The following is a 115,343-nucleotide window of genomic DNA, read 5'->3' as shown; positions in this document are numbered from 1 at the left end:
GCGCCCCTGTGCGTACTGCAAAGCGCACAAGCCTTGCCATAGAGCCCTGTGTTGGGTGACTCTCTAGTCATGTTTTGCAACTATTCCAGGGGTAGCGACATGACCACCAGCAACCTGCTCACCCAGCTGTTTCCCACCTCCGCCGCCGATATTCCCGAACAGTTCCGCCTGGCGGCGCCTATCGAACAGCGTGATTACCTGGTCGACGGCCAGTTGCAGGTATGGAGCGGCCCCTTGGCCCAAGTCCTCAGCCCGGTGCAACTGGGCGATGCACGCGTGCACATCGGCAGCACGCCATTGCTGGATGCCGACACCGCCCTCACCGCCCTCGACGCCGCCGTGCGCGCTTATGACCGTGGCCAGGGCGAATGGCCGACGATGCGCGTGGCAGACCGCATCCAGCATGTCGAAGCGTTCTTGCGGCGCATGCGTGAACAGCGTGATGCGGTGGTCAAGCTGCTGATGTGGGAAATCGGCAAGAACCTCAAGGATTCGCAGAAAGAATTCGACCGCACCTGCGACTACATCACCGACACCATCAATGCCCTCAAGGAACTCGACCGTCGCTCCAGCCGCTTCGAGCTGGAACAGGACACCCTCGGCCAGATCCGCCGCGTACCACTGGGCGTGGCGCTGTGCATGGGCCCCTACAATTACCCGCTGAATGAAACCTTCACCACGCTGATCCCGGCGCTGATCATGGGCAACACCGTGGTGTTCAAGCCGGCCAAGCTCGGTGTGCTGCTGATCCGCCCGTTGCTGGAGGCATTCCGCGACAGCTTCCCGGCCGGGGTGATCAACGTGATCTACGGCAGCGGCCGCGAAACGGTCAGCGCACTGATGGCCAGCGGCAAGATCGATATCTTTGCGTTTATCGGCACCAACAAGGCCGCCAGCGATTTGAAAAAGCTGCACCCCAAGCCGCACCGCCTACGCGCGGCGCTGGGCCTGGATGCGAAAAACCCCGGCATCGTGCTGCCTGAGGTGGACCTGGACAATGCCGTCAGTGAAGCCGTCACCGGTTCGTTGTCGTTCAATGGCCAGCGCTGCACCGCGTTGAAAATCCTGTTCGTGCATGAAGATGTCGTCGACAGTTTTATCGACAAATTCAATAAAAAAGTCGCCACGCTCAAGCCCGGCATGCCGTGGGAAGACGGTGTGGCGCTGACGCCATTGCCCGAAGCAGGCAAGGTGGATTATCTCAACAGCTTGGTAGCCGATGCCGCGCAACACGGCGCCAAGGTGGTGAATGAACACGGGGGTGAAAGTCGCGGCACGTTTTTCTACCCGGCGGTGCTGTACCCGGTGAACCCGCACATGCGCGTTTACCATGAGGAACAGTTCGGCCCGGTGGTGCCGATCGTGCCTTACCGTGACCTGGAGACCGTGACCGAGTACGTGCTGGACTCGGATTTCGGCCAGCAACTGAGCCTCTTCGGCACCAACGCCGTGGAGGTCGGGCGCCTGGTGGACGCCTTCGCGAACCAGGTCGGCCGTATCAACATCAACGCCCAGTGCCAGCGCGGCCCGGACACCTTCCCGTTCAATGGGCGCAAGAACTCGGCCGAAGGCACGTTGTCAGTGCATGACGCCTTGCGCGTGTTCTCCATCCGCACGCTGGTGGCGACCAAGTTCCAAGAGAGCAACAAGGCACTGGTCAGCGACATCCTGCGCAACCGTGACTCAAGCTTCCTGACCACCGACTACATCTTCTGAAAACAACACACACCCCTGAATTTTGAGGCCACTTTAAGACCGATGAACCTGCCCTTCTTCGCCCGGCGCCTACTGCGCCCCTTGCTCGACCCGTACCGCCGTTATCGCCATGCCAAGCTGATCCACGCCGTGCGCGTGTCCATCGGCTTGCTGGCCACCATTCTGCTGACCACCGGCATCAACCTGCCCCACGGTGAGTGGGCCTCGGTGACCATGCTGATCGTGATCGGCGGCTTGCAGCACCACGGCAATATCGGCAAGAAAGCCGTGGAGCGCGCCTACGGCACCTTGATCGGCGCCAGCGTCGGTTTGGTGCTGGTGGTGCAACAGGCTTATTTCGGCCAGCCGTTTTTGACCTACCTGTTGATGTCGGCGGTGTGCGGGTTCTTTTCGTATCACGCCATCGGCAAGGGCGGCTATATAGCGCTGCTGTCGGCAATCACCGTGTTTATCGTCGCGGGCCATGGAGACAACCCGATCTCGGACGGCCTGTGGCGCACGGTCGATATCCTGATCGGCATCGTCCTGGCCCTGGCGTTCTCCTTCGCCCTGCCGCTGTACGCCGTGTACTCCTGGCGCTACAACCTGGCCAGCGCGCTGCGCGATTGCGCCGAGATTTACAGCCGGATCATTAATGGCGAGTCAGTCACCGACGATCAACACCTGAAGCTGCTTAACCGGCTGAATGCGGCGATGTTGCAGTTGCGCTCGTTGATGCCGTCGGTGTCCAAGGAAGTGCGGATATCGATGACCGAACTGGACACGATCCAACGTCATCTGCGCATGTGCATCAGCACCCTGGAGATTCTCGGCAATACGCGCCCGGATCCGCGGGATGAACAGGCGACGGCACGGATGCAGGTGATGTTGAAGGCCGAGCACCGGCAGATTCGAGTGCAATTGGTGGGGATGGCGCGGGCCTTGAAGTCGGGGGTAACGGAGCGATTGGAGCGGCCGAGTCACGCCAGCGGTGCAGAGACTGTGCTGGACGTGCCGGTGTATAGCGCGTTGGATGGCTATCGGCTGCTGACGTTGCAGCTGGCGCAGAATGTGGATGCGATGCGCCAGCGGCTGGCCAAGAGTGCGGGTCGTTGGAAAATCTGAATCCGCTCGCCGAAATAGGAAAATTCCCAAACATTTACGGATTTCAAGGTTTTCACACTTTGCCTTACAAAGTTTTCACGTTTTATTCACATCGCGGAACGTAGGGTGAAGCCTCATCCGTTACAAACGTTGTACATCAAGCCCGCCGCCCCAGCGGGCTTTTTTTTGCCTGAAAAACCGCTCAGCGAGAAGCCTTGGCGACAGGCGCTGCGGCGTGTTCGCGGATGGCGCGCTGAGTGTCCAGCACCTTGGCCAACGCATGTTCCGCTTCCGGGCTCTGCTGCGGGACGCGAATTGCCGCCGACACCAGGGTGATCAACTTGGCCATCACCTCGGCATCCGTCGCCGGACGGCCCAGGCTCATGGAGTTCATCAACAAGCGCAGCTCGGTGCCGGCCATCACGCCGGAAATGGCCTTCAGGGCAAACTGCAAACGCACCCCCAATTCATTGCGCGGCAGGTCCGGCAACGCCAGGGCGAAGGCTTCGAAGAAACGCTGGAACACCGGCTGGTAATGCACCTTGAGGTATTCCTGGATAAACGGCGACGTATCGCTGTACACCCGGCCCAGGAAACGGATGAACGAACGCCCTTCCCCACTGGCGCTGGCCGGGTCGCTGCGCTCCAGGCCCATGGCCGGGGCGAACAGCACGCCGAGCAACGTGTCGCAATCCAGCGGCCCGTCGGACTCGGCTTCACAGCGGGCCAACAGTTCCAGGCGCTGCTCGTTGAGCGGCTCCAGACGCTGCTTCAGCAGGGTTTGCATCAGGGAATCCTTGTCCCCGAAGTGGTAGTTCACCGCCGCCAGGTTGACCTGGGCACGTTCGGTAATCTGCCGCAACAAAACCGCGTCATAGCCGTATTTGATGAAGAGAGCCTCTGTCGCATCCAGCAGTCGAGTCTTGGTGATGTTTGGAGCGCTGACTTTCTTCGCGACCATAGAAGTTCCACGTGGGAAATATTGTTTTAAAAAATAATTTGATTTTTTATACCGGTGCCGTCGCTCGAAAGCAAGTAGTGACACTGCGCCATATGATCGAAAGCCTTGGCCGACGGGTTCCCCGGAGCGAGGCAAGCGTGTTTTGATCCGCCTTCCGGCCCCCTGAAGTAAGCCTTTTCCCAAGCTGAAACGGCTCTACATCGATGGCTGGCGAAGCGGCTGGAACGCGGTTAGTATTCAAACAATATTTTAAAAACAAGAAACAAAACAGGTCCATGGCGCGCGCCGAGGCGACCCCCTAACTTGTTACAAGGCTTTACCAGGGGAAGAGGACGGCAGCGTCGAGACTGAAGGCGTATTCATGACAGACACCCCCGCGCACCCCGGCTTGATCTCCCTGCAAGGCATCGGCAAGCACTATCAGCTGGCCGGGCAACACCTGTCCATTCTCAATGATGTATGCCTTTGCATCGCCCGTGGCGACAGCTGCGGCATCCTCGGCGCCTCGGGTTCCGGCAAAAGTACCCTGCTCAATATCCTGGGCCTGCTGGACCTGCCCAACGGCGGCCAGTACCACTTTGCCGGCCACGACATTTTCAACGCCACCCCTGATCAGTTGGCGGCCATCCGCAACCAGCAGATCGGCTTCGTGTTCCAGAGCTTCAACCTGCTGCCACGCCTCAGTGCCCTGGATAACGTCGCCCTGCCCTTGAGCTATCGCGGCGTATCGCGCCAGGAATCGGTGGAGCAGGCCCTGCGCATGCTCGAACAGGTCGGCCTGGCCGACCGCGCCCACCATCGCCCCGCCGACCTCTCCGGCGGCCAACGCCAACGCGTCGCCATTGCACGCGCGTTGGTGGGCAAGCCCTCGGTCATATTGGCCGATGAACCCACCGGCAACCTCGACAGCACCACGGCCCAGGACATCATGGACCTGCTGCTGGCCCTGAACCGCGAGCAACAAGTCACCCTGATCATCGTCACCCACGACCCGCATATTGCCGAGCGCCTGGAACGTAAGATCCTGGTACGCAATGGCGTGGTACAAGAGGTTGGGCGCCTATGACCCCGCAGGTAGAGAGCAGCCTGCGGGTCGAACAGAGCCTCAGCCAACTGCTGCATGAAGCGTTCGTCAGCCTGCGCACCCTGGGCAAGCGCTCGATCCTGGCGCTGCTGGGTATCGTCATCGGCAGTTCATCGGTGGTGGCGTTGATCAATATCGGGCACAACGCGGCGGTGGACGCCGCGATGATTTTCAAGGACATGGGCACCGACACCCTGGTCGCCCAGTTCCCGGCCAAGAACGGCGGCACTATCACCATGCCCGCTCGCCTTGACCTGGACGCCGTGCGCCAAGCGGTACCGGGCATTACCCACATCGGCGCCCTCACCTTGTTCAGCGGGCCCATCGTGTTCCACGGCAGGACCGTCAACGCCAACTTCGTCGGCAGCACGCCGGACATCAAGGACGCGATGCGCCTGGTGGTGCAACAGGGACGTTTTCTGTCGAGCTTCGATGCCAACGAAACCTACGCCGTGATCGGTGACCCGTTGGCCGAGGCCCTGGGTTCGCCGGGCGACCCCCTGCAACTGGGCGACCGCGTGCGCATCAACGACTACCTGTTCCTGATCGTGGGCATCCTGCGCAGCCAGCCACGCGCGATGCTGATGCCGGTGCAGGCCAATGAGTCGCTGTTCATTCCTGCCGAAGGCATGCGCCGTATCTACGCCATGCCGCAGATCGGCAACGTGATCATCCGCGCCGCGCCCGGCCAAGACATGGAACGCCTTGCCCAAGAGGCCGCCACAGCCTTGAAACCACAACTGCCCGACCACGATGTGGACATCCAGGTGCCCCAGCAAATGATCGACGGCATGACCCGGCAAAGCCGCACCTTTGCCTACCTGCTGCTGGCCCTCGGCGCGATCTCTCTGGTCGGCGGCGGCGTGGGGGTGATGAACGTGATGTTGATGAACGTCTCGGAGCGCCGTCGCGAGATCGGCATTCGCATGGCCCTCGGCGCGCGCCAGCGAGATATCCGTAACCTGTTCCTGCTTGAAGCCGTAACCCTTACCGCCGTCGGCGCCCTGTGTGGTGCTGTGCTGGGCATGACCGCTGCCTGGCTGTATGCCTGGCTGTCAGGCTGGGCGTTTGCCCTGGCCGTCGCCGCCCTCCCGCTGGGCGTGGGCAGTACGCTGCTGGTGGGGTTGTTCTTCGGCCTCTACCCGGCGATCTCGGCCTCACGGCTGCAGCCGGTGGAGGCCCTGCGCGATGAATAAGTGGCTGCTGTGGCTTGCCCTGTTCAGCCTGCAGGGCGTGGCGGCCGACGTGGTGATCAAGCCGTCGGCACCGAGCACGACGCGCAGCGGCTATGAGCGCAGCGTCTCGCTGAATGCCCAGCTCACCACCCTGACCCTGGGCGATGCGGTGTACCTAGGCCTGCGCAACAACCCGGCGATCCGCAGCGCGTACCTGCAACGGGTGGCCCAGAAATTCGACCTGCGCGTGGCCGAAGACGTGTTCAACCCCAAACTCACGCTCAACAGCGCGTACCGCAGCACCCGCGGCTCCGCCGACAATGCGCGCAATGCCAACGTGGCGCCGGCCACCAGCCTGCTCGGCGAGTACGGTACGCGCTTGAGCATGGCCTGGACCCAGCAGCTGAACACCGCCGACCGCGCCGGCCGCTACCGCAGCGACGGCCTGGACCTGGCGATCATCCAACCGCTGCTGCGTGGCGCCGGCTGGGACGCCACCACCGCGCCGCTGCGCCTGTCGCGCCTGTCGGAGCAGGCCAACCGCCTGAACCTCAAGGCCACGGTGGCGCAGACCATCAGCCAGATCATCGCCACCTACCGCGAACTGCTGCGCGCCCAGGAACAACTGAGTATCGTCCAGGACGCCCTCAAGCGGTCCGGTACCTTGCTGGAAGTGAACAAGGCATTGATCAGTGCCGGGCGCATGGCCGAGTTCGAAATCGTACAGACCGAAGCCGATATCGCCACCCAGCAACTGGGGGTGGAAGAGGCGCAAAACCAACTGGACACCAACCGCCTGTCGCTGCTGCGCCTGCTGGCCCTCGACCTGTCCACGCCGATTCGCGCCACCGAAGCCCTGGAGGCCAGGCCCATGCAGATCGACAAGCGCCAGGCGTTCAACCTGGCGCAGACCCAGCAGCCGGAATACCTCGCCGCCCTGCTTGGCAGCCAACAGGCTGACCTCAACCTGGTGATCGCCAAGGACTCCGGGCGTTGGCAGGTGGACCTGGTGGCCGGCGCCAACCAGGTACGCGACGCCTACGACAACGACACAGGCCGCTCCAACAACCGCACTTGGGACAGCTACGCTGGGGTGCAGGTGCAAATCCCCATCGGCGATATCAGCACGCGCCAGGCCGAAGTGCGCGCGCGGGTGAATGTGGAGGACCAGGAGATCCGCATCACCGATGCACGCCAGGAACTGGAACGCAGCGTCAACGATGTGGTGCGCGACCTCGGCACGCGCTGGCGCCAGTATGAAATTTCCCAGCGCGCGGTGGAGTTGTCGCGGCGCAAGATCGAGATCGAGCGGGAGAAACTCAGCGCCGGGCGCTCCACCAACTTCCAGGTGCTGAGTTTCGAGACCGACCTGCGCAACGCCGAAAATGCGCGCCTCAATGCGCTGATCGCTTATTTGAACGCCCAGACCCAGCTCGACTTGACCCTGGGCATGACGCTGGAAAGTTGGGAAATCGCCCTCAATGACTACTAATCAGAAACGCCTGCTGGGCGCTGTATTGATCGTGCTGCTGGCGGGCGCAGGCCTGGCCCTGCGCAGCCCTGCGTCCGATCCGGCGACCACCGCCGAGCACTGGCAGGAGGTGAAAGCCGACGCGCTGGTGCACCAGATCGGCCTGGTGGGCAGGATCGAACCCGACACCACCATCACCCTCACCGCGCCCTTCGACGGCAACGTACAGGCCAACCTGGTGGAACAAGGCCAGCGGGTCGAGGCCGGCCAAGTGCTGTTGCGCATGGACCCGGCGACCCTCGAAGTGCAGCTGCGTGAAGCACTCTCCACGCAGCTCAAGGCCCGGCGCACCGTGCAAGAGATGCAGGACTGGAACAACGGCCCTACCGTCAGCCGCGCGCGCCGCAGCCTGCGCACCGCCGAAATGATCGCCGGCAACACCCAGCGCAAACTCACTGAAAGCGAAAACCTGTTCAAGCGCGGCATCATCCCGCGCAATGAGCTGGACGACCTCAAGCAACAGACCCAGCAGCAACAACTGGACCTCGCTTCCGCGCGCAGCGAACTGCAACAGGCCATCGACCAGGGCAAAGGCGAATACCGCCAGATCGCCGATATGGAACTGACCAATGCCACGGTGAAATACGAGGCCCTGCACACGTTGCTCGAAGGCAAGGACATCAAGGCGCCGTTCGCCGGCATCGTGGTGCCACCGCCCGGCAATCCGTCACCCCAAGGCGGTGGCAACAACACGGCCCCGGTGCAGGCCGGCAGCAAGGTCAGCCAGGGCCAGGTGCTGTTTGGACTGGCGAATATCGAACGGCTGAAAATCGTCGCCAAGGTGTCGGAGCTGGATATCAACCAACTGCACCAGGGCCAGGCGGTTGAAGTACTGGGGGATGGGTTTGATGGCGAGCGGCTGACCGGTTCGGTGAGCGTGGTCAGTGGCTTGGCGATTACCAGTGACAGTCAGGGCAGCGCGCAGTTTCCGGTGACGTTATCGATTCCCAAGCTCACGCCGCAGCAGTTGCAGCGGGTGCGGCTGGGGATGAGTGCGCGGTTGACCATCGTGACCTACAACAATGCGCAGGCGATTGTGGTTCCGAGCCAGGCGATCCAGGCGGACAAGACCGTTGAGTACCGCGAGGCGATGGATAAGCCGGTGGAGCGGGTGAAGGTGACGACCGGGCAGTCGACGGCGCAGGGGGTTGAGGTGTTTGGGCTTAGGCCGGGTTTCGTAAAAGTCGGAAGCTGAACACGGTTCAAACTGTGGGAGCTGGCAAGCCAGCTCCCACCTTCAGATTTGTGTGAGCTTTGAGGCCAGCGCCTTGGCTTGCAGCGCTACATCCGTTACCGCCGTACTCTCCCACCACATCCCCCGCAACGGCGGCCCCATGGCGAACAACCGCTGGCTGACCTGCCCCTGCGCATCCAGCACCGCCCCCGACGCATCAGCCGCAATCCCCAACGCCAGCGGCCCTGGCTGGATCAGCCCACGCTTGAGCAACTGCTGCGGGAGCGGCCGGGCCACGCGGCGCCAATCGTATTCGATGCCGCTGGAGTTGATCAGCGCTGCGCCCGACACCTGGGTCACCGCGTGCTCGCCGCGATAACGCAAGCGAATGGTCACCCCTTGCGCCGAAGGCTCCAGGCCTTTGAACGACGCCGCCCGGATCCGCAACCGCCCTTCCTCATGCAAGCGCGCCACCAACTGCGCGCTCAACGGCGGCGAGCGGTGGTGATGGCTCTCCCACCACGGCCGCACATGCCTCACGAACTGGCGTTTCTCGCCCTCGCTGGCCTGGCTCCATAGACGGCCGATGTGCGCACGCACGGTGTCCAGCGGTGCTTGCCAATCGATGCCCTGCGCGTGCGCAATAGCGCATTGCCGACGCACCTCACGCAGCAATTGCCGGGGGCTGCGCAGGCGGTGATCCTCGCCGAGGAAATCCACCCAACTCGGCGGTTGCCGGCGCACATGGGGCAGCAGGCCGTGGCGCGAGAAAATTTCGATTGGCCCGCGATGCCCGGCCTGCTCGAGGGAAACCACGGCGTCGACCATGGTCAGCCCGGAACCGATGATCAGCACCGTCGCTTGCGGGTCAATCTCGGTCATCGCGCTCACATCCCAGGGGTCCACCGCCGCCGCGTTCAACCCGCTGGACTCGGTCTGTGGCGTACGCGCCGCCGGGAACATGCCGGTGGCCAGTACCGCGAACGCGCCGCGCAGTTGCTGGCCGTTGTCGAGGGTCAGCAGCGTTGCGGCTTCCTCCACGCGCAGGTCGACCACTTCACCGCGCACATGTTCGACGCTGGACGCTGACTGCGCCTTCGCCTCGGCCAAGCGTTGCTGGGCGTACACGCCGAAAATCCCGCGCGGCGGGAACAGTTCGCTGATCGGTACGTGCTGCTGATCCGACTCAGGCCAGCCGCCAGCGCCGATAAAATCGGTCAGCCATTCGGTCAGGTCGTCGGCATTGTCCGGGTCGACACTCATGCGCGCCGCATTGCCGTTCAGGGTGTGGCCCAGTTCGACGGCGCTGTAGGCCTCGCCCCGGCCGAGTTCCGCGCGCGGCTCTATCACCAGGATCTGGCGCTGGCCAGGCAGGCGCAACAGTTGCACGGCCAGCATCGTGCCGCTCAGGCCGCCGCCGATGATCAGTACATCAGCGTTGCGGATGGATTCAGTCATGCGGAGTCGCCCTTACTGTTTGCCCAGATAAATGTCATGCAAGTCGCCCCGCGCCAGCAGTTCAGCGGCGCTGCCACTCAAGGCCACGCGGCCAGTATCCAATACGTAGCCGTGGGACGCATAGTTCAGCGCGACGTTGATGTTCTGCTCGGCGATCAGGAAGCTCACCTGCTGCTCACGGTTGAGCTGCGCGATGATCGCGAAGATCTCCTGCACGATCATAGGCGCCAATCCCATAGACGGCTCGTCGAGCAGCACCAGCGTAGGACGGGTCATCAACGCCCGACCGATGGCGACCATCTGCTGCTCGCCGCCGGAGGTGAGGCCGGCGCGGGTGTGGCGCTTGGTCTTGAGCCGTGGGAACCAGGCGTAGATGCGCTCCAGGTCGTGCGCCATGTCCTTGCGGCTCAGGCGCCGCACGAAGCCGCCGCTGCGCAGGTTGTCTTCCACGCTCAACTGGCCGAACACATGGCGGCCTTCCAGCACGTGGACCATGCCCTGGCGCACGCGCTGGCTGGGGTCGATGCCGGCCAGGTCGGCGCCGGCGTATTCGATCGTGCCCCGGCTGACCTCGGCCCGCTCGGCACGCACCAACCCGGAAATGGCCTTGAGCGTGGTGCTCTTGCCGGCGCCATTGGCACCGAGCAAGGCGACGATGGCGCCCTTGGGCACGCTCAGCGACACCCCGGCGACCGCAAGGATGGCGCCGTCGTAGATCACTTCAATATCGTTGACCGTCAGCAGCGACGGGCGTGTGGTGTCGGTGGCGGGCTGGCTCATGGTTTATTCATCCCCGGTGCAGGTACGTGGCGTCAGGCCTTTTTCCTTGGCGAACGCTGCCGACTTTTCATCGATCAGCGGGCGCAACAGGGCGCGGTCGGCGGCGATCCAGTCGCTGATCAGCGTCCAGTGAGTGCCGTCCCACTGCTGCACGCGCGCCGAGCCGCCGCCTTCGTGGTCGCGGCACGACAGCTTGAGGTTCTGCATCAGGCCCAGGTAACCCATGTCCTTCAAGCGCGCATCGTCGATGTTCAAGTGCTCCAGGCCCCAGCGGCCTTCTTCGCCATTAAGCGGGCGCTTGCCGAACTTGGCCTGGCCGGTGCGGATCGCTTCCACCGCCACGGCGGCGTTCACCAGGCCGGAGTTGTAGTAGACGCTGCCGAAGTTCTTCAGGTCCTTCAGGTCACTGTGGCCTTTGTCGAGGATGTAGCGCTTGAGGCGCTTGTGGATCTCAAAGTCGGCACCGGCTGGGTACGGCGTGAGCGCCAGGTAGCCTTTGGCGGCGGCACCGGCGGGCAATACGTCTTCGCTGGAGCTGGCCCAGATATCGCCGATGATGTGGTCCACCGGGAAGCCGAAGCGCGCGGCGGTCTTCACCGCGACCGGCGTGGACACGCCCCAGGTGCGCAGGAACACCCAGTCCGGGTTGGCCTGGCGCACCTGGCGCCATTGCGCAGATTGTTCGTTGCCAGGGTCGGCGACCGGAATCTGGATGTTTTCGAAGCCATATTTTTCGGCGAGCAGTTTCAGCGGGCCGAGGGTTTCACGACCGTAGGCCGAGTCGTGGTAGACCGTGGCGATCTTCTTGCCCTTGAGTTTGTCGAAACCGCCTTCGCGCTGCGCAATGTAGTTCACCAGCGTCGACGCCTCGCTGTAGAAGGTCAGCATCACCGGGAAATTGTAGGGGAACACCGTGCCGTCGGTGGCTTCGGTGCGGCCGTAGCCGAGGGTGATCAGCGGGATCTTGTCGACTTCCGCCCGCTCGCTCAGCGCGTACGCCGCCGGGGCGCCGTTGGGCTGGTACACCGCGACCGGGGCGCCATCCAGGCCATTCTTGAAGCGCTCGTAGCACTCGATGCCCTTCTCCGCCGTCCATTCGGTCTCGCATTCCTGCCACACCAGTTTGACGCCGTTGATACCACCTTCGACCTCGTTGATGTAACGCAGGTAATCGATCATCCCCGCCCACACCTGCACGCCACTGGACGCATAGGCACCGACACGGTAAGTCGCGAGGGGAAAGAATTGCTGGTCGGGCGAGGCCACCGCCTGAGGCACAGCACCGGCCAGGGCAGCCAGCGCGAAGGCGGCGCCGGCCAGGGAACGTTTCAAGGATGCACGCATTTGGGTTCTCTTAGTCAGTCAGAAACGTAGGGGCCATTGACGCAGCCGATCGCGAAGGTTGTGCAACAGGCGAATCAAGCCCTCGGGTTCCTTGATCAGGAACACGATGATCAACACGCCAAATATGATTTTCTGCAGGTTCTGCAACTGCCCCGCATCCACCGCGCCACCAAACAGCGCCTGCCCGGCATGGCTGAGAAAGATCGGCAGCAGGCTGATAAAGGCCGCGCCGACAAAGTTGCCGGCGATGCTGCCCATGCCGCCGATAATGATGATGAACAGGATCTGGAACGAACGATTGATATCGAAGCTGCTGGCGCTGGCCGTTCCCAGGTAGGCAAAGGCCCACAGCGCGCCGGCGATGCCCAGGTAGAACGAGCTGACCGCGAACGCCAGGCGTTTGTAGCGCACCACCGGAATGCCGACCACGGCGGCGGCGGTATCCATGTCACGGATCGCCATCCAGTTGCGCCCGACCTGGCTGCGCACCAGGTTGATCGCGGTCCAGGTCAGCAGCAGCACGGTGACCAGGGTCAGCAGGTAGCGGCCCAACGGCGTGTTGAGGTCGTGACCGAACAGCGCCAGCTTCGGCGCGGAGATAGTCCCGGACGAACCGTAGTTGTAGAACCACGGAAATTTGACGAACAGCCACTCCAGGAAAAACTGTGCGGCCAGGGTGGTGACCATCAGGTAGAAGCCCTTGATCTGCGAACTGGGCAGGCCGAACAACAGGCCGACCAAGGCGCTGATGACCCCACCGCCGAGCAGCGCCACCGGCAAACCCAATTCAGGCAGGCGTAACAGAAATCCATAGGTGGCAAACGCGCCGACGGCCATGAAGCCGGCCGCCCCCACCGATGTCTGTCCGGTGTAGCCGGTGAGCAGGTTAAGGCCCAGCCCGGCCAGCGACAGCACCAGGAACGGGATCAGGATCGCATTCAGCCAATAGTCATTGCCCCACAGCGGCACCGCGATAAAGGCCAGCGCCAACAGGCCGATCAGGGCCCAGGGGATGCGCCGCTGAATCAGCAGCAACGGCGCGGTTTCTTGCGCAAGGGGGATCGACATGGTTTCAGACTCGCTCAATGGCGCGCTCGCCGAACAGGCCGGCGGGACGGATATACAGGAAGGCCAGGGCCAATACGTAGGCGAACCACGGCGTGATACCGCCGCCGATCAACGGGCCGATGTACACCTCGGCGAGGTTCTCCGCCGCGCCGACAATCAGCCCGCCGACAATCGCCCCGCCAATCGAGGTAAAGCCGCCGATAATCAACACCGGCAAGGCCTTGAGCACCACCAGCGACAACGAGAATTGCACGCCTTGACGCGCGCCCCACAGCAGCCCGGCCACCAGCCCGACGATCCCGGCCACCGCCCAGACAATCTGCCAGATGCGGTTGAGGTTGATGCCGATGGACAGCGCCGCCGTGGTGTCATCCGCCACCGCGCGCAGCGACACGCCGATGCGGGTCTTGTTGAACAGCAACGCCAGCACTGTCACCAGCACCACGGCGGCGGCGGCAGCGATCAGGTCGAACTGGCTGAGCATCAGCGGGCCGACGAACAGCGGTACGTCGTCGATGCCCAAGTCGAGGGCGCGCACCTGAGCGCCCATCAGTCCCTGGGCCAGGCCTTCGATAATGAACGACAGGCCCAGCGTCGCCATGAACAAGGTGATCTGCGAACGGTTCACCAACGGCCTCAAGACCAGGCGCTCGATGAACAAGGCGCCGACGATCATTACGATCACCGTCAGCAGCAGTGCCAGGGCAAACGGCACGCCTTGGTCATGCAGGCTGACAAAGGTCAGCGCGGCGAACAGCAGCATCGAGCCCTGGGCGAAATTGAACACGCCACTGGCCTTGTAGATCAGCACGAAACCGATGGCGACCAGCGAGTACATGGTGCCGGCGAGCAGGCCGCCGAGCAGGGTTTCAAAGAAGAACGTCATCCGTTTACCACTCCCAGGTAGGCCGCGATCACCTCGGGATTGGCCTGCACATCGGCAGGCGTACCGTCACCGACCTTGCGCCCGTAATCAAGCACCACCACGTGGTCGGACAGGCCCATCACCACGCCCATGTCGTGTTCGATCAACACCACGGTGGTGCCGAGGTCGCGGTTTACGTCGGCGACGAAGCGCGCCATTTCCTGCTTTTCTTCGGCGTTCATGCCGGCCATGGGCTCATCCAGCAACAACAAGCTCGGCCCTGCGATCAACGCCCGGCCGAGTTCCACGCGTTTTTGCAGGCCGTAGGAAAGGTTGCCCACCAACACATCCCGGTGAGCTTGCAGTTCAAGGAATTCGAGAATGCCCTGGGCCCGCAGCCGGAACGCTTCGGCTTCGCGGCGTGCGCGGGGTAAGCCGAGGGCCTGTTCGATAAAATTGCTGCGCATGTGCCGTGACAGGCCGGTGAGAATGTTGTCGAGCACGCTCATCTTTTTGAACAGCGCGTTGTTCTGGAAGGTGCGACCAATGCCGCGACGCGCAGCCCCCAAGGGGTCGATGCGGTGGAAGTGTTGGTCTTCGAAGACAATCTCGCCGGCATCGAAGCGATACACACCATTGAGCACGTTGAGCAGCGAACTTTTACCAGCGCCATTCGGCCCGATCAGCGCGCAGATTTCGCCGCGCGCCACCTCGAAGGACAAGGCATTGATCGCCTTGACGCCCTTGAACGACAGCGAGATATCCCGCACCTGCAGAATGGCCTGGCTCATGCGATGTCCCGTGTGAACTCAGCCAGCCAGGTCGGTTCGGCCGTCGGTTTAAGCGGTTGCCAGATGTAGGCCAGGCGTTGGAAACCCAGCAGCTTGCGCACGCGGTTTTTCAGCAGGCGACGCACGCCGCTCTGCGGGTGGGCGATGGCCCAGTCGCACAAACGTCGGCGCCAGGTGCCGTGAGGCGCCAGGCGGCTTTCGATCTCATCGGCCAGATGCTGCAAACGCACGGGCGACAACAGCAGGCCGGTGGGGGCGACTTCGCTGCGATCGCGCCGCGCCGAGGCCAGGCTTTCCGGGAAGGCCAGGCCGTGACCGCTGTTCAGCCATTGCTCCAGCACCACCGCGAGACCGCCCTGCCAGTGGGTGCCCTCTTCGCTCCACAATGCGGTTTCGCCCGTGGGCTGCCACCAGCGTGCGAGGTGTTGCGCGGGGTCCAGCGGGCCGAGCAATTGGGCGAAATCCAGTAGATTCGCCGACTGCCAATCCCGTACGTGCTGGCGGCCTTGCACATAAGAGTGAGTGGGGCGAATGCGCCACAGGTGGTGCTGGAGCGCCTCGGGATCCAGGTCATCGGCCAGGGTCAAGACCTGTCCACCGATGGCGTGCGCCGCCAGCGCCAGCAGCAACAGGTTCGGTTCAAACGCACCGCTGAGGGCCAGCCGCGACTGCTCGCTGAAACCCTGATGGCGCAACCCGTCGGCCAGGCGTTCCACGTCACGCAAGGCGTCGATCCAGCGCCACGCATACCACTGCCCCTGGCGCTTGTGGCGCAGGGCGGTGTGCAGCGGCGTGATCTGCGCCCAGTGGCGCAACTGTTCCAGCGCCTTGGGCAGGTTGCCGAGCTGTTCGGCGGGCCATTCCAGGGCCAGTGGGCGTTTGAGTGCGTGCACGCTCATAGGGGTAGTGCTCCTATTGGGTGGTGTGCGTGCGGTGGTCCGCTGGCGGGATTATTTGGATCAACACCGATCTACTGTGGGAGGGGGCTTGCCCCCGATGGCGGTGTGTCAGTCACAAGTGCCTTGACTGGACTGCCGCTATCGGGGGCAAGCCCCCTCCCACATTGGTTATGTGCGCGTCAGATAAATTGCGGTAACCGGCACCAGGGTGGTTGGAGGCCAACCTTGCACCGTCGCCAAACAACTTCTCGCGCAAGGTACCCTGGGCGTATTCGGTCTTGTACACGCCGCGCTTCTGCAACTCCGGCACCAGCAGGTCCACGGCGTCGATGAAGGTTTCATGGGTCAGCGCGTAGGCCAGGTTGAAGCCGTCGACATCGGTCTCTTCGACCCATTCCTGCAACAGGTCCGCCACGGTTTCCGGGCCGCCGACAAACAGCGGGCCAAAGCCGCCGATGCCGACCCAATCGGCCAGTTCGTTTGGGGTCCAGACCTTGTTCGGGTCCGCCGTGGAGAAGGCTTCCACCGCCGACTGGATGGCGTTGGTGTGCACGTGCTTGAGCGGTTCATCCGGTTTGAACTGGCTGAAATCGATGCCGGTCCAGCCGGAGATCAGCGCCATTGCACCTTCGTAGCTGACGTAGGATCTGTATTCATCAAACTTGGCTTTGGCCTTGGCATCGGTCTCGCCGACGATCACCGTCTGCAAGTTGAAGATCAGGATTTTCTTCGGATCGCGCCCGGCTTCGGCGGCACGGCGGCGGATGTCGGCGACGGTCTTTTTCAGCAGCACCTTGGACGGCGCGGCAACGAACACGCACTCGGCCTGCTCGGCCGCAAACTGCTTGCCACGGCTGGACGCACCGGCCTGGTAGAGCACCGGCGTGCGCTGCGGCGACGGCTCGCAGAGGTGAATACCAGGCACCTGGAAGTGTTTGCCGACATGACGGATCTCGTGAATCTTGCTCGGGTCGCTGAAAATCCGGCGCTCGCGGTCGCGCAACACTGCACCCTCCTCCCAACTGCCCTCCCAGAGTTTGTAGCAGACCTCCAGGTATTCCTCGGCGTAGTCGTAGCGCGCGTCGTGTTCGGTCTGGGCTTTCTGGCCAAGGTTCTTGGCGCCGCTTTCCAGGTAGGAGGTGACGATGTTCCAGCCGATGCGGCCCTTGGTCAGGTGGTCGAGGGTAGAGAGTCGGCGAGCGAACGGGTACGGATGTTCGAAGGACAACGAAGCGGTCAGACCGAAGCCCAAGTGTTCGGTAACCAAGGCCATCGGCGCGATCAACGACAGCGGGTCATTGACCGGCACTTGGGTCGCCTGGCGAATCGCCGCCTCGCCATTGCCGTTGTAGACGTCATAGATGCCCAGCACATCGGCGATAAACAGGCCATCGAACTTGCCGCGCTCAAGGATTTTGGCGAGGTCGGTCCAGTATTCCAGGTCCTTGTACTGCCACGAACGGTCACGCGGATGCGCCCACAGGCCCGGGGATTGGTGGCCGACACAGTTCATGTCGAAGGCGTTCAAGCGGATTTCACGGGACATCAAAGCACTCCGTTGAGGTGGTAGTTACCGACAACCTGGTATTTCCAGCGCAGGGGGTCATCGAGGGTCGGCGGCAGTGCGGTGCGTTGGCCGGTGAGTTCGAATTCGGCGTTGCTGGCAGCGATCAAGGCTTCGGCGGCCGCGATCTGCGCTTCGGTCGCAGCGACCGGGCTGGGATGGGTTTCGGCGCGTTCAAGCAAGGCGGCTGCCACGTCGACGCGGATCTGCAGATCGCCGAAGCGACTGATCACATAGGGGTCATCGCTTTTCTCGACATGGCGGCGGGTGCTGTCCAACAGTTGGCGCGCAAGCTTCAGTGTGGTCATGGAATCAGGCTCCTCAGTTCCAGGCGTGGCGCGCTGGCTTCACGCCGTTAAGCACGAAATTGCCGATCAGGTGGTATTTCCAGCGGGCCGGGTCGTGCAGGGTGTGGGTGCGCGCGTTGCGCCAGAAGCGATCAAGGTTATGTTTGCCGGTGACCGAGCGCGTGCCGGCCAGTTCGAAGAGTTTGCTGCTGGCGAGCAAGGCGGTTTCAGCCGAGAGGACTTTGGCCTGGGCAACCACCAGCGAGGCGTGGGCGACGGTGTCTTCACTGGGCTCGGCGAGGGCGCGATCAACCGCCAAACCGGCTTTGGCGAGGATGGCTTCGGTGCCGTGGACGCGCCATTCCAGGTCGCCGATGGCGGCGATGGTGAAGGGGTCTTGCCAGCCGTGCTCCTGCTGGCTGTCGATCCACGGTCGCGCCTGGCGGGCGTAGATCTTCGCCTGTTCGAGGGCACCGAGGGCGATACCGGTGTCGACGGCGGCCTGGATGATCTGCGAGATCGGGCCGTTGGCGGTGGGTTGGTCGAAGGCTTGATGGGCGGGGATCACCGCTGTCAGGGGCACCGTTACCCCGTCGAGGGTCACACCGCCGCTGGCGGTGGTACGCTGGCCGAAGCCGTCCCAGCTGTCGATCACGCTAAGGCCCGGCGCATCGCGTTCGACAAAGGCGATAAACGCCTGGCCGTGTTCGTTGTTGCCGACCGTAGGCACTATGTGGGCGAAAAGCGCGCCGGTGCAGTAGAACTTCTCGCCATTGATGTGCGCGGTGTCGCCGTGGACGCGAATCTGGGTATCGAAGGTGCCGGCATTTTTGCTCTTGGCTTCGGAGAAGGCATTGCCGAAACGGTAGCCGGCCAGCACCTTGCCGAAGTAATGACGTTTTTGTGCCTCGGTCGCGGTTTGCAGCAGGATGTCCACCACGCCCAGGTGGTTCTGCGGGATCTGCCCCAGGGACGGGTCGGCGGCGGAGATCAGCTTGATCACCTCAGCGACCGTCACATAGGACACTCCAGCGCCGCCGTACTCTTTGGGAATGGTGATGCCCCACAGGCCGCTGGCAGAGAACGCTTCGAGTTCGGCGAAAGGCAGGATCCGATCACGGTCGCGCGCGCTGGCGTCGACGGCAAAACGTGCGGCCAGGCGTGTGGCCACCTCGATGGCTTCCGCGTCCGAGCGGATGATATGGGCAGGGTGTTGAGGGTGGGCTGACATGGGCCGACTCCAGGCTCCGAGGGGATGACCTGGGTGATTGCAGGAGTCGTGCCTGAAAGTAATTGCCAATAAAATCAGCGAGTTGCTGTCAAATCAGCGCAATAGAGCGCGTTTCAAACCAGCAAAGTGTCCATCCACTGTTGCCGGGTGAACAGTTAGATCACCACGGTCCGTACGAAGCACACCGCCACGTCACCCTCATTGCGATAGCCGTGGGATTGGCGGCTGGCGAACATATAGAACTCACCCGCCACGACGTGTTTTTCTTCGTCGTCGAGGATCAGGGTCAGTGCGCCCTCATACACGAACAGCTGCACGCTCCAGCCATCCGGATCGGGCTCGGGGCTGTAGCGATCACCAGGTTCCAGGCGCATCTCCCACAATTCCACTTCGCGCCGGGCATTGGCTTTGGCCAGTAGCACCGCCTTGCTGCCCGGAATCTCACCGGCCCACGCCAGCTCATTGATGCGGCTGTGGTCGGGGGCGTCCGGCGCCTGAATGAGGTCGCTGAAGGCCACGTTTAACGCTTCGGCCACCCGATCGAGGGTGGACAGGCTGACGTTCTTTTCGCCCGCTTCAATGGCCACCAGCATGCGCCGGCTGACCCCGGACTTTTCCGAGAGCGCGGTCTGGCTCAGGTCGGCGGCGTGGCGCAGGCGACGGACGTTCTGGCTGACGTGCTGCAGGACCGAAGCCCGATGTGGATTTTCTTTGTGCACTATATTGCTCAATGGGTGGGTGTGCGCAGTATACTGCCCAGCGTGCGGCGCATTGTGCGGTCCGTGCCTTTCCCTTGCAAGACCGAGCCGCCATGACCACCCCAAACGCCTCCCCTCGTTTCAGCCGTTTCAGCAATGCCGAATGCATCCTGGTGGTGATCACCATGATCTGGGGCGGCACGTTTTTGCTGGTGCAGCACGCGATGACCGTCAGTGGGCCGATGTTTTTCGTCGGCCTGCGCTTTGCGGCGGCGGCGATCGTGGTGGGGTTCTTTTCCTTGCGCACCCTGCGCGACCTGACGCTGTTCGAGTTGAAGGCGGGGGTGTTCATTGGCGTGGCAATCATGTTTGGCTACGGCCTGCAGACCATTGGCTTGCAGACGATCTTGAGCAGCCAGTCGGCGTTTATCACCGCACTCTACGTGCCATTCGTGCCGTTGTTGCAATGGCTGGTGTTGGGCCGTCGGCCGGGGTTGATGCCGAGCATCGGCATTATGCTGGCGTTTGCCGGGTTGATGCTGCTGACCGGGCCGGCGGGTGCTTCGCTGAACTTCAGCGCCGGCGAAATCGCCACGTTGATTGGCGCGGTGGCGATTGCGGCGGAGATCATCCTGATCAGCGCGTTTGCCGGGCAGGTGGATGTGCGCCGGGTGACCGTGGTGCAACTGGCCACGGCGTCGCTGTTGTCGTTCCTGATGGTGGTGCCGATGGGCGAGGCGTTGCCGGGGTTTTCGTGGCTGCTGCTGTTCAGTGCGGTGGGCCTGGGCTTGACCAGTGCGGTGATCCAGGTGGCGATGAACTGGGCGCAGCAAAGTGTTTCGCCGACCCGGGCCACGTTGATCTATGCCGGTGAGCCGGTATGGGCAGGCGTGGTGGGGCGGATTGCCGGGGAGCGCTTCCCGCCGATTGCGATGGTGGGGGCGGCGTTGATTGTGGTGGCGGTGATTGTCAGTGAAATGAAGACTAAGGGGCAGAAGGCGCTGGCGTTGGAAGAAGAGCTGGAGCAAGAGCGTCAGAACTGAGGTGCCGGTTGTGGGGCGGCTGCACGGTCCAGCGGGAGCAAGCTCCCTCGCCACAGGGTCCTAAACACTGCCAAATGGGTTTATTCGACCTATCTTGTAGGATCCTGCCACATCTTGCCGTTTGGTGATCGTGAAAGCGGCACGTATGATGCATCCCAAACTCCCGCAGATTAGAAGCCTATGTCTCTGATAGTTCTACTGCTTCTGCCTTTTATTGGCAGCTGTCTGGCGGCCTTGCTGCCGCACAATGCACGTAACACCGAATCCCTGCTGGCCGGCCTTGTGGCCCTGGTCGGCACTATTCAAGTCGCCCTGCTCTACCCCCAGATCGCCCACGGTGGCGTGATCCGCGAAGAATTCATATGGTTGCCCAGCCTCGGGCTGAACTTCGTGTTGCGCATGGACGGGTTTGCCTGGCTGTTCTCGATGCTGGTGCTCGGCATCGGTTCGCTGGTGGCGTTGTATGCGCGTTACTACATGTCGCCGGATGATCCGGTGCCGCGATTCTTCGCGTTTTTCCTGGCCTTTATGGGCGCCATGCTCGGCCTGGTGATCTCCGGCAACCTCATCCAGATCGTGTTCTTCTGGGAACTGACCAGCCTGTTCTCGTTCCTGCTGATCGGCTATTGGCACCACCGCGCCGACGCGCGCCGAGGTGCGTACATGGCGTTGATGGTCACCGGCGCCGGCGGCTTGTGCCTGCTGGCCGGCGTGATGCTGCTGGGGCATATCGTCGGCAGCTATGACCTCGACCAGGTGCTGGCGGCGGGCGATCAGATTCGTTCGCACTCGCTGTACCCGGTCATGCTGGCCCTGGTGCTGATAGGCGCCTTGAGCAAAAGCGCGCAATTCCCCTTCCACTTCTGGCTGCCCCATGCGATGGCGGCCCCCACGCCGGTGTCGGCGTACCTGCATTCGGCAACGATGGTGAAGGCCGGCGTGTTCCTGCTGGCCCGCCTGTGGCCGTCGCTGTCGGGCAGCGAAGAATGGTTCTGGATCGTCGGCGGTGCCGGCGCCCTCACCCTCCTCCTCGGCGCGTACTGCGCCATGTTCCAGAATGATCTGAAGGGCCTGCTGGCCTATTCCACCATCAGCCACCTCGGGCTGATCACCTTGCTGCTGGGCCTCAACAGCCCGCTGGCCGCCGTCGCGGCGGTGTTCCATATCCTCAACCACGCCACCTTCAAAGCCTCGCTGTTCATGGCCGCGGGCATCATCGACCACGAAAGCGGCACGCGGGACATCCGCAAGCTCAGCGGGCTGGTCAAGCTGATCCCGTTTACCGCGACCCTGGCGATGGTGGCCAGTGCGTCCATGGCGGGCGTGCCGTTGCTCAACGGCTTCCTGTCCAAAGAAATGTTCTTTGCCGAGACCGTGTTCATCACCTCCACGGCCTGGGTGGAATTCGCCCTGCCGTTGATCGCGACCATTGCCGGGACATTCAGCGTGGCCTATGCGCTGCGTTTCACCGTGGACGTGTTCTTCGGCCCGCCGGCGACCAACCTGCCGCACACGCCCCACGAACCACCGCGCTGGATGCGCGCACCGGTTGAGTTGCTGGTGTTCACGTGCCTGCTGGTAGGGATTTTCCCGGCCCAGGTGGTCGGCTCGATCCTTGCCGCCGCTGCGCTGCCGGTGGTGGGCGGCGTGCTGCCGGAGTACAGCCTGGCGATCTGGCACGGCTGGAACGCGCCGATGATCATGAGCCTGGTGGCCATGTCCGGCGGCGTGGTGCTGTACCTGCTGCTGCGCAAGCAACTCAAGCTGGGGCGCTTCAAGTACCCGCCGATCATCAGCTATTTCAACGGCAAGCGTGGTTTCGAGCGCAGCCTGGTGGTGATGATGCGCGGCGTGCGCAGGATCGAGAAACGCATCAGTACCAAGCGCCTGCAGACTCAGTTGTTCCTGCTGGTGCTGGTGGCGGTGATCGGCGGCATGATCCCGATGCTCAACAGTGGCTTGAGCTGGGGCGACCGCCCGAAAATCCCGGGGTCCATCGTGTTCGTCACCCTGTGGGTGCTGGCGATCGCCTGCGCCCTTGGCGCCGCCTGGCAAGCCAAGTACCACCGGCTGGCGGCCCTGACCATGGTCAGCGTGTGCGGCCTGATGACCTGCATCACCTTTGTGTGGTTCTCGGCGCCGGACCTGGCGTTGACGCAGTTGGTGGTCGAAGTGGTGACCACCGTGCTGATCCTGCTGGGCCTGCGCTGGCTGCCGCGGCGGATCGAGGAGGTCTCGCCGCTGCCGAACACCTTGCGCAAGGCGCGGATTCGCCGGGTGCGCGACTTCCTGCTGTCCACCGTAGTGGGCGGCGGCATGGCGCTGTTGTCCTACGCGATGTTGACGCGCCAGACCCCCAACGATATCTCTTCGTTCTACCTCAGCCGTGCCCTGCCCGAAGGCGGCGGCAGCAATGTGGTGAACGTGATGCTCGTCGACTTCCGGGGCTTTGATACCCTCGGCGAAATCACCGTGCTCGGCGCCGTGGCGCTGACGGTGTACGCCCTGCTGCGCCGCTTCCGCCCTTCCAAGGAAAGCATGCAGCTGCCCGCGCAACAGCGCCAGCTTGCGCCGGACGTGGCCACCGACCTGGTCAACCCACGCCAGGCCAGCGACACCGCGCTGGGCTTCATGATGGTGCCGGCGGTGCTGGTGCGCCTGCTGCTGCCGATTGCGCTGGTGGTGTCGTTCTACCTGTTCATGCGCGGCCACAACCAGCCGGGCGGCGGGTTTGTCGCCGGGCTGGTGATGTCGGTCGCGTTTATCCTGCAATACATGGTCGCCGGCACCCAATGGGTCGAGGCACAGATGAGCCTGCGGCCGATGCGCTGGATGGGCTTCGGGCTGTTCTCCGCGACCCTGACCGGGCTTGGCGCCTTGTTTGCCGGCTACCCGTTCCTCACCACCCACACCTGGCATTTCAGCCTGCCGGTGCTCGGCGACATTCATGTCGCCAGCGCGCTGTTCTTCGACGTCGGCGTGTACGCCATGGTCGTCGGCTCGACGCTGCTGATGCTCACCGCCCTCGGTCACCAGTCCGTGCGGGCCCATAAACCGAGCAACCAGGCCAAAGTGGTTGCCGCTACGGAAGGAGCCGCCTGATGGAAGAAGTCATTGCAATTGCCATTGGCGTCCTGGCCGCCTCCGGGGTCTGGCTGATCCTGCGGCCACGGACGTTCCAGGTGGTGATGGGTCTGTGCCTGCTGTCGTACGGGGTCAACCTGTTCATTTTCAGCATGGGCAGCCTGTTTATCGGCAAGGAGCCGATCATCAAGGACGGTGTGCCGCAAGACCTGCTCCACTACACCGACCCGCTGCCCCAGGCGCTGGTGCTCACGGCCATCGTGATCAGCTTCGCCATGACCGCCTTGTTCCTGGTGGTGTTGCTGGCCTCACGGGGCCTGACCGGCACTGACCATGTGGACGGCCGGGAGCCCAAGGAATGACGTGGATGAATCAACTGATCGTCGCGCCGATCCTGCTGCCGTTGCTCACCGCCGCCTTGATGCTGATGCTCGGCGAGAAGCATCGGCCGCTGAAAGCGCGCATCAACCTGTTCTCGAGCATGATCGGCCTGGGCATCGCCATTCTGCTGCTGTACTGGACGCAAAAAGGCGGCCCCGGCTCGATCGGCGTGTACCTGCCGGGCAACTGGCAGGTGCCGTTCGGCATTGTGCTGGTGGTGGACCAATTATCGGCCTTGATGCTGGTGCTCACCGGGATCATCGGCGTGAGCGCGCTGCTGTTCGCCATGGCCCGCTGGGACCGTGCCGGCACCAGCTTCCATGCGCTGTTCCAGATCCAGATGATGGGCCTCTATGGCGCCTTCCTCACGGCCGACCTGTTTAACCTGTTTGTGTTCTTCGAGGTGCTGCTGGCGGCGTCCTATGGCTTGATGCTGCACGGTTCCGGCCGGGCGCGGGTGTCATCGGGGCTGCATTACATCGCGATCAACCTGCTGGCCTCGTCACTGTTCCTGATTGGTGCGGCGATGATCTATGGCGTCACCGGCACGCTGAACTTTGCCGACCTGGCGCTGAAGATCCCGCTGGTGCCGGAAGCCGATCGCGGCCTGCTGCACGCGGGTGCGGCGATCCTTGCGACGGCGTTCCTGGCGAAAGCCGGCATGTGGCCGCTGAACTTCTGGCTGGCCCCCGCCTACTCCTCGGCCAGCGCGCCGGTGGCGGCGATGTTTGCGATCATGACCAAGGTCGGCGTGTACACCGTGCTGCGCCTGTGGACCCTGTTGTTCTCCGGCCAGGCCGGTGCGTCGGCACTGTTTGGCGGCGATTGGCTGGTGTATGGCGGCATGGCCACCATTGTCTGCGCCGGTCTGGCGATGGTGGCGGCGCAGCGCCTGGAGCGCATGGCCAGCTTGAGCATCCTGGTCTCGGCCGGGATCCTGCTGTCGTCGGTGGGCTTCGCCCAGCCGAGCCTCACCGCCGGCGCGCTGTTCTATCTGGTCAGTTCCACCTTGGCCTTGAGCGCGCTGTTCCTGCTGGCCGAATTGATCGAGCGTTCGCGCTCGGCCAACGACCTGCCGCTGGATGAAGAGATCGATGCACTGCCCAAGGCCATGGAGTCCCTGCATCCGCGCCCTGGCGTCAACCTCGATGACGAACAGAAAGCCGTGGTCGGCCAGGTGATTCCCTGGACCATGGCCTTTCTGGGCTTGAGTTTTGTCGCCTGCGCCCTGCTGATTATCGGCATGCCGCCGTTGTCCGGGTTTATCGGCAAGCTCAGCCTGTTGAGCGCGCTGGTCAACCCGCTGGGCCTGGGGGTCAGTGTCGAGGAGCCGATCCGCCCGGCTGCCTGGGGCCTGGTCGCACTGCTGATTCTCTCCGGCCTGGCCTCGCTGATCGCCTTTGCGCGCTTGGGCATCCAGCGCTTCTGGACCCCGGAAGAGCGCCCGTCGCCGTTGCTGCGCCGCTATGAGTGCGTGCCGATCTTCTTCCTGCTGGGCCTGAGCATTCTGCTGACCTTCAAGGCAGAGCCGCTGATGCGCTACACCCTGGGCACCGCCCAGAGCCTGAACAACCCGGAAAACTACGTGATGGCGGTGATGGCAACGCGTCCTGTACCCAGCCCTGAAGCCAAGACCGCCGCGCTGGAGGTGCAACCATGAAGCGCCTGTTCCCTGCCCCGTGGCTGTCGCTGGCGTTGTGGGTGCTGTGGCTGGTGCTGAACCTGTCGGTCAGCCCCGGCAACCTGCTGCTGGGCGCCCTGCTGGGCTTTCTTGCGCCGCTGCTGATGGCACCGCTGCGCCCGTTGCCGATCCGCATCCGCCGCCCCGGCGTGATCATCCGCCTGTTTTTCCTGGTGGGACGCGATGTGATCGTCTCCAACCTGCAAGTGGCCTGGGGCGTGCTGACCTGCGGCTCGCGCCCGCCGCGCTCGCGCTTCGTCAAGATCCCCCTGGACCTGCGCGACGCCAACGGCCTGGCCGCGCTGTCGATGATCACCACCGTGGTGCCCGGCACCATCTGGTCGGAACTGGCACTGGACCGCAGCATCCTGCTCTTGCACGTGTTCGACTTGGAAGATGAAGCGCCGTTTATCGAGCACTTCAAGACCACCTACGAGCGGCCCCTGATGGAGATCTTCGAATGAGCACCCTGCTCTCCAATGCGATCCTGTTCAGCCTGTTCCTGTTCTCGCTAGCCATGGTGCTGACCCTGATCCGCCTGTTCAAAGGCCCGTCGGCACAAGACCGCGTACTGGCGCTGGACTACCTGTACATCCTGGCGATGCTGATGATGCTGGTGCTGGGCATTCGGTATGCGAGTGACACCTACTTTGAAGCGGCGCTGCTGATCGCGCTGTTTGGCTTCGTCGGCTCGTTTGCCCTGGCGAAATTCCTGCTGCGTGGGGAGGTGATTGAATGATGCCGTTATGGGTGGAAGTGATCGTGGCGGTGCTGCTGGTGCTGAGCAGTGTGTTTGCGTTGATTGGCGCGATCGGGCTATTGCGCATGAAAGACTTCTTCCAGCGCATGCACCCGCCGGCGCTGGCCTCGACGCTGGGCGCGTGGTGTGTGGCGTTGGCGTCGATTATCTACTTTTCGGTGCTCAAATCCGGGCCGGTGTTGCACGGGTGGTTGATTCCGATCTTGTTGTCGATCACGGTGCCGGTGACCACGTTGCTGTTGGCTCGCACTGCGCTGTTCCGCAAGCGCATGGCCGGTGATGATGTCCCCGCCGAGGTCAGCAGCCGCCGCTGATCCCTCAAGTGGGCAGCTCCCACATTTGAATCGTTGCCAGGCGCAAGATTGGATGTGTGCCAGAGACGTCTTTCGGACATCAGGAAAAGGAATTCCCATCATGGATATCAAGTGTTCCGTGTTTATCGCCGCAAGCGTTGACGGTTTTATCGCCCGGCCAGATGGCGATATCGAGTGGCTGCACCGGCCGGAATATGACCTGGCACCGCTGAACGGCCTGACGTATGAAAGCTTCATCGCGACGGTTGATGCGCTGGTGATGGGCCGCAAAACCCTGGAAAAAGTCCTGTCGTTTCCGGAGTGGCCCTATGAGGGCATGCCGGTCATCGCCCTTTCTCACCAAGCCATAGAAATCCCGACGTATTTGCAGGGCAAGGTCGAGGTGATGTCCCTGGACGCAGTCGCGCTGGTGGCACAGTTAGCCGAGCGCGGCATGAAGCATCTCTATATCGACGGTGGCCAAACGATCCAGGCGTTTCTTGAAGCGGGTCTGATCGATGAGCTGATCATTACGCGTATCCCGGTGCTGCTGGGGCAAGGGATTCCATTGTTCAGCCAGGTCGGCCGTGAGCATGAGCTTCGCCATATCGGCACGTATGTGTCGGAGAATGGATTTGTTCAGAGTCGGTACGAAGTCGCTGGCAAGCGCTGATGCTCAGGCACCCACTCCCGGAAATTTCCGACAGCGTTCTAAGGTTGTCCCTCGGAAGATGACGCCCTAATCTTCTGTGGTCGCTGAAAACTCAGCGACCGGGTTTCGCAGCCCGGTTAAACTCTAGACGCACAGCGTCCACCACAAGATAACGGGCGCTTTTTTATGCCTGATGTTATGGCGGCTGTGCGCGGGATACCTTCGGGTATGCCGGGTGCCTAGAGTCCCGGTCTGCGAACCTGCGTACAGCTGCCACCCGGGTATCGTTTCGCAGCGATGGGTGGTGGCTCCAATACTCTAGGAGCTTCGTCATGATCAAAGACAGTCCGAATCCGCCGTCAGACTCAGCCGCGTTTCACACTGCGGCTCATCGAGCAATTAACCACCATCTGAACCCGCCTGAGAAACCAGAACCTTCTACTGAGGACCCTAGTTTATTTACCGTACGCGAAGGATTAGACGTCGAGACGCTGCTGGTCAACGCGGCGGAGGATCTTGCCTCGGTTCAAGCGCTGGCAAGCCATTTGGCTTTTGAGATCGACGGCAATCCTCGCAGCGTGGCCTTGGGAATGTGTCGGATGCTGGAGGGGATCCAGCTAATGGTAGATAAAACACTAAGCCTCAAAGACCATCCAACTCACACATAAATCTGCAACCGAAGAGTTCGCAAAGTGGGCACGGTAAAAAATGTGGGAGCTGGCTTGCCTGCGATTGCGGTGGGTCAGTCAGCATTTTCGGTGACTGACACGCCGTCATCGGGGGCAAGCCCCCTCCCACACTGGATCAGGTGAGCCGCTCACTAAAACGGTGTGCAAAAAAACGCCCCGAACCAATCGGGGCGTTTTTCATTCAGCGTTTACCGATCAAGCCTGATCAGCCAACCGCCACGTCGTCCCACCCTTGCCGTCTTCCAACACCACCCCCATCGCGGTCAGTTGGTCACGGATACGGTCAGATTCCGCCCAGTCCTTATTGGCCCGCGCAGACAAACGCGCCTGGATCAGCGCATCCACTTCAGCCGCATCCACACGCCCTTCGGCGCCGGCTTGCAGGAAATCCTCAGGCTTCATTTGCAGAACCCCCAGCACGCTGGCCAGCTCTTTCAAGCGTGCCGCCAGGCCGGCCGCCGCGTCGAGATCGCTCTCGCGCAAGCGGTTGATCTCGCGCACCATCTCGAACAGCACGGCACAGGCTTCCGGGGTGCCAAAGTCGTCGTTCATGACTTCAGTGAAGCGTGCCACGAACGCTTCGCCGCCGGCAGGCGCCACGGATGGCAGGCCTTTCAACGCGTGGTAGAAACGTTCCAGGGCGCCCTTGGCGTCCTTGAGGTTGTCTTCCGAGTAGTTGATGGCGCTGCGGTAGTGGCTCGACACCAGCAGGTAACGCACGACTTCCGGGTGGTACTTTTCCAGCACGTCGCGGATGGTGAAGAAGTTGTTCAAGGACTTGGACATCTTCTCGCCATTGATGCGGATCATGCCGCAGTGCATCCAGGCGTTGGCGTAGGTCTTGCCAGTGGCGGCTTCGCTCTGGGCGATTTCGTTTTCGTGGTGCGGGAACTCAAGGTCGCTGCCGCCGCCATGAATGTCGAAGGTGTCGCCCAGGCAGCAGGTGGACATCACCGAGCATTCGATGTGCCAGCCCGGACGCCCGGCGCCCCACGGCGACTCCCAGCTCGGCTCGCCAGGCTTGGTGCCTTTCCATAGCACGAAGTCGAGCGGGTCTTGCTTGGCTTCATCGACTTCAATCCGTGCGCCGATGCGCAGGTCTTCGATTTTCTTGCGCGACAGCTTGCCGTAGCCCATGAACTTGGCGACGCGGTAGTACACGTCGCCATTGCCTGGGGCGTAGGCGTAACCCTTGTCGATCAGGGTCTGGATCATCGCGTGCATGCCAGGGATGTGGTCCGTGGCACGTGGCTCCATGTCCGGCTTGAGGATGTTGAGGCGCGCCTCGTCCTCGTGCATCGCGGCAATCATGCGCTCGGTCAGCGCGTCGAACGACTCGCCGTTTTCATTGGCGCGGTTGATGATCTTGTCGTCGATGTCGGTGATGTTGCGCACATAGGTCAAGTCATAGCCGCTGAAACGCAACCAGCGGGTCACCAGGTCGAAGGCAACCATGCTGCGGCCGTGGCCGATGTGGCAGTAGTCGTACACGGTCATGCCGCACACGTACATGCGCACCTTGTTGCCATCCAGCGGCTTGAAGACTTCTTTGGTCTTGCTGAGTGTGTTGTAGATCGTTAACACGACATTTCCCTTAAATCACTGGCCCCACGAATCACGCAAGGTCACGGTACGGTTGAATACCGGATGACCGGGTTTCGAGTCCTTGATATCCGCGCAGAAGTAACCTTCGCGCTCGAACTGGAAACGGTCTTCCGGCTGTGCGTCGCCAAGCGATGGCTCGGCACGACAACCGGTGAGCACTTGCAGGGAGTCAGGGTTGATGTTGTCGAGGAAACTGGCGCTGTCTTCAGCCTTTTCAGGGTTCGGCGAGCGGAACAGGCGATCGTACAGGCGCACTTCGCACTCGACGCTGGCAGCGGCCGGCACCCAGTGGATCACGCCTTTGACCTTGCGGCCTTCAGGGTTCTTGCCCAGGGTTTCCGGGTCGTAGGAGCAGCGCAGTTCGACGATGTTGCCATCGGCGTCCTTGATCGCTTCGTCGGCACGGATCACGTAGCTGCCACGCAGACGCACTTCGCCGTTCGGCTCCAGGCGCTTGTAGCCCTTCGGCGGTTCTTCCATGTAGTCATCACGGTCGATGTAGATTTCACGCGCGAACGGCAGCTTGCGCACGCCGAGCGCTTCGTTCTGCGGGTGACGCGGCAGCTCGAGGTGGTCGACTTTGTCTTCCGGATAGTTGGTGATCACTACTTTCAACGGACGCAGCACGCACATGGCACGCGGCGCGTTGGCGTCGAGGTCCTGGCGGATGCTGAATTCGAGCATGCCGAAGTCGACCACGCCGTCGGAACGGTTGGTGCCGACCATGTCGCAGAAGTTACGGATCGACGCCGGGGTGTAGCCGCGACGGCGGAAGCCCGACAGCGTCGACATGCGTGGGTCGTCCCAGCCGTGCACGTGCTTTTCATCCACCAGTTGCTTGAGCTTGCGCTTGCTGGTGATGGTGTAGTTCAGGTTCAGGCGGCTGAATTCGTACTGACGCGGGTGCGCCGGTACCGGCAGGCTGTCGAGGAACCATTCGTACAGCGGGCGATGGCTTTCGAACTCCAGGGTGCAGATGGAGTGGGTGATGCCTTCGATGGCGTCCGACTGACCGTGGGTGAAGTCGTAGTTGGGGTAGATGCACCACTTGTCACCGGTCTGGTGGTGGTGGGCATGACGGATGCGGTACATGATCGGGTCGCGCAGGTTCATGTTCGGCGAGGCCATGTCGATCTTGGCGCGCAGCACGCGGGCGCCGTCCGGGAACTCACCGTCGCGCATGCGGTTGAACAGGTCCAGGTTCTCTTCCACCGAACGGTCGCGGAAGGGGCTGTTCTTGCCCGGCTCGGTCAGGGTGCCACGGTATTCCTTGGCTTGCTCAGGCGTCAGGTCGTCGACGTAGGCCTTGCCGGCCTTGATCAGCTCGACGGCCCAGTCGAACAATTGGTCGAAATACTTCGAGGCATAGCGCACTTCACCGGACCATTCGAAGCCCAGCCACTTGATGTCGCTTTCGATGGCGTCGATGTATTCCTGGTCTTCCTTGGCCGGGTTGGTGTCGTCGAAACGCAGGTGCGTGACGCCACCGAACTCCTGGGCCAGGCCGAAGTTCACACAGATCGACTTGGCGTGACCGATGTGCAGGTAGCCGTTGGGCTCTGGCGGGAAGCGGGTGACGATCTGCGTGTGCTTGCCCGAATCCAGGTCCGCCTGGATGATCGGGCGCAGGAAATTGACCGGGACGGCAGGTCCGGCCTTGGCATTCGAGGTAGGGTCGACAGTGGGCTTGCTCATAGGATCCTTGAACAGACAGGTTCGTGGCCGGGTGAGGCCAGATAAAACAAAGGCGATATCATAGCCGATGCTGTCAAGCACCTGACAGGCCAGCACCGAAAACTGCAGCATTTATTGCATAGGCGGTAAAAAACCACCTCGAAATTCCTGCAGGTCACGCTAAACTGCGCCCCTTGGCCTCTGTTTAGCCAAACCGGTCGAGGCGCCCAGGCGTCCAAACCCACGAATTCCCTGAAAAGAGTAGTGAACATGACTCAAGTCAAACTGACCACCAACCACGGTGACATCGTCATCGAGCTGAACGCCGAGAAAGCGCCGATCACCGTCGCCAACTTCATCGAGTACGTTAAAGCCGGCCACTACGAAAACACCGTTTTCCACCGTGTCATCGGCAACTTCATGGTCCAGGGCGGCGGTTTCGAGCCTGGCATGAAAGAAAAGAAAGACAAGCGTCCAAGCATCCAGAACGAAGCGGACAACGGCCTTTCCAACGACAAATACACCGTTGCGATGGCCCGTACCATGGAGCCGCATTCGGCCTCCGCGCAGTTCTTCATCAACGTCGCCGACAACGCCTTCCTCAACCACAGCGGCAAGAACGTGCAGGGCTGGGGCTACGCGGTATTCGGTAAAGTGACCGAAGGCCAGGACGTCGTCGACAAGATCAAAGGCGTGCAAACCACCGGTAAAGCCGGCCACCAGGACGTTCCGGTAGAAGACGTTATCGTCGAGAAAGCCGAGATCGTTGGGTGATATTGCTGATTTCAGATTTGCATCTGGAAGAGGAGCGCCCGGACATCACCCGGGCGTTTCTGGATCTGCTCCACCACCGCGCCCGTGGCGCCCAGGCGTTGTACATTCTGGGGGACTTCTTTGAAGCCTGGATTGGCGACGATGGGATGACCCCCTTCCAGCGTTCGATTTGCGCAGCCCTGCGCGAGCTGAGCGACAGCGGCACCCCGATTTTCATCATGCACGGCAACCGCGATTTCCTCATCGGCAAGGCGTTCTGCAAAGCCGCAGGTGCCACCTTGCTCAAGGACCCGAGTGTCGTGCAGCTCCATGGCGAGCCCGTGCTGTTGATGCACGGCGACAGCCTCTGCACCCGCGACGTCGGCTATATGAAGCTGCGGCGCATCCTGCGCAACCCGATTGTGCTGTTTATACTGCGGCATCTGCCGCTGCGCACGCGGCACACGCTGGCGCGCAAGCTGCGCAGCGAAAGCCGTGCGCAGACACGCATGAAGGCCAACGACATTGTCGATGTGACCCCCGAGGAAGTCCCACGGGTGATGCAGCAATTTGGCGTGCGCACCCTGGTCCACGGCCACACGCACCGGCCGGCCATCCATAAGCTGCAGATTGGCGACCAGGCGGCCAAGCGCATTGTGCTGGGGGATTGGGATAAGCAAGGCTGGGCATTGCAGGTGGATGAGCAAGGGTTTCAATTGGCGGCGTTTGATTTTGTGAACCCACAATTGGCGTTGCCCGGCGCGTAACAAAATGTGGGAGGGGGCTTGCCCCCGATGGCGGCGGCACACTCAACATATTTGTTGGCTGAACCACTGCTATCGGGGGCAAGCCCCCTCCCACATTGAATTGTATTTCAACCTTTACTGATCAGTGGCCTGAGGCTTCCGGCCCGGCCTTGGCGCCAAACGGCGGCTTGGCCAACCACACCAGCAACATCAACGCCATGAACATCCACCCCAGCAACGTGAAGTAATCCACGGTGGACATCATGTACGCCTGGCTGGTGAGGATCTGGTCCAGCTGCGTGTAGGCCTTCTGCCCTGCCCCGCCGAGCGCCTGCAAGGCATCGCGGGTCGCGGAGTCGTAGGTGGTCATGTTCTCGCTCATGTACGCATGGTGCTGGTCCGCACGGCGGATCCAGATCCAGGTGGTCAGCGAAGCGGCAAAGCTACCGCCCAAGGTCCGCAGGAACGTCGCCAGACCTGCGCCGTCGGCAATCTGGTGCGGCGGCAGGTCGGACATCAAGATGCTCAAGGTCGGCATAAAGAACAGCGCCACGCCGATCCCCATGAACAGCTGCACCATCGCGATGTGCGTGAAGTCCACCTCATTGGTGAAGCCCGCACGCATAAAGCAGCTCAAGCCAATCGCCAGGAACGCCAGGCCTGCCAACAGGCGCAGGTCGAACTTGTGCGCATACTTGCCCACGAACGGCGACATCAGCACCGGCAGGATGCCGATCGGCGCTACCGCCAGGCCCGCCCACGTGGCCGTGTAGCCCATCTGGGTCTGCAGCCATTGCGGCAGGATCAGGTTGATGCCGAAGAAGCCTGCGTAACCCAGGATCAACACGATGGTGCCGATGCGGAAGTTGCGGTAGGCGAACAGCCGCAGATTCACCACCGGGTGCTTGTCGGTCATCTCCCAGATAATGAACACCGCCAGGGCAATCACCGAAATCGCGGCGCCAATGATGATGAAGTTGGATTCAAACCAATCCAGGTCATTGCCCTTGTCGAGGATGATCTGCAAGGCGCCAACCCCCACGATCAGGCTCAGCAGCCCCACGTAGTCCATGGGTTGGTAGCTGGTCTCCACCGGGCGTTTCTTCAGTTGCGAACGCACCACCATCACCGCAAAAACACCGATCGGCACGTTGATAAAGAAGATCCACGGCCAGCTGTAGCTGTCGGTGATCCAACCGCCGAGGATCGGCCCCGCAATCGGCGCCACCACCGTGACCATCGCCAGCAGCGCCAGGGCCATGCCCCGCCTCGCCGGCGGGTAGACCGCGATCAGCAGCGTCTGCGTCATCGGGTACAGCGGCCCGGCCACCAGGCCTTGCACAACCCGAAAGGCGATCAGTTCAGGCATCGACGTGGAAATACCACAGAGGAACGACGCCAGCACAAACAGCATGGTCGCCCACAAAAACAGCTTCACCTCGCCAAACCGGCGGCTCAGCCAACCGGTGAGTGGCAACGCGATGGCGTTGCTCACCGCAAACGAGGTGATCACCCAGGTGCCCTGCTCCGAACTCACGCCGAGGTTGCCGGAAATGGTGGGCAACGCCACGTTGGCGATGGTGGTGTCGAGCACCTGCATAAAGGTAGCCAGCGACAGGCCAATAGTGGCCATCAACAGGCTGGGTGGCGTGAAGGAGGCGTTATTGCTCATCAGCGTTGCGCAGCCTTGGGAGCGGCGAGGCTGTTGTCATGGATCAACTGGGTGATCATGGCGTCAGCTTCGGCCAATTGGCGGTCATACACGTTGGTAGTGAACGAGGCCTTTTGCGGCGCCTGTTGCGCCAGCACCGGGCCGCTTTGGTCGTGCAGGTCCACATTGACCACGGTGCTCAAGCCCACGCGCAGCGGGTGCTTGGCCAGCTCCTCGGCGTTGATATGGATGCGCACCGGCACCCGTTGCACGATCTTGATCCAGTTGCCGGTGGCGTTCTGCGCCGGCAACAGGGCAAATGCGCTGCCGGTACCGGCGCCCAAGCTGTCCACGGTGCCGCTGTACTTCACGTCGCTGCCGTAGATGTCCGACTCAATGTCCACCGGCTGGCCAATGCGCATATCGCGCAGTTGGGTTTCCTTGAAGTTGGCGTCGATCCACAGCTGGTTCAGCGGGATCACTGCCATCAACGCTGTGCCGGGCTGAACGCGCTGGCCCAGTTGCACGGTGCGCTTGGCGACGTAGCCGGTGACCGGTGCGATCAGGGTGCTGCGCGCATTGGCCAGGTAGGCTTGGCGCAATTGCGCGGCGGCGGCCTGCACATCCGGATGGGAGCTGATCACCGTGTCGTCCACCAACGCGTTGGTGGTTTTCAGTTGCTGTTCAAGGTTGGTCAACGCGTTCTTGGCGGCGGTCAGGCTGTCACGGGCGTGGGACAGTTCTTCCTGGGAAATCGCCCCGCCCTGGGCCAGGGTTTTACGGCGGTTGAAGTTGTCCTGGGCCGTTTGCACATCGGCTTTCTGCGCATTGACCTGGGCCTTCATGCCATCGACGTTGCTGTACAAACCGCGCACCTGGCGCACGGTGCGGGCCAAGTTGGCCTGGGCACTTTGCAGGCCGACGGCGGCGTCGTTCGGGTCGAAGTTGATCAGCACCTGGCCTTCGTGGACCAGGTCACCGTCGTCGGCGCCGATGCTGACCACGGTGCCGGTGACCAGCGGGGTGATTTCCACCACGTTGCCGTTCACGTAGGCGTCGTCGGTGCTTTCGCTGAAGCGGCCGTAGAGCTCATACCAGCCCCACACGCCGACCACGGCGAGGATGACGATCAGCGTCAGGCCGATCAGCATCACTTTGCGTTTGCGGGGGTTGTTGTCTTGCTTGGGTTGTTCGCTTGCAGGGGTGTTTTCGGCAGTGGCCATGACAAATACCTCAAATTATTCCGTGCGGGTGGCTGGGGTGGTCGCAGCCACGTTGTCGGCGCTGTAGCCGCCGCCCAGGGCCTGCATCAATTGAATCGACAGATCGATCTGCGCGGCATTCAGCGTTGCCAACTGGCGCTGGGCCTGCAGCAATTGCTGTTCGATGCTGAGTACATCCAGGTAGTTACCGATCCCGGAGCTGTAGCGCTGCACGCCGGTGTCGTAGGACTGCTGGGCAATGTCCGCGGCGTGTCGCTGGGCCTGGATCTGCCGGCCGGTGTCGCGCAGTTGCGAAAGGGTGTTACCGATATCGCCCAGGGCTTGCACCAGGGTCTTGTTGTACTGCGCCACCGCCAGATCGTAGTCGGCGTCGCGGGCATCGAGGTCGGCGCGCAGGCGGCCGCCGTCGAAGATCGGCAGCGAGACCGTCGGCGCAATATTGAAGAAGCGGCTGGCCGAACCGAACATCGCATCGCCCAGCAACGACTCGGCCCCAGCGCTCGCGCTCAGGTTGAGGTTGGGGTAGAAGCGGGTCTTGCTCGCATCGATGTTCTTGCCCGCCGCCTCGACGCGCCAGCGCGCGGCGATCAGGTCCGGGCGACGGCCCAACAGCTCGGCCGGCAGCACCGATGGCACGGCAACGGCGCTGGGTTTCAGCACGGCGGGCCGGGCCAGTTCACTGCCACGGTCCGGGCCTTTGCCGAGCAACACCGCCAACGCAATCTTGGCGCTCTGCAGTTGTTTTTCCGCGTCGATCAGCTGCGACTGGGCGCTGGCTTCGAGGCTTTCGGTCTGCTGGTACTGGTACTGGCTGTCGATGCCCGAGTTCAGGCGGCGCTTGCCCAGGTCGAGCATCTGCCGGGTGCGCTTGAGGTCGTCATTGGCCAGGTCCCGCACGATATGGGCCTGGCCCAAGTCGCTGTAAGCCTTGGCCACATTGGCGGCCAGCGTCAGGCGCGCCGCCTGCTGGTCGACTTGGGCGGCACGCGCCTCGCCCAACGCGGCTTCCCAGGCAGCGCGCTGGCCGCCCCAGAGGTCGAAGTTGTAATTGAAGCTGGCGCCGATGTTGCGCACGGTCGAATAGGCATCGCCTTCGCCGCGTGGGTCCTGGTCTTTGGCCAGGCGCGAACGGCTCACGCCGGCGCTGGCATCCAGGGTCGGCATGCGCTCGGCGTTGGCGGCGTAGGCGGCGGCTTCGGCCTGATGGGCACGAGCGCTGGCCACTTGCATGTCGGGGCTGTTTTGCAGGGCTTCCTGGATCAGGCCGTCGAGTTGTGGGTCGCCGAGGCTTTTCCACCAGTCGGCGCTGGGCCAGGCGGCGCTCGACAAGGTCGCACCGCTCAGGGTTTTTCCGCTTTGCAGGGTGCTCGCGTCGAGGCGTTTGCCTTGGGTGTCGAGGCCGCTGTAGTTGGCGCAACCGGCCATGCTCATGGCCACCAGCACCAGGCAAAGGGCACGTGTGTTCATTGGTTACCTACCCGCTGGATAGTGATGGGATCACCCGCAGCTATCAGAATTTTCTTTAGGATCTTTTCCAGGGTTTCCAACTCACCCGGCTCCAGTGCGCCGGCCAGCTGGTTCAATGCATCGGCGCCGATGAACGGCAGCATGTCTGCCAGACGCTGGCCCTCCGGGGTGAGTACAAGCTGCACTTGGCGTCGATCCAGCGCTGAACGTTTGCGGTCCAGCAGCCCCTTCTGCTCCAGGCGGTCGAGCATGCGGGTCATTGAACCGCTGTCCAAAGACAGGTTGCGGCAAAGCTCCGCCGGGGTGTCGACGCCGAACTGAGCCATGATGATCAACACCTTGAACTGCGCGGCGGTGATGCCGTGGGGTTCCATGTGGGTGTCGATGATCCGGTCTTTGAGGATTGCGGCACGCCCGAGCAAGAGGCCGAGGTGGCAGTTGTGGAAGTTATCCGGGGTGAAGTGTTTCATCGGAAGTCACCTTATTACTGCCTAGGCAGTGAATGTGTGACGAGATGTTACTGCTTAGGCAGCAAATGTCAAATGGAATAATTAGCTTGCTTGCTAATGTGGGAGGGGGCTTGCCCCCGATGGCGGTGTTTCAGTCGACTGCAACATGACTGACCCACCGCCATCGGGAGCAAGCCCCCTCCCACATGTTTAATCGCGTAAGCGTTAGAAATCGCGCTTGTAGAAGATATCCAGGGAGCTGGCCACGCCGCTTGCCACTTCCAGATACACCTTCTTGCTCAACAGGTAGCGCAAGGCAATCGTGCTGGCGGGCTCGAACACGCCCACGCCGTAACGCAGGCTGAGTTTCTCGGTGATCTTGCCGCTGGCCACCACGGCGGTGTTGTTACCGCTGCCCTGGGTGTCGAGGTCGAAGTCCTGGATACCCAACTTGTTGGCAAGGTCCGAGGTGACCCCGGCGCTGCCCATCAACCCCAGGCCCAATGCGGCTTGCGCGAGCATATTGTTATCTTCGCCGGTGCTGCTCAACGGACGCCCCAGCACCAGATACGACAGCGCCTGTTCCTGGCTCATGGCCGGTTCCGAGAAGATTTGCGTGGTGGGCTGCTCGGCACTGCCGCTCAGGCGGATACCGGCGACCACATCATCGGTCTTGCGGATCGCTTCGATGTCCAGGTATGGCTGGTCCAGGGGCCCGGCGAACAACAAGCGCGCTCGTCGCACATCCAGCCGCTGCCCGTAGGCACGGTAGCGGCCATCGTTGAGCCACAGCTCGCCACGGGTGTCGAGGTTGTCGCCGATATGCACCTGGCCCTGCACCTTGGCAGTGAGGCCGAAGCCCGAGAAGTTGAGCTTGTCTTCACCCACCACCACGTCGATATCCATGGCCATCGCCATCGGCGGCTTCCCCTCCTCGGTCTGGCTGCCGATGATCACCGTGTCATCCGAGACTTTGACGGTGGACGGCGGCAGCTCACGCACGGTGATATCGCCACGCGGGATGTGCACTTTACCGGCCACCGCCAGCTTGTCGTTCTTCAGGCTGATTTTCAGGTCGGGCGCCACCTCCAGCACGGCGTAAGGTTCAACCGTGACCGGCAGTTGCGAGCCTTGCAGGCTGAGGTCCACCACCAGCGCCTGGCCCCAGTCGATCTGGCCCTTGAGGCTGCCCTGCCCCGCCTTGCCGCTGCGCCAGCCACCGTTGAGCTGCACGCTTTCGCCTGCGATCAGCGCTTGCACATTCAAGCCTTCGAGGCTGATGGGCAGTTCCGGCCCGGCAATCTCGCCACCCACCAGGTTCACGTTGCCGTTGACCTGCGGTGCCAGCAAGCCACCGGAAATACGACCATTGCCATTGAGCTTGCCGCTGAGGGTTTCCACCATCGGTACAAACGGCCGCGCCACCGCCAAGTCCAGCCCGACGAGGCTGAAGTTGCCGGTGATCGGCTTGTTCTTCGGCAACGGGTTGATCTGCGCCTGCAGCATCAACTCACCGAGCTTGCCGCCACGGAAGTTCAGCTGCGTGTCGATGCGTTTAGGGTTGAGGGTGGTTTCCAGCTTCAGGGTGTCGTAAGGGAAATCCAGCCACTGGTCCTTGTCCTTGACGCGCAGGATGCCACCACTGGCGTCCACCGAGACAAGGCCTTTAGGGCCGCTGTCCGGCAGGTCCAGCTGCAGGTCGGCGTTGAGCTTGCCCTGCCAGGCAAAATCCTTGGGCAAGAACGCCGCCAGGCTGTCGATGGGGAATTGCTTGAGGTGGTAGCGCAGCTTCGGTTCCGGCATCAGGCGCTGGTCTTCGCCGCACAGGCTGGCGGGCCCGGACACCCAGCAGTGCGCGGCAAAAGTGAGCTTGCCATCGGCCAGACGCTCGATCTTCGCCGGCGCCTGCAGCTTCCAGTCCTGCCCGCCGGCTTGTACATCACCGCTGGCCAAGCGCCCGCGCCAGTTGCCTTTATCGAGAGTGCCATCCAAGGCCAGGGCCAGCTTGACCAGCGGGCCGACCAAATCCAGCTGGACCTTCTGCTGCTGGATATCGCCTTGGGCGCTGGCGGTCAGGGTACCGACCTGGGTGTCGCCGGACTGGATGCCGCTGCCCTTGAGGTCGATCTTGGCGCGCTGGGCATTGTCCAAGCTGGCATCGAGGGTGAGGTTTTGCAGGCGATTGTCGGCAAACGCCAGTTGCTGGCCCTTGAGGCCCAGTTTGCCTTGGGGCGCCTTGAGACTGCCGGCCACGTCGAGCCGGCCGTTGACCTGCCCGCGCAGTTGCGGCCACAACTGAGCCAGGCGCGCCAGCTTGATATCAATCTGCCCGGCCAGGCGTTGTTGCAGGCTGCCACTGCCATTGATGCGGTTGTCGCCGAGGCGGATATCCAGGTTAGCCAACGTCCACTGCTCGCCCGCCCCGTCGGCCTTGGCCGCCAGCACCGCGGTTTGACCGCGCAAGCGGCCCTTGAGGTCGAGGTCGGCATTCAGCTTGAGTTGCTCGTTCTTGAACTCGCCTTTGCTGCGCAACGGCCCGGCCAGGGTGCCGGGCAATTCAGCCACCCAGTAAGCCGGGTTCAGCGCCGACAGGTCGAGGGCCGTGTCCCAGGCAATGCCGTCGGCGAATTGCAGGTTCAGGTGGCCTTCAGCCTTGCCTTGGCCAGCGGTGAGTTTCAGTTCAGGCAGGAAAATTTGTTTAAGGTCGCCACTGAACGGCGTGACCACATTGAACTTGCCCGCCGGGCCATCGAGGTCGGCCTTGAGGTTGCCCAGGTAGTTGCCGTCCTTGTAGGAGATCTCACCATTGAACGTACGCAGCGCGACTTGCGGCTCGTCGATCACCGGATAGAGGCGATGCCACGGGAAATCCAGCCAATCGATCTTGGCCTCGGCGCTGAAGCCTTGCTGCCAATCGAGTTGGGCGGTCAGCTTAAGGCTTTGCTTGTCACCGGCATTCAGGTCCAGGCCGGCAATCTGCGCGCCCTTGGCGTCGACCTTGCCTTGCAGCAGCAAGTCCACCGGGCCCTTTTCCGCCGGCAGCACGGCCTTGCCCAGCAATTGGTAGCCGCTGTTCAAGTCGCCTTTGGCGGTGAGGTCGAGTTGATTGAGTTGCAAGGTGTCGGGCAGATCGGCGCTGGGCTTGAAGCCGTCGGCAGTGAGGTGCAATTGGGCCGGGAGGTTTTCCACCAGCGGTTGCAGCTCGCCGGTGAGCTTGGCCGGCAGGTAGCCGCTGCTGTCAGCATTGAGCTTGAGGGTCTTGAGCAGATCGCCGTCGACGTTGAGAGCGACGTGCCACGGTGCGCCGCCCGGCGCGTAGGGCAGGCTCAGGTTACCGCTGGCGGTCAAAGGCCAGTCGTCAATGGGTTGCAGCAGGCCGGCGAGGTCCAGCACCAGGCCATCGCGCTGCACATGCACCGAGTCGATCTGCAGGCCGGCGGCGGTCCAATGCGCCGCCAGTTGCAAGCCTTTCAGTTCTTCGCTGCCGTTAAACAGCAGGCTACCGACGCGAACGTCGCCCAGCTGGATGGCCAGCGGCAGATTCAAGTCAGGCAGCGCGATCGGCCCGCTGCTTTCCTCGGTGCTTGGCGGGAATTGCAGGCTGACCTGTTCCACGTCCAAGCGGTCGATACACAAGGTCATGCGCAACAGGCACGCCGGCGACCAATCCCATTGGGGGGCCTGGAGTTCGACGCGACTGCTGTCCTGCTGCCACAACACATGGTCGGCGCTCCATTGGCCGCCCAGATGCCCCTGGAAATGCTCTACGCTCAACCCCGGTACACGCCCCAACGCCCAGCGGCTGCCCGCCTGAGTGCCCAGTACCGCCCACAGTGCCAGCAACAGCACCCCAAGGAGGGCAACCACGGCCAACCCTGCTATTTTCACACCACGCATCACAGCTCAGGCCCCATGGAAAAGTGCAATCGAACGCCGCCCGGATCTTCGAGGGCATGGGCCAGGTCAAGGCGGATCGGGCCGACCGGCGAAACCCAGCGGATACCCACGCCCACGCCGGTCTTGAGGCTGGGCATTTCCAGGGAATTGAAGGAATTGCCCTGGTCGATAAAGGTCGCGACCCGCCATTTCTCGGCGATGGAATACTGGTACTCGGCGCTCAGGGCCACCATGTAGCGGCCACCGATGCGGTCGCCACGGTCGTTCTCGGGTGACAGCGTCTGGTACTCGTAGCCGCGCACGCTCTGGTCGCCACCGGCAAAGAAGCGCAGCGACGGCGGCACCGACTGGTAGCCATTGGTGGCACTGCCGCCTACCTGGGCACGCGCCAGGAAGCGATGGTTGTCCCACAAGGTGGTCAGGCCTTTGACCATGGCCGTGCCGTAGAGCAGGTTGGTGTCGGAGCCCAAGCCCTCTTTCGCCACCTTGCTATCAAATTGCAGGCGATAGCCGTGGTGCGGGTCGATGCGGTTGTCACTGCGCAGGTAGGAATAGCTGATCCCCGGCATTACCAGGTTGCTCAGGCCGGAGTCATTACCCAGGCGATATTCTTCGCGCTGGTACTTGAGCGAGATCACTCGGGTCCAACCGCTGGGCAATTTGCTGTGCCACTCGGGGCCGAGGGTGAGCAATTTACTCAGGGTGTCGGTGTTGGCGATTTCTTCATTCTGATAGCCACCGGCGAAACGCAGCTTGTCGGTGAGCGGAGGGTCGAGCGGGATGTCATACCACAGGCCGACGTTCTGGCGTGGCGCCGACAGCTCGGCTTCCCAGCCATAGCTATGACCCTGGGGGTTGACCCAGTGCCGGGTCCAGTTGGCTTTGCCGCGTGGGCCGACGTCAGTGGAGAACCCCAGGCCCAGGCCCATGGTGCGCGGCTTGCGGGTCTCCAGGCGCACGGCGACCGGGATGATGTCGTTGGCCGAGGCGGCCGGGGCCGCGTCCACGCGCACGCCTTCGAAAAAACCGCTGGCTTGCAGGTTCTGGTTGAGTTCGGCGATCAGTTCGGAATCGTAGGGCGTGCCACTTTTGAACGGCACCATGCGTTGCAGCAGCTCTTCGTCAAACGGCGTATCGCCGGCGAAGCTGACCTTGCCCAGGGTGTAGCGCGGGCCGCTGTCGTAAACGAGTTCGATATCGGCGACACCCGCCTTCGGGTCCACCGCGAGTTGCTGTTGGGTGAAGCGCCCGCTGAAAAAGCCGTAGCGCGACGCCTGGTTCTGGATCAGACGCTTGGCGTCTTCGTAATGGCCGTGGTTGAGCACGGCGCCGGAGGTGAGGTCGTCGCTGACGGGCACGCGAAAGGCCTTGAGGTCGGCGGCAGGGCCGTCCACCCGAATGGTCACGTTACGCAGATGCACCGGCTCGCCGGGGTCGATGGTGAGGATCAGGCGCGGATTCTTGCCGCCCTTCACATCGCTTTCGATCTGTGGCTGATAGAAACCCAGCGCCTGGGCGGCCTTGCGCGCCTGCTCCTCGGCGCCGCGGCTGAACCGCAGCAAGGCCTCTTCATCACGATCGCCCACCCCGCCGATATAGCCTTCGATGTTGGCTTTCAACCCGTCGTTTGAGGGCTTGATCCGCACGTCCAATTCGCTCTGCGCCAAGGCGCCGCAGCTTGTGAACAGCAGAAACAAGCCGCTGGTAAATCTTCCTGGAAACTTCATAGGCGCGGATGCTACACGAGCTGGGGAGAAACTTAGAACTCAGACAATTCTGAAAAATTCTGTGCTAAACCGTTACGGCCTGTAAGGCCTGGGGGTTGGGATGGAAAAAAACGTGCTCCAGGATCGGTCCTACAGCGACCTCACCAATTTCCTCATAGCCCTGACGCTTATAGAAATCCAGGTAGCGTGAATTGCCCGTGTCGAGCACCACACCGGACGAATGCGGGTCTTCGGCGCACCAGTTGTGCACGGCCTCCAGCAACTGCTCGCCATAATGTTTGCCCTGGAATTGCGGGTGGATCCCCAGTAGCGGTAACACGTGCACCGACTCATTGGGCAGGCACGCCAGCACGGCGTGGTGGTAGTCGAGATAACGCCGGGTACCGCGCACACCCGTGCTCAACCACATGCGCAATTGCCAGGCCCAGCTCTCGGTGATGCCCAGGCGCCGTTGCGGTGGCGCGATCAGGGCGATGCCGATCAGCCGGTCGTTGACGAACAGGCCAATCGCCGGCAGTTTCTGAAAGAAATGCTGTTTGACCAACTCGCGCACGGTGGCCCGTACGCGCTGCTCGTAGCCCGGACGCTCGGCTTCGAAGATATAGGCAAAGGTCGGCTCATGACGATAGGCCTGATACAGCAGGGAACGGGCCTCGCGGGAATAGCCGCTGTTGAGCAGGCGAATTTCAGCAATGGCAGTCGAAGTGTCCGGCATACAGTCAATCTCCCTGGGCGCCGCTCAGGAGGCGGCGTTCTTATGGGTACGAACCCACGCAGCACGAGTCGTTCCCAGACATTAGCAGCGCATCTGCCCTACCGCCATGCTGGCCCCCGTCCGACTTGTCCGCTAGCATCGCCCTTTTGCCAGACTGGACTGCCGACCATGAAAATCGTCTCCTTCAATATCAACGGGCTGCGCGCCCGCCCTCATCAGCTGGCGGCGCTGATTGAAAAGCACCAGCCCGACGTGATCGGCCTGCAGGAAACCAAGGTCCACGATGACCAATTCCCCCTCGCCGAAGTACAAGCCCTGGGCTATCACGTGTACTACCACGGGCAGAAAGGCCACTACGGTGTGGCCCTGCTCTCGCGCCAGCCGGCGCTAAGCCTGCACAAAGGCTTTGCCAGTGACGAAGAAGACGCCCAGCGCCGGTTTATCTGGGGCACTTTCGCCGACGAACATGGCCAGCCAGTGACCATCATGAACGGCTATTTCCCACAAGGCGAAAGCCGCGACCACCCCACCAAATTCCCGGCCAAGCAGCGCTTTTACGAAGACCTGCAACAGTTGCTGGAAAGCCAGTTCAGCAATGACCAGGCGCTGGTGGTGATGGGCGACGTGAACATTTCCCCGGAAGACTGCGACATCGGCATCGGCGCCGACAACGCCAAGCGTTGGCTGAAAACCGGCAAGTGCAGCTTCCTGCCGGAAGAACGCGAATGGATGGCGCGCCTGAAAAACTGGGGCCTGGTGGACAGCTTCCGCCACTTGAACCCGGACGTGGCGGACCGCTTCAGCTGGTTCGACTACCGTAGCCGTGGGTTCGAAGATGAGCCCAAGCGCGGCCTGCGGATTGACGTGATCATGGCGTCCAATGGCCTGCTGCCGCGGGTCAAGGACGCCGGGGTGGACTACGACCTGCGCGGGTTGGAAAAGCCGTCGGACCATGCGCCGATCTGGCTGGAACTGAGCTGATCTCAGGACCGTACGCGGTCAAAATGTGGGAGGGGATTGCCCCTTCCCACATTTAGCCTTGCGGCGCGCCAGTCATATTTATGCAACCTGCCTGACTTATTCTCGCGGCACTCCCTTTGGCTTGAGAAGGTGCCGGCATGAGGCTGCGCGTTCTGTTCCTGCTGACCCTGTTTCCCGTCTTCGCTGTTTGCGCCCCCCTTCCCGTTCCCGACCAAGGCCCTGCACTGCGCATCCAGGGTTCCAATACCATTGGCGCTGCGTTGGGCCCGGCGCTGGTCAAGGGCTTGATGGAGCATCAGGGCCTGCAGGCAGTGCACACTGAACCGGCCGAAGGTGCCAATGAACAGCGCGTGATCGGCAAGACGCGTCAGGGCAAGACCGTGACCATTGAGGTCGCCGCCCACGGTTCCAGCACCGGTTTCACTGCGCTTAAAAAGTCCACTGCCGACCTGGCGGCCTCCTCCCGCCCGATCAAGGACAGTGAACTGGTCGATCTCGAACCCCTCGGCGACCTGAAAAGCCCTGAAGCGGAACAGGTGATCGCCATCGACGGCTTGGCCATCATCCTCCACCCGCAAAACCCGTTGAACACCCTGAATACCGAGCAACTGGCGCAGCTCTTTAATGGTGAGATCAGCACCTGGGAGGCCGTGGGCGGCGTCGGCGGGCCGATTCATGTGTACGCGCGCGATGATCAGTCCGGCACCTACGACACGTTCAAGGACCTGGTACTGCGCCTGCGCGGCAAACCACTCGTGCCCTCCGCCAAGCGTTTCGAGTCCAGTGAGCAGTTGTCCGATGCGGTCAGCCAGGATCCGAAGGGCATCGGTTTTATCGGCTTGCCCTACGTGCGCCAGGCCAAGGCAGTGGCAATTGTGGACGGCGACTCACAACCGATGTTGCCGCTCAATAGCCTGATCGCCACCGAGGATTACCCGTTGTCCCGTCGGCTGTTCTTTTACCTGCCGCCGTCGGGGCACAACCCGTGGGCCAAGGCGCTAGTGGACTTTACCCAGAGCAGCAAGGGCCAGGCGATTGTCGCGGCGAGCGGGTTTATCGCCCAACAGGTGCAGGCGATGGACGTCGAACCGCGCGCCTCGATGCCCGAGGGCTATCAAACCATCGCCCGCGAGGCACAGCGCCTGACGGTGAATTTTCGTTTCGAAGAAGGCAGCGCCAGCCTCGACAACAAAGCACGCCAGGATTTGCAGCGGGTGGTGGCTTATATAAAAAGCCACGACAAGCTGGATAAGCAGGTGACGCTGGTGGGGTTTGGTGACGCGAAGAATGACCCGCAGCGCGCCGCGTTACTGTCCAAGCTCAGGGCGATGGCGGTGCGCCGGGAGCTGGTCAAGAGCGGTGTGGTACTGAGGGAGATTCGCGGGTTTGGCGCGCAGATGCCGGTGGCGGCGAATACGGCGGATGAGGGCCGGATCAAGAATCGGCGGGTGGAGGTGTGGGTTTACTGAGGACTGATGGATCTTCATTGCCTGATCCGGCCTCATCGGGGGCAAGCCCCCTCCCACATTTTGATCTGTGAACACATCCAAGTGTGGGAGGGGGCTTGCCCCCGATGCAGGCGACGCGCGTTACTGCCCGCTGCGCATCAGCTCTTTAGGCACGTACTTGCCAATCTCGAACTTGCCGATCGCCGCCCGATGCACTTCGTCCGGGCCATCGGCCAAGCGCAGGGTGCGTTGCATGGCATACATGTAGGCCAGCGGGAAGTCGTTGGAAACCCCGGCTCCGCCATGGATCTGGATCGCGCGGTCGATCACCTTCAACGCTACGTTCGGCGCCACCACCTTGATCTGGGCGATTTCACTTTTCGCCACTTTGTTACCCACGGTGTCCATCATGTACGCCGCCTTCAGGGTCAGCAGGCGCGCCATGTCGATCTCCATCCGTGAGTCGGCGATCTTGTCGATATTGCCGCCCAGGCGGGCCAGCGGTTTGCCAAACGCGGTACGGCTGACGGAACGCTTGCACATCAATTCCAATGCGCGCTCGGCCATGCCGATGGAGCGCATGCAGTGGTGGATACGGCCAGGGCCCAGACGGCCTTGGGCGATTTCAAAGCCGCGGCCTTCGCCGAGCAGAACGTTCTCATAAGGCACGCGTACGTTGTCGAACAGCACTTCGGCGTGGCCGTGGGGGGCATCGTCGTAGCCGAACACCGGCAGGGGGCGCACGATTTTCACGCCAGGAGTGTCCACTGGCACCAGGATCATCGAATGCTGCTGGTGGCGCGGTGCATCGGGGTTGCTCAGGCCCATGAAGATCAGGATCTTGCAGCGCGGGTCGCAGGCGCCGGAGGTCCACCATTTTTTGCCGTTGATCACCCACTCGTCGCCCTGGCGTTCGGCGCGGGCGGCCATGTTGGTTGCGTCCGAGGACGCCACGTCCGGCTCGGTCATGGCGAACGCCGAGCGGATCTCGCCGCGCAGCAGCGGTTCCAGCCAGCGTTGTTTCTGCTCTTCGTTGGCGTAGCGCACCAGCACTTCCATGTTGCCGGTATCGGGGGCGGAGCAGTTGAACGGCTCCGGGCCCAGCAGGGAGCGGCCCATGATTTCGGCGAGTGGCGCATATTCAAGGTTGGTCAGCCCGGCACCCAATTCGGATTCCGGCAGGAACAGGTTCCACAGGCCTTCGGCTTTGGCCTTGGCTTTCAGCTCTTCCATGATTGCGGTGGGCTGCCAGCGGTCGCCTTCGCTGACTTGGCGCTCGAACACCGGCTCGGCCGGGTAAACGTAAGCATCCATGAACGCAGTGACGCGTTCACGCAGTTCCTGAACCTTGGGCGAATAGGCGAAATCCATGAGCAGCTCCCTTCTCTGAGAGGTTGTTTAGGTCATGCAATCGATGCTAGAACAGCGTTGATAATTTACCTAGCCTATTCTCGGCGTGTATTAACATTCATCACCGATATATGATCGACGTATGGCCACCTAACAATAAGAGCGCTACGCAATGAATCTGAGCAAGGTCGACCTCAACCTGTTTATCGTCTTTGACGCGATCTACACCGAAGCCAACCTGACCCGCGCCGGGCAGATTGTCGGCATCACCCAGCCGGCGGTGTCCAACGCGCTAGCCCGTCTGCGTGAGACCTTCAACGATCCGCTGTTCGTGCGTACCGCCCAAGGCATGGTGCCCACGCCGATGGCGCAGAACATCATCGGCCCGGTGCGCAATGCGTTGTCGTTGCTGCGGGTGTCGGTGCAGGAAAGCCGCATTTTCAACCCACAGCAGGCGGCCAAGACCTACCGCATCAGCATGACTGACCTCACGGAGGCGGTAATCCTGCCGCTGCTGTTCCAGCGCCTGCGCCGCCTGGCGCCCACCGTGGTGATCGAGAGTTTCCTGTCCAAACGCCGCGAGACCACCAAGGAACTCGCCGCCGGGCGCCTGGACTTCGCCGTGGATGCGCCGTTGAACACCGATCCGCAGGTGCGCCACGTCAAGCTGATGGAAGACCGCTACGTGTGCGCCATGCGCAAGGGCCATCCCATGGCCGGTAAGGACAAACTGACCCTGGATGACTACCTGTCGCTGACCCATATCCATATCTCCAGCCGCCGCAACGGCTTGGGCCACGTCGACCTGGCCTTGGGCAAGATGGGCATCCAGCGCAAAATCGCCCTGCGCTCCCAGCATTACCTGATGGCTTCACAAGTGTTGCAGCAGACCGACATGGTCATGACCGTGCCCGAACGCTTCGCCCGCCGCCACGAACTGCACTGGTTCAACCTGCCGGTCAACGATGTGCCGCCGGTGGAAACCCACCTGTACTGGCACGAAAGCACCGACCAGGACCCGGCCAACCGCTGGATGCGCGAGCAGATGATTGAGTTGTGTCAGCAGGTCACGGCGCACGAAAAGAAACTGGACGGCAAACAACCCTAACTTGTAGTGAGCGGGCTTGCCCCGCGCTGGGTGGCGAAGCCGCCCTAGAAAAGACACCACCGAGTCCCAGATAAACCCAGGTCGCCTGGTTTGGGGCGGCTTCGCCGCCCAGCGCGGGGCAAGCCCACTCACTACAAGAGCGCGACCCTTGACGTTAACGTCAAGCAGCCATTAGCTTAGCGCCCAAGACATCTTCTCGGGCACTACCATGAGCACGACCTACAGCATCTCCGACCTCGCCCGCGAGCTCGACATCACCACGCGCGCCATTCGCTTCTATGAAGAACAAGGGCTGCTGGCCCCGGAACGCCGGGGCCAGGAGCGTATCTACTCGGCCCGCGACAAGGTCAGTCTCAAGCTGATCCTGCGCGGCAAACGCATCGGCTTTTCCCTGGCCGAATGCCGCGAGCTGATCGAACTCTACGACCCCGCCAGCGGCAACCATGTGCAACTCAACAGCATGCTGGCAAAAATCGCCGAGCGCCGTGAGCAGTTGGAACAGCAACTGCTGGATATCGAACAGATGAAGCTGGAACTGGACACCGCCGAAGAGCGCTGCACCCAAGCCCTGGCCACCACCCTGCGCCAGGCCGGCCATTGATCAGAAGGTAACTGCCATGTCCCTCCCCTCACACGTACGCCTGGTGGAAGTCGGCCCGCGCGACGGCCTGCAGAACGAAGCCCAACCTATCAGCGTGGCGGACAAAGTCCGGTTGGTGGACGCACTCAGCGCTGCCGGCTTGAGCTATATCGAAGTCGGCAGTTTCGTCTCGCCCAAGTGGGTGCCGCAGATGGCCGGCTCGGCCGAGGTATTCGCGCAGATCCAGCGCAGGCCCGGCGTGACCTACGGTGCCCTGGCGCCGAACCTGCGCGGTTTCGAGGACGCATTGGCAGCCGGCGTGAAGGAAGTGGCGGTGTTTGCGGCGGCGTCCGAGGCGTTTTCCCAGCGCAATATCAACTGTTCCATCAGCGAAAGCCTGGAACGCTTTGCGCCGATCATGGCGGCGGCCAGGCAGCACGGAATCAGCGTGCGAGGTTATGTGTCGTGCGTGCTGGGCTGCCCGTATGAAGGCGAGATTGCGCCGGCGCAAGTGGCGGCGGTCGCGCGGGAGTTGTATGCCATGGGCTGCTATGAAGTGTCCCTTGGCGACACCATCGGCACCGGCACGGCGGGCGCCACGCGGCGGCTGTTCGAGGTGGTCGGCGCGCAGGTGCCACGAGACAAGCTGGCGGGGCACTTCCACGATACGTATGGCCAGGCTATCGCGAATATCTACGCCAGCCTGCTGGAGGGCATCGCGGTGTTCGACAGCTCTATCGCGGGCCTCGGCGGCTGCCCCTACGCCAAGGGCGCCAGCGGTAACGTCGCCACCGAAGATGTGCTGTACCTGCTCAACGGCCTGGGCATCGAGACCGGAATCGACCTGCAGGCATTGATTGGCGCGGGCCAGCAAATCAGCAACGTGTTGGGCCGACCCACCGGGTCACGCGTGGCCAAGGCGCGTAACACCGGTTGAGTAGCGTAGCCGTGACAATGTGTTACCGCACGCCTACACATCGAGTAACACGGGAACATATTTTGTCGTATTTGCCGCAGGACATTTCTCACCAAAAAATCAAGCCATTGATTTTAAAGGCTTTTTAAAAGTTGGCATGGCTTCTGCTACCTCTATGGCATAACAAGAATAAAAAGCACCAAGCCTAATAAAAATAAGACGAAACGACTCTGACATAACAAAAACAACACGGCAGAGACGCAGCTAACAGATTTTTTTGGAGAAGATGTGCTTCGCAGGGTACGGCGTGCCGAAACCCGCAACCGGTTAGAGAAAAATAAAACTACCTCAGGTAGCTACCCACTGGTTGGATCGATAACGAAGAAGCAGATCAGCGCTCAAAAAAATACGTTTGCTCTTGACCCCGAATGGGGGTCGCCAAAAACAGCGGTAAAGGGTAACGGTTGCCAAAAACAACAATAGACCGCCCCTCAATAATAAAAAAAGAGCACGCAACGACAAATTAAAGGGGACCCTCGGGTCCCCTTTGTGCTTTCTGCGTTTCGTTCATGTGTTGATTCACCGCAGCCAACATGTGAGGGAGCAAGCCCCCTCCCACATGGGTTCTGTGGTGTTATTGAGACTGCGTGCGCAGCTCTTCGATGGTGATTTCGCGCATGCGGAATTTCTGGATCTTGCCCGTGACCGTCATGGGGAATGCCTCCACGAACTTGAAGTGCTTGGGCGTCTTGAAGTGCGCAATGCGGCCCTTGCACCAAGTTTGCAGCTCAAGCTCATTGGCCACATGGCCGGGATGGAACTTGATCCAGGCGACGATGGCTTCACCGTAGCGCTCATCCGGAATGCCGATGACCTGCACATCCGCCACCGCCGGGTGGGTGAAGAAAAACTCCTCCAGCTCACGCGGGTACACGTTCTCGCCGCCGCGAATGATCATGTCTTTGTTGCGCCCGGCGATACACACGTAGCCGTGGGCGTCCATGCTCGCCAGGTCACCGGTGTGCATCCAGCCGGCGTCGTCGATGGCCTCGCGGGTGGCGTCGGGGTTGTTCCAGTAGCCGAGCATCACGCTGTAACCACGGGTGCACAACTCGCCGATCTCGCCGCGCGCAATCGTATTGCCATCGGCGTCGATGATCTTGTTTTCCAACTGCGGCTGGGTGCGCCCGACGGTGGTCACGCGGCGTTCCAGGTCGTCATCCGCTCCGGTTTGCAAGGACACCGGGCTGGTCTCGGTCATGCCGTAGGCAATCTGCACCTCGCTCATGTGCATCTCGCTGATGACCCGGCGCATCACTTCGATGGGGCACGTAGAGCCGGCCATGATGCCGGTGCGCAGGGTGGACAGGTCAAAGTCGCCCAGGCGGGGGTGATCGAGCATGGCGATAAACATGGTGGGCACGCCGTACAGGCCTGTGGCGCGCTCCTCGGCGACGGCGGTGAGGGTCAGCAGCGGGTCGAAGCCGTCATTCGGGTAGATCATGGTGGTGCCGTGGGTGATGCAACCGAGGTTGCCCATGACCATGCCGAAGCAGTGATACAACGGCACCGGGATCACCAGGCAGTCCTGCGCGGTGAGGCCCAGGCTTTCGCCGACCATGTAGCCGTTATTGAGGATGTTGTGGTGGCTGAGGGTGGCACCTTTGGGAAAGCCGGTGGTGCCGGAGGTGTACTGGATATTCACCGGTTGATCGAAATGCAAAGCGGCCTGGCGGGCATGCAGTTGCTCGAGCGGGATGCCTGCACCGCGCGCTGCCAACTGCGACCAGGGCAGGAATCCCGGTGGCGGGTTGGGGTCGAGGCTGATCATGCCGCGCAGGTCCGGCTTCAGCGCCTGCAGCATCGCGTGGTAATCGGAAGTCTTGAACGACCCGGCACACACCAGCCACTGGCAGCCGGACTGCTTGAGCACGTAGTCCAGTTCACTGCTGCGGTAGGCCGGGTTGATATTGACCAGGATGACCCCGAGCTTGGCACTGGCGATCTGGCTGATGCACCACTCGGCGCAATTGGGCGCCCAGATACCCAGGCGGTCGCCGGCCTGCATGCCCAAGGCAAGAAAAGCGCGGGCGTGTACATCCACCGCCTCGGCCAACTGCCGCCAGGTGTAGCGAAGCTGCTGGTGGCGCACCACCAGGGCCTCGCCGTCAGGATGCTGCGCAACCGTGCGATCAAAGGCCTGGCCGATGGTCATGGCCAGCAAGGCTTTGTCCTGAGGGCCACGGCTGTAGCTCTGATTCGATTGATCCATAACGACCCCTGTTGTCTTTTTTGTAGGTTGACGTAAACGTAAACTACGATTGACAGCGCCGCAACGCAAGCTTACGTTAACGTAAAGGTGAGCGCCCTCCCCTGGCGCGCCCTCCACACAAAAACAATGCTCACATTAAGGTGCCTGTCATGAGTTACCCGTCCCTGAACTTCGCCCTCGGTGAAACCATCGACATGCTGCGCGACCAGGTGCAGTCCTTCGTGGGCAAGGAAATCGCGCCTCGCGCGGCCCAGATCGACATCGACAACCTGTTCCCCGCCGACCTGTGGCGCAAGTTCGGCGACATGGGCCTGCTGGGCATCACCGTGCCGGAAGAGTACGGCGGCGCCGGCCTGGGTTACCTGGCCCACGTGGTGGCCATGGAAGAGATCAGCCGGGGCTCGGCGTCAGTGGCGCTGTCCTACGGCGCGCATTCCAACCTGTGCGTGAACCAGATCAACCGCAACGGCAACCACGAACAAAAACTCAACTACCTGCCCAAACTCATCAGCGGCGAACACGTCGGCGCCCTGGCCATGAGTGAGCCGAATGCCGGCTCCGATGTGGTTTCGATGAAACTGCGCGCCGACAAACGCGGCGATCATTACGTGCTCAACGGCAGCAAAACCTGGATCACCAACGGCCCCGACGCCAGCACCTATGTGATCTACGCCAAGACCGACCTGGAAAAGGGCCCTCACGGCATCACCGCGTTCATTGTCGAGCGCGACTGGAAAGGCTTCAGCCGCAGCAACAAATTCGACAAACTGGGCATGCGCGGCTCCAACACCTGCGAACTGTTTTTCGATGACGTGCAAGTGCCGCAGGAAAACATCCTCGGCGTGCTCAATGGCGGCGTCAAAGTGCTGATGAGCGGCCTCGACTACGAGCGCGTGGTGCTGTCCGGCGGCCCCACCGGGATCATGCAGGCGTGCATGGACCTGATCGTGCCCTACATCCACGACCGCAAGCAGTTCGGCCAGAGCATCGGCGAATTCCAGCTGATCCAGGGCAAGGTCGCCGACATGTACACCCAACTCAACGCCAGCCGCGCCTACCTCTACGCGGTGGCCCAGGCGTGCGAGCGTGGCGAGACCACGCGCAAGGACGCGGCCGGGGTGATCCTCTACAGCGCCGAACGCGCCACGCAAATGGCCCTTGATGCCATCCAGATCCTGGGCGGCAATGGCTATATCAATGAATTCCCGGCCGGGCGCCTGCTGCGTGACGCCAAATTGTATGAGATCGGCGCCGGCACCAGTGAGATCCGCCGGATGCTGATCGGTCGCGAACTCTTCAACGAAACCCGCTGAAGGAGCGCACCATGGCCACCTTGCACAGCCAACTCAACCCACGCTCGGCGGAGTTTGCCGCCAACAGCGCGGCGATGCGCCAACAGGTCGACGCCCTGCACACCCTACTCGCCCACGTGCAACAAGGCGGCGGCGCCAAGGCTCAGGAGCGGCACACCTCGCGCGGCAAACTGCTGCCTCGCGAGCGCATCAATCGTTTGCTCGACCCCGGCTCGCCGTTTCTTGAACTCAGCCAACTGGCCGCCCATCAGGTGTACGGCGAAGACGTACCGGCGGCTGGGGTGATTGCCGGGATCGGCTGCGTGGAAGGCGTCGAATGCATGATCGTCGCCAACGACGCCACGGTGAAAGGCGGGTCCTACTACCCGCTCACGGTCAAAAAACACCTGCGCGCGCAGACCATTGCCGAGCAGAACCGCCTGCCGTGCATCTACCTGGTGGACTCCGGCGGCGCCAATCTGCCGCGTCAGGACGAAGTGTTTCCCGATCGCGAGCATTTCGGCCGGATCTTCTTCAACCAAGCCAACATGAGCGCCCAAGGCATCCCGCAGATCGCCGTGGTGATGGGCTCGTGCACTGCCGGTGGCGCGTATGTGCCGGCGATGGCCGACGAAGCGATCATGGTGCGCAACCAGGCCACCATCTTCCTCGCCGGCCCGCCGCTGGTGAAAGCCGCGACCGGTGAAGTGGTCAGCGCCGAAGACCTCGGCGGTGCCGATGTGCACTGCAAGGTCTCCGGCGTGGCCGACCACTATGCCGACAGCGATGAACACGCATTGGCGCTGGCCCGCCGCAGCGTGGCCAACCTCAATTGGCGCAAACAGGGCGAGTTGCTGCAACGCCCGCCCGTGGCGCCGTTGTACAGCAGCGAAGAGCTGTACGGGGTTATCCCGGCCGACGCCAAGCAGCCCTTTGATGTGCGCGAAGTGATCGCACGCCTGGTCGACGGTTCAGTGTTCGATGAGTTCAAGGCGCTGTTTGGGACCACCCTGGTGTGCGGTTTTGCGCACTTGCACGGCTACCCGATTGCGGTCCTGGCCAACAACGGGATTCTCTTCGCCGAAGCCGCGCAAAAAGGCGCGCACTTTATCGAGCTGGCCTGCCAGCGCGGCATTCCCCTGTTGTTCCTGCAGAACATCACCGGCTTCATGGTCGGCCAGAAGTACGAAGCCGGTGGCATCGCCAAGCACGGCGCCAAGCTGGTCACCGCAGTGGCCTGCGCCAAGGTGCCGAAGTTTACGGTGATCATCGGCGGCAGCTTTGGCGCGGGTAACTACGGCATGTGTGGCCGCGCCTACGACCCACGTTTCCTGTGGATGTGGCCGAATGCACGCATTGGCGTGATGGGCGCCGAGCAGGCGGCCGGTGTGCTGGTGCAGGTCAAGCGCGAGCAGGCTGAACGCGCGGGCGTGGGATTCAGCGCCGAAGAAGAGGCGGCAATCAAGCAGCCGATCCTCGACCAGTACGACACCCAGGGCCACCCCTACTATTCCAGCGCGCGCCTGTGGGACGACGGCGTAATTGACCCGTTGCAGACCCGTGACGTGCTGGCACTGGCCTTGTCCGCCTCGCTGAATGCCCCCATCGAGCCGAGCCGCTTCGGCGTGTTCCGCATGTAAATGGAGCCGTACCCCATGAGCGATTTCAATACCCTCGAACTGATCACCGACAGCCGTGGTTTTGCCACGCTGTGGCTTAGTCGTGAAGCCAAGAACAACGCGTTCAATGCCGAAATGATCCGCGAACTGATCATCGCCCTCGACCAGGTGCAAGGCGATCCGTCCCTGCGTTTTCTGGTGCTGCGCGGGCGCGGCAAACACTTCAGCGCCGGTGCCGACCTGGCCTGGATGCAGCAATCGGCCGAGTTGGACTACCACACCAACCTGGACGATGCCCGCGAGCTGGCGGAGCTGATGTACAACCTGGCCAAGCTGAAAATCCCGACCCTCGCAGTAGTGCAAGGTGCAGCCTACGGTGGCGCGCTGGGCTTGATCAGTTGCTGTGACATGGCAATTGGCGCGGATGACGCGCAGTTCTGCCTGTCGGAAGTACGCATCGGCCTGGCGCCGGCCGTGATCAGCCCGTTCGTGGTGCAAGCCATCGGCGAACGCGCGGCGCGGCGCTATGCCCTGACCGCCGAGCGCTTTGGCGGCCAACGCGCGCGGGACATCGGTTTGTTGGCGGAGAGTTACCCGATTGGCGAGCTGGACCGTCAGGTCGAACAGTGGATCGCCAACCTGCTGCACAACAGCCCGGCGGCGATGCGCGCCAGCAAGGACTTGCTGCGCGAAGTGGGCAACGGCGCCCTCACCCCGGCCTTGCGCCGCTACTGCGAAAACGCCATTGCGCGTATTCGCGTGAGCGCCGAGGGCCAGGAAGGCTTGCGCGCCTTCCTGCAAAAACGTCCACCGAGCTGGCAGCCTCAGGAGCCGCGTTCATGACAACATTGACGACCGTGCTGGTGGCCAACCGAGGCGAGATTGCCTGCCGGGTGATGCGCACCGCCAAGGCGATGGGCCTGACCACCGTGGCGGTGCACAGCGCCATCGACCGCGATGCGCGTCACAGTCGCGAGGCGGATATTCGTGTCGACCTGGGGGGCAGCAAGGCGACTGACAGTTACCTGCAAATCGACAAACTGATCGCCGCCGCCCAGGCCAGCGGCGCCCAGGCGATTCATCCGGGTTACGGTTTTTTGTCGGAGAACGCCGGGTTTGCCCGCGCCATTGAAGCCGCTGGCTTGATCTTCCTCGGCCCACCCGCCTCGGCGATCGATGCCATGGGCAGCAAGTCGGCGGCCAAGGCCCTGATGGAAACCGCCGGTGTGCCGCTGGTGCCGGGTTATCACGGCGAAGCTCAGGACCTGGACACCTTCCGCGCCGCCTGCGAACGCATCGGCTACCCCGTGCTGCTCAAGGCTACAGCCGGTGGCGGCGGCAAAGGCATGAAGGTGGTCGAGGACGTCAGCCAATTGGCCGAGGCGCTCGCGTCGGCCCAGCGTGAGGCGCTGTCGTCCTTCGGCAATGGGCAGATGCTGGTGGAAAAATACCTGCTCAAGCCGCGTCATGTGGAGATCCAGGTGTTTGCCGACCAGCATGGGCATTGCCTGTACCTCAATGAACGCGACTGCTCGATCCAGCGCCGCCACCAGAAGGTGGTCGAGGAAGCACCCGCGCCGGAGTTGAGCGTTGAACAACGCAAGGCCATGGGCGAAGCTGCCGTGCGTGCAGCACAGGCCATTGGGTATGTCGGCGCCGGTACGGTGGAGTTTTTGCTGGACGCGCGCGGTGAGTTCTTCTTCATGGAGATGAACACGCGGCTGCAGGTGGAGCATCCCGTGACCGAGGCGATCACCGGACTGGATTTGGTGGCCTGGCAGATTCGTGTCGCCCAGGGCGAGGCCTTGCCGATCACCCAGGAGCAGGTGCCGTTGATCGGCCATGCAATCGAAGTGCGACTGTATGCCGAGGACCCCGCGAATGATTTCCTGCCGGCTACCGGGCATCTCGCGCTGTACCGCGAATCCACGCCGAGGCCGGGCTGCCGGGTGGACAGTGGCGTCGAGCAAGGCGACAGCGTGTCGCCCTTCTACGACCCCATGCTCGGCAAGCTGATTGCCTGGGGCGAGGACCGTGAACAGGCGCGGCTGCGGTTGCTGGGCATGCTGGATGAGTTTGCCGTGGGCGGGCTGAAGACCAACCTGGGCTTTTTGCGGCGCATTATCGGGCATCCGGCGTTCGCGGCGGCCGAGTTGGATACCGGGTTTATTCCACGTTATCAGGACGAGTTGCTGCCGGCGCCCGGGGAACTGGGCGATGAATTCTGGCAAGCCGCAGGCGCGGCCTACATCCAGAGTTTGCCGCCGGGTGAAGGGCCTTGGGCGGATAAACGTGGGTTTCGTGCTGGATTGCCGGCCGAGGTTTCGCTGCATTTGAGCTGTAACGGCCAAGATCGGCTGGTCACTCTGGCCACGGACGGCGCCCAGCTACGCGGCGAACAGCTGCTGATCGAGCAACAGGGCGTGCGTCGCAGCCATTTGGCGGTGCGCCATGGCCACACGATGTATCTGCGCTGGGACGGCGAGATGCAGGCGGCAACGCTGTTCGACCCGATTGCAGCAGTCGAGGCCAACCAGTCCCACCAAGGCGGCCTTACCGCGCCGATGAACGGCAGCATCGTGCGGGTGCTGGTGGAGGTCGGACAAAACGTGGAGGCCGGCACGCCACTGGTGGTCCTGGAGGCCATGAAGATGGAACACAGTATCCGCGCGCCCCAGGCTGGAGTGGTCAAGGCGCTGTTCTGCCAGGAAGGTGAAATGGTTGCAGAAGGTTGCGCGCTGGTGGAGCTCGAAACGGCTGGCTAGAACTTCGCCGTGGCTTGAACCACCACGCCGAGGATGCGGCATTCTTCAGTGAACAGCCGTTTCGGGTAGGTGGGATTGAGCGGCACCAAGTAAAGCTGGCCGCTCTCTTCCAGCAACTGGCGGAAGGTCGCGTGTGGGCTCTCGGCCCATTGGGCGACCACCAGCTTGCCGGGCTCGGCCGCGATGGCCGGGTCTACCAGGATCATCATGCCCGCACTGACACTCAGGCCGCTGGGGGCGGTCATGGCGTCGCCTGTGACCGGCAGCCAAAAGGCATCGCCCTGGGCGTGATAATCCGTCAGTTCGAAGCGGGACACGCCATAAGGCGCCCGTTCTTCGCGCACCTCGCACACCCCTCTCCAATCGCTGACCGGGTAGCGGTAATACGGGTTGTAGTTTTTCTCCGGTGGGGCTTCCTCGGCCCGCTCGCGGATATCCAGTGCGACTTCAAGGTACCCCAGCCCCAGCGCCGCCAGGACCCGGTTCATGTCCACCAGGCTTGGCGCCCGCCGTTTGTTGAGCCAATGGCCAACGCCGCCCTGGGACATGCCCAAGCGCTCGGCCAACTCCCCTTGTGTGACCTTGCGGTCTTCCATGTTGGTCCTGACCAACGCAATCCAGTTATCCATGGGGCTGACAATACGTCATGGAGTTTTCAGGGCAATAAACAGTTTGTAGTAATCCATAAAACGACATAAATACGATACGTACTATCATCGGACATAAGGTTTTCGACACCCATCCGGAGTACCGCCCCCCATGACGACCAGCCCCAACTTCCTGCCTGAAACCGCTGAAGACACTGAACTGCATGACCTGCGCCATAGCGGTGCCGCCAAGCGCGCGCTGGATTTTTACTTGAAAGAAGATAGCTCGGAATCATTTCCGGATGGAGCCCTATTCACCCTCAAGCCAGGCATCAGCCAAGAGGAAGCCCTGATACACGCTTCAGACCTGCTGCGCAGCGCCGCGGCCACCGCCTATGAATCAGCAAGCAGCCATCAGGGCAATCATCGTGACCTGGCGTTTTCAGTGGTGTATTTGATTGATATGGCGAAGGCGATGGTGGAGCGGTCGTTGCAGGTGCCAGTGGCTCAGGCAAACGGGTAACCGGCGCGGAAGAAAAATATTTCTATCTCACGGATAAAAACATTTGACTTGCAAATGATAATGATTATTATTGGGCTCAGCTGATCGCGAGATCAGTCGATAGACCAAGGGACCTTAGGTCGGACTCTTGGAATATCTCCTCATCAGGCTAATCACGGTTTTTGACCCGGCTCTTTGGCCGGGTCTTTTTTTTGCCGGTTTCCCCGGCATGGCTTCAGGCTAATGAAGACTGTGTGTTGCTCGATGGCGCGCATGGTAGCAAAAGACCATCGCCGAAAGAAAGTCGGTCGAGCGCTCTGGCTCACATCTTTGCGAAATAGCGCTTGAGAATCAATCTCATAGATTCTAAGCTGCGGCGGCGTCACGGATGACGCCCCCCCTTCCCCCAGCAACAATTTTGCGTCCAGCCTTTACCAGACTCCTGTGTAATATGGCGCCACAACACTCATATTCAGGCACCCAGACTATGACCGTGGCCTTGACCTCCATCAAAATCAGCACCGACTTCGACAGTGGCAATATCCAGGTACTGGATGCCCACGATGCCTATCAGTTGTTGCTGGCAATCAAACCCGACACGCGCAGCCCACACTTCCAGTGGTTCCACTTCAAGGCCGAAGGCATGCACGTGGGCCACACCCACACGTTCCGCCTGAGCAACGCGAGCAAGTCTTCCTACCCGCACGCGTGGAGCGGCTACAACGCCGTGGCCTCTTACGACCATATCAACTGGTTCCGGGTGCCTTCGCGCTTTGATGGGGAAATCCTGCACATCAGCCTCGAAACCCGCGAGAAACACGCCTGGTTTGCCTACTTCGAGCCCTACAGCCGCGAGCGCCACGACGCATTGATCGACAAGGCCCTGAGCCGTGCCGGCACGAAGCTGCTGGCCACCGGTAAAAGTGTCGAAGGCCGTGATATCCAACTGCTACGTCGCGGCAAAGGCGGCGAAGGCCGCCGCAAGATCTGGATCATCGCCCAACAGCATCCTGGCGAGCACATGGCCGAATGGTTTATGGAGGGCATCATCGAACGCCTGCAGCAGGACGGTGACGCCGAGCTGAAAAAACTGCTGAAAGTCGCCGACCTGTACCTGGTGCCCAACATGAACCCGGACGGCGCCTTCCACGGTCACCTGCGCACCAACGCCATGGGCCAGGACCTTAACCGTGCCTGGCAGAGCGCCAGCCAGGAGATCAGCCCGGAAGTGCTGTTCGTACAGCAGCAAATGGAAACGTACGGCGTCGACCTGTTCCTCGATATCCACGGTGACGAGGAAATTCCCTACGTGTTCACCGCGGGCTGCGAGGGTAACCCCGGTTATACCCCGCGCATCGAGGCGTTGGAAAAACACTTCCGCGGCCACCTGAGCGCGCTGACCCGCGACTTCCAGACCACCTACGGCTACACCCGCGACCTGCCGGGCGAAGCCAACATGACCCTGGCTTGCAACGCGGTAGGCCAACAATACGACTGCCTGTCGCTGACCCTGGAAATGCCATTCAAGGATAACGACGACGCGCCCGACCTGCACACCGGCTGGTCAGGCAAACGCTCGATGCAGTTGGGCAAGGACGTGTTGAGTACGGTCGCTGATATCGTCGACGTCCTGCGCTGAGGTTGTGGCTTGCTTGCGCGGGGCTGCTTCGCAGCCCCAATCCTGGCACGGCGATGCTTCAGAGGCATCGGCTGGGCCTATTTTGGGGCTGCTTCGCAGCCCAGCGCGAGCAAGCTCGCTCACTACAGGGAGCGTTTGGAGCCGGTCATGCTTTGCAGCACGCCATCGCGTCGGACCAACCCATGGAACAGCGCCGCCGCCAGGTGCAAGAGCACCGTCAGGAACAACAGGTAGGCGAGAAACCCGTGGGCCTTGCGCAGCACCGCGAACAGCGGCGCATTCGCCCCCACCAGCGCCGGCAACTGCACCGAACTGCTGAGCATCACCGGGTCGCCGGCCGCCGAAATCATTGCCCAACCCAGCAGCGGCAGCACCAGCATCAAGGCATACAGCACCAGGTGGGACGCCTTGGCCGCCAGCACTTGCCACAGCGGCAAGTCGGCTGGCAACGGCGGTTGGCGAGTGGAAAAACGCACCACCAACCGCACGATCACCAACGCCAGAATCGCAATACCCAGCGGCTTGTGCAGGTGAATCAACCACTCATGCCGCTCCGACACCGAAGCCGCCAGGCCCGCGCCGATAAACAGCATGGCGATGACCATCAGCGCCATCAGCCAGTGCAACAGACGCGCCAAGGGGGCGAAAAACCGGGGTTGGGCATTCATGGCTTCGACTCCTGAGGGGCGCTATGCAACGGGCTGACTTCACCGGCACGGCGCAGGTACGAGCTCGCGTACGCTGCCGAACGTGCCGCCAGCAGGGGGTCATTGGAGGCTTCAATGCCACTGGGCAAAATCAGCGGATCAAAGTTGATATCACGGCAAGCACCGTCCGCTTGCGGCTGGCTGCTTTGCAAGACCAGGGTGCCGGCGTTAATGACCTTATGCTCGCCGGTCCAGGCCTTGCTCGCATCGTCCAGCGGGTCGCCGGGGTTGGCCAGGGTCATGCTTAACTGCCAACGCAGCGGCCCGGCAGACAGGCGCTGTACCAGGTCTTTCTCGAGGAAATCACTCCCCGCTGGCGCGGTATCGCCCGGTGCGTCTTGACTCAGGGGTACGACGCCCCAACGCACGGCCTGGCGCTTGCCATCGGCACCCACCAGGTAAAACGCATTGATACCGTTGTAGGTTTCGGTCGCATAACTGGCCGAAGGCTTGGCGGTCTTGACCCATGCCAGAAACGACGCGGTCTCGGGATGGGCGGCAAAGAACGCTGGCATACTCGCCGGGTTCGGTTTGCCGGTGGCGGGCTCCGGTGCGCCGGCCTTGAGCATCTGGTAGAACGCCTCGGGCGTGCCCACCGGGAACACCGGCATGCTGTTCATGCCGGTGCGCCACTGCTGGCCGTTGGCCTGGCTGAATTGCACGGCAAAACTGCGGATCGGTACACTGCTGTCCGGCGCATAGGGGTTGCCGCTGGGCAACGCAAACCGACCGATCAGCGGGGTCTTGGCCGCGCTGAACACCTGGGCGCTGGAGTAGGCGCGGGCTTCGGCACTGCTCTCGAAATACCCCGCCACGCACACGCCCTTGGCATGGTTACGTCGGAAGCCGGGGTGCACGCCATTGTTGGTTTCCAGAGCGTTGACCAAGGTTTTCGGGCGCAGGCGCTGTGGGTCGAGGGTGCCATTGACGTAGGCAAATGCCCCCGCCACAACCGCAACCACGGCACCGATACCCGCCAGGCGCGCGATCAGGCTCGCAGTGCTCAACGGGGGACGGGGCGGTGATGAGTGATCTACCATGAAGGAACTCCAGGGCCAAAGGCCTTAGGGGTGAACATAAGGTCGGAGCATTAAGACGAACGCCGATCCGCTCTATTCCCGGGCCGTGGATTTATTTCCCAACACAGGGAATAACCTTCAACGCCGCACGTCTCTCTAGTCCCAGCGTAGTGACCCCCCAGACGCCCATGCATGAACTCGACGAACAGTTACGTGAACTCATCCCCAGGCTACGGCGCTTTGCCGTGTCCCTGACCCGTAACGCCAGCAGCGCCGACGACCTGGTGCAGTCGACCCTGGAGCGGGGGATCATCAGTTGGGCCGATAAACGCATCGAAGGCGACTTGCGCGCCTGGCTGTTCTCGATCCTCTACCGACAATTCCTCGATGCCCACCGCCGCACCCGGCGCTACGCACGCATGCTGGAGTTCTTCACCGGACGCGACGATGTGCAACCGTCGGTGGAACGCACGGTGATCGCCCAGTCGACCCTGCAAGCCTTCGATCAACTCAGCACCGAGCAGCGCGCGCTGCTGCTGTGGGTCTCCGTCGAAGGCTTGAGCTACAAGGAGGTCGCCGAGATCCTCGAGGTGCCCATCGGTACCGTGATGTCGCGCCTGTCGCGGGCACGCCAAGCCCTGCGTCAACTCAGTGATGGCGAAATTGCCAGCCCTTCCCTGCGGAGACTCAAATGATCAGCCTGCCCCCCAGCGAACGCGATTTGCATGCCTACGTCGATCATCAACTGCTGGAGAGTGATCGCCGTGTGCTGGAAACCTATTTGGCCGCCCACCCGGACGTTGCGGCCCAGGTCCACGCCTGGCAGCACGATGCACAGTTGCTGCGCGCGGCATTGGGCGGTGCGCTGCAACATCCGGCCAACCCGGACCTGGACCCGGCGTTGATCCGCCAACGCATCAAGCACCAGTCGCGTCGCCACGTCGCCACCGCAGCCGTGCTGCTGATCGCCGTCAGCCTCGGCGGCCTCGGCGGCTGGCACGCCCGTGAAGCCACCCAACCGCCCCTGCTGCCAATGGCCGACGCGATGCAGGCGTTCCGCTTGTTTGCCCAGGACGGCATCATGCCCGCCGACTACAAGGTCCAGGGCGACGGCACGATGCAGGCCTGGCTCGACCGCTACTTCAACCAGGCGCACCGCCTGCCTGACTTGAGCGCATCGGGCTTCACGCCGGTCAGCGGGCGCTTGCTCACCACCGAGCAAGGCGCGGCGGCCATGGTGCTGTACGAAGACCGGCAAGGGCGGCGCATCAGTTTCTACATCCGTCCACCCGGTCCCGAAAACGGCTTCCTGCCTCGTGGCAGCCGCAGTGCCGATGGCTTGCAGGCCCAATATTGGTCCGGCGCCGGCTACAACTATGCGGTGGTCAGCCCGGTGGGTCAGCCCACACCACCGATGCAGACGTTCTAAAAGCCCACGTCGAGTACCACGTTGTCGAGATAGGTACCGGCGGGTGGGGTGTTCTGGTCGGTGTAGACCCTGGCGTTGTAGTTGAACACCTGGCTACCGGTGCCCAGGCCGTTGCCGGGGTTGATTTCGGCGGTGGAGCTGTCGCGACGCGCTGCGCCCACGCTGCCCCAGCGGGTGGTCCCGGCGCTTTTGAAGATGTCGTAGGCCAGGTAGTTGCCGCCGGACACCATGCGCCGTCGCCCGCCCACGCTGAGCGGGTTCTGGCCGTCACTCAGGCCGACGCTGTAGGCGCTGCCTTTGGTGCAGGAAATGCTGGTCTGCCCGGTCACGGTGGAGAACCCACTGACAACCGGCGCGCTGCCAAAGCTGATATTGGGCGCGGTGATCTGGCAGTCATTGGTGACGGTCATGCTCACGGTCAACGCTGCCGTGCCGCTGCCGATGTCGCGGCCCAGGCAGATACCTCCAATGCCGATCCCCGAGCAGTAGTTCCAGTTCCAGGCAATGTTCAAGGTCTCGGTGTACAACCCCGCAGCAACGTTGCTGCCGGTGATGCTGCTCACGTACAGCGGTACGGTTTTTGTCCCAGGCCCCGCGATCAAACCGATGCCTTGGGCAATGCCCCCGGCTCCACCGAATTCAAATTGGGTACCTCTGGTTATCGGGAAACTGGTGCTGTTGCTGCCGTAAATCGTATAGCCGATGACATCGCCGGTTGGCCCGACCATCCCGGTGTTGGAGGAGGTGATCGTCGCGTAGAAGTGGTCGGAGGACACCAGCAGCGAAATCAACGCCGAGGCGCAGCTCAACCCTGCGTTTGCCGTCGAACTGGCCTGCGCCGCCGTGCGCACCGTCATTGAGCTGATCGAACCGAAACTCGCCGGCGTCGTGGTCACCACCGAACACAGCGCCATGGCCTGGCCCGAAAACACTACGCCCACGACACACAGCCACCCCATTCCCCTCATTGGCATACCAACGGCCCGATCAGCGGCACATCCTGTTGTTGCTCATCGATATCAAACCGCGCCTGGCAGGTACGCCCTTCGCCCAGCGTGACGTGCAGGGTGTTATGCCCCGAGAGATTTTCCAGGTACACCAGGCCATCCCAGCCGACCACCGCCTGCTGGTTGCTTTGCTCGTGCACCACCAGGCTGCCCAGGGGCAACTCCTGATGCTGGGTGTCCACCAGGGTGACGCTGGCCGCGAGTACCCGGCGCAATGGAAACTCCAGCAGGTAACCGCTGCCACGCCGCACCGACACACGCTGTTCCACATTCGGGCTCTGCACGTTGAGCGGCAGGTTCAGCGGATCGATTTCATACTTGGCGCGGTAATACGCGCTGCTCCACGGCACCAGAAGATGGCCGTTACGGTCGGTTTCGCCCACCAACTGGTTCTCGTAGCGCACCGGAATCCCGGCGAACCCCTGGGTACTCACCACCACAAAGGCATCGTTGATGCGGTTGGCGGCAAAGGCGTCGCCGCCCATCCACACCAGCGAGCCGCTGGCATCCGCCCAACGCGTCTCGGCATCGCTGCTGCCGTATACGCCAGCCTGCAACTGCACCGATTGCAAACGCCACGTCAGGTCGGCCTGCCGGTACGCCGGGCCAGCGCCCTGGGCATAACCGAGGTTGTAGCCTACCCCGCCTTCGCTGGGCACCGCGTGGCTGTAGTTGAGGCGCTGGCGGCTGGCGCCCTCCTTGCTGCGCTCGGTGCTCAGGGCCAGGCTGCCGTTGAGATCAAACGGAATCACCAGTTGCGCCTGCATCGCCCAATTGCTGTCGCCGATCTCACGGTTGGCCGACAGGTAGAAGCTGGTGTTGCGCCACAGCGGTTTGCTCCAGCTCAGGTTGAGCAGGCGCGTGCGCGAATCGTCCGCCGCCTGCACGTCGAAATACCCCACACCCAGGCTGCCGAAACGCTCAAGGTTGAGGCTCAGGGTTACCTGCTCGCTGCGCTTGCTGAGGCTGGCGTAAGGCGTGTCGACCAGCGTCAGGTCGGCGTACGCTTCGTGTCGCTCCACCCGCTGATAGGACAGGCTGTAGCGCGTGCTGTTGTACTGATACCCCAGGCTCAGTTGCTGGCCGGTGCGGCCTTCGAACTGGCTTTGACTGACGGCCGTGTTGAGCACGCCGAAGTTGCCCAGCCGCAGGTTGCCGCCCAGGCCGCCCAGGGTCAGGTCGCTGGACGCTTCGGCATGGGTTTCCAAGGTCAGGTTGTCGGAATACCCATAACGAAAGGTGCCGCTGGCCACACCCGACCCATAGGCAAAATCCTTCAGGGCGTACTCCCGGCGCAAGGTACCGGCGGCCACCGAGAAATCCGTCAGACCCTGTTGCAGCAACGTGCTGGTCACATAGAACGGCACGGTGGTCGAGACCTGGCGACCCAGGGCGTCGGTGGTCACCACCACGGCTTCGCCCGCTCCGTTGATAAACGGCACATTGGTCAGCGTGTAAGGCCCCGGTTGCAGCAGTGCGCTGTCGGACTTGTAGCCGTTGATAAACAGGTCCACCGACGATGGCACCGCAGCCTCTCCGGCAAATTGCGGCAACGGATAGGTCACCAGGTCCGGGCGCACCGCAAAGTCCCGCGACAGTTGCACGCCGCCCAGGCGCACCGAACTGCTCCAAGGCAAGGCGCCGCTGATCACGTCACCGGCCTCGTAGGTCAGCAGCTGCTCATCATCGGAGAAACGCCAGGTGGTGTCGTAGCGCCGGTAGCCGTTGTTGAGCGTACTGCTGCCGACCCCATCGGCCAGGGTCTGGCGGTACTGACCGGTATTGGACAAGGTGCCCCAGTTGTCGAACAGCCGCACTTCGTTCCAGGCGGCGAGGTAGCTGCCGCCTTCGTCGGTGTCGTTGAAATACAGGTCATAGTTGAGCAAGGCGCCGAAGCTGCTCATCGCCTGGGTACGCGGATAGGTGTTGCGGTTGCCGATGAATTGCGCCTGCAGCCACGACGGTGGCACATCCAGCAACAGGCGCTGTCCATGGCTGTCGTACTCGCTGTGCAGGCCGGGGATCTGGTCCAGCGCCACACTGCCACTCGGTTCACCGGGCAGCTTCATGCCCACATCCTGCAGCGCACTGGCCGGCACGTAGAGTTGCCCGGCCCGTTGATCGACCGCAATAACACGGCCGGTGTCCATCTGGTTGACCACCAACTCCAGAAACAACTGTGCATCGGCGACAGCCTCCATACTGCTCGGGGGCGGTGGCAGGTCGCCAGCCACGCCCGGAAGCGCAATTATTGCGCCGCCCAGCCCGCTTACCACCGACAGCCATATACCACGAGCCAGACCACGACTCATCATGGCGTTGTGTCCTTCAATGGACATCTCCATCCGTTTAAAACCCGGGGCTTCCCAGCCCCGCTACCCTGCGGTTATCGCTTCGGCGCCAGGTTCTCCAATTGCGGCGCACCGTTGATCCTGACCTGCAGCGGCTGGTCGGCCGACAACGTATCCGGCACCGGCCAGCGCATGGTTGCGCCCGGCAGTACGTAGCCCAACAGGCCGTCCACCAACGGCCGCGTCTGCCCACCCTGCTTGAATGACGCATCGGTGAGGCGCGCATGCACGGCGCCCTGGTTGCGCACTTCGATGTAGTTGCGCCCTGCCACCGTGACCTTGTGCCAGCTCAGCTCCGGTTTGCCGGCGCCCTTGGGGTCGCGCTGGCGCGTGCTGTCGTCCTTGCTCCACAGGCCCGCGCCGTAGGCAAACAGCGGCACCGAATAACGCATCTGAAAGCGGATCGCCGCTGCCGTGTTCTTGCCTTCCGGCGGCGTGGGTACCTGCAAGGGTGAAGGGATTTCATCGATGATGATGCGGTAGGCCAACTCTTGCCCCGGCGGCACTTCACGGGTGCGCGTCAGGCGTACCAGTTGTTTCTGTCCCGGCTCAATCCGCGCCACGGGCGGGCTGCCGATCACCTCGCGCTGGTTTTGGTATTGCTCGTCGAAGCCGCTCTGGCTCCAGGCAAAGACGCGAATCTGCAAGCTCGCAGTTTCGGTCCCACGGTTTTCCAGCCACAGTGCGCTGGCCTGTTGATCGGCCTCCAGCACCGGATCGATGGGCCAGATCAGCACCGAGCTGGCCGCTTGCACTAGCCCTGCCGTGCACGCGGCACTCAAGGCAAGACCCGCGGCCCACAGCCGCCGGGAAGGTGAACGCATAACCCCACTCCTTATACCAATAGCCTTACCACGTCAGCTGCACTTGCAGCGTGTCGCTGTACGTCCCCCCAGGCTGATTGCCCGGCAATTGCACCCGCCCGTAGATCGGCAGGCTGATGGTGTTCGCATCGCTGTAAGCCACGTTGACGCTCTGGCCGATCCCCAGGCTCTGGCTGAACGCCGCATCCCGAAATAACTGATACGCCACCCGCGCACTGCCGCTGTTGAGCTGCAAATTGCGCCCGGTGCTGCTGTGCAGCCCGCCGTCGACGCTCATGCTCAGCGCCACCCCCGGCGTGCATTGCAACGTGACGCCCGCTGTCAGCGCCGCCGTGACGGTGCTGGTCGCCAGGGCCGAATGACTGCCGTAGGTCAGCGCGCCGTAATTGGAGCTCCCGCCCACAATCAGGCAGCCAGGGGTGATGGTCGCGCTCACCTGGAAGCTCTGGCTGGTCACCGCCGATAACGGCAGCGGCACCGCCAGCGCACAGGCCAGCAACGCTCTGAACCACATCGCTAGAACGTCAGTTCCACGGCCACGGTGTCGGTGTAGGTGCCTGCCGGCAGCCCCGCCTTGCCCACCGCCCGACCGTAGAGGCTGACGGTCTGCGCCACGCCGGTACTGGCGGCGAGGGTGATCACGCCGTCGATCGCCAACAACGCGGAGTGGCCGCTGTCGGTGTAGAAGTCGTAAGGCACGAAGTTGCCCGCACCGTCGGCCAGCGCACGGCTGCCGCCTGGGGAAGCGCCGTCATGCGCACCGGCGCGCACCTTGACGGCTGGCGTGGTGCCACTGGAACACAGGATCGACAATCCGCCACCCGTGCCGGTACCGCCGAGCAACTGCGCATCGGCGTTGGTGAACAGGCTGTTGGTGGTGCCGAAGTTCAAGCTACCGAAGTTCAGGCCGGTGGCCGCTCCAGAACCGTTGACCTGACAGCTGGAGATCAATATCAGGCTGGACGTGATCTGCCCGGTCACCGTGGTTGCCGCGTTGAGGCTGGAGGCCATCGCCAGGCCCAGCGCGCAAACGCCTAATCGAGAAACAAGTACATGCATGGTTTCCATCCTCTTGAGTTACCAGTCCAGTGTCACCGTCAACGTGTCGGTGTAGATCCCTGCCGGTAAGGCACTGGTATTGGCGACCACGGAGCCAAACACCGGGATCGGTATCTGGGTGCCCTTGGCCACGACAAAATTGTGTTGCTGCCCGATGCTGTAGGTGCTGTGACCCTGCGGGTCGGCGGACAGGCGATAAGGAATCATCTGGCGCCCATTGCTCAGGCGCCGGGTGGTGCCATCGCCGTTGGTACCGCCGTCGATGGTCACGGTGAAGCTCGAGACCGAGGGGTTGCACGACACCGCCAGTGGCGCCTTGTCGCCCGCGGTGACGCCAGCGCCCAGCGGGTTGCTCCAGGTCGGCCCTTGGCTGCCGAAGTCGAGCATCGCCGTGCCGCCCGAGGGGTTGACCGGCGCGCTTTCAACCCCTTTGCTCACTTCGCAACTGGCGGTGATCACCAGCCGCGCCTGGATCAGCCCGGTGGCGGCAGCCGCCTGCGCGTCATCCGCCAGCACCAGCAGGCCGCCGATGACCACCAGGGCCATGCAGCGGCTTACCATGTCACCGTCACCTTGAGCAGGTCGGTGTAGCGGCCGACGGCGGGGATGTCTTTGAGCGGTTCAATGCGGCCGTAAAGCGGCAGGTCAACAAAGCCTGCGTCCGGCACCCGGCCGCTCAGCGGCACGTCCACCGGCAACGGCACGCGCCGCGCGGCGTCGGCATACAGGCGATAGGGAATGGGTTGGGTCGAAGGGGTGGCGCTCAGGTAGCGCACTTCACCGGTGCCGCCATGCAGGCCACCGTCCACGCGCACTTGATACGGCGTGTCGGGGTTGCACTCCAGGCGCGGCTGGCGCTGGCTGATCAACGCCGCACTCAAGGGCCCGGCCGGGTCGTTGAGACGCGGGCCGCTGCCGAAATCCAAGATACCCAGTTGCTCGATGCCAGCCTCGCGGGTGGTACCCACCAACTGACAGCCCCGCTGCACGTCGATACGCACCTCCACCTGGAGTTGTGCGCCGTAAGCCGTGCTGCAGAGCATCGCGCCCATGACTGCCAATACTGCTCGTCCCTTCACTGCCCCAAATCCTTGTACAGGGATTACTCCTTTGTAGGAGGTTAGACACTCAGCGAGAAACTGCCAGTCTGGACAGGATTACCTTCGTGACAGGCTTTTTCGAGATAGCGGGCAACGCCCTTCTCTATTGGTCAAAACGCGGCGAGCGCCCTAAAGTGAGCAACCACTGAACTATAGAGTGACTTGCATTGGCCGCGCTTTCCCTGATCCGTCGCCTGCTCGGTAAACACACCGCCCCCCTCGACGCCTCGCCCATCCCCGCGTTCTTTCAGCAAAAGGCCGAACAACAGGGTTACACCCTCAGCACCGGTCAAACCCGAGCCATTGCAGCATTGGCCCGGGAAACCCAGCACTTGCTCGCCGGCCAACCCGCCCGCAGCCTGTACCTGCACGGACCGGTGGGGCGCGGCAAAAGCTGGCTGCTGGACGGTTTTTTCCAGGCGTTGCCGATTGCGCAGAAGCAGCGCGTGCACTTCCATGACTTTTTCGTCCAACTGCATCGCGACATGTTCACCCACCGTGAGCAGGACGATGCCCTGGCCGTGGCCCTCGATGAACGGCTGGCAGATTGCCAGGTGCTGTGTTTCGACGAATTCCACGTCCACGATATCGGCGATGCCATGCTGATCACGCGGCTGTTCAAGGCCTTGTTCGAGCGCGGTGTGCTGGTGCTGGTGACGTCCAACTATGCGCCGCAGGGCTTGCTGCCCAACCCCTTGTACCACGAGCGATTCAAGCCGGTGATCGACCTGATCGACGCGCGCATGGAGGTGCTGGAGGTCAGCTCGCCGCAGGACTTTCGCAGCCTGCCCCAGGCGCAGAGCGCGCAACGTTTTACCAGCGGTCAGTACGTATGGCCGGGAACCGCAAGCCAGCGTGCAGCACTTGATCTGCCCGCTGCGGACTGCCCGCCCCTGCCCTTGGCCGTCGGCCACCGGACCTTGATGTGCCGGCGCCACGCGGGACGCAGCGTTGCCTTCACGTTCAACGACCTGTGCGAACAACTCACGGCGGTCATGGACTACCTGCTGCTGTGCCAGGACTACGATCACTGGGTCATCGACGGCCTGCCTCAACTGGCGGAGTGTCCGATTGCCGTGCAACAGCGGTTTATCAACTTGGTGGACGTGCTCTACGACCGGGACAAGCACCTGGTGCTTATCGGTGAGCAGCCCCTCGACATCGCCTTGGGCGGCCAGGCCATCGACCTCGCCCGTACTGCCAGCCGTCTCGGGCAGTTGCAACAGACCTGCCCGCAACCGGTGCCCGACCCGGTATCATGAGCGCCATTTACGCCTTCTTGCCGAGTGACCGCGCCGTTCATGAATACCCTCGCCCAACTCAAGGCCGGCCAATTGGCCGGCATCACGCGCCTGGACCTGTCCTGCGGGCTGACCGAATTCCCCCGGGAAATCTTCGAACTGGCCGACTCCCTGGAAATCCTCAACCTCAGCGGTAACGCCCTGAGCCGCCTGCCCGACGACCTGCACCGCCTGCCGCACCTGCGCGTGCTGTTCTGCTCGGACAACCTGTTCACCGAGCTGCCGGCCAGCCTGGGCCAGTGCGCCAAGCTGAGCATGATCGGGTTCAAGGCCAACCGGATCAGCCACGTGCCCGCCGCCGCATTGCCGCCCCTGCTGCGCTGGCTGATCCTGACCGATAACCGCATCAGCCAGTTGCCGAGTGAATTGGGCGAACGGCCACTCCTGCAAAAGCTGATGCTGGCCGGCAACGAGCTGACGCACCTGCCGGAAAGCCTGGCCAACTGCCACAACCTCGAATTGCTCCGCATTGCCTCCAACCGCTTCACCCGCTTGCCGCAGTGGCTGCTAACGCTGCCCAGCCTGACCTGGCTGGCCTATGCCGGTAACCCGGTGGAAATGGCCGTCGAGGTGCCGGGCGATGAGACTACCGCGAATATTCCCTGGTCCGACCTGGCACTGGCCGAAGTCCTCGGCGAAGGCGCTTCCGGCGTCATCCGTAAAGCGCTGTGGAAACCGTCGGGCAAAGCCGTCGCCGTCAAACTGTATAAAGGCAGCATCACCAGTGATGGCTCGCCGCTGCACGAAATGCAGGCCTGCATTGCCGCCGGCTTGCACCCCAACCTGATCAAGGTCGAGGGCCGCGTTGTCGGCCACCCTGACGACCAGGCCGCACTGGTGATGGAGCTGATCGACCCGAGCTACCGCAACCTCGCGGCCTTGCCGAGCCTGGCCTCGTGCACACGCGACATCTACGAAACGGGCGTTTGCTTCAGCCTTGAAGTGGCGCTGCGCATGGCACGCGGGGTCGCGTCGGTAGGCGCGCATCTGCATCGGCATGGCATCACCCATGGCGACCTGTATGGCCACAATATCCTCTGGAATGAAGCGGGGGACTGCCTGCTGGGGGATTTTGGCGCGGCGTCGTTCCATGCCACGGCGGAAACCCTGGAGACCAAAGCGTTGCAGCGTATTGAAGTGCGGGCGTTCGGCGTGTTGCTGGGGGAGTTGTTGGAGCGGGTTGAGGATCAGGTGAGTGATGGACTGATCGCGCTGCAAATAAGCTGCTGTCAGCCCGATGTATTGGCGCGGCCGGGGTTCGATGAAATCGAATCACTGCTGAACCGGGGCTGAAACCCAATCCAAATGTGGCTGGCTTGCCTGCGATAGCCATAGGTATCGACACAACGCTGTAGCAACCCCGCTAACCACGATGCGAAGCGAGCCGTTCTTGATCTTGATCTTGATCTAGCTTTTGATCTCAGCCGCCCCGTCAAACACGCTGGCCGGAATTCGACAGGGATTTGGGGGGTAAACCGGCAGGGATGCCGGTTTAGCCGCCCCGCGCCATGGATGGCGCGTGGCGGCGGCCCCCCAAATACCTGTCGGATTACGGGCACACCGAGCCTAGGCGAGGTGCCGAGTGTTGGGGCGAAGGCCTTTTGGTTACTTTTGGGCCTTTCCAAAAGTGACCCGCCGTAAGGGCGGAACCTATACCAGCCGTTACCTAAATAACGGATATGTACCCGGTCTGATCCAACATCCTGGTCGTCTGCCAGCCCGCCAGCGGGAGCAAGCTCCCTCGCCACAGGTCCAGCGCCATACCCAGAATTGTGTAGATACCGACGCCTCGATGGCGCTGAATCAGTCACCTGATGAATCGACTGACACACCGCTATCGGGGGCAAGCCCCCTCCCACATTTGGATCGCGGCCTAACAGTTAGATGGTGGTCGGCTGTCAGGCAGCCGGCGGGAGCAAGCTCCCTCGCCACAGGTCCAGCGCCATACCCAGAATTGTGTAGATACCGAGGCCCCGATGGCGCTGAATCAGTCACCTGAGGAATAGACTGACACACCGCTATCGGGGGCAAGCCCCCTCCCACATTTGGATCGCGGCCTAACCGTTAGATGGCGCTCGGCTGTCAGGCCGCCACGGGAGCAAGCTCCCTCGCCACAGGTCCGCCGCCATACCCAGAATGGTGTAGATACCGAGGCCCCGATGGCGCTGAATCAGTCACCTGATGAATCGACTGACACACCGCTATCGGGGGCAAGCCCCCTCCCACATTTGGATCGAGGTCTAACCGTTAGATGGCGCTCGTCTGCCAGGCCGCCGGCGGGAGCAAGCCCCCTCCCACATTTTTTACCGTGTTTCAGCCAGCCAGGCCGACGAACATATCCTGCACGTCATCGTGGTTGTCCAGGCCTTCCAGGAAGGCTTCCACTTCCGCCATCTGCTCATCGCTCAAACCGCTCACCGGGTTCTTCGAGATATAACCCAGCTTGGCCGACAGCACGGTGAAACCCTGCTCAGGCAAGGCTTTCTGTACGGCATCGAGGTCGGTGGTCTCGGTGATGAACAGGGTGGTGCCCTCTTCTTCGCCGTCTTCAAAATCCTGTGCGCCGGCTTCGATAGCGGCCATTTCCGGGTCGGCGTCCGGGCTGTCCGGCGAGGCTTCGATCAGGCCGACGTGGTTGAAATCCCAGGCCACGGAACCAGAGGCACCGAGTTGGCCCTTGCGGAACGCTACGCGGATTTCCGCCACGGTGCGGTTGATGTTGTCGGTCACGCACTCAACGATCAGCGGCACCTGATGCGGGGCGAACCCTTCATAGGTCACGCGGTGGTACTGCACGGTTTCGCCGAGCAGACCGGCGCCTTTCTTGATGGCGCGTTCCAGGGTTTCCTTGGGCATCGAGGCCTTTTTGGCCTGTTCCACCACCAGACGCAAGTGGGCGTTGGTCGCGGTGTCGGCACCGTTGCGGGCGGCGATGGTGATTTCTTTCACCAGCTTGCCGAAGATCTTGCCCTTGGCATTGGATGCCGCTTCTTTATGTTTGACTTTCCACTGTGCGCCCATGACTCACTCTCTATTCGTCCATCGCGCCGAAACGTCTACTGGCCGGCGCTTTGGGGGCAGAGTTTATAGCGCAAGAACACATCGTTCCACCAAAAACCGATCAGGGCGTCAACGCGAAAAAGGCCTGGATCAGGCGCAACGAGCGGCGCCGCTCCAGGCAACCGAGCATGTGCCGATTGACCAGCCCATCAGCGTGCAGGGGAATCGCTTGCACCCGTGGGTCCGGGCTGACCTCCATCGACGACACCACCCCAACCCCCAACGCGGCGGCGACGGCCTCGCTGACCGCCTCGCGACTGTCCAATTCCAGCAGCACCTTGGGCTGTACACCCGCCGCCACGCAGGCGTCGTCAAAGGTGCGGCGAGTGATGGAACTGGGCTCGCGCAGCACCATGATCACCTCATGCAACTGCTCTAGGCGGATACCTGCCGCCGACGTGGCCCACGCATGGCCCGCCGGCACCAATGCGCAGATACGCGACTCGCTCAAGGGTTGCAGGTGCAAACCATTGCGCGGTTCCACCTCGGTCAGCACCGCCACATCCGCATGTTCGGACAACAGTGCGGCCAGGGTTTCCTGGGCATTGCCCAGGCGCAGGTTCACGGTGATCCCAGGGTAACGCGCACGCAGGCTGGCGATCATCGGCATCACCAGGTGCGGTCCGTCAGCCGCCACTTCCAGGCGCCCGGTGAGCAATTGGCGGTTGGCCTCCAGCAGGGTCTGAGCTTCATCCACCAGGCCAAAGATCGCCCGGGTGATCGCCGCGAGGCGTGCGCCCTCTTCCGTCAACTCGACACGTCGCGCGGTGCGGCGCAGCAACGGGATCTGGTAATGCTCTTCAAGGGCCTTGATGTGTCCGGTCACCGCCGGCTGGCTGATAAACAACCGCGCCGCCGCGCGGGTAAAGCTGCCCTCACGGGCCACGGCATCGAATGCACGCAGTTGGAACAGGTTCATGGCTATCGGCCTCACTGATAGCTCTCATAACAACAAACAATTTGATTGATGACAAGCCAAACTGCAATTTAGGCGCCGTAGCTTGACTCAACGGCTTTACGAGGATTTGCAATGACCGCGCCCCTCCTGCTCACGCCCGGCCCGCTGACCACCTCCGCCCGCACCCGCCAGGCCATGATGGTGGACTGGGGTTCATGGGACGACCGCTTCAACCAACTCACCGCCAGCGTCTGCGAACAATTGCTGGCGATCATCGATGGCGTCGACAGCCACCACTGCGTGCCATTGCAAGGCAGCGGCACCTTCGCCGTAGAAGCGGCCATCGGCACGCTGGTCCCGCGTGACGGCAAGGTGCTGGTGCTGATCAACGGCGCCTATGGCAAACGCCTGGCGAAAATCTGCGAAGTACTGGGGCGCGCCTTCAGCACCTTTGAAACCGCCGAGGACGAACCGACCACCGCTGCCGATGTGGACCACCTGCTACAGGCCGACCCGGCCATCACCCACGTCGCCCTGATCCACTGCGAAACCAGCACCGGCATTCTCAACCCGCTGCCGGAGATCGCCCAGGTCGTTAAAACCCACGGCAAACGCCTGATCATCGACGCCATGAGTTCCTTCGGCGCACTGCCGATCGATGCCCGCGAAGTCCCGTTCGACGCGCTGGTCGCCGCCTCCGGCAAGTGCCTGGAGGGCGTGCCGGGCATGGGGTTCGTCTTCGCCGACAAACAAGCGCTGGCCGCCGCCCAAGGCAACTGCCACTCCCTGGCAATGGACCTGTTCGACCAGCACAGCTACATGGCCAAGACCGGCCAATGGCGCTTCACGCCGCCGACCCATGTGGTCGCCGCCCTGCACGAAGCGCTGCTGCAATACCAGGAAGAAGGCGGCCTGCCCGCGCGGCATAAACGCTACGCCAGCAACTGTCAGGCGCTGCTCGACGGCATGGCCGAACTGGGCGTGCGCAGCTTCCTGCCGGCCGCCATCCAGGCGCCGATCATCGTCACCTTCCATGCGCCGCAAGACCCGCGCTACCAGTTCAAGGACTTCTACGAACGGGTCAAGGCCAAGGGTTTCATTCTGTATCCAGGCAAGCTGACCCAGGTGGAGACCTTCCGCGTGGGCTGCATCGGCGATGTCGACGCGGCAGGCATGCAGGCAGCGGTCAAGGCGATTGCCGAGGTGCTGCACGCCATGGAAGTGTTGGACATTTGATTCCCCCTTTTACCGATAGGATCTGAACCATGCAGTATCAAAACCCCAACACCCTCCAGGCCGTTATCCTTGATTGGGCCGGCACCGTGGTCGATTTCGGCTCGTTTGCCCCCACGCAAATCTTCGTCGAGGCCTTCGCCGAGTTCGACGTGCAAGTCTCCATCGAAGAAGCCCGTGGCCCGATGGGCATGGGCAAGTGGGACCACATCCGCACCCTCTGCGATCAACCACAGGTTGCCGAACGCTACCGCAAGGCCTTCGGCCGCACGCCCACCGATGACGACGTGACCGCCATCTACCAGCGCTTCATGCCGTTGCAGATCGAGAAGATCGCCGAACACTCGGCGCTGATTCCCGGCGCCCTCGACACCATCGCCCGGCTGCGCGTGCAAGGCATCAAGGTCGGCTCCTGCTCCGGCTACCCCAAGCAAGTCATGGACAAGGTGGTTGCCCTGGCCGCCACCAACGGCTACATCGCCGACCATGTGGTGGCCACCGACGAAGTGCCCAATGGTCGCCCATGGCCGGCCCAGGCCCTGGCTAACGTGATCGCGCTGGGGATCGATGATGTCGCCGCGTGTGTGAAGGTCGACGACACCGTGCCGGGCATCCTCGAAGGTCGCCGCGCCGGGATGTGGACGGTGGCCCTGACCTGCTCCGGCAATGCCTTGGGCCTGACCTATGAGCAATTTCGCGGCCTGGACGCGGCCACACTGGCCAGCGAGCGCAAACGCATCGAGGCGATGTTCGAAGGCTCGCGCCCGCACTACCTGATTGACACCATCACCGACCTGCCGGCGGTGATCAGCGACATCAACGCACGCCTGGCCCGCGGGGAAATGCCACAGAGCAACTGACAGAGATCAAGTCAACGCTATTCGCGCCGGGCAAATCGCTTAAAACAGGCTTACAGTAAAAGGACTCCGTCGCCAAAGAATGGAGGTTTACCCTGATGAGTGAGGAACCCAGCGATGCCGTGGAAAAATTCCGATACGCGCTACAGCACCATGTCGATTGCGTTGCACTGGTTGATGGTGGTGCTGCTGGCGGTGGTCTACGCCTGCATTGAGTTACGCGGCCAGTTCCCCAAAGGCAGCGGTGCGCGAACGTTGATCGTCGAGATGCACTTTATGTTTGGCCTCACCGTGTTTGTGCTGGTGTGGCTGCGCCTGTTTGCGCGCAGCCTGGGGGTGGCACCGAAGATCGTCCCGGCGCCGCCGCAATGGCAGAGCCTGTTGGCCACCCTGATGCACGTCGCGTTATACGCGTTGATGATCGGCATGCCGATTGCCGGTTGGCTGATCGTCAGTGCCGAGGGGCATTCGGTGATGTTCTATGGCATGGAGTTGCCGCCGCTGATCGCTGAGAACAAGGACCTGGCCAAGCAGATCGAGGGCTGGCACGTGTGGTTCGGCAAAGTCGGTTATTGGCTGATCGGGCTGCATGCGCTGGCCGGGATTGCCCACCATTACATCCTGCGCGACAACACCGCGTTGCGCATGATGCCGGGCAAACGCGCTAACCCTTGAAACCTCGGCGACCTTGCAGGCCGCCGGTGTGGACGAAGACCAGGCGAGTGCCGGGGGCTAAGCCCCCGGCTTCGATGTGGGTCTTTAAAGCCAGTAAGGCCTTGCCGGTGTAGAGCGGCTCCAGGGGCACGCCGCAGGCCTGCTCTGTTGCGTCGATAAACTCGAGCAGCAAGGGGTCGACGTTGGCAAAGCCACCGCGGCTGGCGTCCACCAGCTCATATCCGCCCTGCACGATAGCCTCGACGTTCTGCGCCACACCGTGGCCATCCGGCACCGCCATGGCGCCGTACACCGGGTGTGCGCCCCTTTCAGCGAGTGCCAGGCCGGCCAGCGTGGTGCCGGTGCCTGCCGCCAGCCACCAGGCGTCGTAATCCGCCCAGCCCACGCGGTGTAACTGCGCACGCACCTGCTCGACCAGCACCGCGCAGCCCATGGCGCCCGTGATGCCACCGCCGCCTTCGGGCACGGGATGCAGGTCGGGATACTGTTCACGCCACGGCAGCCAGAAACCCGGTTCATGCCGAGCGCGATAACCGCCATAACCCAGCCAATGCAGTTGCATGCCAAAGGCTTGCAGGTCGACGACGGTCGGGGTGTCTTGCGCATGCCCGCGTAACAGGCCGACGGTGGGAAAACCGAAACGCTTGCCGGCGGCGGCCAACGCGTGCAGATGGTTGGAGTAAGCGCCGCCCAGGCTGATGAGACCGCGCGCGCTGTGCGCCTGGGCCAAGTGCCCGGTGAGCTTGAACCACTTGTTGCCGCTGATCAGTGGGTCGATACGGTCCAGCCGCAGCACGGCCAACTCGACACCGTTCAGCCAATCGAGCTGCAAGCGTTCAAGGGGGGCGTGGGGAAGCCAATCGAAGGGACCCATCGGGAGGGATCTGCATGAAAAACGGGGCGGTAGTCTAACACCGCCCCGCTCGGGGTCTTACAGCTCCGCCGCGAGACGCGAGCCCTGGTTGATGGCGCGCTTGGCATCCAACTCGGCCGCCACGTCGGCGCCGCCGATCAGGTGCACGTTCTGGCCGGCCGCGACCAGGCCGTCCTGCAATTCGCGCAGCGGGTCCTGGCCGGCGCAGATGACGATGTTGTCCACTGCCAGCACCTGCGGTTCGCCCTCGGCACCGATGCGGATATGCAGGCCGTCATCGTCGATCTTCAGGTATTCGACGCTGTTGAGCATCTGCACGCGCTTGTTCTTCAAGCCAGTACGGTGGATCCACCCGGTGGTCTTGCCCAGGCCATCGCCGACCTTGGAGGCCTTGCGTTGCAGCAGGAACAGTTCTCGCGCCGGCGCATGCGGTTGCGGCTTGATGCCCGCGACGCCGCCACGGGCTTGCAGCTGGGTGTCGATGCCCCACTCTTTCCAGAAGGCTTCGCGGTCCAGGCTGGTGGACACGCCTTGGTGCACGAGGAATTCCGACACGTCGAAACCGATACCGCCCGCGCCGATCACGGCGACGCGCTTGCCGACCGGTTTACGTTCCAGGATCACGTCCAGGTAGCTCAGCACCTTGGCGTTATCGATCCCTGGGATCGCCGGCGTGCGTGGTGCGATGCCGGTCGCCAGGATGATCTCGTCGTAACCGCCCGCCGCCAGTTGCGCCACGTCCACGCGGGTGTTGAGGCACAGCTCGACGTGGGTGGTCTGCAACTTGCGTTTGAAGTAGCGCAGGGTTTCGAAGAACTCCTCTTTGCCCGGCACACGCTTGGCGATGTTGAACTGGCCGCCGATCTCGCTGGCGGAGTCGAACAGGGTGACTTGATGGCCTCGCTCGGCGGCGACCGTTGCGGCGGCCAAACCGGCAGGGCCGGCACCGACCACGGCGATCTTCTTGATCTGCTTGACCGGCAGGTAGTTGAGCTCAGTCTCGTAGCACGCACGGGGATTGACCAGGCAGGTGGTCAGCTTGCCGCCAAAGGTGTGGTCCAGGCACGCCTGGTTGCAGCCGATGCAGGTGTTGATTTCATCGGCGCGGCCGGCGGCGGCCTTGTTGACGAACTCTGGGTCGGCCAGGAAGGGGCGTGCCATCGAGACCATGTCGGCATCGCCTTCGGCGAGGATCTGCTCGGCGATTTCCGGGGTGTTGATGCGGTTGGTGGTAATCAACGGGATCTGCACCGCACCGCGCAGCTTGGCGGTGACTTTGCTGAACGCGCCACGCGGTACTTTGGTGGCGATGGTCGGGATCCGCGCTTCGTGCCAGCCGATCCCGGTGTTGATAAGGGTCGCACCGGCACCTTCGATGGCCTTGGCCAACTGCACGATTTCTTCCCAGGTGCTGCCGCCTTCCACCAGGTCGAGCATCGACAGGCGGAAGATAATGATGAAGTTCGGGCCCACGGCTTCACGCACACGGCGCACGATGTCTACCGCCAGGCGCATGCGGTTTTCGTAGCTGCCACCCCAGCGGTCGGTGCGATGGTTGGTGTGGGCCGCGAGGAACTGGTTAATGAAGTAGCCTTCAGAACCCATGATTTCCACGCCGTCGTACTCGGCGACCTGGGCCAGCAACGAGCACGTGACGAAATCCTGAATCTGCTTTTCGATGCCCTCTTCGTCCAGCTCCTTGGGTTTGAACGGGTTGATCGGCGCCTGGATCGCGCTGGGTGCCACCTGCTTGGGGCTGTAGGCATAACGGCCGGCGTGGAGGATCTGCATACAGATCTTGCCGCCCGCCTCGTGCACGGCCTGGGTGACGATCTTGTGCTTCTGCGCTTCTTCGTCGGTGGTCAGTTTGGCTGCGCCTGAATACACGCCGCCCTCATCATTCGGGCCAATGCCGCCCGTGACCATCAGGCCCACGCCCCCTCGGGCGCGCTCGGCGAAATAGGCCGCCATGCGTTCGAAACCGCCGGGTTTTTCTTCCAAGCCGGTGTGCATCGAGCCCATCAGGGTACGGTTGCGCAAGGTGGTAAAACCCAGGTCCAACGGGGCCAGCAGGTGCGGGTAGGCAACAGCGGTCATGGTCAAGCTCCACAACGGATCATCACGGGACGTGACACGCTCGAACGGCGCGCCATCGGTTTATGTCCCACAGACTAAGAGGCGGTGGACGACGGCTCAATGACCGAAACTGACAAGTTATTGATCCAAATGCACAGCGCCCCTTGGCAAGCCCGCCCATGGGCCCTACCCTAGTCGGCGAACCCTGCATGGGTTTTCACTTGTGATGAGATTATTTGCACTTAAAAATGAAAACCACGTGCCTTGCGAACTCCGGTTTAGAAGATGAAACCAGGGGCAACACCGCAAAAAGGGTGCAATAGTGCCTAAGATATCTTCCACAATAGCTGCTATGCCCAGTTGTCTATACGGCCGGATGTGCAGTAGATCATTTGCTCGTCAAAACCCTGAAGTGCGTCCCGAGCACGGTGGCCCGGAAAAAAAGTGTCACCGGTTACTCAATCGGGGGGTTCGAAGGCGCCAGCGACAGCTTTTATTTATTTCCGACAGACTTTATTTCGTACCTTCACTTCGATCGCTCATAGAGAACTCACAATGGTGCTTTCCCGCAAAACATAATGTTAGTAATGTCGATTTGAACGTCGTAAGAATGCAAATGGGAGATCGCCAATCACCCTTCAAAAATCGCAAGCCGCTTTCTCGTTGCAGACACGATGACACACTGGTGCTGTCCAGGGGTTTCAATGGGAATGGACTCTTCAATGATTTTAGAAAATTAAAGCTGTCTCAAGAAAATTATGGCCGTCGCAGGAGTCAACGAGGGTCACCCACCTCGGCTCCTGTCACGCCTCTGATTCTAACTTCCCACGACCTTCCTGCCTGTCTTGGCGAGCGCCTGATAACGCGAATTCAGAACGACGAATCTTTACGTTCGCATGCTAAACGAAACCCGTTCATCCAAAATCTTGTTCTCGACAAAAAAGTTGCAGAAAGTTTATCACGCTGTAATTGGAGCTCTAGGCAGGTAAAATTAATTTTTGATCATCTCGGCTGGCACGGATGCTTTGGCTTTCAACAGACTACTTCGTCAACATACTAACCATCCCTTGAAAGCTGCTTTTAAGTCAAGATTCAACCATTCATTTTCAGCTCGTGATTACTTATTCATATACGAGAAGCTCGACAGAGCGTCGGAGCAGAGCGCTTACTTCCCTGCCTGCGCCGACGAGGTTCGCCAAAATCTGGGATACACGTATTGGCGTCGCTTTCTTCCTGAGGTTAAAGTGTGGGCTAAGCACAATGTTGAATTGCTGAAGAAATGTCAGTTTTGCGACAAGCCCTTTGCAGAGAGGGGCATGCCGTGAGCGTCATGTGGGCAGGGTGCTCCGGACGCCACCTAGGCGAGGTAAGGCACGTGATGAACCTCGACCCGGGCGCACTGCGTTTGGCACAATTCCTCGTTAAGCTCTGTCGGGCGAATCAGCTTATTTACATAGATGCAGCAGCGGCAGTTATTGAGCAGGAGCTAATCAATAATCGCGCGACCAATCTTGCCGCTCAGAAGGACTTCGCGAATGTGGCTAAGTTTCAGCACTATATTGAACTCTGCCGTCTGGACGATATGGACGAAATGTCGAGACTACCCGAAAACAGAAAGCCCAAGTGAGAGATGCAATCGGGCGGATTGTGATGGCGCTTTATACTTGATATGGCCCTAACTCTTTGTCAATGCTACACGACTTCTGCGGACTGAGCGGTATCGTGGAACATGTTTTGGATGCGTCGTGCCTGTCTAAGGTATACGAGGGCGCCGAAGAAGCAGCCCTCGCACAGATGCACTTCGTACTGCGCACCCTCGTATGACGCGCCGTAACCTCAGTAGGCCAATAGAACCCCGTACTCGACGTTGCCGCTGTCTAGGCGCATGGAGCAATCGCACACGTCGGTCGCAACGTACGTCGGTGACTACGCCGCCCCCCATGCGGCTCGTGATTTTCATCGGGCAGGCCCTCATCTTCTCGTTTTATGAGATTTGTGAGCCGTGCTCGACTTGACGCCTGAGGCACGACCGGTCAACGGCTGTCGGGTGGGGAGGAGCCACGCCTTGGTTTGCTCTTAGTGCGCTTTCGAGGTTTGCGTTCAGCAGCGGCGAGCACTCTGTCTGGCGCGAGCGCGAGCAGGGCCTTTGGTGCTATCCCGCCAAGCGTCGAATTTTCGGACTGAAACCATGCAGCTATTGACCATGCGTTCATCCTGGCGCTCAGGATTGAGAGCGTCTTATGAAGGCTTTCGATTGGCCGGTAGCCGTTCGTGCCATCCAACCCATAAATAGGGAAGAAATCGACTTTGCCAGGCCGTAGTGAAAAAATCCGCCCATCAGCGAGCATCTGATCGGGATCAACGACCACCTCGTGACTGCTGGCGGATGCCAGCTGAAGCCACTGCCCTCGTGAAATCCAGTCCCCGCTCTCGAAGATCCCGGAGCGGATGGTGCCTTGAGCTACACCCTTGTCCAGAAGCGATCGAGGGATTGATTCTGCCGGGAGGAAGCAGTCGATGATGATATCGAGCACCTTTTGTGAATAATCTGCGAGGCGCCACTCAAAGAGCTCGTTGAACATCTGTAAGCCGGCTAAATAGGCCTCGATTGTGCTATCTGAATTGGCTTCAATCGAGATAGTGGCATGCAGAGCTACACTGCCTTCTGATGTACCTGAGGGAGCATGAGGCTCGCGCTGGGTACGAATATGTGCGAATGGTACCGTCATGTTCATCTCCCGGATGGAGCTGTGTGGGCCTTTGCCTGAGTTATGCCGCTTATTGCCAACTGTGGGAAAGAGCCTATCCGCGAGATCACTGGCGTGCCGAGCGTACAAAGCCACTGTGCCTGCCGCTGGCTTCTGACCCGGTACGAATGCACCCACTCGTCCTTGGGTAATTTTCAGTATATTCAGAAATTGTTGACTCACCCTGCCGGCGTCGAAGTGCTCGACCAGCGGCCACGACGGTACAGAAATGCTACTCCAGATTTCGACCACTAGTTCATGTAGCCGTCAGGGCCGAGATGCCGCAGCATCAATTCGACCAGCGAGGTAGAAAATGAAGGGGCGCCGTAAAGTCAGAACAGATAAGTGGCTGATGCAAGATCAGTTCATCAAAGCTGCCAGGGCCACCCTGGCTTCTAAACCCAATGTTGGGCGTTTTATCAACGCTGCGGCACAAGCGGAGGTTGACGAACCTATTGGGATACTCGCTGGCAGTCGAAGGGCTGCTGAGGGATCGTCAAAACGTCATGACGATCAGAAATGACCGCTGCCTCTCTAAGTCCCGTCATTTCTCCGCAACCACAGCCCTAACCAGTCAGAGCTCCCAGCGCGGCGCGAGATATTGGGATCAACCGCCCACCAACCGCGGGCACGCTTGAATATACGTTAAGGCCGCGTCGGTTCGGGTTGCGACAGTTTTGCGTTTCCTCCACGAGAGGCTATAGGCCGCGAAACACGGTACCCTTCCGCAAAATTTTAATTCTCTAAATTCATCGAGGTTGGAAACGTCCGAGCGGCCCGGATGCACGCCTGCACCGGCTGCGACAATTGCATCTGGTCGCCCATCAGGACGATGTTTCGCACAGCCACGCCCATCGCGACCGAATTCGCCACACTTACCCGAGGAGATTTTGCCCTGGCGCTTGAGCACTTTGCCGAGCATGAACCAGAGCCGAGCTGGTTTTTCTACTTGACCGAAGGTGCTCATTGTTCCCACTGGCTATACGTCCTCCACCTCATGCAAATCCTAGCAATCCTGCACGTAAACGTGCGCCAGCATGTAGCGCTCAACCTTACCGTTCAAAGCGCTCGCCCTGCTGTACGGCTATGTCGGGGCAATTCCTGTTGTACTGGCGGAATGCAGATCGCACAAGCTGGCGGCCGAACCTGAATTGTGAGACCACTATTCAAGATCGTCCCCTTGGTTGGGATTACTGGGGTCGGAGATGGAATTGAAGTTAATGGCCGCAGGAATGCCAGACGTCCTCGCCATGGCACCTGCCGATGCGTTGAAGCGAGCTCGTCAGTAATACCGCCGGCATCTCTTTGCACTTACCGGATGGCGCGAGCTTAATACATCGCGGCCGACAGGCCGTGATTGATCAAGGCGATCAGGGTGCGCGGCGCCAGTACCGGTGAGAAAAATTCGCATCGGCTACCGCCCCGGTGGCGGTCTCACTCACGCCGCCACTCACCAAACGGCGCGTGTCCATCGATGTAGCGGGTGGCTGACTGAACGTCGCGCCAGCCCACATAATCCATCAGTGCCTTGGTCCCCCAGGCATTGCGGCTGGCCCACGTGGCGAACCCGCGGCGCAGCGAATGGCTGCTGTAGCGTTCGCCGTCGAGACCGTTGCGGGCGAACGCCAGGCGTAACAGACGTGAGATGCTGTTCGGGTTCAGCCCCGTCGCCCGGATATGGCCCCAGCGATCGATCGCCCGGAACACCGGCCCCTGTTCGAAACCGCTCTGCGCCAGCCAATCCTCATAAGCCTGAACCGGACACAAGCGTTTCAACGCCGGCAAGGTGAAGGTCCGGCCACGATGACTGCGATCGGTCTTGCCGCTGCCCAGGAACAGCTCCAGCCCCTGCCCGGCGTCCAGCCGAACATGCTCCACCTGCAAGCGACACAGGTCGTCCGCGCGAAAAGCGCGCCAGAAGCCCATCAGGACCAGGGCCTGATCGCGATAGGCGCGCAGGCGAACACTTGCGTCTTCGCTGTTCCGCTGCGCCTGTAAAGCCTCGATACAAGCCTCCAGCGCATTGAGTTGCAGCGCGCGGGCCTGCTTGACCGGCTGCGGGTGCTCGGCCTGGATCCCGCGCAGGACGTCGCGCACCTGCGGCAGCTTAGTAGGATCGACAAAGCCGTGTTGTTGGTGCCACTGGGCCAGGGCGGCCAGGTGGGTGCGCAGCGTGCCGACCGACAGCTGCTCGGCGTGCCCTGCCAGATAACGCACCACGCTATCACCGGACGCCGGCAGCAGTCCGCCCCACTCCTGTTCATAATGTTCGAGCGCTCGCTGGTAGCGACGCTCGGTGCTCGCTCGGCGCGCCGCCTTGAGATAACGGTCAGTTGCAGAACTCATCTCGCACTTCTCATTGCATACCGCCGCGTGGGCATGAAAGGCGAAAACCGCTTATCACGTTTGAGAATTCAGGATTCTCGAACCCCAGTCTGTCCGATTTCTAGGTGTGGGCGTCACGGTTGTACACGTGTACATCCATACTGCTTGAACGGTACGAAAAAATCGGAGCAAGCCATGGCCCGTTCTGGAATCAACAAAGCGCAGGTTCAGTGCGCGCGCGATGCCTTGCTGGCGCGCGGCTTGGTACCGAGCATTGAGGCGGTGCGGACCGAACTGGGTCACACCGGCTCTAAGACCACCATAAATCGCTACCTGCGTGAGCTGGCGGACGCCGAGCCGCAGCCGCCACGGGTAAGCCTATCCGAGGAACTACAAGCATTCATTCAGAGTGTAGCTGCACGGCTGGCCCGCGAGGCACAGGATAGTGTGGCCGCGGATCGCGCCCGCCTCGAGCACCAACAGGCGGCCTATCAGCAACAGCGCGCAGTGGACAGTGCGCGCTTTGAGCAATTGCAAATCGCTCATACCGCCCAAGGCGACGAATACCGCGTATTGAGTCAGCGCGAGGTGGAACTCAATAGCCAATTACAGCGCATTGAAGGTGAACGGCAGCGTCTGGAGGAAGCCTGCCGGCAACAGGTAAAACTGCTCGAGGAGCGGCTAGGGCAAATCCGATCACTGGAAATGAAGCACCAGCAGGCCCGGGAGGCCATGAGTCACTACCGCGAGCAGCATCAGATCCAGCGTCAGGAAGAGCTGCAACGTCATGCTGAACAGATGGGCCAAGCTCAGATAGAGATGCGTGGTCTGCGCGAGCAACTGACGGTGCGCCAAGAAGAACTGACCCAGTTATATCGGGATCTTGAGCGCACGAATAGTGCGCACGGACACCTCCAACAACAGTTGCGTCAGCTCGAACGTCAAGTGGCCCTCACCCAGCAGCAACGGGTCAGCCAAGATGCCGCTCTGGCCAAGTCTCGCCAGGACGGCGAAACCATGGCGAGTGATCTCGCAGCCCAGCACGAGAAGGCAAAGTATTACCTGTTGGCGCATCGTCAAGATCAGCGGCTGATTCGTGCTCAGGCCAAGCAAATAAACCGTCTGCAGGCTTTCATGCACCTGGCCCAGATTGACCACCCGGGCCCATGAAGGTTTTGAGAAGGGCCATCAGAAGCTGCTCAGCAAGGGGCTATTACAGGTAGCGTACAGAGTAATCTCAGAGAGGCTCAGTGCCACGGATCTTCGAGCTCTCCCCTTCCGCGCATATTCTGATGCAATGTTTGATCGCCAGTCGGCGCAAGCGTGTGCAGTTATTCGCGCTATCGTTATTCTCCTCCTTCCCCGCCCGCTTAATCGACAGAAGTGGAGCACCTCTGCGAAGTAACATCATTAATTCACCCTTCCACGAACCTAGCCAATCAATGAAGACACCGGGCAAATCTCAGCGGAAGACTCCATGAGCTTTTGGATCTACCCCTGCTATTGCTTGCGTAGCTTCACGCCGGAATACTGATGACCGTGCTCGCCAATTTCGCCGATGCGCGCCTGACCCGCATATACAAATCGGCCGGTTTGTCGACGGAAGTGCCCTCCGCCGCCGAACGCAAGGCATCTACGGTGCAAGAACAAGAGCGCTCGCCCAAGTACCACAGCCACACGATACAGTCGTCGGTCCAACCAGATACCCATCCTTGGCGGATAAGACATTCACCTAAACGGATTTGCCCCTGCAGCAGGTAGTCAAAGGACTGTTCACTGTCCAGCCAATATTTGATATCTCCCAACAGCCCTTGATCCACCAGGATCTTGACTGCGCTCCAGAGCGGCACTGCCAGCTTTCTGTCTGAAGGCCGTATGCACATCAATTCGCAACAAGCCGCGAAGTTCTTGCGTAACCAGCTTCTTTCAAATAGCCATTGTGGAGACTGAGACCGTAGAATCGCCAAGAGTGGAGCTAGGTTATGCCAGTCTGGACAACTGCAGAGCAGAGCGAGCGAGTTCGAGCGAAATATCTCCAGCCCCTCGCCGTCCATGCGCGTGCCGCTGACGATCTCCTCAATGGATCTCTGCCCGCACGAAGGCTTCAACAGCGACCACAGCGATGAATCGAAAACTGCTCGCAGTCCCGAAAATCGCTCATACAGCAGAGTTCGAGAAGGCTCAGAGGCGACGGCCCCGATGAACCGGCGTCTCCACAACCTGAGTAGTTCAGGAGGGGTTGCCTCACCAGGGAGAACGGTCCTGTCCAATGTAGCCTCACAGCCAGCCACTTCCCGAGAATCGCTAGCGCAGCCATACGCCTCGGCGACCGAAATCGAGAACGCGATCGCACGCGCGCGTCTGATCTCGGAGGTATCCAGACGGCTATCCCTCATGAGCAGCCTCCTCTTAGAAACAGGATGGTTAGGCGACTACATCCGCTTGCGATCCGTCCAGCATGTAGCAGCACTACAAATAATGTAGTCCGGCTACACCGCTCTGCAAGCGAGGCCGATACCAGAAAATTTTCAATGGGGCAGATAACACATGCGAAGATTTATATATTTATTAACTAATTGATTTTGTTGAAAACAATATCATCTTAATTGATAGATTTTGCATTCTCGATGGTCTGGAGTTCGGCGTAACCATCAGCGACGATAATGTCCAGCACGGGTTAAAAGTTCCCCAATATTCACGCCGATGAAAGTGGCTAGTGCCGGCAACTTCAGCGTCGCGTGGACCGTGGGACGACTTGGCACGTCTCGTGGCCAATGCGTCGGACGTGAAATATGCACGGGCCGCTAGAGCCATGCTGAGGAGTAACCACCATTCATCGGCGTCACGAAATGGCGCCACAACCGGAGCACACGTCAAGCGGGCTCAACAAAGCATAGCGTCAGACGTGAGCATGCTCGCACTAAGCTCGCACTAACACCGATAACGACTGGGGCTGCGCTTAAGCATCCCTACCGACGGAGGTCGTGGACATGACGATGCCACATGAGCGCACCAGAACTGTAGTCCAGACGGGGGAATTCTTGGCCGAGCTAGCGCAGGACCAGGCACTTCCCTACCGAGTCCGGCAAAACGCAAAATTCCTGCTGCGTCATTACCCGAGCCGTTTCGTCGTTCTCCTGGCGGGCAGGCTTGAAGAGGAAGGCGGATCGATTCTGGAAATTGCTGGACCGATTTTCAGCTCATCTCTGGAAGCCCCGCCACTAAAAGCAGTGCAATCTGTGATCAATGACGTGACAGCAGTCATTACCTTCAAAGCCCCGGGCAGAGTCATGCAGAAAATTTCAGTCAGGATCACGGACGGGCTCGGCCAGGCGACTCTCGACATCTTGGAACAGGTCATTGACGAGGCCAGGTGCCTGATGTCCCAAGGATCAATTTACAAGACGCCGGAGTCCTCCCTGGCGTTATGGGAGCGTGTAGCGTTGGCGCAAGCACAGATCAATCTGCTGAATAATGGTGACTGGATATCCGACCGCGAGCTGGGCACTTTGGCTGAGCTGCCATCGGAAACTGTCCATCTTCAGGTGGAGAAGTGGAAATCCTCCGGACTGATTTTCTATCTGCGTCATTTGGGCACTGATTATTTCCCTAGATACGTTCTCGATGCCAAGAACTCCTATCGACCTCTCACGGGACTTGCTCCGGTGATCACGGCGCTGATCCCTATCGAGGATAACTGGCGATTGGCCTTCTGGTTCGACACGCCCTGTAGCGCACTCGGTGGTCAGCGCCCTAAAGACCGCATTCAAATTGCCCCGCAGGACGTATTGAAAGCCGCAAAAGCAAAGCGATCGGACAGCGTGCCGGATTGAAGCGGCCAAACTACCTGGCAGCGATCATTCAGGCGCCAAGGCAGTTCATGGGTATGGGAGAGAATTATTCAGGCTTGAAATGCGGTAAGCAACACAAGGAGTGTGGCGGTTACGCCCCTCTGAGAGAACTACATGTGGCGGTGAACAGGCCGATTGTTGGACGGCAACGTATTAAAGATGACTGATCTAGGATCAGGAGAATGGTCATGGGCAAGCCAATCGAAGTCAGGAAAGTCGCAGCAAAAAATGGCTATGGCAAACACCTGCTATTTTTTCCTTCACGAAAAACTCACTCGCAGGTCATCTGCCACAGCGTTTTAGAGGCCGATTACTGCGTCTTTCTTGAATACGATCCAAACGTTGTCAGCTACTGCAAGCCTGAGCCGCTGCTGGTCACGGTGAACGGTCGCGAGCGCAAGTATCAGCCAGACTTTTGCATTGAAACCGTGGATCAGACTACCTATACCGAAGTGAAGGTCGATTTCAACGAGCTTTCCACACGGGTCAGATCGAAACTGCAGGCTGCTAAATCTTCGATCGAGGCGCTAGGGAGTGAGCTGATATTCGCAGATATAGACAGTATCCGAGCGGGGACGAAGCTGAGAAATCTGAAGTTCCTATACTTCCACTCCTTCAATGTATCCGCGGACGAATTCGGCGGCTGCCAGCGGCTCCTGTCCGTATTGGACTATCCCGTGTCCCTGCGGGCTCTCCTAAGCCACCCTGCCGAAGTACGTGAACGTGCAATTTATCGAGCGATGTTCGAGCGGTTGGTGGAATACGACCTAGGTGAGCGTCTGACGCTGGACTCGTGCATCGTTGGAGAGCGGCATGCCCTTTAGCAACCCCAAGCCCGGGGCGCAGTACAGGCTGGATGGACAAGTCTACGAGATCATCAGCATCAATGATGACGATATCGCGATGTGCTCGCTCATTCATAAGTACCGCCGATTCATCACACGGATACATTTTGCAGATATGGAGCTGAAGGGCAGACTGGTGCTGCATCGACAGGCCGCCATTGATATCGGTCCCTGCGCTCGATGGACCTCACTGCCTGAACATGAGCAGCAACGAGCTACGCGCCATCGAGCCTATGTGGATGCCTGCCTGACTGAACTGGGTGGCAGCCTTCCTCAGGAAGCCGCAAAAGAGATGATTGCGCAAGTCGCAGCCCGGATCGGCGATCAACATCCACCGGGGGTGTCCAGCGTATGGCGGTGGAAAAGGCGCTATCTCGTCGGTGACCTAGAACCAATTGCTCTCGCTCGACAAAAACCCAGACGACGGCGCAAGAGGCTAGCGGCTGGGGCCGAGGAGTTAATCGACCATTACATCGACACGGTGTACCTCAAACCTGAGCGGCCATCGCTGACACACGCCTACAAGCTGCTTCTGGGTCACATCCTCCACGACAACAAGGAACGCCTTCGCTCCGGAGGCAACCCCCAGAAGCCTCCCTCATACGCCACTTTTCGTCGCAGGGCGCTCGCGATGGATCGTTACTACGTCACATCACGAAGAGAGGGCAAGAAGGCTGCCAGGCGGTTGAACAAGGCTAGCGGGAAGCTGTTCATTGATGATGACCCTTACGCTTGCACCGTTTTTGACAGCCATGATCTCAATGTCATGGTCAAGGATAAAAAGACCGGAACGGTGGGCCGCGCGGTCCTGTCGGCGCATCTGGTTCCGGCCACCAGGGAAGTTTCGGGTTGGGATATCTCGCTCGGAACACCCAGTGCAGAAAAGATGATGCGCGCCACCATCCGGGCAATTCTTGCTAACGGCAAAATGGCCGGCATCGTGTCTGATCACGGTTCGGAAATTTTGAACGTGTGGGGGATTACCACCTTCGACAAACTGGGCATCGATCCGGACTTCGTTCCGGTGGGAGAACCAGACGCTAAATTGATCGAGCGGTTTAACGGTACCGTTAGCGTCGGCTTTTCAAACAACTTGCCGGGCACCACAAAATCCTCGCCGACCGAACGCGGGGATTATGCCTCTGAAGAATACGCCTGCTTGGACCTTGAACAGCTTCGTACATCCTTCGAAATGTGGTTGAAGGCGTATCACAACACTTGGCAGGACGACCTATGCGCGAGCCCTGCGCTGAAAAAAGAACAGCTAAGCACCAGCGCCCTGCCTGCCGAGCGCTATGACGAAGAAGAGCTCAAGCAACACTGCCTGAGCCGATGGGAGTACCGGCTCACGGGTGGCCGTGTCGTCAGCCATCATCTTTCTTGGCACGGTGTAGGTTTGCCCGAAATCAGGCAGCGGCTCAAAAAAAATCAGAAAGCGATCGTGCGCTACAACCCCTGCGACTTGGGGAAAGTCTGGGTCGCCCATCCAGACACACCCGAGGACTGGCGCGAGGCGATCGCCGACAGGCCCGAGTATCAAAATGACCTTACTTTGGGTGATCACGAGCTGGTCGTGGCAAAACTGCTGGCGGAGAAGAAAGCTTTTAATACCGACGATGCATTGATTGCCTTGTATGAACTGGCCGACTACATAGAGGACTGCAAAAAAGCCACCAATAAGAAACACAAAACCACCGCATCATCGTCTGTCTTTACTGAGTCGGATGAACGATCAAATACCACAGACATCCGCCAGCCTCGTGACGCCGCTGGACTGAAGGATGAAGAGGATTTTGAGAGCGTATACACCCAACGAGGGGATACCGGTGATGATCCCTGAAACCAGGACTAAGCTGAAAATGTTGGCTAGCCTCACTATCCTACATCCCGGGTACAGTGCAGCACTCGAGACTATCCATCGTGCCATTGATCTAGGCGAAGCAATTGGGGATAGCTGCGGGTCAATCCTGCTGGGGGATCCAGGAACTGGTAAAAGCCGGATTTGCGACCAGCTTATATCAGAATATCCCCGGAAGCATTTTGTCGACCTGGACGGCGACAAGCAGAGAATCATACCGGTTTTTTACTGCAGGGTGCCTAACGACTCTACGGTCAAATCGCTCATGACTAGCGCGCTCAGGGAATTTAGCGACCACAGGGAGTATCGGTCTCACGAAGCTCTTGAGCATTGCCTCTTGCATAATCTCAAGAGTTGCCAGACTCAGTTGGTGATAATGGATGAATGGCAGCACCTCTATCGGACTGAAACGGACAGAGCCATAAAATATGCGGCCGAGTTCGCCAAAACGCTTATGGACGCTTTTGGCCGACCTATTTTATTCGTTGGCGAACAACGGTATGAATATGCCTTCAACTGCCATAGCGCTTTAGCCGATCGCTGCCCCTATAGAGCACACCTCTACCCTTTTACCCTAGCAACACTAGAAAGCCAAAAAATATTTACAAAAATTATCAGGGCCTATGAGCGACTCCTAAGACGAGAGCTAGGGTTTGAAGAGGTGCCGGAGATGACTGACGAAAAGTTGGTCCTCGCATTCTATACAGCCACTGGCGGAAACTTTCGCGGACTCTTCAACATCCTCAAAGAATCCGTCATAACAGCTTTGCGCCGGGACAATAGCATTTTCTCCATGGACGACTTGATCGTTGGATGCGGCGCGGTCGAGGTCAAATCACGGCTTACAACTAAGAACTCTTTTACACTAGGCATTGGCGAGCTTAAAAAAATTATCGCACAAAAGTCCAAAGGTAAGATGCAATGAATCAGCTGAACTATTATCCTTTGCCCAAACCTCAAGAAAGCGCTATATCGCTGATTTTCCGTTGTGCAGCGGGTAATGGTATTTCAACGGCGCACCTGCTTGTGGAAGCGAGCACGGATGGGCGAGCCGTTAAAAAGGCGCGCGCACTGTGGCAAGGCTTTGGCCCATGTGAGCTCCTAACAAGTTATGACGGCCTCTCTAGTGAGGAGGCGGAAGCAATCAGATCATGCTTCTACAGATCCGTACGCCACGATAAGTATCCTTATGTGGAAGTAGCAGGTATAGCCTTCCCATCGCCCCTACTGAGACAGCATCTTGCGCTCTGTCCTGGCTGTGCAAGGGATGGCTACCTGAACCATATGCACATATTTACCTTCAATGAAACCTGTCCAGCTCATGGTGAGCGCTACATAACTCAATGTCCTAATTGCAAAAAACCATTAAACTGGCCCGAACTCAGCGACTATATCTGCCCATGCAAGTTCGATCTGAGAGAAACACCGACAACCGAATTCAACACTCAAACGTCGAGGCTCATCAGCAACGCCGTAGAAGCAAAAAATGAGCATTTCTTTACTCTGCTATTAGCAGCGATCGCTGCCATGCGATTCTTGCATACCGTTGATAATCGTCCTTTGATCATAGATCACTGCGCACGAATAGCTACCGGAAACAAAACCCTATTCTTCCGAGAAATGGATAGAATTCAAGAACATTTTCCCAGCTTGCACAGACGAGCCATTCTGGCGCCGCTCATCCTGAGTGACAATGTGATACTCGGCGAGTATGCCATGGAGTATTTGTTCCGGAGTTCCCAAACTCAGCCTATGAGCCATCCATTTCAGTGCCTATGTGGGCAGTTAAGTTACACTGGAAAGGAGCTGAGCTTTATCCTAAACACCCACAACATTGTTCAAACGAAGGGGCGGGATTTGTCGCTGAATGCTGTGGCCCTTGCCGAAAATGAACCGGCGTCTCAGCAACGCTACCAATGCCATGAATTGTGCAAACTTCTTCATAGCCAGAGGGATCTTCAGTGGGATAATGAGGACCTCCCTGGCGAACCAGGTGAAAGCTTTGATCTGCTCGGTTTAAAGTCGGCTGCAGTTTTCTTGGACACCACCACAAGCATTGTTCGCGCGCTCATCACTTCAGGACTACTGAAAGGTCATTCAGTATCTCATCCCAATGGATGGAGGACTTCACTAGAGTCTCTGCAGAAGTTCGGCCAAAAATACGCGCTGAGATCTGAAATAGTACGCAGGAGTGGTCTCGAAGGTGGGAGCCTGAAAAAGTTACTTACGGGACTTGCCCCCATGTCAATCAACATCACTCGATTTGGAAGCAGGCTACTGATTTACCAGCGAAAGCACCTTTCAGAAGAAATGAGATTGCGACTGGATAAAAAAGACCTCGCTTTTTTGCAGCCGCTGCTACCTGCGGATGGCTTGTTGTCATTTAAAACAGTGGAAAAAAATCTGAATCTCGATACTAAGGATGTCAGGGAACTTCGGGAAGCTGGGATTTTATTGACGGCTCCCTGTATTGGCAACAGGGGGGCGAGAAGCGAACGCTGCACTGCTGAGGGAGTACAGCTCGCAACCGAATGGCGCAAACAGCATCTGTCCGTATCTGAGTTATCAAAAATAACTGGATATAGTACGCGAACTATTCACATGAGATATCTGGATACCGGTGCGATTCCGTTCATTAAGCTTAATGCCTATTTCATGCACGTCGATTCTGCAAAAATTATCGAAAAGCACTTAAACTTGTATATTACTTGGAGCGATCTCTGCTCGATGACGGGAATGGGGGTAGGAGCTTTAAATTCGTTCCTCGAAAAAAAATTACTTATTCCGCTGACACCAGAGCACGCAGATGCTGTCAAGGGACTGATCCTTTTCAAAGCCAATGAGGCCAAGCAGTTTGTTACGGAACATTGTAACAAGAAATTCAGGGAGGTTCGGAGACCCACTCCTCGTTATGTGACCGCGAGACGTCCTGACTTTAAGACCTCTCTGAGCACCCCTGAGCAGCTCGATGTAATCGTTCGCACCTGCTGCTTCTCCCTCCGCTCATAACGTACTGGAAAGGGCTAAGAACGTGCCCTACGGTTCTTGATCATTATCAGTAAGGGACCGGCAAACCCACCTTCCGACCCCGGCCAACCAATAAGGGCAATTGTGTCCGCGTAATTTTATGCGGACACAACTACCCTTAATGTCAGGATCGCCATGCGCCAACGTAATTCCTACACAAAATCCTTCAAGGCCCAAGTCGTCCAGGAATGCCTGCAACCTGGCGTTTCCGTGGCAGCCATCGCGATGAGTCATGGTATCAACGCTAATGTCGTGCGCCGTTGGCTACCGCTTTACCGCGATCAGCCGGTCGCCACCTTGCCAGCGTTCATTCCTTTGAAAGTCGAATCGAAACCAGTAGCTCAAGCGTCGGCGATCATTGAATTACCGATTGGCCAGCAAACGCTTACGGTGAAGTGGCCAATTTACGATCCCGAAGGATGCGCCCGACTCATTCGAGGGCTCACCCAATGATCCGCATCGATGCCATCTGGCTCTCCACCGACCCCATGGACATGCGTGCTGGCACCGACACGGCGTTGGCCAGGGTGATCGCGGTGTCGGTGCGGCGAAGCTGCACTGTGCTTATCTATTCGCCAACCGCCGCGCCACTCGCATGAAAGTTCTGGTGCATGATGGGTTTGACATCTGGCTGGCTGCCCGCCGATTGAATCAAGGAAAGTTTCACTGGCCAGGAATTCGTCAAGGCTCTGAACTTGAGTTGGATACCGAGCAACTTCAGGCTTTAGTGCTGGGCTTGCCTTGGCAGCGCGCTGGGGCTGGCGGTGTGATCACACTGCTTTAACGGCGGCTATTAGCCTATCGGTGTATCGCTGCGAACGGCCTGCTCTGGCAAAATCCGCAGCATGACTTCTTCACCCAACCTCAACCAAATGTCCCCCGACCAACTGCGTGCCTTAGCTGCGCAGTTGCTCTTGCAAGTCGAAGCAATGGGTAAGACGGTCGAAACCATGGGCAAGAAGATCAACCGCGATCAGACGGTGATCGAGAAGCTGACCTTCGAGATCGCGCAGCTCAAACGCTTGAAATTTGCCAAGCGCAGCGAGCAGATGAACCCTGAGCAGGCCAGTTTGCTCGATGACCTGATCGATACCGATATCGCCGCAATTGAAGCCGAGCTTCAAGCCTTGCAAACAGTACCCGCATCGACCGAGAAAAAGCAGAAGCCCAAGCGCACTGCATTGCCGGCTGAGTTTCCACGCACACTGATCCATCACGAACCCGACAACACTCACTGCCCATGCGGCTGCGCGCTCAAACGCATCGGTGAAGATGTCAGTGAGAAGTTGGATTACACACCGGGCGTGTTCACCGTCGAGCGTCATATACGTGGCAAATGGGTCTGCGCTGACTGCGAAACGCTTATCCAGGCACCGGTTCCGGCTCAGATCATCGACAAGGGTATCCCAACCGCCGGGCTGCTGGCCCACTTCATGATTGCCAAGTTTGCTGACCATCTGCCGCTTTACCGTCAGGAATCGATCTTCGGTCGAGCGGGCCTGGCGATTCCCCGTTCAACCTTGGCTCAATGGGTTGGCGTTACTGGGGTTCAGTTGCAGCCGCTGGTCGATGCGCTACACGAAGCGGTACTCGGGCAGCAGGTTATTCATGCCGATGAAACACCGGTGCAGATGCTCATGCCGGGAACAAAGAAAACCCATCACTCCTATGTTTGGGCCTACGCCACCAGCCAATTCTCGGATCTGTCAGCGGTGGTTTACGATTTCAGCCCCAGCCGCGCCGGTGAGCACGCTCGCAACTTCCTGAAAGACTGGAAGGGCAAACTGGTCTGCGATGATTTTGGCGGTTACAAAGCCAGTTTCGAACTCGGCGTGACCGAGATCGGGTGCATGGCCCATGCGCGGCGCAAATTCTTCGAGCTGCATGCTACGAATAAAAGCACGCTTGCTGAGCAAGCCTTGCGCTATATCCAGTTGCTGTACGAAATCGAGAGCGAAGTCCGCGACCTGGAACCGGATTTACGGCGCCGAATACGGCAAGAAAAAGCCGTCCCGGTAATGGACACGCTACATGCCTGGATGAGCGCCCAGCGCGAGCTTGTACCCGAAGGTTCAGGCATCAGCAGATGCACTCGATTACAGCCTAAAACGCTGGGCAGCGCTGTCGCGCTACCTCGATGACGGGGCCGTGCCCATAGACAATAATTGGGCTGAGAACCAAATCAGGCCATGGGCTCTTGGGCGCAAGAACTGGCTCTTTGCAGGCTCGCTACGCAGCGGAAAACGGGCGGCGGCGATCATGAGCTTGATCCAGTCTGCGCGGCTGAATGGTCATGATCCGTATGCTTATCTGAAGGATGTGCTTACGCGCCTGCCGACGCAGCGGGCGAGTGAAATCGATCAGTTGCTGCCGCATGGTGGCAGCCGGTTTCATCACGCAAGGTGTGATGCCCAGGCGCTTACGTGGCTTGTGCACTGGCTAACAAACTGGCGCGTATCGCTCGGGCAATAGCCGCTCACCATACGCAATATGAAACAGGGCCAGACGCCTTGAACGCCTGACCCTGCGGTTGTTGCAGTAGAACTATTCACCTTCAGGTTTTGCGATAGCTGAACAACAGATGATGTGAACGGCGCACCGGCCTGACGAAAATCCTGACATAAAAATCAGCTTCAGAAGCCGACGGTTTTTTAAAGATCGTCAGGCGCGACTCTCATCGTGGCGCTGGGGCCTGCCCCAAACAGACGCCGGATAGATTTAAGCAAGCCAACCACGTCACCCAGTATTGCAAAAATGGGGGTGACCATAGATTTTATTGCCTGAGTTTCACTGCAGCCAGGGCAGCCTTTGGGAGCACTAGCTGTTAGGGGAGCGAAGCTGGGCTCCAGCGATTGGGTAGCGGTTGTCTCATATGCTTGTGGCAAGCCACCTAAGGGCGACCTACCAGCGGCCAGATGTCAGCTATCGTTTGAACTCGACTGAGTTTTAGGGGCATCAACACTCGGCTGTTTTTTTGCGATTTCTGACTTTGTCTCTGCGGACTTTTGAGCGGCCAGATGGGCCTGCTGCTGTTCCAAATTTCGTTGTATCAAACGGTCAGCACCGCCTTCAGCGAGCGCGCTAGTAGCACTGATGCTGAGCAGTGAAATAATGGCAAGCTTGCGAAGGTTCATTTTGCATCTCTCTGATAATGGTCATGGAAGCTACTGCTGCCACGCTTCCGTTTGCCATTCTCAGAGGTCGGGATTAACCAGCGATTAATGGGTCCAGTGCTTTCGAATCAATAGCGTGAAAACTTGTGCTACCAGTTAGGCGCCTTTCCGAGACTTGACACCTCCCGCTGCTTTTTCGTTTCCGACCCACCACACCCATTGCTCCGAGCTGGGAGTGCTGTGTGAGCCGATTCAATTCCAAAAAACATGCCCCACGGAATCGAGCGCATGGAGTATCTACAGCGCCTGCTCGACAAGATCGACAGGTTCGAATTTTTGATTGCGGGCCTCATTGGGGCCGTAGTTGCGAGCTGGTGGCACAAGGACGACTTGCCCGACTGGCGCGCCTGGATGGTGTTCTTGGTTACGGGTGCTGCCTGCTCGCTGTACCTGACGAGCATGGTCAGCGCCTACCTGAGTGTCACCGAGCCCAAGATCGTCGCCGGGATTGGTTTCCTCCTTGGCATGTTCGGAGGCTCGCTACTGGCAGCAATCAACCGAGCCATCAAAGCCGCTGACCTCTGGGTGCTTTACTTTGAGCAACGTCGCCTGCAGCGTCATGCAGGCTTCTTCACCCTGCTGATTTTCGGCGTCGGTGCGGTGGTGGCGGGGCAGTATTCCGGCTGAAACCTGGGCCTGTCCCAAGGCTTCGGCGGCATGTTTCTGGCCTTGCTGATCATTGCCGTATGTACCTGTTTCGTTACTCGGCGGTGAAGCATCGAGTAATCTCCTATGAGCCCTGGAGCGCTACATCACGTTTGTGCTGCAAACGGCGGGTCAGCATTGCAAGCGTCACGGCCAACGCACCGCATGAGCAGATAACCAGCGCCATTGGCAACGCCGTACCATCGTGAAGCACACCCACCAGCGCGGCCGCTGCTGCCGCCACACTGAACTGCAGGCAACCGAGCAATGCCGACGCGCTGCCCGCACGCGCCCATTGCCCGTTCATGGCGCAGGCTGAGGCATTGGGGGTGATGGAGCCCAGGCAGGCAATGCAGACAAACAAGGGCACCAGCAGGGGCCAGAGCTGTTCGGTGCGCAGACCGGCAATCGCCAACAATGCCAGTGCAGCAGCGAGGTACATCCAGATAACCCGCGACAGCAGGAACGCAGGCCCCTTTTTGCCCACCAACCGGGCATTGAGCTGCGAGACCAGAATGAAACCCGCCGCATTGGTACCGAACAGCCAGCCATAGTGCTCAGGCGGCACTCCGTAGAGCTTGATGAACACGAACGGCGAACCGGCGATGTAAGAAAACATCCCAGCCATGGCGATCCCGCCAGTGAGCGCGTGGCCTAGAAAAATACGATCGCCCAACAAGCGGCGGTACTGCGTCAGTGCGCCTGATAAAGGCTGGCGAGGATGAGTGGCGGGCATGCTTTCCGGCAGGCCCAGCGCCACGGCTATTGAAGCCAGCGCACTGAACGCCGTCAGGCTGATGAAGATCGACTGCCACCCATAGAGGTTGACCAGCAAGCCGCCGAGCATGGGCGCCAGAATCGGCGCCAAGCCCATAACCAGCATTAATTGCGAGAATACTTTGGCCGACTGAACGGCATCGCACCTGTCGCTGACAATGGCTCGGGCAATCACCATCCCCGCACAGCCGCCGAGCGCCTGAACGAAGCGCGCGCCGATCAGCCATTCCAGATTCGGCGCGAAGGCACACGCCAGCGATGCGAGGGTGAACAGCGAAGCCCCGAACAGCAGCGGGACACGTCGGCCGAAGCGATCCGCCACCGCCCCGTAAGCCAGTTGACCGATGGACAAGCCCAGAAAATATGACGCCAGGGTCAACTGGACATGCTTCTCGTCAGTGACAAACGCGAGGGCAATGGCAGGGAAGCCAGGCAGATAAAAGTCGACGGCCAAGGGGCCGAAGGCGCTCAAGGCACCGAGAATAATGATCGCGCGCAGGTTCATCAGACATCCAGACGATATTCAGAGCAGAGGGGGTACCCAACCCCGCAAAGCCCAGACATGGTATGCACTTAAGTTTAAGTGGACACCAGTTCTAGCCTTTTAAGCGGGTATTTCATGCAGCCAACACGCTATTCCGACTCCAACTCCTTCAAAGCCCAGGTCATTCAGGAGTGTGCCCAATCCAGCGAAATGGAGCTGGATACCGATCAACTCCCGGCACTGGTAGATGACTTGGCCGGACGCATACCATTATCAAGCTCTCCGACACGATATAACTTTAACCTAGGACGGAGACTGAATAGCCGTAAGCGGGCGGCGAACACACCTACCGAACTCCAGCATTAAGGGCGATGGTGTCCGCGTATTTTTTAGCGAACGCGATCACCCTTATCGCTAGGATTTCCATGCGCCAACGTAGCTCTTATCCCAAACCGTTCAAAGCCCAGGTCGTCCAGAAAGCGCAATGCGGCAATCGCAGTGTCTCGACCATCCGGGGTGTGACCGAAATCCTTGACTGAGCAGGCCGCGGATTCCGCGCAGATCAGCAGTCAGCTCAACGCACGGGCCAATCTACAGATGAAGTTGATCGACCAATTCCGCATATAACAAACGGCCCTTGCAGTGAGTGACTCAGGGACGGTAATTTGGCGAACAGTGCATGGTACTCAGCCGCGAAATGGCTGAGTGTCGTCTTGATGGTGATGCCAGGCTGGTTCATATGGCTGGCAATTTTTTCTTATCAGCTAACACGTAGCAGTAAGTCTAATGCAATAGTTGAATCGGCAAATCAATTCGGCTGAGCTTCTCCAAATAGCCTCTGTGCCAAGCCTGGTCAGCATCCGCTGACCAGGAAATGCAACTAAAGCCTGCTTGCTCCCCGTTGCAGTGGGTCGGTCGAAAGATGGGCCGACCGACACACCGTGATCCCGGATACTCCGGTACTCACCTGCCCTACCGCGCTCAGTCCTCGAGCGCACGAACGCGCTGCATGCGCTGTTGTTCTACCGGTGCAGCGGCTACCTGGAGCTCAAAGTCGAAATCAATCTGCGCAAAGCGACCTTGCACACCCAACTCCCGCGCCAGCTGTGGATCATCGCTAAAGCGGATTTCGGCGATTAGCTCATCGCGTGTCGCATACGCAAAGTCGTCGTGCAGGTAGGGGTCATCCGACAGATTGATCTGCGTGGTCAGGTGACGATAACCCGGGGCCGAGATAAAGAAATGGATATGCGCCGGCCGCTGCCCATGACGCCCAAGTTGATCAAGCAACTGCTGAGTCGGTCCGGTCGGCGGGCAGCCATAGCCGGACGGCACGATGCTGCGAAAACGGTAATTGCCCTGGGCATCAGTCTCGATGCGCCTGCGCAGATTGAACGCCGATTGGCTGCTGTCGAACCAGGAATACGTGCCGCCGGTGTTGGCCTGCCACACATCGACAATCGCGCCAGCCAGGGGATTGCCGTCGGTGTCGCGCACCTGACCACGCATGAACAGAGGCGCGGCGGCATCGGTCCCATCATCCAGCCGCGCTTCGTACTTGGACAACGGCGCACCGGCCACGTAAAGCGGGCCTTCGATGGTACGCGGGGTGCCACCGGTCTTGCCGGCCTCGACATCGGCGGCGTCCATCAACATGTCCAGGTAATGCTCCAGCCCCAGCCCCGCGACGAGCAGCCCGGCTTCCTGATTCTTGCCCAGTTCGTTGAGGTAGTTGACCGCCTTCCAGAATTCTTCGGGGGTCACCTCCAGGTCTTCGATGATGTTCACGGTGTCGCGCAGAATCCGGTACACCAACGCCTTGGTGCGCGGGTTGCCGCCATCGTTAAGGTTGCCGCTGGCCTCTTCAAGAAACTGTTGAGCGTGGTCGGTCTGTGAAAGTCGGATGGACATGGTGCTTTCCTCATCTTGTAATTATTGAGTGAATGGCAGGCTTAGCGGTCATCTTCATGGATCGACGAAGGGTGCCGGCACAAGGCGTTCACTTCGATGGCCATGTAGGGAAAGAGCGGCAGTTGCATCAGCAAATCGTGCAGGTCCTGCACGCTGTCGACATCGAACACGCTGTAGTTGGCGTAGTGCCCGGCGATGCGCCACAGGTGGCGCCATTTGCCTTCCTGTTGCAGGCGCTGCGCCAAGGCTTTTTCCTCGGCCTTGAGGCCAGCGGCGCGCTCGGGGTTCATATCGAGGGGCAGGTTCACGGTCATTTTTACGTTGAACAACATGGCAGGTGCCTCTTAGTGTTTGTCACGACGGAAGAACGCCAGACGCTCTTCATCGATGGCCAGGCCCAGGCCCGGGGCGGTTGAGACATGCAGGTGGAAATCCCGATACACCAGCGGTTCGGCAAGAATGTCCTCGGTCAGCAGCAGCGGGCCGAACAGCTCGGTGTCCCACGCCAGCTTGTTCAGCGTGAGGAAGGCATGCGCCGAAGCCAGGGTGCCGATACCGCCCTCGAGCATGGTGCCGCCGTACAGGGCGATGCCCGCGGCTTCTGCTATCGCAGCCGTACGCAACACCGCGCGGGGGCCGCCGTTCTTGGCGATTTTGAGGGCGAACACCGACGCCGCGCCTTCACGGGCCAGGTTGAAGGCGTCCTCCACACATTCGATGGATTCATCCGCCATGATCGGCGCCGGGCTCGACAGATTGAGCCGGACCATACCGCCGCGGTTATAGCGTGAAATTGGTTGCTCGATCAGGTCGATACCGTTGTCGCCCAGCTCCTTGCACGCGCGCACTGCCACCGCTTCGTCCCACGCCTGGTTAACGTCAACGCGCACACTGGCGCGGTCGCCCAGCACCTTTTTGATTGCGATCACGTGGGCCAGGTCGTGGTCGACCTCACCGCCACCGATCTTCAATTTGAAGATACGGTGACGGCGCAGGTCGAGCATCTTCTCGGCCTCGGCAATGTCCTTTTCAGTGTTGCCGCTGGCCAGGGTCCAGGCCACCGGCAATGCGTCACGCACGCGGCCGCCGAGCAGTTCGCTGACCGGCAGGTTCAGACGTTTGCCCAACGCATCGAGCAAGGCGCTTTCAACACCGGACTTGGCGAAGGTGTTGCCGCGAATGCTGCGCTCCAGGCGCAACATGGCCGCATTGATATTGCTGGCGTCCTGGCCGATCAGCAGCGGCGCAAAATGGCGATCGATGTTGACCTTGATGCTGTCGGGGCTTTCATTGCCGTAGCTCAAGCCACCAATGGTGGTGGACTCGCCAATGCCTTCGATACCGTCGGCGCAGCGCACGCGGATGATCACCAGGGTCTGGTTCTGCATCGTGTGCATCGCCAGCTTGTGCGGGCGAATGGTGGGAAGGTCGACGATGATCGTCTCGATCGACTCTATGGCGCAAATGGGCATGGTGATACCTGTTGAGTTCTTTTTAGATTTAAGCTGATTCTGTTCCCTATTTTTCATGGCATCCAATATAGAATGGGTCTCAAATAATACCTTTAGGGTATGAAAGGAGTGATCATGGAATTACGTCACCTGCGTTATTTCCAGGTGCTGGGGGCAACCCTTAACTTCACCCGCGCCGCCGAACGCCTGCACATTGCCCAGCCGCCCTTGAGCCGGCAGATCCAGCAACTGGAGGATGAGCTGGGGGTGATTCTGCTCGAACGCGGCCGGCCGCTGCGGCTGACCGAGGCCGGGCGGTTTTTCTATGAGCACGCCAATGTGCTGCTGGAACAACTGAACACGGTGTGCGCCAACACCCGGCGCATCGGCCAGGGCGAGAAGACCTGGCTGGGCATCGGCTTTGCGCCGTCGACCCTGTACGGCGTGTTGCCGGAACTGATTCGGCGGTTGCGCAGCCACGAGGCGCTGGAGCTGGAATTGGGGCTGTCGGAGATGACCACCCTGCAGCAGGTCGAAGCCCTCAAGGCCGGGCGCATCGATGTGGGCTTCGGGCGGATCCGTATTGACGATACGGCCATCGTCCAGCGCGTCCTGGTAGAGGACCGTCTGGTGGCGGTACTGCCCTCCGGCCACCCTTTGCTCGACGCGCCCGCCACCCTTGCGCAATTGTCCGCCGAACCGTTTGTGCTGTACCCCGGCAACCCGCGCCCCAGTTATGCCGACCATGTGATCGCGCTGTTCGACGCCCATGGCCTGAGCCTCAAGGTGGCGCAATGGACCAACGAATTGCAGACCGCCATCGGCCTGGTCGGCGCGGGCATGGGCGTAACGCTGGTGCCGGCCTCGGTGCAGGTGCTGCACCGCGCGGACATCGGCTACACGCCGGTTGTGGAAACCACCGCGACCTCGCCGATCATTCTGAGCCGGCGGGTGAATGACCAGTCGCCGGGGCTTACACATTGCTTGCACTTGGTGGAAGAATTGATCTGAGTTCCTCTGGCCGGGCTTGTCTGAATTCGGCTGCCGTTCGCCCCTCCAGCGAACATGGCATTCAGCAAGCCTTGGAGGCTTCACCCAGGCGGTGATAGGCGCGGTTGAAATATACCAGGCCCTCTTCTGCCTCACCCTGGCGGATGGTCTGGATCTCGCAGTAGAAAATACTGTGGGACCCCACTTCGTGTACCTGCGCGATACGACAATCGAAGTTGACCAGCGCGTCGAGCATCACTGGCGCACCGCTTTCCAGGGTGATCCACTGCGTCACGGCAAAGCGCTCATCCATGCTCAGCGCCCGGTTCGCGAACGCCCCGGACATGTCCTGGTGATCGCCACGCAGAATGTTCACGCACACCGCGCCATTACGCTTGAAGTGCTCGTTGGAATGCGACGATCGATTCATACACACCAACAGCGTGGGCGGTGAGTCGGTGACGCTGCACACCGCCGAGGCGGTAAAGCCGAACCGGCCCGCCTCGCCATCGGTGGTGATGACCGTCACGGCGCCGCCGAGCATGGCCATTGCATTGCGAAAGCTGCCTATGTCTACCATGGTCGTTCCCCTCAGATATCCAGCACGAGTTTTTTGGATTTGGCTCGTGAACAGCACACTAGAACTTGGTCATTGCCGGCCTTTTCATCGTCCGTGAGGTACACGTCGCGATGGTCCGGCTCGCCTTCGAGCACGTCGCACAGGCAGGTCCCGCACACCCCCTGCTCGCAGGAAATCTCGATTTTGATGCCCACCTGCGCCAGCGCGGCGAGAATGCTTTGCCCTTCCGCCACCTTCACGGTCTTGCCACTGCGCGCGGCCACCACTTCAAAACTGCCACCCGAGCTATCCACGTCCACCTGGAAATATTCCTTGTGGATGTGCGACTCGCTGTAGCCCTGCCTGCGCGCGCCCTGGATCACCCAGTCCATGAAGCCTGCGGGGCCGCAGGTATACATGTGCACGCCGGCCTCGCCCTTGCCCAGCACCTTGGCCAGATCGAGCTTCTGCTCTGGCCCTTCGTCATCGAAGTGGGTGAACACCTGCGCGGCAAACGGTGCGCTGGCCAGTTCCGCGAGGAACGCACTGCGTTCACGCTCACGCCCGCAGTAGTGCAGTTCGAAGGTCTGGCCGGCCGCGTGCAACGCATAGGCCATGGCAATCATCGGCGTGACACCGATACCGCCACCCAACAGCACTGAACGCCGCGCCTCGGCCGCCAGCGCAAACAGGTTGCGCGGCAGGCTGATCTGCACCTCGTGACCTTCGAGCAGGATGTCATGCACCCCGACCGAACCACCGCGCGAGGCCGGGTCCCTGAGCACACCCAGGCGATACAGGCTCGGGTCGGCAGGGTTGCTGCACAACGAGTACTGGCGCACCAGCCCCGGCCCGATATGGATATCGACGTGCGCACCGGCATCGAACATCGGCAGCGGCGCGCCGTCACGGCGGGTCAGGTCCAGGACGACAACACCGCCCCCTTGCAGCTCGCGCTTGCGCACGATTACGTCCAACAGTTCTTCAGTCATGGCCGTTATTCCATGGAGTTCGCAAAGACCGCCGTAGCGGCCGCTATCAGTCAGCGCATGAACAGGCCGCCATTCACATCCCAGGTAGCTCCGGTAGCGAAATAGGCCTCGGGGCGTGCCAGCTGCACAATCAAGTCACCGAGAAAATCCGCATCGCCCAGGCGCTGCACCGGAATATTGGCCAGCAGGCTCGGCAAGCGTTCGGCCGGAATCGCCGCGCGCACCGCCGCCGATTCGATAGGGCCCGGGGCGATGGCGTTGACCGTTACCCCGCGCGCGGCAAATTCCTTGGCGAAGATCTTGGTCAGCGTGACGATGCCGCCCTTGCTCGCGGCATAATGCGCGCCGGTCGCAGTGCCGCCGTTCTGCCCGGCTAGGGACGCCATGTTGATGATGCGTCCATAGCCGGTCTCGGCCATGTACGCGCCCAGCACCTGGCAACCGAGGAACACACTGCGCAGGTTCAGGCCGACCACAGCGTCGAACTCCTCGGGGCTGATCTGCATCAGCGGCGTGGTCTTGGTCACGGCAGCGTTATTGACCACCACGTGCAACGCGCCGAAACGCACCAGCACTTGCTCCAGCCCCGCTTCGAAATCGGCCTTGCTGCCGGCGTCCAGTTGCAGCGCGAGCGTGCGCTCACCGGCCGGGTCCAGCTGTTTGGCGCAGGCTTGCGCGGCTTCAAGGTTGAGGTCGGTGATCACCACCGAGTACCCCGCCCGCAGCAGGCTAGCGCAAAAATGCTGCCCCAGGCCCTGCCCCGCGCCCGTCACCAATGCGATCTGGTTCATGTCGGCGCTCCTTAAAGGATGTAGCCGATACCGGCAAGGGCATCGTCACTGTTGATCAGGCTGACCACTTTGCGCTGGATCTTGAAACCACCCTCGCTGCGGATCAGTTGGTAGGTGAGGTCGGCGCTGTAGAACTTCAGGCTTTCCTTGCGGAACTCACGGATGTTCTGCGCGCAGCGCACCGTCACCTGCACCCCGTCATCGGCCAACACCCGGAACCGCGACTGCATGCGCACCGTGCGCGGTTGCGGGCTGGTGGAAATCGATTCGCCGCCGGTCAAGCGCTGCACCCGCAGCTCACGCATATGATGGTCGTCGTAGGCGTAGTTGAGCGTGTTCTCGAAATCGGTTTCCCTGGGGTCAATGGGAATGATGTAGGTGCCCTTGTCGGTCCACATCGTCAACCACCCGTCGTATTCACCGTGGTCCAGCATGTCGCCTTCCTGCCAGATGAAAGCGGTCACTTCTTGCAGTAATTGCAGGTTCATAAGGTTCTCCACGGATCAGACCGACATCATCTTTTTCCACTGCTGATAGGCGGCGCGCATGCCGGTTTCGGCACTCACATCGGACACCAGCCCGTCTGCACTGGCCTGCTCGCCGGGCAAGCCGCGGTTGAGCATGATCCACAGGTCTTCACCGGCGCTGGCGCCCTTCTGTACCCGCTCCCAGGCCTCGGAATCGTCCGGCGTGCCGAAACCCATCGGGCCCTGGAAGTGCTCATGCAGACGCAGACGATAACGGTTGGCCACGGCCGGACCGCCGTCCATGGTGATCACCGAGTGGTGAATTTCGGTCTCGGTCACCGAGATCGGTTGCAGCACCCGAAAGAACGCCATCGAGCAGGCGACGTTGGGGAACAGGTTGAGGTTGAAGCCGGTGCCGCCGACCGCACGCACGATTAGCCGCACCTGTTGCTCTTCGATACCTTCCTCACGCAACTCGGCCGCGAGGCCTTCGAAGCGCTCGGGGATCGGTTTGTCCAGGTCGGCTTCGAGGTCGATCAGGTCCGGGATCATCACCATCACGCTGTGGCCGTTGCCCAGGTCCTCAACGTAGCCGGGGCCCTTGACGAAGTCGAACAGCTCAAGGGTCTGTTCATCCACCGACGACAGAAAGCTCTTGTGCACCAGCGGAAAATGGTAGGCGTCCGTGGTGTTTTCCAGCTGGATCTTCCAGTTGCCGGGAAAACGGAAACGGTGCTCGCCCGGAACCTTTATGCCGTAGCCGGCGCCCTGTTTCATGAACAGGTCCATCCATTTTTTCGCGGCGCCGAGGTAGTCTTCCAGCGGCTCGATGTCGTCCTTGAAGGTGGCGAAGATCATGCCGGCATAACTTTCGGTGCGCAGGCTGACCAGCGGCAGCTCGGCCTTGTCGATGCAGTCGCCGTAGCTTTCCGGGTGCGGAATACCGCGCAGCGAGCCATCGAGCGCATAGCCCCAGCCGTGGTACGGGCAGACGAAGCTGTTGGTCTTGCCTTTCTTGTGTTCACACACAGTGGCGCCACGGTGGCGGCAGCGGTTGAGCAGCACGTGCACGTCTTTCTTGCGGTCACGCACCACGATCACTGGCTGCTTGCCGATATAGGTGGTCTTGTAGCTGCCGTTGTCGGGAATCTCGCTGGCGTGGGCGACCCAGATCCAGGTGCTGTAGAAAATCTTTTCCAGCTCGGCGTCGAACAATTGTGCGTCGGTGTACATCGAGGTGTGGACGCGGTCAGCCTGCACCAGGTCGGCGGGGTCGACGTCAAGGTTTACAGCGGGAATCAGCTTGCTCATGGGAATGTCCTCGTCGGCATCAAGTGCGCTGAATAATCAGCTCGCGCCCAACCCGGGCTTCAACCTTGGTGTAGCGCCACAGCTTGTACGGGCCATCGCCCACCGGCGTTGTGCGAAACAGGTTGCAGGCGGCGTGCACGGTCTCGATGTCCGGCACGTCGGCCAGCAGGTACGTGGTCCATGGGAAGCCATCGGAAGGCCCGACCATGCTCTGGTCGTCATCCATGTTGCCCAGCACCTTGACGCCGGCGAGGTCGTGGATACCGTTCCACATTGCACTGAACGCTGCCCACACCTGCAATTGCTCATCGCGCGCGGCATCGAAAAAATTCTGGTTGATGCCCATGCAAAACAGCACGCGCAAGGTCTTTTTATCGCTCATTTTATTTCCTCGACGGTTAGAGGTAGCCAGGCAAAGGCTGTTTGCCGAAGAACATGGCTCCGGCGTTTTGATAGGTGATGTCGCCCATGAATGCGTGCTGGGTCACCACTTGGGCGTCGTTGACACAGCGCGCCAGCGGGCTGTCGTTGTACACGCCGCTCATGCCCGAGAGCATCTGCGCGGTACGCGCCACATCGGCGGCGACACGGGTGGCATGGGTCGACGACAACCGCAGCAGGTTGGTCGCGGCCACGGGCACCGCATCGCCGGCCAGCACGTAATCCCAGGCGTGTTCGATGGATTCGTAGAAGAACGCCCGTGCGGCACGCAGCTCGGCTTCCGCCCGAGCAATGTCGACCTGGGCCAGGGGCCGATCGGCAATCGCCGGGGCACCGGTGACCGAGACACGCCCGCTGGCCATGTCAGCCAGGGCATCGAGTGCGGCACGCGCCACGCCTAGGCCAACCACCGAGAGCACCTGGGTGGCGAATGACAGCGACGGGTAGCGGAAGAACGGTTCGTCCAGGTTGGGCAGGCCGCCGCGCACGAAGGTCCACTCCTCGCTGACCCGCACATTGTCGGCGACCAGGTCGTGGCTGCCGGTACCCAGCAGGCCGACGGTGTCCCAGGTTTCGTCTATACGGATCGCGCTGCGCGGCATTACCGCGATGCGCGGCAGGCCAAACGTGTCGCCGCTTTTCGGGGCGATGCCGACACCGACGATGTCGGAACCCAGGGAACCGCTGGAGTACTTCCAGCGGCCATTGACGACGAAACCACCCTCGACCACCTCAGCCGGTTGCGGCGGGAAGATACCGCCGGCGAACACCACGTCCGGACCGTTCGCATATACCTTGGCGATGCTGTCGAGCGGCAGCGCCGCGAGGTAGACCGGACTCATGCCAAAACTGGCAACCCAGCCGGCCGAGCCGTCGGCCTGGGCGATGCGCTCGATCATCTGGCAGAACTCGGCGGGCGAACATTCCAGGCCACCAAAGCGCTTGGGCACCAGCGCCCGGTAAACACCGTGCTGTTTGAACGCTTCGATCACGTCCTGCGAAATGTGGCGCTGACCGTCGAACTCACCGGCTCGGGCACGTTCGCGCACATCGACAAGCAAGGCTTCGAAGGCGGGGCCACTGGCAAGCGAGCTCACCGTATCAACCGCTGGTTTTTTAAGCGAATGCATAGATTAACTCCGTTGTCAGGAACGGTATTGGGCTGGGCAGGAAGTCAGCGTCGAGCTGAGACGCGGGGCGGAGCGAGGGCGATGGATCGGCATAGTGGTTACCTTTTTTTTTGTGGGTGCCGTTGGGGAGAATTTGAGCGAAATTACGTGAATTGTCAATTGAATTATCGTGCTTAAAAACACCACTAATCATGTAAATTATTGAAGGAAAACGAATGAATGGCCGATTATCTCGTTGTTATTTTTGAGTAATATTCTTTTTTTAACCTTGGGTATTTTCTAAATATTTTTTAATTGGATTTATTTTTTTCACAAAAAAGTGGGAGTTGGCTTGCCCACTCCCACACTGGATCTGAGCCGTTTTTTCAGCGCAACGGTGAGAACGGCGCCGGCAGGTACACCGTGGAATGCATCTGCAGCAATTGCGGCGCGGAATTTTCCGGCGGCCACGCGCCGTCGGTCACGGCGCGAGTGCGTACTTCAAGGCGCTGCTCCAGTGAGCTGTAGGGCCAGATGTGCAGGTAGCGCGGAAGCAGCCCGCTGGTGGCGTAGAACGCGGCATACACCTGGGAATAGTCCGGCCCGGTGCGACGCCCCACGGCCTTGCTCCAACCGCGCAATGTCGGCGCCAACCCGCCGGGCACGAGGTTGTATTCGCGCAACTCATAGAACGGACCATGAACACCGGGAGCAAGCGGTTCGACAAAGGCGAAGGCGCTGTAATCATCCACTTGCTGCTCCAGCAGAAATTCGCCGATCGCAAAACCATCGGGCGCCAGCAGATAGCGCTCGCGTTCGCGTTCGCGACACCCGCTATCGTCGAACCCGCGCAGTACTGCAATACGATTCTGCGCGCCGATTTCCGACACCCAGCAGCCCATCAGGTGCACGCCCTCGCCCGCCTCGCGCAGGCTCTGCTCCAAGCGCGGCAAGGCTTGTGGCACGGTGCGTACACGCAGGGTGAAGGTCAACAGTTCGAAGTGTTTCATGGCAGTCTCCAGCGCGACGCGCACGGCATGACCGCCTTTGTCGGCCAGTCATGGAAAAAGAACGGTGGGAATAATCAGTGAGCGTTATCGCTCACTGTGCGACAGGCTTGGGCACCGGCAACTCGGCGTCACTGTTCCACGCCTGCACCGGGCGGCTGAACAGGTTTTCGGTCTGGAAATGCGCCATGCGCCACTGCCCGCCTTCTTCGGCGAAACGTACCGTCAGGCGCGCGGCGTTGAGATGAGAGGCGCCGCTGGCGAACGTGGATGTCTGCAACATCACCCAACTGCCGAGCACGGCATCGTCCCGCACCTCGATCAGCTCGCTGGTGAGGAAATGCACGTTCAGGGCAAAGTGCGCCGGGGTTTTCATGTAGCCGGCAAACATCGCGGCGATGGCTTCGCGTCCACGATAGCCGCCGAAGCTCTGGGCGTACTTGGCGCCTTTACCCTCCCACACCGCATCCTGGGTGAACAGGCCGGCCAGTTCGTCGAGCGGTGTGTGAGCGTCAAGAGCGTCACACAGTACCATGTAGCGGTTCATGCAGGCGCGCGCGCTGTCCTGGATTTCAAAACGGCGCAGGCGTTGTTCCAGGTCTGCGCGGGGAATGGGTGTGCTCATCTTAGGCCTCATACCCGGCGTACAGGCGTTCAAGCAGGCGGCCAGCGATGGCCAGCATTTGCTCATCCGCGCCTTTGGCCCCCACCAGCTGCAGGCCAACCGGCAGGCCCTCGGCACTGGCCAACGGGATGCTCAGCGCCGGATGCCCCGACAGGTTGAACGGGCGTACGAAGGCGGTCATGCCCAGCACTGCCTGGGTGTCGGTCGCCTCGGCCAGGGCCAAGGGAAACTCCGGCATGGTCGGCAGCACCAGCACGTCGACCTGCTGCAGCGCCGCATCGACTTCGGCAGTGAAGCGCAGACGCACCTGCTCGGCCTCGGCCAGCGCCGTGGCGGTGGTGTTACCGGCGGCGGCCAGGCGCGCAGCGATGTCGGCGCCGACCTTGCCGGTGGCCAGCAAGTGCCCGCAGGCATCGAAGGTCTCGCGGTTGATAACCACCATGCCCGCGTCATAGGCCGCCTTAAGGCTGGGCAACGTGAGGGCTTCATTGGGCAGTTGGCTGCCGGTGATCGCGGCATCGATCACGCGCTGTACCGCTGCGCTGGCTTGCACGGTCACAACGCCCAGGCGTGGCGCGGCGGGCGCGGGTGCGGGTGTGAAAGTCGGGTCGATCGCCTGCATGGCCGTGACCAGCATTGGCAGACTCGAGGCAAACGGGCCGACACAGTCGAGGCTGCTGTGCGCCGGCATCACGCCACGGCGGCTGACCCGTCCAAACGTCGGTTTAAAGCCGAACACGCCACAGCAACAGGCGGGAATGCGCACCGAGCCGCCGGTGTCCGTGCCCAAGGAAAAATCCACCAGCCCGGCGGCCACGGCGGCTGCCGAGCCGCTGGACGATCCGCCGGGAATGCGCCCCGGAAAACGCGGGTTCGGCGCGGTGCCGGTCCAGTGATTGATCCCCGTGGTGCCAAACGCCAGTTCGTGCAGGCGGGTCTTGCCTACCAGTCGACAGCCCTTGTCCAGCAGGGCTTGCACCACATCAGCGTGGGCCGTGGCCGGCGCGGCATCGTCCAGCGCCTGGCTCGACGCACGGGTTGGCAGACCGGCGATATCGAGGGTGTCCTTAACCATTACGGTCGGTCCGTCGGCGCCAAGGGAAAGCTGTTCAATCACCAGGGTCATGTCACGTCACCTTCAGTGCAAAATGCGCAATGCGGACGCCCGATGCGCCCTTGCCTTTTTTCACACTCACCGAATATTACGTGAATTGTCAATTATATTTCTGCGCCCTGGCCTGGCCGCACTCGTCCATAACTGTGGTCAATAACCGTGCCGATTTCACGAGAAAAGTCTATGATTGCCCGCATCCTCTGAGATGAGCACGCTATGACTTCCGCAAAAAAATCCGCAAACCGCTATGACCCCGCCAGCGAAAATTTTCACAAGGAAGACTTTCCGTTCTACTGGCTGGCCATGGTGCATGGCCGTTACAGCCAGTACATGGAAAAAGCGCTGAAGAAAATCGGCCTGGATATCCCGCGCTGGCGCGTACTGCTGATTCTCAAGGAGAACGGCCAGTCGAGCATTTCCGAGATATCCACCCATGCGATCGCCAAGCTGTCGACCATCACCAAGACCGTCTACCGCATGAAGGAAGACGGCCTGGTGGATACCGCGCCCTGCGAAGACGACGGCCGGGTGACCCAGGTGCGGATCACCGCCGAAGGCCGCGCGGCGATCGAACGTATCCAGGTGGCGACCAGCGACGTGTTCAAACGCAGCTTCACCAGCATGACTGAACCGCAGATCCAGCGCCTGAGCCGCTTGCTCGAAACGGTGTTCGACAACCTCGGTGAGCCCTAGGCGCGCCGCGACACGGCGTGTCGCGCATCACCAACTTCCTGGCAGGCTCGAACAAGCGGCCAAGCGTGTATGCGCTTCTAATGCAGAGGTCTTTCGAGCGCCCAACGGGCGCGACGAACCCATCATTGGAGCGCCGCCATGCACATTGCCTTATTGCCCTCAGTCGTTACTTTTCTGGATCGTGACCATTCCAACTTCATCGAGGGTGCCGTGCACACCAGCGCGTCGGCGCAGCGCATCGGCATCGTCGACCCCGGTACCGGCGAGACCGTCGCGCAGTTGCGTGACGCCCAGGCCGAAGATGTGAACCTGGCCGTCGACAGCGCGGCCAGAGCCTTCAAGGGCGCCTGGGCACAGGTCACGCCCTACCAGCGCGGCGTCCTGCTCAACCGCCTGGCCGATCTGATCGAGGCCAACGGCGA

103 protein-coding genes and 1 pseudogene (1 of these 104 running past the window's edge) are annotated in these 115,343 nt (G+C 61.0%); 49 read left to right on the top strand and 55 right to left on the bottom strand.

Annotation, left to right across the window (positions count from 1 at the left end):
* Nucleotides 1-99: 99 nt before the first annotated feature.
* Both BM403_RS02940 and BM403_RS02935 read left to right on the top strand, forming a co-directional pair.
* Nucleotides 100-1,716 (top strand): NADP-dependent glyceraldehyde-3-phosphate dehydrogenase, encoded by a 1,617-nt coding sequence (locus tag BM403_RS02940; protein WP_093541519.1) that lies wholly within the window; start codon nt 100-102, stop codon nt 1,714-1,716.
* A 42-nt stretch (nt 1,717-1,758) separates the two neighbouring features.
* On the top strand, nt 1,759-2,820 hold the full coding sequence (locus BM403_RS02935; RefSeq protein ID WP_093541517.1) for an FUSC family protein: 1,062 nt from the start codon (nt 1,759-1,761) through the stop codon (nt 2,818-2,820).
* Nucleotides 2,821-3,001: 181 nt separating this feature from the next.
* Here BM403_RS02935 and BM403_RS02930 read toward each other — a convergent pair whose 3' ends face one another.
* Nucleotides 3,002-3,760: a TetR/AcrR family transcriptional regulator gene (locus BM403_RS02930; RefSeq protein WP_012724971.1), complete on the bottom strand. Its 759-nt coding sequence runs from the start codon at nt 3,758-3,760 to the stop codon at nt 3,002-3,004.
* A gap of 361 nt (nt 3,761-4,121) precedes the next feature.
* Here BM403_RS02930 and BM403_RS02925 point away from each other — a divergent pair, with 361 nt between their 5' ends.
* The 4 genes from BM403_RS02925 to BM403_RS02910 are packed head-to-tail and all read left to right on the top strand — an operon-like array spanning nt 4,122 to nt 8,745.
* On the top strand, nt 4,122-4,826 hold the full coding sequence (locus tag BM403_RS02925) for an ABC transporter ATP-binding protein (RefSeq protein WP_043205548.1): 705 nt from the start codon (nt 4,122-4,124) through the stop codon (nt 4,824-4,826).
* Nucleotides 4,823-6,040: an ABC transporter permease gene (locus tag BM403_RS02920; protein ID WP_093541515.1), complete on the top strand. Its 1,218-nt coding sequence runs from the start codon at nt 4,823-4,825 to the stop codon at nt 6,038-6,040. Before BM403_RS02925 ends, BM403_RS02920 begins: the two co-directional genes overlap by 4 nt.
* Nucleotides 6,033-7,511, top strand: a complete 1,479-nt coding sequence (locus tag BM403_RS02915) for a TolC family protein (RefSeq protein ID WP_064055370.1) — start codon at nt 6,033-6,035, stop codon at nt 7,509-7,511. Before BM403_RS02920 ends, BM403_RS02915 begins: the two co-directional genes overlap by 8 nt.
* Nucleotides 7,501-8,745: an efflux RND transporter periplasmic adaptor subunit gene (locus tag BM403_RS02910; protein WP_012724975.1), complete on the top strand. Its 1,245-nt coding sequence runs from the start codon at nt 7,501-7,503 to the stop codon at nt 8,743-8,745. The genes BM403_RS02915 and BM403_RS02910 overlap by 11 nt, the downstream gene beginning before the upstream one ends.
* A 42-nt stretch (nt 8,746-8,787) precedes the next feature.
* On the opposite strand, the gene BM403_RS02905 is transcribed toward BM403_RS02910, so the two are convergent.
* The 11 genes from BM403_RS02905 to BM403_RS02855 form a co-directional block, all read right to left on the bottom strand.
* Nucleotides 8,788-10,182 (bottom strand): FAD/NAD(P)-binding protein, encoded by a 1,395-nt coding sequence (locus BM403_RS02905; protein ID WP_093541513.1) that lies wholly within the window; start codon nt 10,180-10,182, stop codon nt 8,788-8,790.
* A gap of 12 nt (nt 10,183-10,194) precedes the next feature.
* Entirely contained in the window at nt 10,195-10,962 is a 768-nt protein-coding gene (locus tag BM403_RS02900) for an ABC transporter ATP-binding protein (RefSeq protein WP_064055367.1), read from the bottom strand.
* A 3-nt stretch (nt 10,963-10,965) separates the two neighbouring features.
* Nucleotides 10,966-12,306, bottom strand: coding sequence for an ABC transporter substrate-binding protein (locus tag BM403_RS02895; protein WP_093541511.1), 1,341 nt, complete (start codon nt 12,304-12,306; stop codon nt 10,966-10,968).
* 18 nt (nt 12,307-12,324) lie between these two features.
* Complete coding sequence (locus tag BM403_RS02890) at nt 12,325-13,374, bottom strand: branched-chain amino acid ABC transporter permease (protein ID WP_093541509.1); 1,050 nt, start codon at nt 13,372-13,374, stop codon at nt 12,325-12,327.
* 4 nt (nt 13,375-13,378) lie between these two features.
* Nucleotides 13,379-14,260, bottom strand: coding sequence for a branched-chain amino acid ABC transporter permease (locus BM403_RS02885; RefSeq protein ID WP_064055365.1), 882 nt, complete (start codon nt 14,258-14,260; stop codon nt 13,379-13,381).
* A complete protein-coding gene (locus BM403_RS02880) occupies nt 14,257-15,030 on the bottom strand; it encodes an ABC transporter ATP-binding protein (RefSeq protein ID WP_093541507.1) in 774 nt (257 codons plus the stop codon). The genes BM403_RS02885 and BM403_RS02880 overlap by 4 nt, the downstream gene beginning before the upstream one ends.
* Nucleotides 15,027-15,929: an AMP-binding protein gene (locus BM403_RS02875; RefSeq protein ID WP_093541505.1), complete on the bottom strand. Its 903-nt coding sequence runs from the start codon at nt 15,927-15,929 to the stop codon at nt 15,027-15,029. Before BM403_RS02875 ends, BM403_RS02880 begins: the two co-directional genes overlap by 4 nt.
* A 112-nt stretch (nt 15,930-16,041) precedes the next feature.
* Nucleotides 16,042-17,475, bottom strand: coding sequence for an LLM class flavin-dependent oxidoreductase (locus BM403_RS02870; protein WP_093541503.1), 1,434 nt, complete (start codon nt 17,473-17,475; stop codon nt 16,042-16,044).
* Nucleotides 17,475-17,801 carry an acyl-CoA dehydrogenase gene (locus tag BM403_RS02865; RefSeq protein WP_012724984.1) on the bottom strand — a complete coding sequence of 109 codons (327 nt, stop codon included), beginning with the start codon at nt 17,799-17,801 and terminating at the stop codon, nt 17,475-17,477. Before BM403_RS02865 ends, BM403_RS02870 begins: the two co-directional genes overlap by 1 nt.
* 13 nt (nt 17,802-17,814) lie before the next feature.
* Nucleotides 17,815-19,011, bottom strand: coding sequence for an SfnB family sulfur acquisition oxidoreductase (locus BM403_RS02860; protein WP_093541501.1), 1,197 nt, complete (start codon nt 19,009-19,011; stop codon nt 17,815-17,817).
* A gap of 155 nt (nt 19,012-19,166) precedes the next feature.
* On the bottom strand, nt 19,167-19,730 hold the full coding sequence (locus tag BM403_RS02855) for a helix-turn-helix domain-containing protein (RefSeq protein WP_043205553.1): 564 nt from the start codon (nt 19,728-19,730) through the stop codon (nt 19,167-19,169).
* 92 nt (nt 19,731-19,822) lie between these two features.
* Between BM403_RS02855 and BM403_RS02850 the strand changes: the two genes are divergently transcribed.
* From BM403_RS02850 to BM403_RS02810, 9 genes are all read left to right on the top strand, one after another.
* Nucleotides 19,823-20,752, top strand: coding sequence for a DMT family transporter (locus BM403_RS02850; protein ID WP_093541499.1), 930 nt, complete (start codon nt 19,823-19,825; stop codon nt 20,750-20,752).
* Nucleotides 20,753-20,932: 180 nt separating this feature from the next.
* Complete coding sequence (locus BM403_RS02845; RefSeq protein ID WP_093541497.1) at nt 20,933-23,854, top strand: monovalent cation/H+ antiporter subunit A; 2,922 nt, start codon at nt 20,933-20,935, stop codon at nt 23,852-23,854.
* Nucleotides 23,854-24,198 (top strand): Na+/H+ antiporter subunit C, encoded by a 345-nt coding sequence (locus tag BM403_RS02840; RefSeq protein WP_007986256.1) that lies wholly within the window; start codon nt 23,854-23,856, stop codon nt 24,196-24,198. Before BM403_RS02845 ends, BM403_RS02840 begins: the two co-directional genes overlap by 1 nt.
* Entirely contained in the window at nt 24,195-25,877 is a 1,683-nt protein-coding gene (locus tag BM403_RS02835) for a monovalent cation/H+ antiporter subunit D (protein WP_064055357.1), read from the top strand. The genes BM403_RS02840 and BM403_RS02835 overlap by 4 nt, the downstream gene beginning before the upstream one ends.
* On the top strand, nt 25,874-26,362 hold the full coding sequence (locus BM403_RS02830; protein WP_064055356.1) for a Na+/H+ antiporter subunit E: 489 nt from the start codon (nt 25,874-25,876) through the stop codon (nt 26,360-26,362). The genes BM403_RS02835 and BM403_RS02830 overlap by 4 nt, the downstream gene beginning before the upstream one ends.
* Entirely contained in the window at nt 26,359-26,637 is a 279-nt protein-coding gene (locus BM403_RS02825) for a K+/H+ antiporter subunit F (protein ID WP_064055355.1), read from the top strand. The genes BM403_RS02830 and BM403_RS02825 overlap by 4 nt, the downstream gene beginning before the upstream one ends.
* The gene (locus BM403_RS02820; protein WP_043205555.1) at nt 26,634-26,972 is read left to right on the top strand and encodes a Na+/H+ antiporter subunit G; all 339 of its coding nucleotides are present in this window, start codon (nt 26,634-26,636) and stop codon (nt 26,970-26,972) included. Before BM403_RS02825 ends, BM403_RS02820 begins: the two co-directional genes overlap by 4 nt.
* Nucleotides 26,973-27,072: 100 nt before the next feature.
* Nucleotides 27,073-27,624 carry a dihydrofolate reductase family protein gene (locus BM403_RS02815; protein WP_046035543.1) on the top strand — a complete coding sequence of 184 codons (552 nt, stop codon included), beginning with the start codon at nt 27,073-27,075 and terminating at the stop codon, nt 27,622-27,624.
* A gap of 311 nt (nt 27,625-27,935) precedes the next feature.
* A complete protein-coding gene (locus BM403_RS02810; RefSeq protein WP_093541495.1) occupies nt 27,936-28,271 on the top strand; it encodes a DUF6124 family protein in 336 nt (111 codons plus the stop codon).
* Between the two features lie 216 nt (nt 28,272-28,487).
* Here the strand turns inward: BM403_RS02810 and cysS are convergent, their stop codons facing one another.
* Both cysS and BM403_RS02800 read right to left on the bottom strand, forming a co-directional pair.
* Nucleotides 28,488-29,876 (bottom strand): cysteine--tRNA ligase, encoded by a 1,389-nt coding sequence (gene cysS / locus BM403_RS02805; RefSeq protein ID WP_093541493.1) that lies wholly within the window; start codon nt 29,874-29,876, stop codon nt 28,488-28,490.
* A gap of 15 nt (nt 29,877-29,891) precedes the next feature.
* Nucleotides 29,892-31,592 (bottom strand): glutamine--tRNA ligase/YqeY domain fusion protein, encoded by a 1,701-nt coding sequence (locus BM403_RS02800; RefSeq protein ID WP_012724993.1) that lies wholly within the window; start codon nt 31,590-31,592, stop codon nt 29,892-29,894.
* A gap of 249 nt (nt 31,593-31,841) precedes the next feature.
* Between BM403_RS02800 and BM403_RS02795 the strand changes: the two genes are divergently transcribed.
* Together BM403_RS02795 and lpxH are read left to right on the top strand one after the other, a co-directional pair.
* Complete coding sequence (locus BM403_RS02795; RefSeq protein ID WP_043205556.1) at nt 31,842-32,345, top strand: peptidylprolyl isomerase; 504 nt, start codon at nt 31,842-31,844, stop codon at nt 32,343-32,345.
* The gene (gene lpxH / locus BM403_RS02790) at nt 32,342-33,091 is read left to right on the top strand and encodes a UDP-2,3-diacylglucosamine diphosphatase (protein ID WP_093541491.1); all 750 of its coding nucleotides are present in this window, start codon (nt 32,342-32,344) and stop codon (nt 33,089-33,091) included. Before BM403_RS02795 ends, lpxH begins: the two co-directional genes overlap by 4 nt.
* 121 nt (nt 33,092-33,212) lie before the next feature.
* On the opposite strand, the gene BM403_RS02785 is transcribed toward lpxH, so the two are convergent.
* From BM403_RS02785 to BM403_RS02755, 7 genes are all read right to left on the bottom strand, one after another.
* Nucleotides 33,213-34,742, bottom strand: a complete 1,530-nt coding sequence (locus BM403_RS02785) for a DHA2 family efflux MFS transporter permease subunit (RefSeq protein ID WP_093541489.1) — start codon at nt 34,740-34,742, stop codon at nt 33,213-33,215.
* Nucleotides 34,742-35,944, bottom strand: a complete 1,203-nt coding sequence (locus BM403_RS02780; protein WP_093541487.1) for an HlyD/EmrA/EmrK family protein — start codon at nt 35,942-35,944, stop codon at nt 34,742-34,744. The genes BM403_RS02785 and BM403_RS02780 overlap by 1 nt, the downstream gene beginning before the upstream one ends.
* Nucleotides 35,945-35,959: 15 nt before the next feature.
* On the bottom strand, nt 35,960-37,411 hold the full coding sequence (locus BM403_RS02775) for an efflux transporter outer membrane subunit (RefSeq protein ID WP_046035546.1): 1,452 nt from the start codon (nt 37,409-37,411) through the stop codon (nt 35,960-35,962).
* Complete coding sequence (locus tag BM403_RS02770) at nt 37,408-37,881, bottom strand: MarR family winged helix-turn-helix transcriptional regulator (RefSeq protein ID WP_012724999.1); 474 nt, start codon at nt 37,879-37,881, stop codon at nt 37,408-37,410. The genes BM403_RS02775 and BM403_RS02770 overlap by 4 nt, the downstream gene beginning before the upstream one ends.
* A 204-nt stretch (nt 37,882-38,085) precedes the next feature.
* The gene (locus tag BM403_RS02765) at nt 38,086-41,757 is read right to left on the bottom strand and encodes a translocation/assembly module TamB domain-containing protein (RefSeq protein WP_093541485.1); all 3,672 of its coding nucleotides are present in this window, start codon (nt 41,755-41,757) and stop codon (nt 38,086-38,088) included.
* Nucleotides 41,757-43,484, bottom strand: a complete 1,728-nt coding sequence (locus BM403_RS02760; RefSeq protein WP_093541483.1) for an autotransporter assembly complex protein TamA — start codon at nt 43,482-43,484, stop codon at nt 41,757-41,759. The genes BM403_RS02765 and BM403_RS02760 overlap by 1 nt, the downstream gene beginning before the upstream one ends.
* Nucleotides 43,485-43,548: 64 nt before the next feature.
* The gene (locus tag BM403_RS02755) at nt 43,549-44,199 is read right to left on the bottom strand and encodes a GNAT family N-acetyltransferase (protein ID WP_046035548.1); all 651 of its coding nucleotides are present in this window, start codon (nt 44,197-44,199) and stop codon (nt 43,549-43,551) included.
* Nucleotides 44,200-44,367: 168 nt separating this feature from the next.
* Between BM403_RS02755 and xthA the strand changes: the two genes are divergently transcribed.
* Both xthA and BM403_RS02745 read left to right on the top strand, forming a co-directional pair.
* Nucleotides 44,368-45,180, top strand: a complete 813-nt coding sequence (xthA, locus tag BM403_RS02750) for an exodeoxyribonuclease III (RefSeq protein ID WP_046035549.1) — start codon at nt 44,368-44,370, stop codon at nt 45,178-45,180.
* Between the two features lie 137 nt (nt 45,181-45,317).
* Nucleotides 45,318-46,649 carry a substrate-binding domain-containing protein gene (locus tag BM403_RS02745; protein ID WP_093541481.1) on the top strand — a complete coding sequence of 444 codons (1,332 nt, stop codon included), beginning with the start codon at nt 45,318-45,320 and terminating at the stop codon, nt 46,647-46,649.
* A 120-nt stretch (nt 46,650-46,769) separates the two neighbouring features.
* Here the strand turns inward: BM403_RS02745 and BM403_RS02740 are convergent, their stop codons facing one another.
* Entirely contained in the window at nt 46,770-47,999 is a 1,230-nt protein-coding gene (locus BM403_RS02740; protein ID WP_028616890.1) for an acyl-CoA dehydrogenase, read from the bottom strand.
* A 151-nt stretch (nt 48,000-48,150) separates the two neighbouring features.
* Between BM403_RS02740 and BM403_RS02735 the strand changes: the two genes are divergently transcribed.
* From BM403_RS02735 to BM403_RS02725, 3 genes are all read left to right on the top strand, one after another.
* A complete protein-coding gene (locus tag BM403_RS02735) occupies nt 48,151-49,086 on the top strand; it encodes a LysR family transcriptional regulator (RefSeq protein WP_012725006.1) in 936 nt (311 codons plus the stop codon).
* A 208-nt stretch (nt 49,087-49,294) separates the two neighbouring features.
* Entirely contained in the window at nt 49,295-49,687 is a 393-nt protein-coding gene (locus BM403_RS02730; RefSeq protein WP_012725007.1) for a MerR family transcriptional regulator, read from the top strand.
* Between the two features lie 16 nt (nt 49,688-49,703).
* The gene (locus BM403_RS02725) at nt 49,704-50,603 is read left to right on the top strand and encodes a hydroxymethylglutaryl-CoA lyase (RefSeq protein ID WP_012725008.1); all 900 of its coding nucleotides are present in this window, start codon (nt 49,704-49,706) and stop codon (nt 50,601-50,603) included.
* 613 nt (nt 50,604-51,216) lie between these two features.
* On the opposite strand, the gene BM403_RS02720 is transcribed toward BM403_RS02725, so the two are convergent.
* Complete coding sequence (locus tag BM403_RS02720) at nt 51,217-52,854, bottom strand: AMP-binding protein (protein ID WP_093541479.1); 1,638 nt, start codon at nt 52,852-52,854, stop codon at nt 51,217-51,219.
* A gap of 149 nt (nt 52,855-53,003) precedes the next feature.
* Between BM403_RS02720 and BM403_RS02715 the strand changes: the two genes are divergently transcribed.
* From BM403_RS02715 to BM403_RS02700, 4 genes are read left to right on the top strand one after another with little or no spacing between them, the layout of a single operon-like run.
* A complete protein-coding gene (locus BM403_RS02715) occupies nt 53,004-54,167 on the top strand; it encodes an isovaleryl-CoA dehydrogenase (RefSeq protein ID WP_043205557.1) in 1,164 nt (387 codons plus the stop codon).
* Nucleotides 54,168-54,178: 11 nt separating this feature from the next.
* Nucleotides 54,179-55,786, top strand: a complete 1,608-nt coding sequence (locus tag BM403_RS02710; protein ID WP_046035553.1) for a carboxyl transferase domain-containing protein — start codon at nt 54,179-54,181, stop codon at nt 55,784-55,786.
* Nucleotides 55,787-55,801: 15 nt separating this feature from the next.
* Complete coding sequence (locus BM403_RS02705; RefSeq protein WP_046035554.1) at nt 55,802-56,608, top strand: gamma-carboxygeranoyl-CoA hydratase; 807 nt, start codon at nt 55,802-55,804, stop codon at nt 56,606-56,608.
* Nucleotides 56,605-58,530: an acetyl/propionyl/methylcrotonyl-CoA carboxylase subunit alpha gene (locus BM403_RS02700; protein ID WP_093541477.1), complete on the top strand. Its 1,926-nt coding sequence runs from the start codon at nt 56,605-56,607 to the stop codon at nt 58,528-58,530. Before BM403_RS02705 ends, BM403_RS02700 begins: the two co-directional genes overlap by 4 nt.
* On the opposite strand, the gene BM403_RS02695 is transcribed toward BM403_RS02700, so the two are convergent.
* Nucleotides 58,527-59,159, bottom strand: a complete 633-nt coding sequence (locus BM403_RS02695) for a LexA family protein (protein WP_093541475.1) — start codon at nt 59,157-59,159, stop codon at nt 58,527-58,529. The genes BM403_RS02700 and BM403_RS02695 overlap by 4 nt on opposite strands.
* Nucleotides 59,160-59,289: 130 nt before the next feature.
* Here BM403_RS02695 and BM403_RS02690 point away from each other — a divergent pair, with 130 nt between their 5' ends.
* Together BM403_RS02690 and BM403_RS02680 are read left to right on the top strand one after the other, a co-directional pair.
* Complete coding sequence (locus BM403_RS02690) at nt 59,290-59,640, top strand: DUF6124 family protein (RefSeq protein ID WP_046035556.1); 351 nt, start codon at nt 59,290-59,292, stop codon at nt 59,638-59,640.
* A 466-nt stretch (nt 59,641-60,106) separates the two neighbouring features.
* The gene (locus tag BM403_RS02680) at nt 60,107-61,258 is read left to right on the top strand and encodes a M14 family metallopeptidase (protein ID WP_043205559.1); all 1,152 of its coding nucleotides are present in this window, start codon (nt 60,107-60,109) and stop codon (nt 61,256-61,258) included.
* 122 nt (nt 61,259-61,380) lie between these two features.
* Here BM403_RS02680 and BM403_RS02675 read toward each other — a convergent pair whose 3' ends face one another.
* Together BM403_RS02675 and BM403_RS02670 are read right to left on the bottom strand one after the other, a co-directional pair.
* Complete coding sequence (locus BM403_RS02675; protein ID WP_046035557.1) at nt 61,381-61,926, bottom strand: cytochrome b; 546 nt, start codon at nt 61,924-61,926, stop codon at nt 61,381-61,383.
* Entirely contained in the window at nt 61,923-63,005 is a 1,083-nt protein-coding gene (locus BM403_RS02670) for a catalase family peroxidase (RefSeq protein WP_093541471.1), read from the bottom strand. Before BM403_RS02670 ends, BM403_RS02675 begins: the two co-directional genes overlap by 4 nt.
* Nucleotides 63,006-63,172: 167 nt before the next feature.
* Here BM403_RS02670 and BM403_RS02665 point away from each other — a divergent pair, with 167 nt between their 5' ends.
* Both BM403_RS02665 and BM403_RS02660 read left to right on the top strand, forming a co-directional pair.
* A complete protein-coding gene (locus BM403_RS02665; protein WP_043205560.1) occupies nt 63,173-63,679 on the top strand; it encodes a sigma-70 family RNA polymerase sigma factor in 507 nt (168 codons plus the stop codon).
* Nucleotides 63,676-64,413 (top strand): anti-sigma factor family protein, encoded by a 738-nt coding sequence (locus tag BM403_RS02660; protein ID WP_093541469.1) that lies wholly within the window; start codon nt 63,676-63,678, stop codon nt 64,411-64,413. The genes BM403_RS02665 and BM403_RS02660 overlap by 4 nt, the downstream gene beginning before the upstream one ends.
* Here the strand turns inward: BM403_RS02660 and BM403_RS02655 are convergent.
* The 7 genes from BM403_RS02655 to BM403_RS02625 all read right to left on the bottom strand — a co-directional run bounded on the left by BM403_RS02655 (nt 64,410) and on the right by BM403_RS02625 (nt 70,697).
* On the bottom strand, nt 64,410-65,387 hold the full coding sequence (locus BM403_RS02655; RefSeq protein ID WP_093541466.1) for a Csu type fimbrial protein: 978 nt from the start codon (nt 65,385-65,387) through the stop codon (nt 64,410-64,412). The two genes, BM403_RS02660 and BM403_RS02655, sit on opposite strands and share 4 nt — an antisense overlap.
* Nucleotides 65,378-67,735, bottom strand: a complete 2,358-nt coding sequence (locus tag BM403_RS02650) for a fimbria/pilus outer membrane usher protein (RefSeq protein WP_046036935.1) — start codon at nt 67,733-67,735, stop codon at nt 65,378-65,380. The genes BM403_RS02655 and BM403_RS02650 overlap by 10 nt, the downstream gene beginning before the upstream one ends.
* A gap of 71 nt (nt 67,736-67,806) precedes the next feature.
* Nucleotides 67,807-68,595, bottom strand: coding sequence for a fimbrial biogenesis chaperone (locus tag BM403_RS02645; RefSeq protein ID WP_012725023.1), 789 nt, complete (start codon nt 68,593-68,595; stop codon nt 67,807-67,809).
* 25 nt (nt 68,596-68,620) lie between these two features.
* Nucleotides 68,621-69,109: a Csu type fimbrial protein gene (locus BM403_RS02640; RefSeq protein WP_093541464.1), complete on the bottom strand. Its 489-nt coding sequence runs from the start codon at nt 69,107-69,109 to the stop codon at nt 68,621-68,623.
* A gap of 2 nt (nt 69,110-69,111) precedes the next feature.
* Complete coding sequence (locus tag BM403_RS02635) at nt 69,112-69,654, bottom strand: Csu type fimbrial protein (RefSeq protein ID WP_064055429.1); 543 nt, start codon at nt 69,652-69,654, stop codon at nt 69,112-69,114.
* Nucleotides 69,655-69,672: 18 nt separating this feature from the next.
* On the bottom strand, nt 69,673-70,215 hold the full coding sequence (locus BM403_RS02630) for a Csu type fimbrial protein (protein WP_093541462.1): 543 nt from the start codon (nt 70,213-70,215) through the stop codon (nt 69,673-69,675).
* Nucleotides 70,209-70,697, bottom strand: coding sequence for a Csu type fimbrial protein (locus BM403_RS02625; RefSeq protein ID WP_175538050.1), 489 nt, complete (start codon nt 70,695-70,697; stop codon nt 70,209-70,211). The genes BM403_RS02630 and BM403_RS02625 overlap by 7 nt, the downstream gene beginning before the upstream one ends.
* A gap of 224 nt (nt 70,698-70,921) precedes the next feature.
* On the opposite strand from BM403_RS02625, the gene zapE reads away from it, so the two are divergent.
* The gene (zapE, locus tag BM403_RS02620) at nt 70,922-72,016 is read left to right on the top strand and encodes a cell division protein ZapE (RefSeq protein ID WP_093541458.1); all 1,095 of its coding nucleotides are present in this window, start codon (nt 70,922-70,924) and stop codon (nt 72,014-72,016) included.
* Between the two features lie 39 nt (nt 72,017-72,055).
* Nucleotides 72,056-73,348, top strand: a complete 1,293-nt coding sequence (locus tag BM403_RS02615) for a protein kinase (protein ID WP_093541929.1) — start codon at nt 72,056-72,058, stop codon at nt 73,346-73,348.
* A gap of 1,020 nt (nt 73,349-74,368) precedes the next feature.
* Here BM403_RS02615 and BM403_RS02605 read toward each other — a convergent pair.
* Nucleotides 74,369-75,076, bottom strand: coding sequence for a YebC/PmpR family DNA-binding transcriptional regulator (locus BM403_RS02605; RefSeq protein WP_015884705.1), 708 nt, complete (start codon nt 75,074-75,076; stop codon nt 74,369-74,371).
* A gap of 100 nt (nt 75,077-75,176) precedes the next feature.
* Nucleotides 75,177-76,034 carry a LysR substrate-binding domain-containing protein gene (locus tag BM403_RS02600; RefSeq protein ID WP_093541456.1) on the bottom strand — a complete coding sequence of 286 codons (858 nt, stop codon included), beginning with the start codon at nt 76,032-76,034 and terminating at the stop codon, nt 75,177-75,179.
* A gap of 111 nt (nt 76,035-76,145) precedes the next feature.
* Here BM403_RS02600 and BM403_RS02595 point away from each other — a divergent pair, with 111 nt between their 5' ends.
* The 3 genes from BM403_RS02595 (at nt 76,146) to BM403_RS02585 (ending at nt 78,778) form a co-directional block, all read left to right on the top strand.
* Nucleotides 76,146-77,249: a 2-aminoethylphosphonate--pyruvate transaminase gene (locus BM403_RS02595; protein WP_093541454.1), complete on the top strand. Its 1,104-nt coding sequence runs from the start codon at nt 76,146-76,148 to the stop codon at nt 77,247-77,249.
* A 29-nt stretch (nt 77,250-77,278) separates the two neighbouring features.
* Nucleotides 77,279-78,106 (top strand): phosphonoacetaldehyde hydrolase, encoded by an 828-nt coding sequence (phnX, locus tag BM403_RS02590; protein ID WP_093541452.1) that lies wholly within the window; start codon nt 77,279-77,281, stop codon nt 78,104-78,106.
* 114 nt (nt 78,107-78,220) lie between these two features.
* Nucleotides 78,221-78,778 carry a cytochrome b gene (locus BM403_RS02585; protein ID WP_015884709.1) on the top strand — a complete coding sequence of 186 codons (558 nt, stop codon included), beginning with the start codon at nt 78,221-78,223 and terminating at the stop codon, nt 78,776-78,778.
* Here the strand turns inward: BM403_RS02585 and BM403_RS02580 are convergent.
* Nucleotides 78,768-79,652: a 1-aminocyclopropane-1-carboxylate deaminase/D-cysteine desulfhydrase gene (locus BM403_RS02580; RefSeq protein WP_093541450.1), complete on the bottom strand. Its 885-nt coding sequence runs from the start codon at nt 79,650-79,652 to the stop codon at nt 78,768-78,770. The two genes, BM403_RS02585 and BM403_RS02580, sit on opposite strands and share 11 nt — an antisense overlap.
* Nucleotides 79,653-79,709: 57 nt before the next feature.
* Nucleotides 79,710-81,749 carry an NADPH-dependent 2,4-dienoyl-CoA reductase gene (locus tag BM403_RS02575; RefSeq protein WP_093541448.1) on the bottom strand — a complete coding sequence of 680 codons (2,040 nt, stop codon included), beginning with the start codon at nt 81,747-81,749 and terminating at the stop codon, nt 79,710-79,712.
* A gap of 1,354 nt (nt 81,750-83,103) precedes the next feature.
* On the opposite strand from BM403_RS02575, the gene BM403_RS02570 reads away from it, so the two are divergent.
* Entirely contained in the window at nt 83,104-83,355 is a 252-nt protein-coding gene (locus tag BM403_RS02570; RefSeq protein ID WP_139114557.1) for a hypothetical protein, read from the top strand.
* Nucleotides 83,356-83,761: 406 nt separating this feature from the next.
* On the opposite strand, the gene BM403_RS02565 is transcribed toward BM403_RS02570, so the two are convergent.
* Together BM403_RS02565 and BM403_RS02560 are read right to left on the bottom strand one after the other, a co-directional pair.
* Entirely contained in the window at nt 83,762-84,457 is a 696-nt protein-coding gene (locus tag BM403_RS02565) for a hypothetical protein (RefSeq protein WP_093541927.1), read from the bottom strand.
* A gap of 1,452 nt (nt 84,458-85,909) precedes the next feature.
* Nucleotides 85,910-86,821, bottom strand: coding sequence for a site-specific integrase (locus BM403_RS02560; RefSeq protein WP_065873485.1), 912 nt, complete (start codon nt 86,819-86,821; stop codon nt 85,910-85,912).
* Nucleotides 86,822-86,995: 174 nt separating this feature from the next.
* On the opposite strand from BM403_RS02560, the gene BM403_RS02555 reads away from it, so the two are divergent.
* On the top strand, nt 86,996-87,970 hold the full coding sequence (locus tag BM403_RS02555; RefSeq protein ID WP_093541446.1) for a DNA-binding protein: 975 nt from the start codon (nt 86,996-86,998) through the stop codon (nt 87,968-87,970).
* A 347-nt stretch (nt 87,971-88,317) separates the two neighbouring features.
* On the opposite strand, the gene BM403_RS31310 is transcribed toward BM403_RS02555, so the two are convergent.
* Nucleotides 88,318-88,650, bottom strand: coding sequence for a hypothetical protein (locus tag BM403_RS31310; protein WP_139113208.1), 333 nt, complete (start codon nt 88,648-88,650; stop codon nt 88,318-88,320).
* 1,140 nt (nt 88,651-89,790) lie between these two features.
* Between BM403_RS31310 and BM403_RS32430 the strand changes: the two genes are divergently transcribed.
* The 8 genes and pseudogenes from BM403_RS32430 (at nt 89,791) to BM403_RS02510 (ending at nt 98,789) form a co-directional block, all read left to right on the top strand.
* The gene (locus BM403_RS32430) at nt 89,791-90,633 is read left to right on the top strand and encodes a BPSL0761 family protein (RefSeq protein ID WP_065873488.1); all 843 of its coding nucleotides are present in this window, start codon (nt 89,791-89,793) and stop codon (nt 90,631-90,633) included.
* 206 nt (nt 90,634-90,839) lie between these two features.
* Nucleotides 90,840-91,475, top strand: coding sequence for a hypothetical protein (locus BM403_RS02540; RefSeq protein WP_065873489.1), 636 nt, complete (start codon nt 90,840-90,842; stop codon nt 91,473-91,475).
* Complete coding sequence (locus BM403_RS02535; protein WP_065890728.1) at nt 91,465-93,336, top strand: hypothetical protein; 1,872 nt, start codon at nt 91,465-91,467, stop codon at nt 93,334-93,336. The genes BM403_RS02540 and BM403_RS02535 overlap by 11 nt, the downstream gene beginning before the upstream one ends.
* On the top strand, nt 93,326-94,279 hold the full coding sequence (locus BM403_RS02530) for a TniB family NTP-binding protein (protein ID WP_065873491.1): 954 nt from the start codon (nt 93,326-93,328) through the stop codon (nt 94,277-94,279). Before BM403_RS02535 ends, BM403_RS02530 begins: the two co-directional genes overlap by 11 nt.
* On the top strand, nt 94,276-96,363 hold the full coding sequence (locus BM403_RS02525) for a TniQ family protein (RefSeq protein WP_083207199.1): 2,088 nt from the start codon (nt 94,276-94,278) through the stop codon (nt 96,361-96,363). Before BM403_RS02530 ends, BM403_RS02525 begins: the two co-directional genes overlap by 4 nt.
* Before the next feature lie 153 nt (nt 96,364-96,516).
* Entirely contained in the window at nt 96,517-96,834 is a 318-nt protein-coding gene (locus tag BM403_RS02520; RefSeq protein WP_065873493.1) for an IS66-like element accessory protein TnpA, read from the top strand.
* 100 nt (nt 96,835-96,934) lie between these two features.
* Nucleotides 96,935-97,165: an IS66 family insertion sequence element accessory protein TnpB gene (tnpB, locus tag BM403_RS31305; RefSeq protein ID WP_256577126.1), complete on the top strand. Its 231-nt coding sequence runs from the start codon at nt 96,935-96,937 to the stop codon at nt 97,163-97,165.
* A gap of 61 nt (nt 97,166-97,226) precedes the next feature.
* Nucleotides 97,227-98,789: pseudogene (locus tag BM403_RS02510) on the top strand (IS66 family transposase).
* Nucleotides 98,790-99,299: 510 nt separating this feature from the next.
* Here the strand turns inward: BM403_RS02510 and BM403_RS31300 are convergent.
* Nucleotides 99,300-99,515 (bottom strand): DUF2790 domain-containing protein, encoded by a 216-nt coding sequence (locus tag BM403_RS31300; protein WP_133257329.1) that lies wholly within the window; start codon nt 99,513-99,515, stop codon nt 99,300-99,302.
* Between the two features lie 267 nt (nt 99,516-99,782).
* Here BM403_RS31300 and BM403_RS02505 point away from each other — a divergent pair, with 267 nt between their 5' ends.
* Nucleotides 99,783-100,181, top strand: coding sequence for an MFS transporter (locus BM403_RS02505; protein WP_256577109.1), 399 nt, complete (start codon nt 99,783-99,785; stop codon nt 100,179-100,181).
* Nucleotides 100,182-100,284: 103 nt separating this feature from the next.
* On the opposite strand, the gene BM403_RS02500 is transcribed toward BM403_RS02505, so the two are convergent.
* The 4 genes from BM403_RS02500 to BM403_RS02485 all read right to left on the bottom strand — a co-directional run bounded on the left by BM403_RS02500 (nt 100,285) and on the right by BM403_RS02485 (nt 104,843).
* The gene (locus BM403_RS02500) at nt 100,285-101,481 is read right to left on the bottom strand and encodes a multidrug effflux MFS transporter (protein ID WP_093541442.1); all 1,197 of its coding nucleotides are present in this window, start codon (nt 101,479-101,481) and stop codon (nt 100,285-100,287) included.
* A gap of 960 nt (nt 101,482-102,441) precedes the next feature.
* Nucleotides 102,442-103,371, bottom strand: a complete 930-nt coding sequence (catA, locus tag BM403_RS02495) for a catechol 1,2-dioxygenase (protein ID WP_056858450.1) — start codon at nt 103,369-103,371, stop codon at nt 102,442-102,444.
* Nucleotides 103,372-103,412: 41 nt separating this feature from the next.
* Nucleotides 103,413-103,703, bottom strand: coding sequence for a muconolactone Delta-isomerase (catC, locus tag BM403_RS02490; RefSeq protein ID WP_056858449.1), 291 nt, complete (start codon nt 103,701-103,703; stop codon nt 103,413-103,415).
* 12 nt (nt 103,704-103,715) lie between these two features.
* A complete protein-coding gene (locus BM403_RS02485) occupies nt 103,716-104,843 on the bottom strand; it encodes a muconate cycloisomerase family protein (protein WP_056858448.1) in 1,128 nt (375 codons plus the stop codon).
* Between the two features lie 114 nt (nt 104,844-104,957).
* Here BM403_RS02485 and BM403_RS02480 point away from each other — a divergent pair, with 114 nt between their 5' ends.
* Entirely contained in the window at nt 104,958-105,833 is an 876-nt protein-coding gene (locus BM403_RS02480; RefSeq protein WP_056858447.1) for a LysR family transcriptional regulator, read from the top strand.
* Between the two features lie 61 nt (nt 105,834-105,894).
* On the opposite strand, the gene BM403_RS02475 is transcribed toward BM403_RS02480, so the two are convergent.
* From BM403_RS02475 to BM403_RS02430, 10 genes are all read right to left on the bottom strand, one after another.
* Nucleotides 105,895-106,392: a flavin reductase gene (locus tag BM403_RS02475; protein ID WP_056858446.1), complete on the bottom strand. Its 498-nt coding sequence runs from the start codon at nt 106,390-106,392 to the stop codon at nt 105,895-105,897.
* An 11-nt stretch (nt 106,393-106,403) separates the two neighbouring features.
* On the bottom strand, nt 106,404-107,363 hold the full coding sequence (locus tag BM403_RS02470; protein WP_056858445.1) for a PDR/VanB family oxidoreductase: 960 nt from the start codon (nt 107,361-107,363) through the stop codon (nt 106,404-106,406).
* Between the two features lie 50 nt (nt 107,364-107,413).
* Nucleotides 107,414-108,154, bottom strand: coding sequence for an SDR family NAD(P)-dependent oxidoreductase (locus BM403_RS02465; RefSeq protein ID WP_065910958.1), 741 nt, complete (start codon nt 108,152-108,154; stop codon nt 107,414-107,416).
* Nucleotides 108,155-108,165: 11 nt separating this feature from the next.
* Nucleotides 108,166-108,642: an aromatic-ring-hydroxylating dioxygenase subunit beta gene (locus BM403_RS02460; RefSeq protein ID WP_056858443.1), complete on the bottom strand. Its 477-nt coding sequence runs from the start codon at nt 108,640-108,642 to the stop codon at nt 108,166-108,168.
* Nucleotides 108,643-108,657: 15 nt separating this feature from the next.
* On the bottom strand, nt 108,658-109,932 hold the full coding sequence (locus tag BM403_RS02455; protein WP_056858442.1) for an aromatic ring-hydroxylating oxygenase subunit alpha: 1,275 nt from the start codon (nt 109,930-109,932) through the stop codon (nt 108,658-108,660).
* Nucleotides 109,933-109,951: 19 nt separating this feature from the next.
* On the bottom strand, nt 109,952-110,314 hold the full coding sequence (locus BM403_RS02450; protein ID WP_003232696.1) for a hypothetical protein: 363 nt from the start codon (nt 110,312-110,314) through the stop codon (nt 109,952-109,954).
* 16 nt (nt 110,315-110,330) lie between these two features.
* Complete coding sequence (gene iacA, locus BM403_RS02445) at nt 110,331-111,503, bottom strand: indole-3-acetate monooxygenase (RefSeq protein ID WP_093541439.1); 1,173 nt, start codon at nt 111,501-111,503, stop codon at nt 110,331-110,333.
* 365 nt (nt 111,504-111,868) lie between these two features.
* Complete coding sequence (locus BM403_RS02440) at nt 111,869-112,492, bottom strand: NIPSNAP family protein (RefSeq protein WP_056858440.1); 624 nt, start codon at nt 112,490-112,492, stop codon at nt 111,869-111,871.
* Between the two features lie 91 nt (nt 112,493-112,583).
* On the bottom strand, nt 112,584-113,114 hold the full coding sequence (locus tag BM403_RS02435) for a nuclear transport factor 2 family protein (protein WP_056858439.1): 531 nt from the start codon (nt 113,112-113,114) through the stop codon (nt 112,584-112,586).
* A gap of 1 nt (nt 113,115) precedes the next feature.
* Nucleotides 113,116-114,240, bottom strand: a complete 1,125-nt coding sequence (locus BM403_RS02430; protein ID WP_093541437.1) for an amidase — start codon at nt 114,238-114,240, stop codon at nt 113,116-113,118.
* Between the two features lie 204 nt (nt 114,241-114,444).
* Between BM403_RS02430 and BM403_RS02425 the strand changes: the two genes are divergently transcribed.
* A complete protein-coding gene (locus tag BM403_RS02425; protein ID WP_056858437.1) occupies nt 114,445-114,921 on the top strand; it encodes a MarR family winged helix-turn-helix transcriptional regulator in 477 nt (158 codons plus the stop codon).
* Between the two features lie 138 nt (nt 114,922-115,059).
* Nucleotides 115,060-115,343 carry the start of an aldehyde dehydrogenase family protein gene (locus BM403_RS02420; RefSeq protein WP_093541435.1) on the top strand. Its footprint extends 1,201 nt past the window's final position, so only the first 284 of its 1,485 coding nucleotides appear in the window; its start codon is at nt 115,060-115,062; its stop codon lies off the right edge, out of view.

It is taken from the genome of Pseudomonas sp. OV546, assembly GCF_900116845.1.
GTDB lineage: Bacteria > Pseudomonadota > Gammaproteobacteria > Pseudomonadales > Pseudomonadaceae > Aquipseudomonas > Aquipseudomonas petroselini.
This window is presented reverse-complemented; position numbering and strand designations above follow the sequence as displayed.

Coding starts and splice junctions, on each gene's coding strand:
- BM403_RS02585 (WP_015884709.1), top strand. CDS start 78,221: ATGCCGTGGAAAAATTCCGATACGCGCTACAGCACCATGTCGATTGCG.
- BM403_RS02690 (WP_046035556.1), top strand. CDS start 59,290: ATGACGACCAGCCCCAACTTCCTGCCTGAAACCGCTGAAGACACTGAA.
- iacA (WP_093541439.1), bottom strand. CDS start 111,503: ATGCATTCGCTTAAAAAACCAGCGGTTGATACGGTGAGCTCGCTTGCC.
- BM403_RS02825 (WP_064055355.1), top strand. CDS start 26,359: ATGAGCACCCTGCTCTCCAATGCGATCCTGTTCAGCCTGTTCCTGTTC.
- BM403_RS02850 (WP_093541499.1), top strand. CDS start 19,823: ATGACCACCCCAAACGCCTCCCCTCGTTTCAGCCGTTTCAGCAATGCC.
- BM403_RS02505 (WP_256577109.1), top strand. CDS start 99,783: ATGGAGTATCTACAGCGCCTGCTCGACAAGATCGACAGGTTCGAATTT.
- BM403_RS02535 (WP_065890728.1), top strand. CDS start 91,465: ATGCCCTTTAGCAACCCCAAGCCCGGGGCGCAGTACAGGCTGGATGGA.
- BM403_RS02740 (WP_028616890.1), bottom strand. CDS start 47,999: ATGGATTTCGCCTATTCGCCCAAGGTTCAGGAACTGCGTGAACGCGTC.
- phnX (WP_093541452.1), top strand. CDS start 77,279: ATGCAGTATCAAAACCCCAACACCCTCCAGGCCGTTATCCTTGATTGG.
- BM403_RS02695 (WP_093541475.1), bottom strand. CDS start 59,159: ATGGATAACTGGATTGCGTTGGTCAGGACCAACATGGAAGACCGCAAG.
- BM403_RS02615 (WP_093541929.1), top strand. CDS start 72,056: ATGAATACCCTCGCCCAACTCAAGGCCGGCCAATTGGCCGGCATCACG.
- BM403_RS02645 (WP_012725023.1), bottom strand. CDS start 68,595: ATGCGTTCACCTTCCCGGCGGCTGTGGGCCGCGGGTCTTGCCTTGAGT.
- BM403_RS02890 (WP_093541509.1), bottom strand. CDS start 13,374: ATGTCGATCCCCCTTGCGCAAGAAACCGCGCCGTTGCTGCTGATTCAG.
- BM403_RS02425 (WP_056858437.1), top strand. CDS start 114,445: ATGACTTCCGCAAAAAAATCCGCAAACCGCTATGACCCCGCCAGCGAA.
- BM403_RS32430 (WP_065873488.1), top strand. CDS start 89,791: ATGACGATGCCACATGAGCGCACCAGAACTGTAGTCCAGACGGGGGAA.
- BM403_RS02895 (WP_093541511.1), bottom strand. CDS start 12,306: ATGCGTGCATCCTTGAAACGTTCCCTGGCCGGCGCCGCCTTCGCGCTG.
- BM403_RS02735 (WP_012725006.1), top strand. CDS start 48,151: ATGAATCTGAGCAAGGTCGACCTCAACCTGTTTATCGTCTTTGACGCG.
- BM403_RS02865 (WP_012724984.1), bottom strand. CDS start 17,801: ATGACCACACTGAAGCTTGCGCGCCAACTGTTGGACAGCACCCGCCGC.
- BM403_RS02800 (WP_012724993.1), bottom strand. CDS start 31,592: ATGAGCAAGCCCACTGTCGACCCTACCTCGAATGCCAAGGCCGGACCT.
- BM403_RS02530 (WP_065873491.1), top strand. CDS start 93,326: ATGATCCCTGAAACCAGGACTAAGCTGAAAATGTTGGCTAGCCTCACT.
- BM403_RS02500 (WP_093541442.1), bottom strand. CDS start 101,481: ATGAACCTGCGCGCGATCATTATTCTCGGTGCCTTGAGCGCCTTCGGC.
- BM403_RS02655 (WP_093541466.1), bottom strand. CDS start 65,387: ATGCCAATGAGGGGAATGGGGTGGCTGTGTGTCGTGGGCGTAGTGTTT.
- BM403_RS02785 (WP_093541489.1), bottom strand. CDS start 34,742: ATGAGCAATAACGCCTCCTTCACGCCACCCAGCCTGTTGATGGCCACT.
- BM403_RS02575 (WP_093541448.1), bottom strand. CDS start 81,749: ATGACCGCTGTTGCCTACCCGCACCTGCTGGCCCCGTTGGACCTGGGT.
- BM403_RS02930 (WP_012724971.1), bottom strand. CDS start 3,760: ATGGTCGCGAAGAAAGTCAGCGCTCCAAACATCACCAAGACTCGACTG.
- BM403_RS02430 (WP_093541437.1), bottom strand. CDS start 114,240: ATGACCCTGGTGATTGAACAGCTTTCCCTTGGCGCCGACGGACCGACC.
- BM403_RS02910 (WP_012724975.1), top strand. CDS start 7,501: ATGACTACTAATCAGAAACGCCTGCTGGGCGCTGTATTGATCGTGCTG.
- BM403_RS02600 (WP_093541456.1), bottom strand. CDS start 76,034: ATGAACCTGTTCCAACTGCGTGCATTCGATGCCGTGGCCCGTGAGGGC.
- BM403_RS02460 (WP_056858443.1), bottom strand. CDS start 108,642: ATGAACCTGCAATTACTGCAAGAAGTGACCGCTTTCATCTGGCAGGAA.
- BM403_RS02745 (WP_093541481.1), top strand. CDS start 45,318: ATGAGGCTGCGCGTTCTGTTCCTGCTGACCCTGTTTCCCGTCTTCGCT.
- BM403_RS02830 (WP_064055356.1), top strand. CDS start 25,874: ATGAAGCGCCTGTTCCCTGCCCCGTGGCTGTCGCTGGCGTTGTGGGTG.
- BM403_RS02560 (WP_065873485.1), bottom strand. CDS start 86,821: ATGAGTTCTGCAACTGACCGTTATCTCAAGGCGGCGCGCCGAGCGAGC.
- BM403_RS02630 (WP_093541462.1), bottom strand. CDS start 70,215: ATGGTAAGCCGCTGCATGGCCCTGGTGGTCATCGGCGGCCTGCTGGTG.
- BM403_RS02755 (WP_046035548.1), bottom strand. CDS start 44,199: ATGCCGGACACTTCGACTGCCATTGCTGAAATTCGCCTGCTCAACAGC.
- BM403_RS02595 (WP_093541454.1), top strand. CDS start 76,146: ATGACCGCGCCCCTCCTGCTCACGCCCGGCCCGCTGACCACCTCCGCC.
- BM403_RS02650 (WP_046036935.1), bottom strand. CDS start 67,735: ATGATGAGTCGTGGTCTGGCTCGTGGTATATGGCTGTCGGTGGTAAGC.
- BM403_RS02670 (WP_093541471.1), bottom strand. CDS start 63,005: ATGGTAGATCACTCATCACCGCCCCGTCCCCCGTTGAGCACTGCGAGC.
- BM403_RS02465 (WP_065910958.1), bottom strand. CDS start 108,154: ATGAACCAGATCGCATTGGTGACGGGCGCGGGGCAGGGCCTGGGGCAG.
- BM403_RS02680 (WP_043205559.1), top strand. CDS start 60,107: ATGACCGTGGCCTTGACCTCCATCAAAATCAGCACCGACTTCGACAGT.
- BM403_RS02870 (WP_093541503.1), bottom strand. CDS start 17,475: ATGTCCCGTGAAATCCGCTTGAACGCCTTCGACATGAACTGTGTCGGC.
- BM403_RS02925 (WP_043205548.1), top strand. CDS start 4,122: ATGACAGACACCCCCGCGCACCCCGGCTTGATCTCCCTGCAAGGCATC.
- BM403_RS02665 (WP_043205560.1), top strand. CDS start 63,173: ATGCATGAACTCGACGAACAGTTACGTGAACTCATCCCCAGGCTACGG.
- BM403_RS02840 (WP_007986256.1), top strand. CDS start 23,854: ATGGAAGAAGTCATTGCAATTGCCATTGGCGTCCTGGCCGCCTCCGGG.
- BM403_RS02540 (WP_065873489.1), top strand. CDS start 90,840: ATGGGCAAGCCAATCGAAGTCAGGAAAGTCGCAGCAAAAAATGGCTAT.
- BM403_RS02845 (WP_093541497.1), top strand. CDS start 20,933: ATGTCTCTGATAGTTCTACTGCTTCTGCCTTTTATTGGCAGCTGTCTG.
- BM403_RS02775 (WP_046035546.1), bottom strand. CDS start 37,411: ATGAACACACGTGCCCTTTGCCTGGTGCTGGTGGCCATGAGCATGGCC.
- BM403_RS02885 (WP_064055365.1), bottom strand. CDS start 14,260: ATGACGTTCTTCTTTGAAACCCTGCTCGGCGGCCTGCTCGCCGGCACC.
- BM403_RS02780 (WP_093541487.1), bottom strand. CDS start 35,944: ATGGCCACTGCCGAAAACACCCCTGCAAGCGAACAACCCAAGCAAGAC.
- catC (WP_056858449.1), bottom strand. CDS start 103,703: ATGTTGTTCAACGTAAAAATGACCGTGAACCTGCCCCTCGATATGAAC.
- BM403_RS02660 (WP_093541469.1), top strand. CDS start 63,676: ATGATCAGCCTGCCCCCCAGCGAACGCGATTTGCATGCCTACGTCGAT.
- BM403_RS02640 (WP_093541464.1), bottom strand. CDS start 69,109: ATGTGGTTCAGAGCGTTGCTGGCCTGTGCGCTGGCGGTGCCGCTGCCG.
- BM403_RS02860 (WP_093541501.1), bottom strand. CDS start 19,011: ATGTCAGCCCACCCTCAACACCCTGCCCATATCATCCGCTCGGACGCG.
- BM403_RS02555 (WP_093541446.1), top strand. CDS start 86,996: ATGGCCCGTTCTGGAATCAACAAAGCGCAGGTTCAGTGCGCGCGCGAT.
- BM403_RS02770 (WP_012724999.1), bottom strand. CDS start 37,881: ATGAAACACTTCACCCCGGATAACTTCCACAACTGCCACCTCGGCCTC.
- BM403_RS02820 (WP_043205555.1), top strand. CDS start 26,634: ATGATGCCGTTATGGGTGGAAGTGATCGTGGCGGTGCTGCTGGTGCTG.
- BM403_RS02450 (WP_003232696.1), bottom strand. CDS start 110,314: ATGAGCGATAAAAAGACCTTGCGCGTGCTGTTTTGCATGGGCATCAAC.
- BM403_RS02485 (WP_056858448.1), bottom strand. CDS start 104,843: ATGCCCATTTGCGCCATAGAGTCGATCGAGACGATCATCGTCGACCTT.
- BM403_RS02835 (WP_064055357.1), top strand. CDS start 24,195: ATGACGTGGATGAATCAACTGATCGTCGCGCCGATCCTGCTGCCGTTG.
- BM403_RS02900 (WP_064055367.1), bottom strand. CDS start 10,962: ATGAGCCAGCCCGCCACCGACACCACACGCCCGTCGCTGCTGACGGTC.
- BM403_RS02440 (WP_056858440.1), bottom strand. CDS start 112,492: ATGAAACACTTCGAACTGTTGACCTTCACCCTGCGTGTACGCACCGTG.
- BM403_RS02760 (WP_093541483.1), bottom strand. CDS start 43,484: ATGAAGTTTCCAGGAAGATTTACCAGCGGCTTGTTTCTGCTGTTCACA.
- BM403_RS02725 (WP_012725008.1), top strand. CDS start 49,704: ATGTCCCTCCCCTCACACGTACGCCTGGTGGAAGTCGGCCCGCGCGAC.
- BM403_RS02675 (WP_046035557.1), bottom strand. CDS start 61,926: ATGAATGCCCAACCCCGGTTTTTCGCCCCCTTGGCGCGTCTGTTGCAC.
- BM403_RS02935 (WP_093541517.1), top strand. CDS start 1,759: ATGAACCTGCCCTTCTTCGCCCGGCGCCTACTGCGCCCCTTGCTCGAC.
- BM403_RS02730 (WP_012725007.1), top strand. CDS start 49,295: ATGAGCACGACCTACAGCATCTCCGACCTCGCCCGCGAGCTCGACATC.
- BM403_RS02880 (WP_093541507.1), bottom strand. CDS start 15,030: ATGAGCCAGGCCATTCTGCAGGTGCGGGATATCTCGCTGTCGTTCAAG.
- BM403_RS02565 (WP_093541927.1), bottom strand. CDS start 84,457: ATGACGGTACCATTCGCACATATTCGTACCCAGCGCGAGCCTCATGCT.
- BM403_RS02715 (WP_043205557.1), top strand. CDS start 53,004: ATGAGTTACCCGTCCCTGAACTTCGCCCTCGGTGAAACCATCGACATG.
- BM403_RS02700 (WP_093541477.1), top strand. CDS start 56,605: ATGACAACATTGACGACCGTGCTGGTGGCCAACCGAGGCGAGATTGCC.
- BM403_RS02625 (WP_175538050.1), bottom strand. CDS start 70,697: ATGCTCTGCAGCACGGCTTACGGCGCACAACTCCAGGTGGAGGTGCGT.
- BM403_RS02525 (WP_083207199.1), top strand. CDS start 94,276: ATGAATCAGCTGAACTATTATCCTTTGCCCAAACCTCAAGAAAGCGCT.
- BM403_RS02875 (WP_093541505.1), bottom strand. CDS start 15,929: ATGAGCGTGCACGCACTCAAACGCCCACTGGCCCTGGAATGGCCCGCC.
- BM403_RS02475 (WP_056858446.1), bottom strand. CDS start 106,392: ATGGTAGACATAGGCAGCTTTCGCAATGCAATGGCCATGCTCGGCGGC.
- BM403_RS02705 (WP_046035554.1), top strand. CDS start 55,802: ATGAGCGATTTCAATACCCTCGAACTGATCACCGACAGCCGTGGTTTT.
- BM403_RS02795 (WP_043205556.1), top strand. CDS start 31,842: ATGACTCAAGTCAAACTGACCACCAACCACGGTGACATCGTCATCGAG.
- BM403_RS02765 (WP_093541485.1), bottom strand. CDS start 41,757: ATGCGTGGTGTGAAAATAGCAGGGTTGGCCGTGGTTGCCCTCCTTGGG.
- BM403_RS02480 (WP_056858447.1), top strand. CDS start 104,958: ATGGAATTACGTCACCTGCGTTATTTCCAGGTGCTGGGGGCAACCCTT.
- BM403_RS02455 (WP_056858442.1), bottom strand. CDS start 109,932: ATGAGCAAGCTGATTCCCGCTGTAAACCTTGACGTCGACCCCGCCGAC.
- BM403_RS02605 (WP_015884705.1), bottom strand. CDS start 75,076: ATGGGCGCACAGTGGAAAGTCAAACATAAAGAAGCGGCATCCAATGCC.
- BM403_RS02915 (WP_064055370.1), top strand. CDS start 6,033: ATGAATAAGTGGCTGCTGTGGCTTGCCCTGTTCAGCCTGCAGGGCGTG.
- BM403_RS31300 (WP_133257329.1), bottom strand. CDS start 99,515: ATGAACCTTCGCAAGCTTGCCATTATTTCACTGCTCAGCATCAGTGCT.
- BM403_RS02810 (WP_093541495.1), top strand. CDS start 27,936: ATGATCAAAGACAGTCCGAATCCGCCGTCAGACTCAGCCGCGTTTCAC.
- BM403_RS02710 (WP_046035553.1), top strand. CDS start 54,179: ATGGCCACCTTGCACAGCCAACTCAACCCACGCTCGGCGGAGTTTGCC.
- BM403_RS02470 (WP_056858445.1), bottom strand. CDS start 107,363: ATGACTGAAGAACTGTTGGACGTAATCGTGCGCAAGCGCGAGCTGCAA.
- BM403_RS02435 (WP_056858439.1), bottom strand. CDS start 113,114: ATGAGCACACCCATTCCCCGCGCAGACCTGGAACAACGCCTGCGCCGT.
- BM403_RS02920 (WP_093541515.1), top strand. CDS start 4,823: ATGACCCCGCAGGTAGAGAGCAGCCTGCGGGTCGAACAGAGCCTCAGC.
- catA (WP_056858450.1), bottom strand. CDS start 103,371: ATGTCCATCCGACTTTCACAGACCGACCACGCTCAACAGTTTCTTGAA.
- BM403_RS02815 (WP_046035543.1), top strand. CDS start 27,073: ATGGATATCAAGTGTTCCGTGTTTATCGCCGCAAGCGTTGACGGTTTT.
- BM403_RS02580 (WP_093541450.1), bottom strand. CDS start 79,652: ATGGGTCCCTTCGATTGGCTTCCCCACGCCCCCCTTGAACGCTTGCAG.
- BM403_RS02520 (WP_065873493.1), top strand. CDS start 96,517: ATGCGCCAACGTAATTCCTACACAAAATCCTTCAAGGCCCAAGTCGTC.
- BM403_RS02905 (WP_093541513.1), bottom strand. CDS start 10,182: ATGACTGAATCCATCCGCAACGCTGATGTACTGATCATCGGCGGCGGC.
- BM403_RS02635 (WP_064055429.1), bottom strand. CDS start 69,654: ATGCATGTACTTGTTTCTCGATTAGGCGTTTGCGCGCTGGGCCTGGCG.
- xthA (WP_046035549.1), top strand. CDS start 44,368: ATGAAAATCGTCTCCTTCAATATCAACGGGCTGCGCGCCCGCCCTCAT.
- BM403_RS02720 (WP_093541479.1), bottom strand. CDS start 52,854: ATGGATCAATCGAATCAGAGCTACAGCCGTGGCCCTCAGGACAAAGCC.
- BM403_RS02940 (WP_093541519.1), top strand. CDS start 100: ATGACCACCAGCAACCTGCTCACCCAGCTGTTTCCCACCTCCGCCGCC.